Consider the following 115,343-nt stretch of genomic DNA (forward strand, 5'->3'; position numbering starts at 1 on the left):
TATTAGCAGAAGATACTCGCTGAGGTTTCCTTGATAAATGGCGAAAACAGGCACCAGCCAGAAGAGATAAGGGATTGTAGAGTAGGGTATCGCGTTCGAAATAAAGCTTATAAGGAAAATTCCGGAGAAGCCGAGTCCCTTTAAAACCTGTATATCAAACATTAAATAACCCCGTAAAGCCCTCTTGACTTATCTAAATTAAGTTTGAAACTTATAAAGAACTATTTGAGTTTACAATAAATTTTTTCAGATATGGATTATTGTCGATGGCTCTCTTAACTCTTGCCTCTTCCTCTGGACTCATCAAGCCTAGTTCATATCTGTACAAGCAGGCCTTGCAGACGGGGTGTGACGAAGGTTCTCCACAGACCTCGCAAGTCTTAAACTCGTTCCCCGATTTAAACTGGGATCTCTCCATGATGCTCAGTATCCTTTCGAGACTCCTAAGCATGCCGTATTTAGTTCCAGGATACTTTTCCTCTAGGTCGTTGATGATTTTCCTGATAGTAAACCTAATATTAAATCGGGCATACGGGCATTGCTGATAATCAGGTTGGATCAATCCGTTGAGCAATGCGTACACTGCGCTTTCTTTTTCAAGTATCTCGAAAAACGGTTTAACCCTGGGGACAAAATTAGGGTGGCTACCTTTTTCTGCGACAGGCTTTAGTCTTGCAATTTTCTCCCAACTATTACTAATAATATTCATTAAGAAAGTTTGCACAACATCGTCAAGATTATGTGCGGTCGCTAATACGGTTCCTCCAACATCCCGTGCCGCCTTGTTCAAAACATATCTTCTAAACACTCCGCAATAGCTGCAGGGAAGGTATGGAAGATTCAGATTTCTCCCTCTATCTACTATCTCGTCAAGTGTGAGACCAATGTACTCTTTGAAAGACACGATCTTGTACTCAATGTTGTTTTCTTGTGCATACTTCTTGAGATTTGCAATTGTGTTATCCCTATAACCCGATATTCCTTCGTCTACGAGGATTGCTGTGAGAGCCCAGTCAGGATTGCCCTTGGAAAGCTTATTTAAAACGTGAAGAAGACCCATTGAGTCTTTTCCGCCGCTTACTGCTACGACTATATGCTCTTTACTTTGAAACATGTTGTATTTCCTAATAGTCTTCCTAACTCTTTTCTCTAAGTATGAGTTAAAATGGAGTTTGCAATACGATACGCCATTTAAGGGATTTATGTAGACGGCTTTCCTTCCACAGAAGCTGCAGGTAACCATTGATATCCCTGTTTAGGTGAGGATAGGGAAAAAATATTAAATTACTTTCTCTTTACTGTAGAAGCTATTTTGTAGGCTAGGAAGCCGTAAACAGCTCCGCTAATCATTAAAGCTACCAATATGATCACCATCTCATTCCATGGATATATATCCTCGAACAATATCGCATCCAATATCAGTGCTGGGATAGCGGGGAGTGCTCCGGATATCGTAGCCTGTAGTAATCCGTACTTGCGGTATCTGAATAATAGATACCCTAGTTCACCCGCTGCTCCCTGTGCCAGTCCATAGTACAGATTATATATTCCACCAGGAGTCGGAAAGATGGCCTCCAATAGGGCCGGCAATACTTCTCCTAGAAAACCAGACCCAGGTTTTCGAATCAAGCTGGCGGCTAGCGGCACTGGCATGAACCATAACCCATAGGTTAATACTCTTGTTCCAACGGGACCCGCGATCGCTTTCACAGCATAGTACACGTCCCACCAGATAGTGAATAATATGGCAAATACTACTGCTATCACCCCTAAGTACAGGTAGTCAACAACAGTATACCTTTTACTAACCAAGGCTCCTTGAGTCTCTCCCATAATCTACCGCCCCAACTGGGCTTCTAATCTAATATCTTAGTTATAAAATTTTGATAACTGATTTATAATAACTATGGTGTGAGCAGTACGTAAAGAATTTGTATAACGAGCATTCCAATGATTAAGCCATCGTACTTCGACAGGTTCACACCGTGCCTTGGCCTATAAAATCTAAATCCTCGAAGTTCAAGACTAATCCCGCTCCAAAGGGCTTTCTCAAACCCCGAAATCAACAACGATGTCAACGTGCTGGACAACTCCATTGGCGTTAGCGGCCTTCTCCTATACCCTCTTTGAAGCCTAGAAAACATTATTTCGTCAAGATCCCTCTTTAAGAGAGGTAGCATTCTCAAAGCGTACGAGAGGGAGAGGGAGATACTCAGCGGTAATCTCAACTCTTTTGATAGCCCCTTGACTATTTCAACAGGTTCAAAAAGAGCTACGAAGAAGGCTCCTGCTCCAGCTATCAACAACACCCTCAAAGTAACAGTAGTGAAACCCTCAATGGCCCCCTCCCTTACAGCCAGAAATCCTATCTCATAGACGATTCCACCAGTGTTGGCGAAAAACAAAGCGTTGATGAAAATACCTAGCGAAGCAATCCCAATTAACACATAAAGCCACCACACCTTCCTCCAGCCTAGTATCATCGATGAGACAAGATTAACGAGGCCTATTATGGCCAGCTTGGTCGGGTCTTTTAGGATTAATGCGAGGCTTGTCAAAATTAAACTATACGTAAATGCAGTGGACACGCTAGGCTTTCTCATGTAACCACACCGAGTTCACGGTAGTAGTTTTCAACAACGCGGCATTTATCATCTTCAAATAGATGTTGTCCTCTGATCACGTAGACTCTATCTGCTAACTCAGCAACTAGTCTAGGGTCGTGAGTGCTTATTATGAACGTTACACCTTTCGTCTTTAACTCCCTAATGAGCCTCTTGAGATGGTTGAATCTCACGTAATCGAGCCCTGTCGTGGGTTCATCAAGAAGTATTATCTTTCTAGAATATGCGTAGCCTATGATTATGCTAAGCCACCTTCTCTGTCCATGACTAAGCCAATGGGGGTTCAAAGACCTGACACTAGGATACCATGGGATTAATTCTACAAGTTGATTAAAAGAGAGATCCGCTTTTCTACTGGTTTCTACCAGCTCTTTTTCCACATTTTTAAACAAGAAGAGGAGGTCGGGAAACTGGGGAACGTAAAAAGGTCTAGCACTAGATCCTATTTTGATTTCACCCGAGAGAGGTCTGTAAAACCCTGCTAATGTTTTCAAAAAAGTGGTTTTTCCTGAGCCATTCGGTCCTAAAAGAGCTATTACCTCCCCCTCCCTCGCTACTAGATTAACGTCTCTTAGCAAGGGTTTCTCGAACCCGATTTCGAGACTTGAAGTCTCTAAAACCATCTCACCGTTTTCATCATTTCTGAAATCAACGCATTCGTGAGGAGTAATGTCGACAAAGGATGACTTGAGGAGAGAATCGATGCTCACTTGTTTAGATGAGCCCCGCTCCAATAGATATGCCTTGTCTATCAAGTCCATAAACAAAACCGGTTTATGCTCCGTAATGAGTACCGTTGAATCATCACGGCTTTTATAATCCCTTATCAATTTTCTAATAAGCTTTATTCCCTCCACATCGAGCGATGAAGATGGCTCATCAAGGATTAAGAATGGGGGGTTATGAACTATTGACAAGAGAATTGACAGCTTTCTCTTCTCCCCTCCAGATAAATTCTCGACGTGCAGGTTTCTCTTATCAAGGAGGCCTGCTTGACTTAGTAAATAGTGGGCCTTTTTCACCGCTTCGTCTTCATCCAGCCCTCTCATTTGAAGCGTGAAAACCGCCTCGTCCAATGGCGTCGGCATGACTAATTGTTTCTCTGGGTCCTGCATTACAAACCCTATCTCAAATGGTAGTTTAAGGTAGTCTCTCTCCTCGAGAGGGTTCAATCCCCGCAGTCTGACCTCCCCTTTCACGTACCCGTTGAGTAGAAATTTCAAGATACCAGTTATAGTTAGCAGAAACGTTGTCTTACCTGATCCTGATTCTCCCAGTATTAGAGTGACCGATCTTCCCTGATTTTCTATGTTAATATTTCTGATTATGGGCCTTTCCTCGGTGAAACCCGCCTCGTTTATCTTGGCGTTAAGCATTAAAACCCTTCAACCATGTATTTGATAACTCATTATAAAAATTTTGATAACTAAGTTATTAAACAATATGCTTAAAGCAGTTCCTAACAGGCTCGTAAAGATAAGTGTGAACGCTACCTCCTTCTCTGACCTTGAATCCTCCGGCGAAATTAACACAGTTTTCGCGAGCCTCAAAGCACATTTTCTTTATATCCCCCATCTCTAAACACTCGCCATTTGTGTCGAAAAGTCTCTCTCTCAATTCTCTCACTCTGCTGAGCGTGTTAGCTTGATCGAGAGAAACAGCCTCTAGGAACGCCGCAAAACCCAGTAGTCCATCGTATCCTAGACTGAATAATGGAATGACTATTTCTCCTCTTCCGTTCACAGCGATTACAGGCTTTTCCTTCTTAAGTTTTAAGAACATTTCCTCCTCGGAGTCAGACTTTATCACGTTGTAACCGGCTGAGACCTCCTCAAGATATCTTTCACTCCACCATTTATCCACTAAAATCTTTGAGCCCTGACGATATCGAGTTAAAATAGTTAGGGCAACCTCTTCAGGCATTAAAAGGCCGGTCTTCTTAGTGTAAATAGTTAATGATGATGCATCGTTATTGAAGACGACGCCGAGTTCGACATCTAATGCATTAACTATTCGCGAGGTCTTTGATATTTCATCTATTAGAGGGTATCCTGCTTTCTCCTCAATCATCTTTCTTGTGCTAAATATGATGCTATCCAGTCTTAAAGAAGTGATCAAGTCGGGTAGGATAATGTCCAGTGCCCCCCTTGATGATCCTACTATGATGCTTACTCCTCTCTCGATTATAGCGTCAGTCTTCACGAATGAGGTCAACGCAGAAATATACAGCTTGTGAATATATTCTGCATAATTCACCCACCCCACACGCCTCTCAGCGGGTGTCGCTCCTTCTTCTCTAGATAGGAGTCTCCGGATCTCTCCCCCCACAACTTCAACACCGGGGTTTTTAAAAACTCTCACCATTATTTTTTCAGGATCATATGGATCTTGAATAATGCTAAAACCTCCCCTTGCTCCAAACCTCTTGATGCTAAAGGCTATCTCCCCGTTAATGGATTCATGAAAATCTAATATCTCAACTCCCCTACTCATCAATCCTGCAGTTAAGGCTCTCTTGAACATTCTTGAAGCAGGATAAAAGTCGCGACCGCTGACAAATAGTGTTTTTTCGCCCCCGAAGTACTCGCCTAGTCGGTCGCCCAATCTGGTTATATCCTCCAGGCTTACTTCCTCAATGGGTTTTCCAACGAGCCGCTCTCTTTTAATTTCTAACATATGGAGACGCCTCGTAAGCGACATCGAGTTTTACTTTATACAAGTCGTGTGAAACGATGTTGCCTGCTCCCACCACGGATGAGACAACCTTCGAGCCGGGTTTAACAACTACATTATTCATTAAGATGGAGTCGTTTACGTAGGAATCATCCATTATTTCACTCCTGTGCCATATAATGGATTCATGAATAATAGAGCCTCTTCCAACAACGACATCATCCTCTAAAACTGCGTACGGTCCAACCTTGGCGCCGTCCTCTATTACGACGTTTGATCCTATGTAGACAGGAGGTATTATTTCCCCCCTTATTTCAATATTATCGCCCATGTGTACCCCTGAGGATATCGTTTTCCCCGCTGGAAAAGCACCTCTGATTTTGTTATCCAACAAGTCCCAGGTAGCCTCCTTGTAGCTTTCGATTCTTCCAATATCACTCCAGTATGACTCCACAGGCATGACCCAACCCTTCAAAACGAACTCGTTCTCAAGTAGAAAAGGGAAAACGTGCCTTCCGAAATCCATTAAACTCTCGTTCTCCTTTAGTATATCGATGATCCTCCTGTTAAACATGTAGAAACCAGTATTGACAAGGTTCCAATAGGCGCTCTCAACTCTGTATTTATATATTGCTACACTCAACAAGTATATTTCAAGAGAAATCGGCTTCTCAGTAAACAAGACAATTCTTCTTTTATCATCAAGGAAAACTAAGCCGTATGGAAGAGGGTTCTCCACCTCCTTCAAAGCTATAGTGGCTAGCACTCTACTATTGACATGCTCCCTGTAGAGCTCCATTAAAGGGGCATCAGTCAAGACATCACCCATTGAAACCAGAAAATACTCCTCGTTCAAATAATCTGATAAAATCCTTAGAACATCGGCTGTGTCCTTGGAATCTATAAGATACACCTCGATACCCTTGCGACCCCTGTAATAATCGACGATGTGATGACCTAAATATCTCGCAGCTATCATAATCTGATCAAAACCATTGTTGCGCAACAAGTCAATGATATATTGAATGATTGGTCTCCCGGCCAGGGGAATGAGGGGTTTAGGCAGAATTTTGGTCAAAGGATATAGCCTTGTCCCCGACCCCCCAGCCAGAATCACTGCGGACGGCATATCTATCAATGTATATATTTCACTCGCCGTTATTTAAACACATTTTTAATTAAAAGGCGCATTAATTAAAGACTAGGTGGAGTCTCGTGTTCCAAAACCCTGTGATCAAGGAAATATTAGAAAAATACAGATTAATCTGGGCACTGGGACACGCGTCAAGCCTCCTGGGATGGGATTCAGAGACCTACATGCCCCTCGATGGCGTGAAGGATAGAGCGGTCGCACGGGCTGAGCTGAGCCTGTTGCACCAACAATTGATTTTGAAGCCGGAGTTCGTTGAACTCGTTGATAAGGCGAGCAGGCTTGAAGACCTGAACGATTATGAAAGAGGTGTTGTTAGGGTTCTCCAAAGAGAGATCAAGATCATGAAGGCTCTCCCACCTTGGCTTGTCGCTGAAATATCCAAGACTACTCAAGAGGCTATGGTTGTTTGGCGGGAGGCAAAGAGCAAGAACGACTTCGAAATCTTCAAACCATATTTGTCCAAGATATTTGATCTTTCGCGAAAGGCGGCCGACTTCATTGGCTGGGAAAAACATCCATACGATGCATTACTCGACATGTATGAGGAGGGATTGAGAAGTGATGATGTAGCTGGTATCTTCTCAAAGCTAAAGCCCAGCTTGAAACAAATTCTAGAGAAAATAATGTCTGATAAAAAGTTTCCCATGCATCACGAACTGGAGAAAATTCCCTACGATTCCGCGAAAATGGAATTAGTTAATAAGAAGATACTTGAGTTGTTTGCTTTCCCGCTGGGCAAAAGAGCCAGATTAGATGTGTCTGCACACCCGTTCACAATCGACATGGGAATTCACGACGTTAGGATTACTACAAGGTATGAAGGCGTTGACTTCAAGAGGACGCTCTTCAGCGTAATACATGAATTCGGGCACGCCCTGTATCAATTACAAATAGACCCCAGTTTATCTTACACTCCCATAGGCACAGGGGTTAGCCTCGGAGTACACGAGGGTCAGAGCAGGTTCTGGGAAAACATCATAGGAAGAAGTAAAGCCTTCACTGAACTAATTTATCCAATAATTCGCGATAACCTAGAATTCGTAGCAAATTACACTGTCGAAGATGTTTACTACTACTTCAACACTGTAAGACCCAGCTTCATACGAGTTGACGCTGACGAAGTAACATACAACATGCACATTCTATTGAGAACAGAGCTTGAAATGCTCCTCTTGGCGAACGAGATAAAAGTTGACGAATTACCTGAACTATGGAACAATAAAATGGATGAACTACTCGGCATAAGGCCTAATACGTATAGCGAGGGCGTACTCCAAGATATTCACTGGAGCATGGGGAGCATAGGCTACTTCCCGACGTATACTCTGGGCAACTTGTTAAGCGCTCAAATGAAGTACGCGTTGTCAAAGGAATTGAATCTGGATGAAACAATACGTGAAGGAAGGTTTACGTTGATCGAGGACTGGCAGAAGAGGACAATCCACAAGTACGGCGCCACTTACCCCCCAAAGGAACTGTTGCAAAAAACCCTGGGTGAACCATACAATAGTGATTACTTAATAAAGTATCTAAGTGAAAAATACTTGTCTTGAATCACAAGTTTTCTCTGATGCTCTCCTCAAATATTTTCAAACCAAGTTTCGCTTCCTCCTCGCTTATGATTAATGGCGGAATCAGCCTTATACTACTTTTTCCACATGGGAGCAGTGCAAGACCCTTTCTGAGTGCGCGGGCGACAATTTTATTTCTAACATCCACAGCAGGGGCTTTAGATTTCTTATCTTTCACGAACTCGACACCCCAGGCTAGGCCTAAACCCCTGACATCCCCTATGATGTCATACTTCCCCTTCATTTCGCCGAGAACTTCCTGGAAGATCTTTTCAAGCCTTTGCACATGGGGGAGAAGCGATTCAACAACTTCAATGGTTTTTAACGCCGCCACAGATGCTAGGGCGTTTCCTCCATAAGTGTTACTGTGCATTCCATGGGATTTGAAATCCAACTCAGCCTTAAACAGGGTTGCTCCTATAGGTATCGCTCCTCCGCTCAAAGCTTTAGCGAGAGTTATGATCTCCGGGACAGTGCTGAAATGCTCTATTGCAAACATTCTCCCTGTTCTCCCCATTCCCATTTGAACCTCGTCATCAACGAAAAGAATACCGTGCTTTTCCAAAAGCTTCTTCAACTCTGGGAAGAATTCCTTAGGAGGAACTACGTATCCACCCTCACCCTGGATTGGCTCTGCAAAGACCGCCGCGATCTCGTCTGGAGGCACGAGTCTCTCGAAGACGTACTCCTCGATGAACTCGATTACTCTGTTAACTAGTTCCACAGGGTTCTCGTAACCGTCAATGTGCCACGGATTTCTATACGGGTTTGGATATGGGACGTGTATAACCCCCGGCATCCATGGGAAGAATTGCTTCTTATGTATAGGTTTACTCGCGGTGAGTCCCATGCTTCCCATCGTTCTACCATGGAATGCGCCGTAGAATGCTATGAAGAATTTTCTCCCAGTAGCCTGCCTGGATATTTTTAAAGCCGCTTCGTTCGCCTCTGTCCCACTGTTTGCAAAAAAGACTTTCCTGTGATACTCGCCGGGTGCTATCTCCACGAGTTTTTTAGCAAGCATTACCTGGTAGGGATTGAAGTAGTCAGTCCCCGCGGCGTGAGCAAGTCTTTCGATTTGCTCGACAATGGCTTTCCTGACTTCAGGATGCGTTGGATACCCCAGGTTGTTTACACCTATCCCGCTTGAGAAATCTAGGTAGGTGTTACCGTCGACATCGTATAACCACACCCCCTCTCCTCTCTCGATCACTAACGGGAGGTTCTCTGGGTCGTGCGTCGTGGTTGCTATAAACTTATAGTGTTGTTCTATCCAATACTTGCTTTTAGTTCCCTCGATTCCAGGTTGCACACTTATCTCAGGCTTCTTCACAGGAAACACCTTATTAAAATAAAGCTATAGTGTATATAAAAATCTATATGGTCTATACAATCTTCACTGGATCAGCACAATGATACAAAAAACTATTAAAAAGCCTAAAAAGAGGGCGAAAACGCTCAAAGATTGACCCAGGAGAATCATTCCAAGTAATCCTGCTCCAAAAGGCTCTCCGAGAGCAATGCTGGTCACCGTTGATGTTGAATATTTCCTCATATAGTAGTTCATCAAGGTGTGCCCGCCGATCATCGGTATAAGGGCTAGTAGAATAAAATAGAAATATGTCGTGGCATCGTAAAACAATATGTTTGATCCATTGAAAATAGCGTATACTAGTGCCGTTAAAGACGCTATGATGTAGGTCGGAGTAGCATACTCCAAAATCGGCTCTCCAACCCTGTATCTCGCGTATCTTCCAACTTGAAAATACCCAGCAGCAAATAGGCTAGCTGTCAGGGCGAGAAAGACCCCAATGTTCAAGTGTAGTTCACTTACCTTCAGGAATATCGCCAATAACATAAGGGTTATAATGAACCCGGAGATCTTTCTAAAACTTGGTTTCTCGTGAAAGAAAATATAGTCGAAAACGACGTTAAAGACGGGATATGAGACCACGATCAACGTGCTTTGGTAAACTGGGAGCAGGAATAAACTTTGCATCCACATCAAAAAATGGAGTCCTAGGAAAAATCCCGCGACCAAATGATGGAGCTTGATTGAAAAGTTTTTGCGATGTAGTGCTATAGGTAGGAACATGATTGAAGTAATGAATGTTCTCCAGAAGGCGCATACTTCCGCTGGAGCACCAGACATCACCACTAATACGCTTGCAGAAGAGATTGAAACCCATATGGCGAGGAACCCGAAAAAATCCGCTAAGCTTTCTCGTCTAACCCCCTTCAAAGCTTCCTCAACCTTGGCAATCCTAGTATATCCAACAACTCTAGTAGAACCATGAAGCTAGAGAGGACTAATAGGAGCCTGAGATTCTTAAGCTTGACATCTCTCTCACCTATAACGTTGCACTTCTCATAGAACTTGTTCAATTCCTGAGATAAGCTTAGAGCATACTCTAACACTTTATTAGGCTTCATCTCCTCGTAGGCAATCCTCAAAGTGTCCGTAAAAGATGACAATAACTCTATTATGTTCTTCTCCTCGTTGACGATGGGACCGGATATCCCGTTGGCCATTATTTCGCTCAACAACATGTTTTTCAAAGTTTCGAGGCTTTCAAAAGGCTCGAGACTCCATTGTTTTCTGAGAATGCTTCCAAGCCTTACAAAGGAATAGATTATTGTAGTTCCATGTTCAAACTCCCTAATCCTGTCGGGATCAAAGTATAGCACCTTACCAGGTTCGACGGAGAGAAGCAGTGTCCTAGCATTAGCGACAGCCAAGCCCTTAATAGCATGATATAATGAGGCGATGTCTTCTCCCTTAGTTTTATCTCTGATTGCTTGGTCCAGTTGTTTCTCCACTATCGCTTTCTCCATATCTATTAGGAGCTCGTCCATCGTATAATATGTTCCCCGCCTACCACTCATTCGCATGTGCTTTAATTGAACCATTTCATATGCGAAGTGAATCAGGTTCTCGGCTTCCTTATCATACCCTAGAATTTTAAGAGCCGCCCTTAGTTGTTTTTGAGCACGTTCTTGCTCTATTGCGATAACATTGTATACTTTCTCCGCTCCAAATCTTGAAAACTTCAATATGCTATATGCTATATCGCGGGTAACGTAAAGTGTGGTTCCATCGCTCCTCCTTACGATAAACCTGCCTGGGCTATCAGGGGCGAATAGTGTGCGGACATACTCGATCTCTTCTGCCGCCTTATTCAAATCGAGCTCGACAGCACCGTCGACAATATTTACATATCTAGTCGAAAGAAGTTTCTCAACGACATTCTGGGCGAGTTCTACAACATCCTTATCCGATTCGAAATCAAACCCGTCGAAAAAGATCTCATAGTTCTCAAGAGTCTCCCTAAAGCCTCTCAAAACCTCGTTACTAACTTGTTTTACAAGATTTAGCGCCTCCGGATCTCCACGCTCGCTCTTGACCATAATGGTTTTTATTTCTTCTTCCGCCGCTTCATAGCTTACTATCTCCTTCTCAAGGGTTGAATAAACTACGTGGTTTAAGACTTGTAGAGTTTTCGCAGCCCTGATATAAGACAGGTATTCTTTATATATCTCCTTGAAGTTGTCTAATAAAGGCTTTACCTTCCTTAATAGCGATTCAATAGTTTTTTTCGAGGAAGAATCCTGCGTCTTCATAAGTAGTTTGAATTCTCTTGAAAACTTAGACAATGTTCTCACAGGGTCGTGAACTAAGTATTCATACTTTATGAATGTCTCAAGCCGCGTCCTCAAATCTGGGTTTGATGAAATAGAAGATTCGTACTCACGAGCAAAATCCTTCAGGGCTTTGAAAAACGATTTCTCCACCGCAGTGAGTTCTGCGGATAACTTGCGTATCATCATTATAACGTTTGCTGAGGCGTATACTATTCCATACCAATGATCCGTTTTCACACTAGGATCCGGGTGTATATTGTTCTTTCTGAGTTTTGAAACCGCGTACGCGAGAACAGCGACTTGACGCCCCAAGTCGTTAACATAGAAGCGAGTCAAAACATTGAAGCCAAGCTTACGTGAAAGTCTTGAAAAAGTATCTCCAACCACACTATTTCTCCCGCTCCCTATGTGAAGAGGGTGTACAGGGTTTGCACTAGTATGTTCAACGATTATAGTCTTACCTTGTCCAATAGAATAAAGCTTAGTTTTGTAATTGCCTCTAAGGAAGTCTTCAAGTAGAGTGGAGATAATTGTCGAGTAGTCTAAACGAATGTTTAGATAACCATTTACGAAATAAACATCGAGCACTTTGCAGGTCTCCTTGAATCCGTGACTAGTTAAGTCTTTGATCAGTTCTTCGCCGATAACAGTCCAATTATTCCTGGGGATATTCTTCAGGAAAATGTGAAGCGCTATCCCATAATCCCCGATCTTGGGGTCTGGGGTTTTCGATAATTTCATTCTTCCTTCATCACGTAGCCTCTTAACCTCCTCTACTGGGATCCCCAAGACTCTGGCAATAGATTCCTCGAGATGACTATATAGGCACTTCTCAATAATGCTCTCCAACTCATTCCCCATTGGATGCTGATTCAAAAATATGAATAGTTGAAGCCATTAAAAATGGCTCAGGCGTTTAACTCATTGATTTTCTCGTTGAACTTTACCCACCATTCATGTGCTGCTTTATATTTATCTATAGTGAACAAGCTCGCCCATTTCTGATTTTGATATTCCTCACTAGCCTTGGACATGAAATCTATTGCTTTCATTGAGTCCCAGAACACAGGCGAAGCCCCAGCTAGCTCTTGATATGTTGATATCTGCTTGTATAGATGCTTAATTTTTTCCAGCGGCTTCTCTACTCCATAATACTTCTCGAGAAGAGTGGGGACGTGTTTCTCAGCCCAGCCTCTGTGGAATCTACAGAAGCCCATGTCCTCGAGCAATGCCTCATACAAGGCTCTCTCGTAAGATTTCACGGCAAACTCCTCGGGCTCCATGAAGACGCCGGTGTATACGGTCCAGTACTTGCCGAGAACGGGAAGAGGGGCTATCAATCCCGGAGTCCAGTAGTAGTTCGGCGTAATGTGCCCCCTCTCCCCGAACACGGCGTAGACGGGTATATCACTGAACTTAATCTTCAACTCCTCAACTCTCTCCTTGTAAATAGTATCAAGCAATTTGGCAGCATACCTCAAACCTTCTTCGCCAATTAATCTGAGAACAGGGTTTGAAGCGAACGCTAGTGATTCGATAACCCGGAGTGCAAGGTCGGCATTATGCTTACTATGCTCTATCGAGTACTTGGCAGGGTCGAAGAACGGTTTTGACTGCAATCCTACTTCATCGGGTTTTAACAAACCCTTGTGAAGCGCTTCAAATATGAAGCCTATGACTTGCCCGACTTCGATCGCGTCAAACCCGTAGGCGTCTGCAGCCTCAACGATCTTCTCAGCATCATGAATATCGAAAACTCCTATGAAGGGGCCCAATCCGTTGTAAGGCTCGTAATCACTCTTGTACTTGCCTAATCTTACTTTCTTACATGCAAGAGGGCACGGTTCTCCACAGGTCTTCCAGCTCCTGGTCTCAATAGCCTCCTTATTGAAGGGTTCCCAGATATGTTTAATTATGAGGGAGTGGAGTTTCTCCCTGACATCTTTTGAATAGTATATCATGTTCCAATTGAACATCGGTGTAGTAACCTTTAGATGAGGGTAGTTTCCGCCCAAGGTCCCCCCAGTGTTCATCTTCGGATCATACCTGTATTTGGTTCCAGACTCGATCACGAATTCTACGTATGCTTTCTTGGCTAGTTCCTGGAATATTTCATTTACGCTTCTCAAATCCCTGAGCTCCTGGGGAATGCGGGATGATTTGTCAAAGCGTCCACCGTAGATGATTGCTGCAACTCCATGAGCCCTGTAGAGAATGCTTCCTCCTCCCGCTCTCGCAGCGAAGTCTTCGCTTCCATAATCCATCTTCCCCCTGACCAAAGTTATAGAGGCTAAGGCTCCGATGTTGGTATTCTTCGATGCAGGACCAACGAGAATGCTCCTCCCGTTGTAAGTTTCATAGAAATCCCGGAACAAGTCGGTTAGGTACGCTTGAAGCGCGTAAACGCCCTTGAAGCCGCCGTAGCCTTTCCATATGTTTATCAGCATGTCCTCTGATACTTCATGATACTCCACTCTGGGTTCTCCATCTCCCTCGTCGTAAATCTTGAGAATTAATGGTTTCAAGCTCTTACCCAGGATAACGATTGCGTCGGCATTAACATTGAACTGATATGCGGCTCCGCCCATCGCCGAAGCATGCAAACCCTTGGTAAGAGGGCTTCGGAAGACCGCGATGAATCTGTGAGCACCGTAAAGTTTACTTCCAGCAAACAAGCCAGAGCCCAGGACCAGGGCGTTGCTTGGATCGTAAACGGGCTTGCTCCACGTTTTAAACCTCTCCAAGTGGAGCTTCAAGCCAAGGGATATAGGGCTGAACACCTCGCTCAACGGGAATTCTTCAATCCAGTGCTTCTTTTCACCGACATCAATAAATAATGCCCGATACGTTCGTGTTTGACCCATAATAATCCCATTTGAAAAATACATAAATCACTTATTTAAACTTATTAAAGGACGATCTGAAAAATCCTTATGTCAAAATTTAATCAGTTATTTAAATTAAGATGAAGCAACCGATTTCCTTACCTTTAACACACCATTCTCAAGTATTTCAACAACTATAATCTCTGTGTCAGGGGGAATAATTTCATCGGAGACCGCTCTCCAATACTCACCCTCTATCTTCACAAAACCCATTTCGCCAGGTTTGATCCAGTCGAGTGTTCTTCCCTTCTTTCCAGCAGGGGAGAATTGTATAGGGGTCTTCTTCCGCACTCTCAACACCTTGTAAATCATCACTGCAAACACGCTTGACAAAAACAGCGTCGTCACGATTATAACTGTTCTTATCGTGTTAATATACTCTACAGCAGGGGAAACTCCAGTCGGAATATAAGTTGGCAGTAGTGCGAACCCAAACGCAAGCAGTAGAATACCGCTTATCCCGATAATGCCGAAACCTGGAATGATGAAGAGTTCTACTGCTAGTAATGTGGCGCCGAGGATGACAAGGAATATGGCGATGTAGTTAGCGCTAACTCCAACCGATACCAATCCCAATAAGAGGAATAGGATCGTCAAAGGTAGGACTGTAAGCCTCCCAGATACTAATGCAAAAATCGTCCCCAACAACCCTATCGTGACGAAGAGGTTTGCAACGTAAGAGTTCATGAGGAAGGAGATAAGGCGGGATCTCAATCCGCAGGGGAACTCCTCGATCGAGTACGATTTAACATCGATGACATAATCTTTTCCATCAATAATTACTTTCCTCCCGTTCACTCTCTCCAATAATTCCTCTAGGCTTGAGACCTCGAGGTCCGCGACCCCGAGGGATACGGCTTCCGATGAATTTACCACTACTGCTTGCCTTATGAAAAGCTCGACTAACGTTGTGTTCCTCCCGGCCCTTGAAGAATATGCCTCAGCGCTCTTTATTATGGGGTTTAAGACTTTCGACTCGTTGATATAGACTATTTCCCCCGTAACAGGGTTGATGGTAATTGGTTGCATCGCCCCTATGATAGAATATTTTTGAACAGCTAGAATATCTGCTGGCAACAGAATAAGCGTGCCGGCGCTCAAAGCCTTATTCTTGTGAACATAAGCAATGGTCGGTACTTTAGCATTAAGCAATGCATCACCTATGCTGAACGCCGAATCCAAATACCCTCCGTATGAGTCTACCCTGTAAATGAACACCTTTCCCTGGGACTCGGCATATCTCAGCGCATCTATGAAACACTCCTTCACTCCCTCGTCGATCGTATCCCATGGTGATTCTATCGTTAGCATTACCGCGGATGATAAGGTCTCGCCCGATGCGAGGCTAGAGTTAAATAGAGCGAAGATAGAGGTCGCTAGGAAAATGATTACGACGTAGGAAAAAAACAAGCGAGCTAAGCGCTTCCCCAATCCAGGCTTCATCCTCCCTGCTTCTTTTCAAACTCCTTTAATGCTTTGTAGGACGCTATAGCCGCTCCGGTTGAGGAAGCCCCCGTCTCGGTCACGACTACTAACGCTTTCTCCCGCGCCACCTCTATGAGCGTTTGCAACTCTCGCAGCCTTAACGCTGTCGGATGCTCCTCATATACTTTAGCGGCCTCACCTAGAATCTGAGAAGCTTGTCTTTCACCCTCCGCTTCAATGATTCTCGCCCTCCTCCACCTCTCGGCTTCAGCTTGCTTAGCCATAGCTCTCATCAATTCTTCTGGGAGCTCGACAGACTTAATGGTTACCGCAGATATCTTAATCCCCCACGGCATGGCCATTTCGTCGAGAATCCCTGAGATCCTCTTGTTCAACTCCTCGCGCCTTGACAACAAGTCGTCTAGCTCAGCCTGCCCGAGCACGTCTCTCAACACTGTTTGGCCCAGTAGGCTCACACTATAATGAAAGTTAGCGACCTTAGTGATCGCCGAGATTGGGTCTATTACCCTGTAGTATATCACGGCGTCGACCTTCACGCTAACGTTATCCTTAGTAATGATCTCCTGCTTGGGCACATCCACCGTTACTATTCTGAGGTCGACTTTAGCGATATTATCAAAGAATGGAATGATAACAATGATTCCAGGTCCCTTGGCGCCCAGTAATCTTCCGAGCCTAAAGACAACTGCTCTCTCGTATTCTCTTATGATCTTTATGCTCGAAGACAAGAGAGGTATGCCTATGAAGAGAATTATTGCTATTAATATCAAGAGAGTAAATGGATCCAATTTTCCACCTATGATTATTAATGGATGAATATCTTTATAATGATATCCCCTAATTGGGGGAAACCGGGGGGCGAAGGGTAAATCATAGTAGAGATTACTACTTGGATTCCTATCCACTAGAATCCAGAGGGAGGGTGAGAAATTGTAAATCTGAAAGCTATCGGCATTACCCCTAGTTAGGAAATTATATATTAGTTTTTCTTAATCAAGGGGTCTTGAAGGGGTTGGGTTTTGAATACAAGTAGCGCATTGAGTAAGCGGAAAGCTGGCTATTTGGAAGGCTGGACCTCCGTTGCATTAAATACCCTCCTCTTTGCATTGAAATATTACGCAGCCATAGTTTCCCACTCTGTTGCATTAGTTGCTGATGCATTCCACACGCTGTCGGACAGTATGACGTCGATAGTTCTACTCCTGGGTGTGAAATGGGGGTTCAAGGCTCCTGACAAGGAGCATCCCTTTGGACACCAGAGATTAGAAACTATTGCATCAATAGTTATAGCGGTGATGCTTGGAGTTGTGGGGTTTGAGTTTTTCAAGCAGAGCCTTGATAAGCTGATCTCCCGTGAGTCGCTAGTTTACTCTAATATTGCCCTAGGGGTAATGGTTTTTTCAGCGGTAGCCAAGGAGGCCTTAGCCCGCTGGGCATTAAGGCTGGGTGAATCGTATGGGATGGAGAGCGTGAAGGCTGATGCCTGGCATCACAGGAGCGATGCAGTGGCATCGTTTCTGATCGTTATCGGTCTACTCGTTGGAGAAACGTATTGGTGGGTGGACGGGGTTCTCGGCTTCCTCGTATCTCTCCTCATAGTTTACACCGCGTGGTCGTTAATCAAAGCCGCCTCTGATAAAGTAATTGGGAGAAGCCCGAGGCCTGAGGAAGAGGAGGAACTAAAGACCATAGTGTATTCAACGGTGCCCAGGGCGAAAGATCTCCACCACATCCACATACACGAATACGGTGACCACGTTGAAGCGACGCTTCACATAAGGCTTGACAGTAAGATCAGCCTTGAAGAGGCTCATAAACTGGCGACTGAGATTGAGGAGGCAGTGAAGAAAAAGAAGGGGTGGGAGGTAACCGTTCACGTTGAACCGGATAAACGGGTTGAGTACCAGCACTCAACCGATTAACCCAAGCTCTATTGCGTACTCGTATCTCAGTAGCAGGAAGCTTGCCAGGCCATCTATCGACACTTCTCTCTCAACAATCCTTGGCTCACCGGGGTATATCAAAACCCACGTCCCGCTTGGAAGCTGATAGACGGTCTGATTTAAGGCATTGTTAGCCACCACTAGTACCTCGTTCGCATACCCCCTGAAGAATGATACTATAGAGCCGTTGGAGCTGTGAAGGGTTAATACGCTTGTCTGCAGAGCAGGAATAATAGCCTTCAGCCTTGAAAGGTTGGAGTAATGATGATATACATCTGGAATCATCTTATCCCACTGTATAGGATACCTCTGTTCATCATAGTAACGGGAAGAGCCTAATAGCCCCCTCTCATCCCCCTGAAAAACAACAGGCATACCGGGCAGCATGAATTGAAGAGTTACCAGAAGTCTTAATCTATCAATGGATTCCCTTGATGGAGTGTCCCCGAGCCTGCCCCCACCTAAATCTGTCAGTATCCTCGAGGTGTCGTGAGACCCGATGTTGTTAAACCCCATGCCGGCCACTGACACGGGGATTGATGAGTAATACCTGAAAAGATCCCGGAAGACTTGATCGCCGGTTTTTCTCCCCGCGGCGTATTCTAGGAGAATATCTCTCCCCAAGGCGTAGTTCATGAAGCTGTCAAAGTGGTGGCCTCTAAGCCATTCGGGGTCAAGCGTCCATATTTCAGCAACTATGTAGGCATCTGGAAACCTCTCCTTAACCAGGCTTCTTAGCTCCCTGTAGAAGGAGTCAGCCTCCAACACCTCGAGAGGGGCGTCGATCCTGAAGCCGTCGAAGCCGAATTCAAGCCATTGTAAAACTACGTTGAACAGGTATTGCTTGACCTCGGGGTTGGAGTGATTGAGCTTCGGGAGGCTCCCGAATCCCCACCAGCATTCGTAAGCTGTTGGGTCGCCTAGCTTGAACGGCCACTTCTTTATAATAAACCAGTTCCAATACTGGCTTTGAGGCCCGTTCCTGTAAACGTCCAAGAAGGCCCAGAAGCCTATTCCGACGTGATTGGGGACGAAGTCGAATATGACCTTCATCCCCCGCTTGTGGGCCTCGTCTAGTAGGAGCTTTAAGATCGTTTCATTACCGTACTTAGGGTCGACTACCGTGTAGTCGTATGGATCGTAACCGTGGACACTCCCTGATAGGAAAATAGGGTTCAAGTATATCATCTTTACCCCTAAGCCCTCTAGATAATCGAGTTTAGCATAGACACCCGCTAAGTCCCCGCCGAAATATTGATGGCAACAATGTAAACTAGTTATTGGGTCATTCCACGCAGAGAATACAGGAGTAACCCCTTTCACAAGTTCGTTAAGCCATAATTCATCAGTCTCGTTTCCCCTGACGTCGTTAGAAGGGTCTCCGTTGTAGAATCTATCCGGGAAAATTTGATATCCTACGGCGCTTCTCACCCACGGTACCTGTTTGAACAGAAGTGAAATGTTCGAGTTGAAGGTTTTCTCGCCCGGAGCCTTGTATATTTTCAGAACACGGTCACCCATGTCTGCTTCGAAGTAGTATGTGAAGTATTCGTCCAACGGTAGCTCCCTGTACCAGACTACGACGTAGTCCGTCCAAAGCTGTATCTTCATATTGTACGTGGAGTTTCCCACGATCACGTATAATCGCGCATCCTTGGCGTTTGAGGAATAAAGTCTTACGATCACCATGTCGTCTGCAATAGATATATAGACGGGATCGTATTCCACGTGAATGAAAAACAGTGTTTCAGAAGGGAAAACCACTCTCCGGATCGCATTCTTCCCGCCGTATCCGTCGTCGACATAGCCATCCGCATCTGGGTCAACAGGTAGCCCGTAATGGTCTATCGACATGTCTTTGACCCACACATCATTGATTAGATACTTATAGGTTACAATCCCTACAGGTAGGCATTTCAGCAATACCCATGTACCATTATCTAATCTATCCATTGGAACGGGGGTCCATCCGGTGAAATCGCCTGCTAGAGATACTTTGTAAACTGTTTCATTCGGGAAAGGAGTGTATGCAAAATAAACAGGAGCGTTCGGAGGCTGACACTTCAACTCGTTAGTCATCATGGAAACGTAAACTTCTTCAACGTGTTTCTCGCCGGTAGACGCTGTCGTCGTAGTGGGGGATTGCGTATCCGCCGTTTCAAGTGGAGGTCGATGTTGAATCATGAGTGATGAAACTACAAGAATCATTGCTACGAGGAGTATTGCGACCAAGATAACCGGTTTCCTAACCACTTCAATCCACTCTCTGGTAATTTAAACGGATACATGTTTAAATTCTTAATTAGACAATCAATTTATAGAGTAGAGATGGTTTGAATTGGTTGTCGTTCCGGAGCAACCGGTCAAGTATCTCAGGAAGCGCCCGGTAATGACCATCATCTTAGTTCTCGCAAACCTTGCCGTCTACTTTTACACTAGCAGGTCGAGGTCGTTTCTACAGACCGATCCATACTACATCTACGCTTACGGCTTTTACCCTATAACTCTTTCATCAGTAAACGGTGTATTGAGGATTTTCACAAGCATGTTTATTCACGCTGACCTCTTCCACATTCTGTTCAACATGCTCTTTCTTTATCTATTTGGAAAAAGCGTGGAGGCCGTAACAGGCTCCCTCAGGTTTATGATCCTATACTTGGCAGGCGGATTGGGAGCAGTGCTCTTCCACCTGGCTTTAATTCCACTAGGGGGCTATGAAGCGTTAGTGATTCCTGCCGTAGGCGCTTCAGGCGCTATAAGTGCTGTGTTGGGAGCCTTTCTCATACTCTTCCCTCACACGAGGGTATCGCTGTGCATGTTCATATTCTTCCTGCCAATATGCCTCCCACTGCCATCCTCGCTATACCTCATAATCTGGTTCGCCGAGCAAGTCATCTATGGTTATCTTAACCTGGGCGGAGTTGCGTACTTTGCTCATGCAGGAGGCTTTGTCGCGGGATTAGCGCTCGTGTGGCTCGTGGGCTCAGGTCCTATAAGGAGGCTGAAGTCCAGGCTGGCGATCCCCTTCGAGGATTATTTACACTCTATCGGCGTTTTCCCAAGGAAGTTCTACAGCCTCGGCACTGGAACCAAAATCCTTGTCACAATTCTACTACTAACCCTGTTAACCGGGTTCTATATGTCCTGGCAAACGAACAGGGCCGCGGACAACGTATATGCTTTAAACGTCTCAGCGGGAGACTCTCGTGACACAGTGATCCTCTATCAGGACAGAGGGAACTGGATAATTTCTCAGAGCCCGGTTAGCACGGTACGGTTCGTGATAAACAGGCTTTTCCCAGCAGACCTCATCGTTAATCCAAAGCTAAGTGGCGAAATCCTTAGAGACAAATACGTTCTACCCTCCCCATACTACGTTGAAATAAACGGAGTTCGCACGCCGGTGGATTTGTACATCGTTGAGGCAAGGTATGACGATAACGGGGTCGTTGTTAGCTTTACTGGTAGAATGAGGAGCTACTACGTCATCATATTATCGTCCGGGGAAGCATACCTAGATACCTCGAACCCCGTAAGCTTGGAGTTTAATTTAGAAAGGGAGAATGTGGAGGAGTTGAGATATATAAACTACTCGATATATGCTTCTGCGTTGTTGACTATAATCGCCGTGGGAGTCGTGCTCGCTTCAGACAGGTTCAGCGTCGTAACGGATGCGGTTTTCGAGTGACAGGCTGTCCCGTTATAAACGTTTAAATCTGATGAGCCTTCTTAATAGAGTCCGGGGTGTTAGCGTGTCATTGATCAAGCAGGAGAAGCTGGCGTACGTGTCCGCTCTCACAGCCTTGGCGATTATACTGAGGTTTTTTGAGCTACCGTTTCCACTCCTGACTTGGTTGAAGTATGATGCCTCGGGGGTCCCGCTGGCGGTTTTAGCCTTCCAAGGTTACCGTCTCCTAGCGTATTCTCTCCCGATCTACTACATTGTCTCAGTAGCACTGGGCGCTGACGTCGTTGGAATGGGAATGAAGGTTCTCGCTGAAGCATCAACCATTGTCCCCCTCATATACCTCTACAAGAAGTATAGGAGTAGGAGGATGATGGAGATCGTTCTCCCCGTTACAGGGGCAACCGCAGGCAGAGTCGTTGTCATGCACTTGTTCAACGTTATTGTAACTCCACTCTGGCTGGTCTACTCCTACGGAATGAGCTACGAGGCGGCTCAATCCTATGTTTACAGCGTAATCCTGCTCATCGACGTATTCAACCTTACAATAGCCATCCCCGTAAGCCTGGCATCGATACTTGTTTTGAAACGCCTGTTGAAAACGGGTACGGTTCATGGCTAAGCAAGTCGCGCTAGAGCTACAGGATTTATGGGCGAAGTATCCTAAGGGAGGATGGGTTCTAAAGGGTTTGAATCTAAAAGTTTGCGAGGGCGATGTCGTCCTCATAGTGGGAACCACTGGGTCGGGGAAGACAACGCTAGCGAGAGTGCTAAACGGTACCGCTCAACCAGTATACGGAGTAGAGGTGAGAGGAGTCTACAGGATAAGAGGAGAGAATGCGTTATTGAAAAATCCATTCGAGCTCTCGAAAAGGGTCCACGTAGTTTCACAGAACCCCTACCTCCACTTCATAAACTTCATCCTTGAGGACGATTTGAAGGATTATATAAGAAAAATTCATGGAGACGGGGTCGCCGAAAGGTTTTTGGAGAAAATCCTGACTACTTTCCATTTAAACGAACTCCGGAACAGGTATTTCTACCAGTTATCCGGGGGTCAGGCCAGGAGGGCTGCCACCGCTAAGGCCTTTATTCCAGACCCCCAGGTACTAGTCTTCGACGAGCCGTTCATGTGGCTGGATGATAAAGGCGTGAACGAGTTCCTTGACATGCTTAACCTTCTACGGAGGCTGGGTAAGACTATAGTTGTGTTCGAACACCGTTTCCAACGAGTCGCAAGATTTTTCGACAAATTCTATGTTTTGAAGCAGGGAGTTCTCGAGGAAGCCGACTTCCAGGCCCTTTACCAGTCTGTAAAGGACAAAGCAACCAGCCTCAACCCCTCTATACCGACGCCCCCCACGCCAGGGGAGGTCTTGGTAGACCTGGAGGACCTGGCTTTCGGCTATGAGGGAGAACTACTTAGAAACATCCGCCTCACAATTCGCCGCGGAGAGGGAGTTCTCATCACGGGGTCTAACGGGGCGGGCAAGTCAACACTCTTGAAAATAATATCAGGATATTTGAAGCCGTGGAGCGGGAGGGTGAGAGTGAAGGGGCGAATCATATATGTTCCCCAGCAAGTTGCTCTTTTCTACACGGAGGAGACGCTGAGGGACGAGGTCTTAAGGCTCTGCCAAGCCTCAGGCGGCGGGGAGCGGTGCATGGGTAGAGCCGTTTCCGCTCTCGAGGAGGCTGGGCTCGACCCTAGTAGGCCGCCGTCTCAGTTATCCTATGGTCAGATGGTTAAAGCCGCAGTGATCTTAGCGGCTTGGGCGGGTTCGGCAGATATACTGCTGCTTGACGAGCCCTTCAGCGGGCTCACCTATGTCGACAGGGCAAGACTCATAAGCCTGCTCTCATCTCTCCCCGCAGCTAAGATCCTGACTACCAGCACCACGGAGCTCACGAGCTTGATGAGGAACTGGAGGATTTTAATGCTCGAGAACGGGGAGCTTAAAACCCCTGAGAAGGCTGAAAAGGAGGTCGACGCCCTGGTTAGCATTGAGTTGGCGAGGAGGCTACTGGGTGACGCTGCGTGATCAGGGATTTAGCCGAGCTCCTAACCATTAAGCCCTCGTCAAAGTCGTTCGGACTCGTAACTAGAGTAACAACCCCTTTATCCGTGATCATTTTCTCCCTGGCCGCCGCATCACTGAAAGGGCCGTCTCAGCCGTGGTTCTACCTTCTAGCCTTGGTCTTCACCGGCTCACTGCTGGCTTACTCGACAGGTCTTTCGAAGCTGTTCAAAGGAATACAGCTTATATTGTTATTCATAGCGTTAGGGGTTTTAGTAAACATTATATCTATAGTCACCGGCCTAACCCCTTTGAGCATTGAAAAGATTTTAATAGGGGCCGTGAGGCTGTCAACCATAGCGTTTTCAGCCATACTGCTAGTCCAGTGGGTGAGGATCGAGGAATGGATGTATCTCCTGAGTAAAGCCGGATTGAACAATGTGGCGAGAGCGCTGGCTTTATCCATAATTCAGTTGCCTCTAACCCTTGCCGCCTTCAGCGAGGCATCACTGTCCATAAGGCTCAAGTACGGGGGAAGGAATATTGCAAGAATGCTTCACCCTCTAATACTCCACGCGCTCTACACTGCTAGAAACATTAGTGAATCACTATTGATCTACGGCTTCCCCGAGCCCGCGAAACCAGTGCTGTTCAGAAGAAGCGATGTTCTCCTCATAGCGCAGTTGATCGGGCTGGGGTCCGTGGCTTTAATCTAGGGGAGCGTTATCATTGTTCTATACTGGATGGGTGCGTTGGTCTCCAGCAGTAATTCGATGATCTGGCCTGAAGTAAAGCTTAAATTACAGTCGCTGCCGCCCCTTAGTGAAACAACTATTTCCCTGGACTCGCCTGCGGGCACTATTACTGGTAGGTCGACCTCCGATACCGAATCCCCCTCGACAATGAAGGTTTTGAAATGGCATTTCAACCCGTTAATGTAGTAACCGTGAACCTCTAAGTCAGCATCCCCCTTGTTCTTAACCAGGAGAGATACGTCGAAGCCGCCGTCCCTCCTAGCGATAGCGTAGACCCTATAGTCGTACGAGGGGAAGCCTCCCGTGAACGCGAAGACGTTGCTGTACCAGAGCCCGGCGAGAAGGGCAATTATCGACGCTACGGTTATCATCGTTATCGTGAGCGCCTTGTTCACAGTAAGCACCATTTAAAAATCTATTAAAAAAGGTATTTAAACCTTGCTGAAATGGGACATAAGTGGGCTTGATCCCGAATCATCCGAGGCCGGTGGAGTCGAAAAGGTCTCGCAGTCGATCATGACGCGTGAAGCCCCGGTTCCTGCTACCGGGGATGGGAGGAGGGAGTGGTTACCGTAACTGAATGCTCTGAGGATACTCCATTCCCGATGAAGTTATAATAGTGATCTCAACCATTTGGCCGGGAGTAAAGTGGATCCCGCATGATTCTTGACTCTTAAGAATGAACCGGAGGGTGACCCGGTCGCCAGGCCCGAGGTGGTAGTTAGCACCCCCGGCAGGGTAGGTTGCCCTGCCGCTGCTCCCTTCGAAATGCACGATAATATCGCATACCCTGCGGTTCACCATGACTTTAATAATGCTCGTCGTCCTCGTACCAATGTTTTTAACATCCACCGTGACGCTCCAACCCCCCTCAACTGGAACATTATATGAGGAAATGATCTCCAAATCCCGGCTCGACTCAACGCTCGTCAAGGTAGAAGCCCACATGGCGAAGGCCATGGAGACGGCTATTGCAACCGCAACCAAGATAACCGTGGCTACCACGGGGCTAATCCCGCGCATGAAAACACCATTAAAACTAATCCGAGAGTAGTTAGGAAAAAAACATTATGGAAGAGTAACCATCTTCGGATACTCCTTACCGCTAGCCGTGTGAATCTTAATCTCAACCTGCTGGCCAGCACTAAATCCTGATTTAGTCAGAGTGATTTCTATAGTCTCATTCTCTCCGGTTTTAACGGTGAAGGGCTTATTTGGAGTGTAATTGGCGCCATTCACGGAATCTATCGGGACACCATTTATAAATATCTCATCGATCGTCGCATCAGCCGTGCCTTTGTTTTCTACTTTCAACTCGATCTTCCATCCGACGTTCTCCAGAGTTGATGCATAGGCGTATGTGATTTGTAGGTTTTCTACTGTTGTGAATCCTCCCACTATTCCTGTTAGCCATAGGGCGACTGCTATTGAAATGGCGATTGCGACTGCTACGATTATGACTGTAGCTATGACTGGAGAGATAGCCTTCATATAGGGGTACACCATATATTATATTAATAGCCTTATGTATAAAAAGGTTTTGAGGACGTAAGCAGGGTTTTCAGCGGGAGGGCAGGAGTTTCCAGAGAGCTGGAGGGCTTTTTCGTCAGGATATTTTGGAGAGGATGGTGTTTACTTCGTCCGCGAACTCTGCCTGGTGTGCGAGGATGATCTTGTCCCCGGGCTTAAGGACTAGGTTTTTAGCCAGCGGGTGGGCTATCCACTCCTGCCCGCTCTTCACCGCTAGTATCGAGCCCCCGTACTTTCTCAGCCACAGGGAGAGCTTGTCTAAGTGGATTTCCTTCTTCACCGTCACGGTTTTCAACGCCTCCCCTATGGTTTCGAATACTTTCCTGAAGACCTCGGAGTAGTCCTCGGGCATCTCGCCCAGCATCTGTGTAATGTGGCTTATGGTGTTGCTCGCGTCGGCAACGTCCTCAAGCTCCTTCAGCAAGGTGGTCAAGCCTAAATGGGTCGCGGAATCTATCCTGCCGAAGCACTCTCTCAGAGCGTCCAGGACCTGTAGGTGCTTCCAGTCGACGTAGACTTCGAGGTCTTCAACCTCCTGGATGATCCCGGGGTTAGCCTCCATGAGCGTGTAGTGTGCGAGGTCTACCATCAACCTGGTGAACTCCTTCAGCTCGATGATGCCTTTCACCAGGGGCTCGGCCTCCCTGTAGTGGAGCGGCTGCTCCTGAACCTCTACTCCCTTGTCCCTTAGGAACCTGTAAACGTTTTCCTTGAACCCCCTCACGTATATCCTGCTCCCCTTGGGTATGGTCTCCTGTAGCGAAGGAGCGATCCTCCACCCTCTCTCGTTGATAACTAGTATCACGTCCACGGGGTATCTGTCAGTGATGTCGATGACCCTGACGTCCTCGGTCAGCTCAAACGGAGCTATGACTTCACCCTCCGTGTAGTAGAGGATGTTTTCCTGCCGTATGCCCGTTTTATACCCGGTTAACAGCATGTAGACGATGTCCTTCACCGAGTCAACGATCGTATCCATTGATGAAGCATAATAGTATGCTAGTAGAACCGCGTAGCTTCCTTCCTTGCTCCTACCGTAGGCTAGGCTGGTGTGAATGATGAACTGGCCTATGAGCTCGTCAATACTCTTATTGATGTCGAGAACTCTCATGGCAGTATCGTTGTCGCCTGAAAAATAGGAGTAGAAGGCTAAGTCCAGGGCTATGTCCGACTGAAGCCAGATGCTGTTCAAGACTTCTCTCACGGGCTTCGGCTGATACGTTATCTTAACTGTTTTATCGTGGAATAACCTGTGAACATCGGGAGGGATTCTTTGACTCACCACGGATTCCTCAAACAATACAATACTATACTTCGCGCGTTTTTAAACCCTCTCAGCGATAATGAAGTGTAATTATATATCCGGAGCAGTGAATATTTTACTTTGAAGAACCTGGAAGGAGCGCTGATAGGGAGCATGGGCGATAGTTTTGCTGAACAAGAGGACGAGGAGGCTTTTAATATCGCTTGGGACACTCGGCGTTGGAGAAGTAATTGCAGGGTTAACTCTGCAGACTAGCATTGAAATCCTTGCCCTATACCCTGTTTTCCTAATGTTGATCCCGGGACTCATGGACATGAGGGGAGATGTGTACGGTGCTCTCGGGTATAGGCTGACGACCGCCCTCCACATAGGTGAGGCTGAGCCGAGAATCCTCACCAAGTATAACTTGTACAACGTGCTAACTGGTTACTCGGTCACCGTCATAGCCACGCTCGCCATAACTATCCTATCATACGCTATCTCGGTCTCGTTAAGAGTTGAAACCCCCGACTTAATCACGCTATCCTTCATATCCGTTTCATCCAGCACACTCGTATACTTGATTCTCACCCCGGTGACGACTATTTCAATCATATACTTGTTTAAAACAGGTAGGGATCCAACAGACTTCGTGGCATCCATTGTAACCGGGGTTGGAGACGCTTTAACGCCTTTCACATTCATCACCGTATCCCTGCTGTTTGAAGCAATACCAGCTTATATGAGAGCGCTGGTTGTCTCCCTGTTATTGTCCTTAGGGTTGGTTTTCACATACGCGTTATGGCGGGGGGATGAGGGTAGACCCCTCTTCGAAAACGCAGTCTCCTCCGTGGCCGCATCCTTTGGAAGCAGCCTGGGAGGGTTGGCCTTAGCGACGAGGACTGCTACTCTCTTGAGACTGCCTCTTATCCTAGGCTCCCTTCCAGCCTTCAACGCTCTGCTTGGAGCCGCTACCGGCATTTTCGGGAACGATCTCAGCATAAAACTCCACCTCGGCTCTCACAGCCCTCTGAGAAGCCAGCTTCAAACCCTGAGGCAAGTTGGCTTGACCACGTTTACAGCAATCATCCTGAGCATAATCGTAGTCTCAGCGCTCACTTCAACGCCTGTGGGCGAAGTCGTCCTGAGCGCTCTGATACTCGCAGTTGCCTACCCGCTCATCTTCACGCTAGCATCGCTCCTCACGTATTATCTAACAAAGACTTCGTTCACTAAAGGGTGGAACCCGGACAACATTGTCTTCCCGCTAATGACGACTTTTGTTGATTTAACGGGCCCGATAGTTATCTCTTCAATAGCTTTAACAGTGGTTTAAAAACTACGGTGTAAGCTCCCTCAGGAGCTCGCCAATACGCCTAACTCCCTCATCGATCAACTCCGTTTTCGCCATCGAGAAGTTCAACCGAACCACGTTCCTACCGGAGTCGTCAGTGTAGAATGGCGTTGCAGGTATCGCCGCTACATCGTATTTCTCCAGTAACATGTCTGTGAACTGGGGGGCTTCAAGGCCTCTCGGCAACCATATCAGGATGAACATGCCTGCAACCGGTTTCGTATATTTGATGCCGGGTAGGTGGCGTTCTATCGCCTTGATCATCAGGTCGCGCTTGACCCTGTAGGTTTCAATCGCCCTCTCCTTCACCAGCTTGAAAACCTTGTTTCTCAACACCTCGAGCACAAGGTACTGCATCGGAACCGGGGGGCACATGTCCATAGGTCCCTTAGCCATCTTAGCCTTCTCGATAATCTCTGAGGGAGCTTCTATCCAGCCTATTCTCAACCCTGTACCCAAAACCTTGCTGAATGATCCAACGTAGATGACTCTACCCTCATCGTCGATTGCTCTAATCGGCTTAACGTTAATCGGCTCATACAGCAAGTGATTGTACGCTGCGTCCTCGACGACGAGTATGTCGTACTTGCTAGCTACCTCTAAAACCTGCTTCCTCCTATCAGGGTCTAGGGTCAAGCCCGAAGGGTTCTGCCCCGTTGGAATAGTATATAGGAGTTTGACCTTCCTCCCCTCTCTTCTCAACCTCGCGAGCGTGTTCTCCAGCTCCTCGGGAATCAAGCCTTTATCATCCATTGAAATCCCTTTGACTTGGACGCCGTAGTGCTTCCAAACAAGTAATGTGTTAACATATGAAGGGTTCTCCGTCAGGACTATGTCGCCAGGGTCGAGCAAGAGCCTCCCAATGATGTCGATCGCCTGGGAGCCTCCCAGCGTGACCACTACGTTATCTGGAGCTGTATTAACGCTCTCGAACTCCTTCATGAACGATGCTATCTCGTTTTTCAACTCCAATACTCCGTCAGCGGGTGAGTAGTTCCCAATAATCCTTATCTTCTTGAACAAGTCCGAAAGGATCCCTGCGTAAAGCTCCCTCGGAATAACATCGGGGTCCGGCTCTCCCGCTGCAAAGGATATCACGGGTCTAGTCTTCGACTTGACGGCTATCTTGCTGACCATCTCCCGAATAGGGCTGGGCTCAATCAGATTTGCCCTACTACTCAGGAATTTATGGTAGTCCGGTTTAGACATAAGTATTCACATGTTAAGTAATGTCATGTCAGATATATAAGATGAACAAGTATGCGACAATAGGTTTAATGCTAGTCGGGCCTCAACACGGTTTCATCCTCGACGGTGAACTTATTTCTAGCCAAGTGAAGGATGAAACCACTGCCAGGAATAGGCTCGTCCTGGTGAAACGCGTTCTCGTCAAACGAGTACGCGACAACCTCTCCTATGAACAGCGTATGGTCTCCGTAATCATGACTTCCAACTACCCTGCACTCGAGGTTCGCAACAGCCTCTTTAACCGAGGGAACGCCGATGAGTCGTGAATTCTCCAATGTGATTTTCATTTCAGATAGTTTCCCGGGGCCGCTCCTCGTACCTGCAATCCAGACTTCCCTCAGGAGCTTAATGGTCGGCACGCTTAAGACAAACTCCTTGTACCTGGTTATCAACTTATGCGTGTACCTCTTGGGCGATATTGAAACGCTGAGCATGAACGGGTCTGCTGAAACCATTGTAACCCAGTCAGCCGCCATGACGTTTACCTCCTCGCCGATCCTGCCGGAAACTATGAGGAATGTTCTTAACGGGTATAGAAGCCTCTTCAATGTCCCACCTCTCTATCAGTGAGGATTAGGCGAGTTTATATTGGTTACCTCCTTAGGGGTGAGGGGTAGCGGAGGCTTTAGATCTGCTTAAGCCAAGCCAGTATTATGAGCCTTAAGTACTCGCCGGCTACTTGGCAGGTGTCAACGCTATCCTCTAAGTCCTTGTTTAAATCGTGAATAAGTATCGATATCGTGAAAGGCTTTAACCTCTCGGATAGAGAGAGAAGCAATCCCCTGTTGGAAATATCCAGTGCATCAGCCTTCTCCTCATAATCCGACAGCAACTTGATGTCCTCCAATGCCTTGTCTAAATCGCCCTCTATGGTTTTACGCGCCGCACTTATCAACTGCTGAACAGATTTTATAGAGATCTTGCTGATCTCGACTATTCCCTTTCTAATCTCGGATGGAGTCTCAAGGAAGGGTAGAATAGTGAGCTCCCTGGAAGCCTCTTTTATTCGATCCCCAATAGCGTCAACTCGTAAAATAAAGTTCAGCAAATCCTCCTTCAAGGATGCTTCCAAGCGGGCTGAGACTATTAACTCTTCAAGCTTGGTCCTGATCTCCTTCCCTTTCTCTTCAAGCCTCATAACTTCAGCGAGCTTAACCCTTGCCTCACCGATCATGAGGTTGTCGAGGAACTCTAGTGATGAGTTGAAGCTTTTCACAATCTTCTCCAAGTTTAAGAGGAATTCCATCATCAGCTCTATAGTATCCTCTGACAAGATGTCTGCAAGCTTAATCGTTCATCCCTCTACTAAACATTAGTCAAGGATTGTTTAAAATAGTTTTAGAAACAGTAGAAATATTTTCCCGAGCATTATATCATTGACACAGTGATACGCTTGTCTCCAACAATACCTCTTCCGCCTCCATCCAGGGAGTCGTGTCTCGGGAAGTTACTGTCCGAAAGGAGGAGCGTTAGAATCTTCACCGCAACCCCCCTCACTCTCAGCCAATTATCAACTATACTCTGGGCAGCGTATGGTTGCATAGACCCTGAATGCGGTCGAAGGACGTCGCCTTCAGCAGGCGCGACTTACCCTTTCGAAATATACGTGTCTGTCAAATCCAATGGCGTCGAGGAATTAAAGCCGGGAATCCTCCACTATGATGCGAAAAACAATGGTTTAACCTATGTTGCAGAAGGAGATTATTCCAACGAGCTGGCTAGAGCCTGTTTAAGGCAGAGATGGGTTCTAAACGCCCCGGTAAACCTCATTCTAGTAGCGTTCACCCATAGGACTACGGAATATTATGGTGAAAGGGGAGTACGATACATCTTCAATGAAGCAGGCCATATTGGACAAAACATCTACCTTGCTACAACCGAGATGGGGCTGGGAACAGTCGCCGTAGGCGCCTTCAAAGACGAGGAAGTCGCTAAGTTGTTGAAGCTCTCAAAGGGGGCTATGCCTGTTTACATATTTCCCATCGGTAGGACGCGTTGAAACGTAATATTAAGGCTTGTCTGATTTGCTCACTATGATTTTTTCCGGAGGTGCAACGGTTACCGCCGCATACCTCCTCCTATGGTAGAGTTTAACGCTACGTATGTACACCACATAATCCGGGCTCGAGAGAGATACTGGTCTATCGATTTTCTCAGCAATGATTTTAACGGCGTCCATACTGTGAGCAGGCATTCTCGTCTCCCTCCAATACAAGCGTCCATGCAACGTGACCCTGTAGGTTTTGTCTGGAGGGATTCTCTCCATAGCCAGCGAACCGGCCTTCTCCGCAACGTCTTCAACGTATGGATCCACTATGACGTCTATGGGTATTACCCTGTAGACCATCGGAGCTTCATTAGGGAGATCTCTCAGTTTTTCAATTGACTCGTAAGGGTTTGGAACTCTTAGCAATATCACGCAGGGACCTTTGTCAACTACTATGTAGTCCTGTATCCTGCTCCTTATAGAGCCTATTATGAATCTATAGTTGTCCAAGCCGGGTTCGTGGGTTATCATTAAATTGAAGCTCAAAATCCTACCTCCAAGCCTCTTGCTGAATACTTATTAAATCAGCCATCTTTATTAAATAATCGTTGGAGCGTGCCCATTATTGATCTGCAGGCTGTCTCGGGACAGAATAATAGTCCAAGAAGCTTGGAGCCAATACGATATTCGTGAAGTACTGGATAGCTTAAACCCCATTTTAACGACGAAAAATTACTCTCCCACCTTCTTCTTCGAAGGAACCCCCGTGCTGGGCGTAGGAGGGTTCAGCGTAATAATTAAGCTGGCTAAGCCGCTCTCAGACTCGGACTACAGGATTATAAAAAGATTGTTCACGCTTCGAAAAATTACGGTGATCGAGGAGGATAAGCTTGAGGGTTGAGGAGATACTATCTAAAGCCATTGAAGAGTTAAATAAGGGTAGGCCTGTGGCGATAGCAGTGATCACCGGTAAAGAAGGCAGCGGTCCCCGGGAAATAGGAGCTACCATGGTGGTAACTGTTGATGGAGAAAAAATAGGCACAATAGGCGGGGGAGAACTAGAATCCCTAATTGTTAAGAACGCGATCGAAGCTCTCCAGAGCGGGAATCCAAAGAAAATCAGACTAGCGCTGAGAAGGGAGAACATACCACCGGATGCTCAGCCCACGGGCATGTTGTGCGGGGGAGTCGTCGAGGTTTTCATAAATGTCTTGAAACCCCGCCCTAGAATAATCATACTTGGAGCTGGAAACGTGGGAAAACCGCTCGCGGACATTGCAAATATTCTTGGATACCGGGTTGTCGTAATGGATAAGGATGAGAGTCTGGCTAATACCATCCGATACCCGTATGCTGAATACGTTTTCGCCGGCGACTTCATCAGTGAGGTGGGAAAAATCGAGTCAAGCCCAAACGATGTCTTCGCGGTAGTATATGGAGAGGTTGAGACGGACTATCAGGCGTTGAAGAAGGTGATTCAAAACCACCCCGGGAGACACATATGGGTCCTATGCAGTAGACACAGGGCTAAATGGATGGAGGAGAGACTAGTCCAGGAAGGAGTAAGCGTTGAAAGCCTCAAGAACTACATCCACATGCCGGCTGGACTCGATATCAACAGCTCCACCCCCGAGGAGATCGCCATTAGTATTTGGTCGGAGATTATATGCGTCATGAAGAACTGTTCCATTCCCGTCGGATCACTTAACATCCTGTCAAACCAGCGGAGGGAATAGTAAAGTTTAAAAACCCCGCTCCGTTGAGACCAGCGTTTTAAAGGATTTTGAAGAAGGATGTTAAACACGGGGTTTCATTGAGCAGTACTCATGTATCCTATCAAGCGGATAATGGTCTCGTGAACCTTGCCGAGGAGGAGGTCAAGGCTATTTCAAGCGAGCTCTCAGAGTACCTGTCGGTATACAGTGCCATTGAAGATGAGAAAACGTATTCGCGAATCATATCATTGGTTAACAGATTCCTGGAGCTTGTAGCACCGGTTTCATACCATCCTGAACTAGTTCAACTAGTTTCCTCTCAAATAGAGCTCCGTCTATGGGAGGTCGATGTTCCATCAACGCTGATCGAGTCCCTGTTCCTAAACACATACCGCTTGAAGAATGCGATACTGGCTGCCGCGGAAAGCGAGTTGTCTACTGTGAAGCGGGAGTTGGCTACCGTTTTGCTTGACTTGTATGCGAGGCTTGAGGCGGAGGAATTATTCGATCTAGTAGCTGTGCTCGAGAAGAGCGGGGAAGTGTTAGCCGCTAGCGACAAGCTACTGACGTTAGCGGTTCTAACGCTGGTAGTTGCTACGAACGTTTAACCCTACTTGACTTCGATTATTTTTAGCGCGCTGGTTCGCCCAAGCCTTTCAACCGAGAAATACCTGGTAGAGACTTTTTTAAGGCTGGAGTTCTCGCCCATTATCATTACCGAGTACAGATTTGCGCCGGCTTTTTTCAAATTGTAAAGGACGTGTTGCTCAGCAATCCTGTCAACTCCATCAGTTATTAGAACGATATCCGATGCCTCTCCGGATGACCCCGTTCTAATGTCGGTGGTAGCAGTTATTAACGCCCTGGAGATATCTGTGCCTCCGTTGCCTTTGATTCTCGCCATGTAGTTCATCAATTCAACAACTTCCTTCGCCTTAGGCCTTCTGCTGACCTTGATCAGAGGGTATGGTTGACTATCGAAAAACCTTATATAAAACTCTCTATGTTCCCTCACAGCCCTCACGTAAAGTCCAAGGGCAACGGCCTTAGCCCACGTCATTTTAACTCCATCCATGCTACCACTGTTGTGGACTACGAAACCATTCGCGATGAACAAATGGTCTCTGTCAAGCCTCAGGTCATATACTTCTCCAGTCCCCGCGTAGACTTTCTCCACAACCCTCTTGGGTTTAAAGCCTTCTCCATCCGGGCTTCTAGCATCATAGACGTATAGAAAATCGCCGGGGCGAATATCCCGCACTGGTTTCAAAACGAGTGAGCCCCGCTCAAGCACAGGTACCAAGTGATTAGAGCTTGCTTTGATAACCTCCTCTCCGGTCTTCAAAGCATACAGGTCTTTGAAATCCCTAAACACCTTCACAACTCTAGCCCGAGACAAGAAGGGCTTACCATCTCTTGTAAACGCCACTGACGCTACTTCTTCACCCACCTCGATGTTCTTAATCGCCTTTCTATCCCCGGACGCCGCCTCTACGAGAGCCTCAGCATCTAGACACTTATCCAGTAGAACGTATATTGGTCCCAGACTTTCCTCTACCCTCTTCTCGTAGAGAAGAAGCCTCGAGCTTAGAAACCTTAAAAAGAATAATTCTTCGGGAAGGACCCTTGCGGACGGAGTAAGCCTCTCAATATCCCTACCCAGCTCGTATCCTCCGATCTCCCCATGCTTGTGGCGCTCGCTCTTCCTCTTTAACCCGAGTTCCCATGGCTTCAAACCCTCGATTACCTCAAGAATTCTTCTAACATCCGTGTTTCGAGCAAGCTTGAGAAGTTCGGGACCATATTCTTCGAAAGATAATTGGCTAACCCGCCCGGGTTCTAAACCCTCCATGATTGACCTAACTCTTCTAACATGCTCGATGTCCACCATAGTGCTTACTATCGCCTTCTCAACTATATTCCTAACTTCCGACGCCTCTCTTTTATCAACAGCAGATTCCGAGGGAGCAGAGGATCTAGTTTTTTGAACAGTCTCTTCGAGAGTCTTATACTCTGCGAGGAAAACGCTAGCGGCCAACCCACTCATAAACGGATCTATTAGAGTTCTACTTTTAACGGAGTAAAGAGATGGGGATTTAATCAAAGACTTTACCACCTGATAGTTCCTGCTTGTGGGGTCAGCATCCTCGCTGATCATTGGGACTGGTAGATAGAATACGTAAAAAGTATCAATGGCTAGATTTAACGGGATCTTGGAGCCCTTGCCATTCAGGTAGTCCACGATTCTTCTAATCTTCCACCCTCTATATAGGGCCAGAGGGTTTTTGTAATCGATGCCTTTAAGGACTCCTCGAACCTCTTCCTCCATTTTGATCAGCTACATGACCAATTTCTTTTTGATGAGATCGATTACCTCGCTTACCTCCGAGAGAACGTCTATGGCCCTCCTCTTGACTTCATCATCGCTTGATTCTGCCGCCATCCTCCTTACCTTCTCCTTAACGGTTTCAAAGCTCCTCAGATAATCGAGTAGTCTGGGATCCAACTCCGGCGTGTTTGAAATATATATTTTCGCCTCCCTTACATTTGCCTCTATCTCCGAGAGCTCCTTCAAATGTTTTTCCCTAGCCTCTATCTCGTCGAGAAGAATCACGTAAGTTTTCTCAACTTCTTCCACGTCCCGGGGGACAACGTATCGCAACGCGAATAAATCATCCTGGGTTGCTTTCATAGATTGCCTGAGCAAGGCGTTCGCAGCTATGATTTTCAACGCCTTGCCCTTTCGCCGATCAGTTACGTGTATTCCCTGGTCCTCGAAAATCCCGTAAAGCTTTATAAGCTTCTCCTTCACAGAGGATATGTCGACTTGATAGACCAGCCCGTTTATCTTCACTAAGTCCTCGATCGTTAAAACCGGTTCGCCATGAGCATATAGGCCGGACTCTATTGTCCAGACCGCATCAAGCAGCGCTCCCCACTTATTCTCTTCAACAGGTTTAACGAAATGCCTAAGCAGGAAGCGGTCGTATAATGCCTGCAGTTCCGCTTCATCTGGTACCCTGTTCGTTGCAGAGATCATCGTCCACAAGGGTACTTTTATCTCCGAATACCCGTCGTAAACTATTCTTTCATTCATTATCGAGAGCAACATGTTGAGAATGGCGGAGTTCGCGTTGAAAACTTCATCTATAAAAGCGATCTCGGCTTCTGGAAGCTTGCCTTTAGTTATTCTAACATATCTTCCGTTTCGAAGCTCGTTTATATCCAGAGGACCGAAAAGCTCGTCCGGCTCAGTGAAACGAGTCAGCAAGTATTTGAAAAACCTCGCGTTAATTAGCTCTGCCGCGCGCCGTGCTAGAGCTGATTTAGCCGTGCCCGGCTCGCCGATGAGTATGACGTGCTCTCCTGTGATCAATCCCAGCGTTAAAACCATTGCCTCCTCGCTTCTCCCCACGAAGGGTTTTTCAAGTTCACTCCTAAATCTCGCGATCTTCTCCAGCAAAACCTGGAGCCCAGGGTTTGGCAAATCTTCCACCCAGCCCAGAAAAATTATCTCAAAAGCAACCTAATATATTATGGGAAAACATAATGAAACAGTGGCTGAGCACCAAGTTGTCTAGAGGTGAAAACATGAGGATAATGCCGTTTAAACTATCGGAAGGGGACATAATACCTGATGCGTTAATTGAGAAAATAAAAGAGGAAGGTCTTAGGAACGGGTTCGTCACTGGCATTGGGGGCCTTGCCTCGGCTGAAATAGGCTTCTACAATCCCCTGAGCAAAGAATACGAAATCATCAGACTGGAGGGGAGCGACCGGGAAATCCTCGAGGTGGGATCTATTCAAGGAAACTACATGATCAAACCAAACGGTGAAGTAAGCCTACACCTCCACCTTGTATTGGGGGCTAAGAAGAGCGCTTACACCGGGCACTTAATAAGAGGAATAGTCAAGCCGCTTCTCGAAGTGTTTCTAGTTGAGGTTGATTCCGACCTGTCCAAAGTATTCACTCATAGATGGTCCACCGTATGAGTTCTATTGAGAGCATCCTTGATGATAAAGGATGTTACATTTTAGCTTTGAGAGTGACGAAAAACCATCATGTAAGCACGCGACGCCGCCAATTCATCATTGATGAGGGCGTTTATTTCTACGTTGGATCAGCGAGAGGGTCTGGAGGCGTGAAAGCTAGAGTGTTCAGGCACTTTTTCCCAAAAGCCAAAAGGTTCTGGCACATTGATTACCTACTACAGGAAGATGTTGCCAAAATAGCAGGTTTCTACGTGCTGAACGACAACCCTCCGGTGGATTGTGAAGCAGAGTTGTCGAGAATCATGCTTTCACACTTTAAGCCGGTTCCCGGCTTCGGCTGTTCCGACAAGAGGAAAGACTATTCCCACTTGTTCAAGTGTTTAGGTAGCTTGAAAGAGTGTTTAAGCCGGCTCTACTCGGTTCTGACTGCAAACCATATGGAGCCTCTATGGATTCAAAACATTTAAAAACCCACGTAACAGTAGGTAAACCCGTAACATAATAAATGGAGTCGAATTCGTAATGAATGTAAGTTCCGAATCTGGTCAGGGTGAAAGCCCTTCTACAAATATAAAAGACCTCAAGCCTGGAATGGAGAACGTAACCATAAAGGGCAGAGTACTGTCTTCACAACCACCCCACGTTATTCAAACGAAGAAAGGCCCTAGGACAATAAGTAATGCCGTGGTCGGTGATTCCACCGGAAGAGTTGAAGTAACAGCGTGGGGCGAGAAGGCTGGGCAGCTTACTGAGGGCGAAGCCGTTGAAATCAAGGGAGGTTGGACAACCGAGTTCAGGGGTAAAGTTCAACTGAACATTGGAAAAACCACAGAAATCAAGAAAATAGAAGACTCGGAGGTACCCCAGGCTGAGGAAGTCCCCGAGGAGATGCCGACAGCCCCAGAGGGCTCTAGACCCAGAGAGTTCAGGAGAGGGGGATCATTCAGAGGTCCCCGCAGAGGCGGCTTCAGGAGAAGAGAGGAGTGATCATGGAAGGTCACGAACACGAACATGAGAAAACCATAGCTAGATTCAACGAGATTAAAGAATGGAAGCCTTCAAGACAGGGAGACTTCCTCGGAGAAGAGGACGAGAAGTTCTACGTAGCACTATCCCAAGAAGAAGTTTACGAGTTATCGCCGCTGGCATATTATGTATGGTTGCTGTGCGATGGAGAAAGAACCGTATCTCAGATAGCTGAACACATTAGTACGGAAGTTCAAGTCGATGTCTCCGAGGTAATAGAACCTCTGGTTGTAGCTCTGGAGCAATTGTCGAGCGTAAACCTCGTGAAGTACTAGAAATACTCATCTCCCTTCATTAATATTCAATCGAACGTTTTTATGGATCCACCCTAATCTTTAAATGGAGGGAAAACTGTTATTTTCCCTGAGATGACCGAAGACTCCAGTTCGGATTGATGAAGAGACTCCACCCCTAGGGATGCATCGTCCTTTTAGTCAAGGTTTTTATTTTCAAGAGAGCATTATGGATTTCAATGATTTACAGAGGGTTATTCATGGATAAGGTCTTCATAGTAGGCGTAGGCTTAACTAAGATAGGGAGGTTCTATAGTCGGTCAGCCTCAAACTTGTTTAAGGAGGCGCTCGACCGGGCAATAACGGACGCTGGCGGCCTTACCCCCAAAGCCCTCGTAGTGGGCAATATGACCTCTAGTGTTTTAATGCAACAAGACAGTTTGGGTGCTCTCCTTGCAGATCACGCAGGGTTCAGGGGGATCCCGGCTTTCAAGGTAGAAGCCGCTTGCGGAAGCGGGGGCGCTGCACTATACGCTGGATTCTCAATTGTTAAAAGCGGTTTAGCCGACGTTGTAGCGGTTGGAGGCGTTGAAAAGCTAACTGAGGCCAACACTCCGCTCACCACGCGTGCGCTGGCCCAAGCCGCAGACTCGGATTTTGAGGTTTTCTACGGTGCGACATTCACTGGTTTGAACGCAATGCTCGCCAGACTATACATGGAGAAGTTCGGATATTCTGATGAAGATCTCTCGTACTGGCCGTTACGGATGCACGAATACGCTTCTTACAATCCTTACGCACAATTACCGAGGAAAACTACTTTACAGGAAATCCTCGACAGCCCATTGATCGCTGACCCGATTAGACTTTTCCATGCCGCCCCCATCGGTGATGGTGCGGCAGTGGTCTTGCTGGTGAGAGGAGAAGAAAAAGCTAAGGAGATCGCAAAACAGGTTGGTCGAGACACCTTAGTCGAGATAGCAGGGGTGGGCATGGCTACAGATAGCGTTGATTTAGCTTCGAGAAACGACCTCCTCGTATTGGAATCCACGGTGAGGGCGTCCAGAAGCGCATTGGAAATGGCGAATGTGGAAATCAAGGATGTTGATTACGTCGAACTCCACGACGCCTTTCACATCACGGGGTACACTATTCTCGAGGATTTAGGTCTCGCCCCTAAGGGAGAATCCCCGAGGCTGTGGAAAGAGGGGAGGTTTGGAAAAGGAGATAAACCAGAGGTTAATTTCAGTGGAGGATTAAAGGCTAGGGGACACCCTGTAGGAGCAACCGGCGTGTATCAAGTAGCCGAAGCCGCCATGCAACTCAGAGGAGATTTCCCAGGCTACAAGGCAAGTAGTCCGGAGATTGCTTTAACTCATAACATCGGCGGCGTAAGCACAATTGCTGTCGTGTCAATCCTACGAAGGGTGAAATAGTTGAATGATGTCTCCCATGAAGAGCTGATTAAGAGAGTTAGCGAGTACAAGGATAAAGCGGTTACTGGTGGCGGCCCGGAGAAAATAGAGGCGCAAAGGAAGAAGGGTAAGCTGTGGGTGAGAGATAGGGTTGTGAAGCTCCTCGACCCTGACACCTTCAACGAGCTCCAATGGATGATCACGCATAGGTCGAAATACTTTGGACTGGATAAAACGATCTACTACGGTGACGGCGTAGTAGCGGGGTTTGGAAGAATAGATGGAAGGTTCGTATACGTGTATGCACAAGACTTCACGGTTCTAGGGGGAAGCATCGGGGAGGCCCACGGCTACAAGATCGCTAAAACTATAGAACAAGCGATTCAAAACGGCTTCCCCGTCATCGGACTATACGATTCAGGGGGTGCTAGGATTCAAGAGGGCGTAGCTTCACTGAACGGTTGTGGAAGGATATTTCACGCCAATGTAAAGGCAAGCGGCGTCATACCGCAGATCGCGGTCATTTTGGGCCCGTGTGCTGGAGCAGCATCGTATAGTCCGGCGCTAATGGACTTCGTGATAATGGTTAAATCAGCATACATGTTCATAACAGGTCCCGAGGTAGTTAAAGCTGCCACTGGAGTTGAAGTCTCATTCGAAGAATTGGGTGGCGCTGACAAACACGGGAGCATCAGCGGGGTCGCACACTTCATAGCGAGTGATGAGGAATCAGCTTTCGCCATTGTGAGGAGGCTACTCTCTTACCTGCCCAATAACAACTCGGAAGAACCCCCCTACGTCCCGTCAGAAGACCCCATCGAGAGAAGGAACGACGAACTATATGAGATCGTGCCAACAGATCCGACTAAGCCGTTCGACGTCCGCGACGTTATTAGAAGCGTTGTGGATGATGGAGACTTCCTCGAGGTTCACGAGCTTTACGCTCCCAGCGCTGTAGTAGGCTTCGCAAGAATAGGTGGTTATACCGTTGGAATAGTTGCAAATCAGCCAGCTGTTAACGCTGGTGTAATAGATATAGATGCTTCAAACAAAATAGCGAGATTCGTAAGGTTCTGCGACTCATTCAACATACCAATAGTAACATTCGTAGATACGCCCGGTTTCATGCCCGGAGTAGACCAGGAGCATGGGGGGATAATTCGACACGGCGCAAAGATCCTACATGCATACAGCGAGGCAACAGTTCCCAAGATAACCCTAATAATGAGAAAGGCTTACGGGGGAGCATACATAGCAATGGGAAGTCAGTCGCTTGGGAGCGATGTAAACCTTGCCTGGCCCACCGCGGAAATCGCGGTAATGGGTCCGGAGGGAGCGGTCAGAATATTGTACAGGAAGGAGATAGACTCCTCCTCCAACCCACATGAGGTTGTCGAAAACAAGCTGAGGGAGTACAGGGAGGTTTTCGCCAACCCATTTAGGGCTGCAGAATTAGGATATATTGATGACGTTATCGATATTGGAGTGACGAGGCAAGCTTTATTCAAGCATCTCCAGATATTGAAGTTTAAGAGAGAAGAACATGTAATGTACCTCCCGAGGAAACACTCTAACATACCGCTATGACTTTCTAACCTTAATTATCGGATCGCCTTTTTTCACGGCTTGACCCTGTTTCACGTAAATGTTTTCGACAACTCCTTTCAGATGAGACTTTACCTCGACAATCATCTTCATGGACTCCATTAACGCCACGATAGTGTTTTCGTCAACTGGGTCGTTCAACCCGACCTTCAACTCTACAATCTTCCCAGTGATTGGCGCTTGAACGAGGTTCTCTCCAACGACTCGGGAAGCGGTTTTCACATCTTTAGAGGGTTTCACAATCTTCGATGATTCTCTCACAGATTGAATGCACACGGGCTCGCCTTCTATGAACAAACCATTATTGATCACAACACTGTACTCTACTCCATTCAAGTCTACAATAAATCTATCTCCGTGGTTCCTAACCACTCTCAGCCGGAAAACCTCGCCAGTCTCCGGATCTTTCAACAAGAGCGAGTTTCCCTCCTTGCCCTCAACTGTGAAGTCGAATTTCAACCCCAGCTTTGTAGTAACAGTGTAAGTTTTCATGGTTCTTACCTTAAGCCTAGGGATTTTAATTATTCACCAAAGTTAAATTTTTATTTTTTGCCGCACAATGTTATAATATTACGTATTTCGGAGGGGAAATATGTGACCATGACTAAGGAGAGAGAAGCATGGGCTACAAAAATAGGATTAATTCTCTCAATGGCTGGAAATGCCATCGGTCTCGGAAACTTCTGGAGATTCCCAAGAGTGCTGGCAGCCAACGGCGGCGGTGCCTTCATGATACCATACTTCATAGCGTTACTTCTGCTGGGAATCCCGCTAATGTGGGTTGAATGGGCCACTGGAAGACATGGTGGAAAATATGGGCACGGCACCCTGGGTCCAATGTTTTATGTCATGGCCAGGGAAAGCGTTAAGCCTAGAACCGCACTGATATTCGCCCTGATAGGAGGGATGCTGGCTTTCTCAGTCACTACTCTCCTCAACTCATACTACATCCACGTCATAGGGTGGACGGCCGCCTACACTATTTACAGCGCAACCGGAGCATATTACGGCGTCGATACCGTTCAGTTCTTCTTTAACCACATAGCTAATCCTCAAATGGTGTTGGCGACATGGCTCATCCCAATGATCCTCCTCTTCATTGCGGCCTACCGCGGAGTATCAAAGGGAATTGAAGCATTTAATAAAGTCATGATGCCCCTACTTTACGTTTTCGCCGTCCTATTAGCCGTTAGATCAATAACCATTGGAAGCCCTGTGCGCCCCGAGTGGAGCTCTTTAGCAGGCCTCAACTATATATGGAAGCCTAATTTCGAAGTCTTATCCAAGAACTTCTGGGTTATATCGCTGGCTGCCGCTGGACAAATATTCTTCACACTTAGCCTTGGAATGGGCATTATTCAAAACTACGCCTCATATGTGAGGAAGGGCGATGATATAGCGCTTTCAGCGCTGACAACAGCCTCTCTAAACGAGTTCGCTGAAGTCATTTTAGGAGGAAGCATAGCGATCCCAATAGCATACGCTTACCTTGGTCCAGAGGTTGTTAAGAGCGGGTCCCTAGGCCTCGCCTTCATGGCTTTACCCAACGTGTTCACGTCGATGGGAGATGTTGGAAGGTTCTTCGGAACAATATGGTTCCTCCTCCTGTTCTTCGCAGGATGGACTTCCGCTATCGCAATGTATAACTATCTAACAGCGCTTCTGGAGGAAGACTTAAACATTAACAGGAGAATCGGCTCATTAATAGTCTTCATCCTTTACTTCCTGCTAGGCCTCCCAGTGGCTCTGGATAGCTCACTAACATACTTTGGAGAGCTTGACAACTGGGTGGGATCTTACCTACTAGTTGTGCTGGGACTCTTCGACGTAATCGTTGCCGTCTGGTTGTTCAAACCAAGCAATCTGTGGAAAGAACTTCACGAGGGAGCCCTCATAAGGGTTCCCACATTCTTCAAATACATCCTAATGACTCTAACACCTCTGTACATACTGATACTATTAATTGGAACAACCATAGATTACTACAATCAGGGCGTTTTCGCGCAGGCTGACCCGTTAATCGTGGGGGCAAGAATAGCGATTCTCATAATTTTAGTCATTGGCGCAGTTGAAACTTACATGGCTGTTAAGAAGAAGTATCGTGAAGAGCTCGCCAAAAACCAAGTGTTAGTGAGAGTCGAATAGGGGTGGCACAATGGACCCAGACGCTCTAGTCTTCCTCGTTGGTTCATGGGTTTTCATAATATCCCTCGTAGTGTATTGCTTCGTGAAGTTGTTCTCTAAAAAGAAATGATTTTTTACCACCTTCTCCCATTCCATACCATTGGCGCTCGCGATGGATTCTAAAACGCTTTTACAGGAGATTTTAAGCAATCTAAAAAGGATTGAAGATAATAGAAAAGTGAAAGAGTTAAAACTGAGCAAAGACTTCGATGAAGCCGTAAAATCGATCGAGTACTCGATGCAGAGATTGGTGACTGATAACGTGGAGTTTGCGAGAAGTTTGAAGCAAAAAAGCTCAGAGCTTATTCTCAAGATAGAATCTATCAAGGAGGCGGCAATCCCTAAAAGTCTGTCGGACGAGTTGAAATTATTCCTTAAATATTGTAAAATGAGCGTTTACGAGTTCACTGATAAAATCAAGGACGTGCGCAAGGCTTACAGGGCTTATCTATGGGGCATGATCACTTTCCTCGTACTCGGAGGTACGTACAGGATGGAGTTCGCTGTTTCAGCAATCGTCCTAGCATTTCCAATAATCCTCGCAATGGGAGGGTTGAGAAGAAGGAGGTCCATGGGGTTAATGCTAGCTTATGCTACTATTCCACTGCCCCTCGTAATATTTGTGATGATTCTCACGTATGCCTTATATGCTGTAACCCGTGTTGAGGAGGTCGGGTTCATAGCTTCGGCCTACGGAGTATCGCTGGAGACCGCATTTCTCATTCTCACTATTGTGTTGATTGCTAGTGCCTCAGGGCTGATTCTTCTCTCCTACTCTCTCAAAAAGCTCGTTGAAAATAGACATGCATTCTTTTAATTCTTTAAAAGCCGCTATCCGAGAACTCTCAGGAAAATACTTAGATCATAGACGTGCCGATAACATTTACAGTCCGGGTCGTATTCTGCAAATCCTATCACTTGATGATCCGACGCGTCTAAAACTGCCACTAATCCATTGCAGGGTGCATGTCTCTCCAACACGCTACTCTCGAGAATGTCGCGTCCATATAGAAAAAGCTCGACGGATTTACTGCTGACTACTACAGCGGCCCTTATTCCGTGTTCTTTAAAAACCTTTTCAGCAAGATTAATGGATGGTAATATTTTATCCTTAAACCTCACCCCTATCCAGGAGCCCTCGTAAACAACAAGTTCCTCGTCAACACTCCTATCTGTTGTCCAGATTATGCAAAAATCTCCAATACACGTTGCCCCTACATGTCTCTTCAAATAATTTTCAAAGCTGACTCCCCATAAGTTAACAATTAATTCGGATAGGATATTCAACCACTCGCTAGGAGGCTCAATGACCTTAATTTCGATTTTCAACAAAACTACCTCCTCGTTTTTCTTAGCAAACAGGTCGTGAAGCCAAAAGTCCCGTGGACGTGCGGCCAGAGCCTTATACATTTCTCAAATTCCTTCGGAAACTCTATATCGCCAAATCGTGTTATCCAAGGAGAGTAATTGAATAGTGTGACCGGTGGAGGAATTATTTCGATATCGCTTCTTGCTTGAAGTATTTTGGAGAGAACGTATTCGTTTTCCTCGGGGGCGATACTGCATGTGGAGTAAGCTATGATCCCATCGTTTTCCAACAATTTGATTAAAGAGTCCAATAACTCTATTTCTCGTTTAACAAGCAATGCCAGTTCATAAATGCTAGTGCGATTCCGCCTTCCCGGATCCACGGAGATGCGTCCCTCACCACTGCAAGGAGCATCTAAGAGAATTCTCTCAAATTTCCTCGTCAGTTTCCCGGGGAGCTTTCTGGCATCGCTCCACATTATGGATATGTTTTCAAGCCTCATCCGCGCGACATGTCCAATAAGACTTTTCAATCTCCTCAAGACGAGATCGTTGGCAAACACCACACCATGGTCTCCAATCCTTTCTGCAAGAAACGTTGCCTTCCCACCTGGGGCGGCGCAAGCGTCGAGAACGTTGCCTTGATACTCGTGGGTTAAAAGTATAACGGGGACTAGGCTGGAGGAATCCCTATGCAAGTAGTAGTATCCCTTTAAATACTCGAAAGTGGCTCCGAGACTCGGCTTCTCAGGCGCATCGAGAACCCTGAATGCCCCATGGTACCAGGGTATTCTCTCGAGAACAAAGCCTTTTTCGATTAACGCCTTCTCAATTTTTTCAGGATCCACTAACCTAGTATTTACCCTTATTACTGGCTTGACCGATTGTTTGAAAGAATCTAAAAGTTTGATGGCTCCGTTTTTCCCCAGCATTCTTAAATATCTCTCAATCATATATGGTAGGAAGCCGTTCTCAAAAGCTAGCTCGATGGACGTATCCGACGGCTTAATGCTTATCTCCCGTAGAATGCTTGAGACCATCTTCTCCACTTGGACCTCCAAAGAATGCTATATCGTATGTCATCATAAAATAGTTAGCATTAATCCCATGAAAATCCCGGAGAACAATGCTATAGTGAAACCGATGTACCAGTATGAGAAAATTCTTGCAATCAATTTGAGGTTAACGCTACCCACCCCTCGAGCTAATCCAACCCCTGCAATACTTCCAATGACCAAGCCCGTCATCGACGTGGGCAATCCCATCCTGGTGATGAAGAGCATAGTGATAGAGGCTGAAAAGTTAGCCATGAAGGCGGAGTCGTTGTTTAGAACAGTTATATTCTCCCCGATTGTTCTAGCGACCCTTAGACCCCATGTTAGTACCCCCGCTGATATCCCTCCCGAACAGAGTAAGAGGAGGAACGGGCTGACCGATAAACCCTCTTCAGATAGGGTGTTTGTTGAAAATGCAGCTATGGCTCCGGCAAGGGGGCCAGCAGCGTTTGCCACATCATGAGCGCCATGAGTAAACGCCATCATACCCGAGGAGATCGCCAGCGCCTCAGATGGAAAGATCCTGCCGGAATCCAATGTCCTGGCCCTACGGTTTTTCACGGTTTTATACATAGCTAAAACCGGGACCACGTTTAGAACTGAAAGTGTGAGGACAAAGATCACTGCTCTCGAGAAAAAGGAGAAATGACTTGGAAGTAGTAATAACACTGAAGAGATAATAAACAAATTATAGTAGAAAAAGACGAGAAAGTAAACCGTCCATGCTCTCTTCGAGTTTACGACCAACTCATATAACTTGAAAGACACAGCCCCCACCAGCATTCCGATTATTGGGAGAAGCATCCACAGCACAAGGAGGGTTGAGACTAATGGAAAGTTTACTGCGCCTCCCCCGGTGTATCCTATTCCGAAACCTACTAAGGATCCAATTAGGATCTGGGTAATACTAAATGGTATTTTCCTCATTGTTACGCTAAGTATCAGTAGAAAAGTTATAAGCATCGACCCTGTCAAACCGACACCGTACACCGAAGGGCTGAATACAGTGGGGTTCAGAATTCTCTTCAAAATAGTCTCGGATACAAAACCTCCATACAATACACCACCGAGGAGCTCTGCCAACCCAGCTATCAATAACGCTTTTTTGAGAGACAGGGCTTTTGCACCGATTAAAGTCCCAATACTATTACCAGCGTTGTTAGCTCCATCAATCCAGGCAAGCATTAAAGCGAAAACCCCCGCCATGAAAACGCCTATAACATCTGTCCCAATCACTCTGAGGTCATCTCGCCCATTACTAGAAAACAAATTTTCTTTAACGACAGGGATATAAAAACCTTATTAATGTGGATCTGGAAAAAATGCTGGTTAAAAACTACTTGATTACAACTCCTTTCAAACTCTTAATCCAGTTCTCGGTAGCCTCCATTGCAAAAACAGCGGCCAGTTTCGAAGCATTGCATAAGTCCTCCAAATCAAGGACTTCCACTGGACTATGAATGTATCTTGAAGGTATTGATATAGTTCCTGCAGGAACTCCCTCCTTGTTCAAAGCTATGATGGAGGCGTCTGTAGTTCCTCCGGGAACAACGTCCAACTGATATGGAATTCCATGCTTCTCTGCCAAGCTCACCAAGTAACGTACCACGTCAGGATGAGCTATCAAACCGCTTGCGTTTCTCCCGTCCACTATCTTGATTGCAGGACCTTTTCCAAGCCTAGTGAACCATTCACTTTTGGGCACACCAGGAACATCGCTGGCAATCGTCACATCGATAGCTAAAGCCACATCGGGTGTAATACTGTAGGCTGAGGTTCTTGCGCCTTTCAACCCAACTTCCTCTTGGACCGTGAACACGAAATAAACGTCCACGTTCGGCTGGTCCACTTGCTGGAGAGCCTTTATCAGCGCTATGACGCCGACTCTGTCATCAAACGCCTTTCCCGTCACTCTATTACCGGCAAGCTCGGCAACATCCCTGTCGAACACCACGATATCGCCCTGCCTAACACCTAACCTTTCGACCTCATCCCTTGAGGATGCTCCAATATCGATGAACAACTCTCTCAGCTCGGGGACTTTCTGGGCCTCCTCGGGCTTTATGACGTGAGGAGGCTTCAAGCCAATGACTCCACGAACAATCCTACCCTCTCTTGTAACAACTGATACTCTCTGATACAAAAGTGTTCTCTCCAATACGCCCCCAATGGGGATCGCTCTCAAGAAGCCATCATCCTCGATATGAGAAATGAATAATCCGATCTCATCCATATGAGCAGCGAGCATTATCTTAGCGTTACTTGACTTACCCTTTTTTAGGGCGATCACGTTTCCCCATGTGTCAATCCAAAGCTGGTCTGCATAAGGTTTCACGAGATCAACGATCTTATCTCTAACTCTGTATTCGTATCCGCTTGGACCTGGGATTTGAGTAAGCTCCCTTAACAGGGCTAGCAGTTCATCCCGCCAGACCATTCCATCACCAAATGTAAATACTATGGGATTAAATATTAATTTAACGCGACCCCAGGTCCTTTAATAGTCTTTCAAGATTTAGGAGTTTTGAATGATTAGGTAGCTTTATCTCGTGTGAACCGACTAGAGCTGATACCAAGGACGACTCTGGCTCATAGTGATATAAAACGTATGATTTTCTAACCTCGGCATCGAGGACGTCGTTCTTGAAACCTATAAGTGATGTTAGCTCTGATACAAACCTGTACTGCGTGACCGACCTGAAATATTCTAAATCGGACTCACTTGATCTCGCCCCGAAGAAGACGAGCTTTTTGAAAAATCCTTTTCTCCCTCCTTCGGCTTTTCTTTTCTCACCCAGTTCCCTTATCTTAACTATGTAAGCTTTTTTAAGATCATTTAAGTATGATTCTATCTCCGCTTTGTTACATATCTTAGAGTCGTCCAGGAATATGCGTAATCCGTGGGGATGGGAAAAAGCGATTTCCTGAAGGCTCGAGAAAGGAAGCCTGAAGGATAAAAGGATTCTATCCCCGAGAAGCTCGTTTAATAGATACTTGTGGAAAAAACAGTCGAATCCGTATACTGCGGAGTCCTCAAAAGGTTGCACCAACCCTGTAGTCGCCCAGAAGCAGTACCCGTTTTCGAAGCACTTCCTGATCAGCTTTTCATCAACACTTAAATACCCCAGCATTATTTACACCGAACTTATCTAAGGTGTTGCTTGAAAAATTATTTCTTAATAAAGTGAACTGGTTCGCCCAATATATATTCAACGATGTCCCTTAAGGATTCCGATACTGTTAAGTGAGGATAGGGTAGAGAAGCGATATCGCTGAGTGAAATCTTGCCCAGATATAGAGGTAGGTAAGCTGATATTACTTCTGAGGCGTTGGGAGATACCACTTGGATACCATAGGTCTTCTCGAACTTCTCGTCCATTAACAATTTCACGAATGCATTCTTACCTCCTTTTATTTTAACGGAGGACAGGTAGTAGATAGGTAGTTTTACTTTGTTATATTTGATCTTTAACGAAGCTAATTCTTTCTCAGTGTATCCAATACTCGCTATCTCCAATCCAGTGAAAATGGTTATAGGTACTAGGCGGTAATCTATCTTAAAACTGGGTTTTCCGGCAATTCTTTTTGCAACTGCTATGCTTTCAAGGATGGCCTTGTGAGCTAGTTGGGGTCCGCCGATCACATCGCCCGTTGCAAATACGTTTTCAACGCTTGTCCTGCCCTCCTCATCCACTACAATGTAGCCTTTACTGTCCAAGCGTATCCCATTTTCAGCAAGCCCTATATCCTTGGTCTTGGGGGTTCTCCCCGTCGCAACGAGCACCTTGTCTGCAGTGACCACTTCACCTGTGGAAAGTTTCACCTTGTACTGACGTCCTTCTCTTTCAACGCCTTCAACGCTTGTCTTCTCCCTTATTTTGACTCCATTACTTGCAAGATAAGTCTTCAAGGCTAGTGCCACATCCTTATCCGTGAATGGCAGAATATGTTCCATTATTTCGACTACAGTTACGTCAACGTGGTTTTTAGAGAATACGTTCGCCATCTCTACACCTATTACGCCTCCCCCGATGATCAACACGCTCGACGGTTTCTCCTTCAAGAATAATGCCTCTCTGTTGCTCACTATTCCCTCTCCGTCAAATCTCACGTGAGGGAGTTGAGAGGGGTCTGTCCCGAGAGCAAGTACTAATCTATCTGCTTCAACCTCCCTTTTCTCTCCATCCTTGTGAATGATAATATTCTTCGGATTTTTCAGAGAGGCCCTTCCCTCGAGTATGTCAACACCACTCGTCTCCAACAAGTACTTAATACCTTCTCTAGTCTCCCCTACGATCGCTCTGGCCCATTCTACCACATCTTCCCACTTATAGCTGACTTGACCATTCACTTTCTCAACAGTCTTCACTGCTTCCGCGATTTGATATAAGGCCTTACTAGGCACACATCCCCAGTTTGTACACTCCCCGCCTATTAGCCTCTCCTCGATGATCGCGACCCTGAGACCCTGCTGAGCTAAGTAGACAGCTCCCGGGTATCCTCCTGTCCCTGAGCCCACGATTACTGCGTCGTATTTCATTTGATTTCTCCCTTAGCCCTTTTGACGTGCAACCTCCATGTGGGGGTTACCGTAGTCGGATGGTTTGCTTTTATCAGATCAATTCTTCCTATCGTGGTGTTTACCGGCCATTTCTTAGGCGCAGACGGGTCTTTATAAGCGGTCTCACTGATCTCTTTCAGCCTTTCAGCGTATTTCTCAATGTTTTCAATAGTCTCAGTCTCAGTAAACTCGGTCATGAGAGCTTCTTTTACAATAAGCGGGAAATATATCGTAGGTGCGTAGAAGCCAGCGTCAAGCAACCCCTTGGCTACATCTTCAGCCGTTACTCCGACATCCTCGGCCATTGGCTGAGCGCTCAAAACAACCTCGTGTTTCCTAAACCTGCCCCTGCCATATGGAATGCTATATCCCCTTACGTTCTCCATCAGCTTCATAAAGTAGTTGGTATTTAATACTGCAATATCCGTCACCTTCTTCAACCCTTCCGGCCCCATCATTAATATGTATGAATAGGCCCAGATCAGCGGCGTAATATTGCCGAAGAACGCTTTAAGGAACCCTATGCTACTTGCTCCTGGACTCTTCAACTGGTACTTTCCTGTTTTTTCATTATAAATTACCACGAAACCTGGGAGAAGGTCGCTTAGTCTAATATTCCTCTCGGGATCAATTACTCTATCTTTAACGCACACAGGTCCTGCTCCAGGTCCGCCTCCTCCATGAGGGGCTCCAAAAGTCTTGTGAACATTGAGGTGGGCTATGTCGAAGCCCATATCACCAGGTCTCGCGTAACCCATAATTCCATTCAAGTTTGCGCCATCATAGTATAGAAGCCCATCGACACTGTGGATTAGCTTCGCGATCTCTAGAATGTTTTCTTCAAATAATCCCAGCGTACTAGGATTAGTAATCATCAGCCCAGCGGTGGATTCGCCCACAACGCTCTTCAACGCCTCCAGGTCAACATTGCCCCTCTCAGCTGAAGGCACCTCGACGACCTTAAAGCCCCCCATCGATGCGCTAGCTGGGTTTGTACCGTGAGCAGAGTCGGGAATTATGATTTCCTTCTTCCTATCTATTTGATTCTTCAATTCATGGTAACGTCTTATTATTAAGATGCCGGCTAATTCTCCATGAGCACCCGCTGCAGGATGAAGACTGCAGACATCCATTCCGGTGATGTTTGCAAGCCACTTCTGGAGTTCATAAAGTATTTCAAGCAGTCCTTGAACAGTATCCTCGTCTTGTAGCGGGTGAAGACTTGTTATCCTCGAATCACTAGAAACCTCCCAAGCGATCCTTGGATTGTACTTCATTGTGCATGAACCCAGGGGTACTGGCCCGTTGTCCACGCCGTACGCCATCTCTGTTAAACGCGTAAAATGTCGCATGACGTCTACTTCGCTGAGCTCGGGAAGCTCCGGCTCCGAAACCCGTAGCATTTCATTCCTGATGTTTATTTCACCGACTTTTTTCTTGATTTCGTCCTCAGGTTCTGGCGGAATGAATCCTACTCTACCCTTAACGCTGAGCTCAAAAATCAACGGTTCACTCCACTTAGCCTGCCTGAACACGCTCATTCACCTCCCCTAACTATTCCCTCGAGAAGCTCAATCAACCTGTCTATATCTGATTTGAAGTGAAGCTCGGTGAAAGCCCACAACGATGATTCACCCAATTCAGGATACAATTCTCCAAGATACAGACCCCCGTGAACTCCCTTTTCCAACAAGCTCTTGTGAACAGTTTCATACTTCACCCTCGCCTCATTTAATGAGACTGCAAACTCGTTGAAGAAGTCTCCATTGAATATTCTCTTCAAACCTATCTCGCTAAATCTAATCGCTGCGTAGTGCGCCCTGTAATAGTTCAGCTCTGATAACTTCCTTAATCCCGTTTTACCTAGAAGCGAGAGATATACAGCCACACCTATTGCTGCCAAAGCTTCGTTAGTGCATATGTTCGAAGTCGCCTTCTCTCTCTTTATGTGCTGCTCACGTGCTTGGAGAATCATCGCGAATGCTCTCTGAGTCCCATCGAGCGTCGTAGTCATACCTATAATTCTACCTGGCATTTGCCTTATCAAGTTTTGATCGTATCTTACGGCAAATATACCCAAATAGGGCCCTCCATAGTTTAGGCCCAAGCCGAATGGTTGACCGTCACCGACAGCAATATCAGCCCCTACTTCACCTGGAGACTTCAAAAGTCCCAGGGCCATCGGATAAACGCCTGTGACATATAGTGCTCCTTTCTCATGAGCTATTTCTCCAATGGATTTAGCGTTTTCAATAATTCCGAAGAAATTGGGGTATTGAAGGTATACACCAGCTGTATTAGCGTCTACCTTGTTTTTCAAATCCTCAACGTCGACTGTGCCTTCTACGGGATCGTATCTTGTTTTTTCTATCCGTACTCCAAGTGGCCAAAGGTATGTTTGAACCACTTTCAAGTGATATGGGTTCATGTTAGCCGGGACTATTACTTTATTCCTACCCTTCTTCACTCGAACACTCATTAACAGAGCCTCAGCCGTAGCAGATGCCCAGTCATACATCGAGGCATTCACAAGCTCCATTTGCATGAGCTCCGCCATGAGGCTCTGATACTCGAAAATGGCTTGCATCAGCCCCTGGGAGATCTCGGCCTGATAGGGGGTATAAGCCGTTAGGAATTCTCCCCTGGAGAGAATATACTTCACAAGAGGCGGAACATAATGAGGGTAAACCCCTGCTCCCATGAAGGGCGGCGGGTTGAATACCTTGTTTTTCGACAGCCTTTCATCTACAAGCCTCTTAGCCTCAACCTCAGATATGGTGCGTCCAACCCCGATTTCAAGATTCATCCATTTTTCATTACTGATCCGAGCCTCAGGTGGAATGTCTTTGAACAACTCTTCAATCCGATCTATACCTATCGTTTTTAGCATTTTTTCGACAACTTCCCTAGAAGAGTTCGGTATCCATGGGTGAGTGGACATAACTACACCAATTTTTCATTAAGTAGTTCTCATATTTAAACGCGAGATCAAGCATGTTTATTTACTTGGACAACGTATCAATTAAACGGCGATAAAGGTTGCCCAAGCTCGCATTGCTTGAATATTACATAGAAAAACTCGGTGCCGAATCAGGGTTGTTTGGAGACTGGGAGGTCCCCTTCAGGTTTACAAATGCCATTGAAGAGCATTTGTCAGTTAGGAATAGCGTCGGAGTATTTGACGTATCCCACATGGGTAGAATAGTGTTGAAGGGACCTGATGTTCTACCTCTAGCTCAATACCTGTATACTAAGGATGTTTCAAAGACCAAGCCATACTGGATGAGCGGCCCAACTCTAGCATTAAACCAGTGGGCCCGGGTTAAAGACGATGAAATGTTGTATAAAGTCAATGATGAAGAATGGTACCTCGTGACTAATGCTCTTACAAGGGAGAAGATGGTCAACTACATTAAGCAGGTGATCCTTCAAAAAAACTTCAAAGTAGAGGTCTCCGATATCACTCTTGAAACCTCCATGCTGGCTGTTCAAGGCCCCCGCGCCGCAGAGGTCATGGAGAGGTTGGGTGCGAAATGGGCTGGGGACTTGAAAATCCTCGAATTCAGAATTGGCGAGAAGATTGGAGGAGTTAATACAATATTGGTAAGTAGAAGCGGGTGGACTGGAGAAGACGGATTCGAGATTTGGGGCACGCATGGCGAGATTGCTAAATTAGTAGAGGTGTTGGTTGCAAACGGGGTGCGACCAGCGGGATTGATAGCGAGAGACACGCTTAGAATAGAAATGGGGTTCGTACTAGGAGATCACGAGTATGGTGAAGACCCAGTTAAATTTCCATGCGCATTATCACTTCGCTATGGTTTGGGCGCTATAACATGGGAGAAAAAGGGGTTCGTGGGTGAAGAAGCGTTGAGAGCTTGCAAAAGGGAAGGGGTCAGGTGGGTTAGGGTTGGACTCAAATTTGGAAAGGAGGCGGGTCGAATCATTCCGAGGACCGGGATGGCAGTATATTCCGAGGACGTGCAGATTGGCTGGGTTACAAGCGGAACATTTTCTCCAGTATTGAACAGGGGAATAGCAATGGCCTACATTGACACTAGGTATGCAGTCTTCGGCGAAGAAGTCGAAGTTCTAGTGAGAGATAAGAGATATGGTGCGAAAATAGTAGATTTCCCCTTCATTAAGAAGTAACCTTGTAATGCTTTATTAATATCTAATTATCTATTTTTTCTTGGTGTGTATTTCATGACATATGAGCTTGGAGAAGAAGTAGGATTAAATTCGCTTCTACAGCATTATCCGATGCTAAAGGAAGTGTTAGATTTAACCGTAAACCATACCACTTGGAGGAAAAGACACTGCCTTAACATGATAGCTAGTGAAAACGTGATGTCTCCTCTCGCAATGCTGGCTTATATGAATGATATGATGCACAGATACGCTGAGGGAAAACCGTACAAGAGATTCTACCAAGGCCTGCAATACGTCGACGCTCTCGAGGTCAAAGCAATGGAGATCATGGGAGAGCTCTTGGAAACTAAGTATGTTGATTTACGACCAGTGAGTGGGACTACAGCGAACGCGTCAGCGTTCAGAGCGTTCACAAAGCCTGGTGATAAGGCATGCGTTGCACCAGTGCAGGCGGGTGCTCATGTAAGCCACACTAGGTTTGGAACTCTGGGAGCCCTAGGCATCGAGCAAGTTGAGCTTCCCTTCAGCATGGAGGAGTGGAATATTGACGTTGATAAAGCCGTGAAAATGATCGAAGAGGTTAAGCCTAAAATCGTGACCTTGGGAGGCTCACTTTACATATTCCCTCACCCAACAAAGGAGATAGCTGAGGCGGCCCACGCTGTGGGAGCCAAGGTTATTCATGACGTGGCTCACGTGCTCGGGTTAATTGTCGGTAAAGTCTGGGAGAATCCATTGAAGCTTGGAGCGGACGTGATAACCTCTTCTACTCATAAAACGTTCCCAGGTCCTCAAGGAGGGTTGTTCGCGACAACAAGCGAGGAGGACTACAAGGAAATAGGAAAAGTAGTATTTCCGATGTTTGTGTCAAACCATCATTTGCACCGCTTAGCTGCGATGGCGGTTACTGGTATTGAGATGAAGCTTTGGGGCGAAGAATATGCAAGACAAATAGTCGCTAACGCTAAGGAGTTGGCCGCTCAGTTAGCTGCTGAGGGGTTCAAGGTAGTGATGGAAAGTAAGGGGTATACTACAAGTCATCAGGTAATAGTTGACGTGGCTGAGCTTGGAAGAGGCACAAAGATCGCTAAGATGTTGGAGGAAGCGAATATTATTGTTAACAAGAACATGCTTCCGTATGATAGACCCGAAGACGTTAAAGACCCCAGTGGACTTAGAATCGGTACTCAGGAGATCACGAGATGGGGGATGAAGAAGGAGGAGATGAAAGAGATTGCCAAGTTCATGAGAATGGTCGTTATCGATAGAAGAGATCCGAAAGAAGTAGCAAAAATGGTCTCTGAATTCAGGAAGAACTTCATGGAAGTCCAGTATGGATTCAAGATCACCCGTGAAGATGAGATCAGACTTCTTAAAATAATGCTCCATGCAGAGCCTTATTAATTAAACGCTTTATTAAAATAAATTGGAGGTATGATTCATGAGCAATGATATAATCGTAGAGGTTAAAGCAAAAAAATACCTTGTAAAAGGCGACAGGAGGTATTCGGAAACAGACGAATGGGCCTTATTGAATGGAGATGTTGCAATTATAGGAATCACTGATTACGCTCAGAAGGAGCTCAAAGATATCGTCTCGATAGAGCTTCCGGAAGTAGGGAGAAAGGTCAAGAAGGGTGAGGAAGTAGGTATTGTGGATTCGATCAAAGCCTCAAGCTCATACTATTCCCCTATTTCGGGTGAGATAATAGAGGTAAACGAAAATCTTCTAAGCAATCCTGAATTCATTAATAGAGACCCTTATGGAAATGGCTGGATATTCAAGCTCAAAGTCGAAAATCCAGATGAGTATTCATCCCTTCTCTCACCGGAAAAATACGCTGAAAAATTGAAATCCGCACATCACTAGCTATGTCTAAATATTAACTTTTCTTTTTTCTTCACGAAGATACTATTATTTAATATTCTCGAAATCGTTTTCAAAACATGGTGAGACTTTTGAAAAGCCTTCACTATAAAACATCGTTTGACCTGACTCCTCGCGAGCTAGCCTCTGTAATTGATCACACGTTGCTCAAGCCGGATGCTGATTACAAGACTCTAGAGAAGTACATTAACGACGTTAGGGAGTACGGATTCAAACTATTGATGCTCCCCTTATCTCTGCTCGAGAAGGCCCTAGAAATATCTGGTAAGACGATCACCTATGGTGTTGTCGTTGGGTTTCCGCTAGGAAACACTTCAACGAGAACAAAGGTCGCAGAGGCATTGGAAGCCGCTTCCCTCGGCGCGAAGGAGATAGACATGGTCATGAATATCTCATGGTTCAAAACTAAGGAATATAGTAAAGTTGTAGATGATGTAACACAAGTAGTGAATGCCGCTAAGAGAGGCGGCGTTGAAATCGTTAAGGTCATAATAGAGACCTCGCTCCTAGATGATAGTGAAAAGATCATTGCCACAGAGTTAGTTGCTAAGAGTGGGGCAGATTTCGTAAAGACCAACACAGGCTTTCTCGGAGGTGGGGCTACGCTGCACGACGTGCATCTTCTCGCAAGGGCTTCGCAAGGGCGTGTTAAGGTAAAAGCGTCGGGAGGAGTAAGACACGCCCTAGACTCCATAGCTTTACTAGAGGCCGGGGCAAGCAGGATTGGGACCAGCAATGGAGATAAAATTATGAAGGAGTTTTATGAACTTGTGGGTGAGGCCTGATGAGCGAGGATGGGCTCTACTTGTTCGAGCCTGCTGGAAAATCAATGAAATGCTTGTTCAAAATCAAAAAAGTACTTGCATTAGAGAAAACTCCCTACCAGGAAATCGCTTTCGTGGAACTTGAAGGTTTCGGGAAATCATTAATAATTGATAACTACATTCAAAGCACGGAAGTCGATGAACACTTGTATCACGAGCTATTGGTCCATCCGCCAATGATCCTGCATCCCAATCCTGCCAGAATTTTAATCATAGGAGGAGGAGAAGGGGCTACGCTGAGAGAAGTATTAAAGCATAATACTGTGAAGGAAGCTGTGATGGTTGATATTGATGAAAAAGTCGTGGAATTCTCGAAGAAATATCTAGAACACATGCACAAGGGAAGTTTCTACGATCCCCGTAGCAAGGTTCTGATTATGGATGGACTTAAATATGTTAGGGAGGCCCCCTACAACTACTATGATGTCGTCATTTTGGACTTAACAGATCCTTATGCTGGGGAGGCTGCAAGAGCCTTGTATAGCAATGAGTTCTATTCCGACGTTAAGAAGATATTGAGAAAAGATGGAGTTCTTGTTACTCAGGCTGGAAGCAGTTACTTCTACCCTGAAGAATACAGGTACGTGTTAAACAATATAAAGAGTAATTTCAAGTACACGGGAGAATACTGGACTTGGATACCCAGCTTCGGAGTCAACGTGAATTTCATAGTGGCGTCGGACGAGCACGATCCTGATAGTATTACACCTGAAGAATTCGAGAATAGGCTCGGAGCTAGGGGAGTCAAGCTCAAATATCTCACGGGAGCAAGGTTCAAAGGATTATTGTTAATTGGGGTGATTTATCAAAAATAGCCAAAATACGTCTCAGTCTTCGATAGTGGTTTTTTCAAACATTTCTGAAGCAATTGCCAAGAGAACCGCGGCAAATCCAAATATGACTAAGAGATCCATACTCCAGTGCATGTATTCGAAGCCAACGTCTGCACCCGTAAGCCAGTATCTCACTCCATGAACTGAGTATGTCAAGGGATTTATTTTTGAAACTATTTGCATCCATTGCGGCATTTGGGCCAGGGGATAAAACACACCGCTCATGAACATCAGCGGCATTGTTATCAAGTTCACTATCATTTGGAAGCCTTCCATACTGCTGAATTTCAGAGATATTAAAATACCTAGTCCCGTGAATCCGAGCGCCGTTATGAATATATAAATCAACCCTAATGGTATGTGGAGAAGCTTCAAGCCGCCTGCAAAGGGGGCGGCAATTAATATTACTACTAGTGCTTGAACGGTGTTAACGATTGAATCTCCCACTATTCTTCCAAGTATTATGATTTTTCTGGAGGCAGGAGCAACAAGACTCTCCTTAAGGAAGCCGAATTGCTTATCCCATATGACGCTAATACCCGATATAAAGCTTCCAATGAAGGCAGTGACCACTACTAGTCCACTAACTATAAATGTAACGTAGTCCACTCCGCCGAATAGTTTGTTGAAGTATGATTGTATTATTTGCGTCGTGTTAATAGGAATAGGCGGGTTTTCAAATTGAATATTCACTCCCCCGTTAAAGATGCTGCCGAATCCGACGCCTATGAAGAACAACCATAAGAAGGGTTGAAGTAGCACGGACACTACTCTGGCTCTAGAGCTAATCCATCTCTTCAATTGTCTATACACCATTGCAGTGAACGCGTCAAACTCCTTGCTCATACCACATCACCACCTGAAACCTCTTCTGGGAGGTGCAGGGAGGTTTTCTTCTAAGTGATCTCTCAACTCCCTCCCAGTCAAGTGCAGAAAAACATCATTTAGAGTTGGTCTCCTGTAGTTTATCTCGAGTATCTTAACGCCATTGGCATTAGCTAGGTCGAAAATCTCGGGTATTATCTTCGAAGCGTTTTCGACGAGAAGCTCCATCCTCCCGTCAACAGTAAGCTTGCAGTCCTTCGCGAAGTTTAGTTTTTCACATAATTCCTTCGCGTCGCCGGATAGTCTTAAAAGCACCATGTCTCTTCCCAACATGGATTTCAGCTCTTCGGAAGAACCCATCGCCACTATCTTCCCACGATCCATAATTGCAATCCTGCTAGCAAGCTCCTCAGCTTCATCCATATAATGAGTAGTCATCAGTATCGTCGTATTGTATTCTTTCATGATCTTTCGAAGATACTCCCATACCTTGTTTCGCGACTGCGGGTCCAAGCCGATCGTTGGTTCATCTAGGATTAACAGCTCAGGTTCATGTAGTAGGCTTCTAGCAATCTCGAGCCTTCTTCTCATTCCCCCGCTGAAATATCTTACTTGTTTATTCTTAAACTCTGCGAGTTCAACAAGGTCTAATAATTCGTTGATTTTCCTCTTAAGCTCTGGTTCCTGGATCCCGTAGAGTTTACCATGGATGTACATGTTATCATAAGCTGTTAATTGATTGTCCAAGCTGGGGTCTTGAAAGACGATCCCTATCTTTTTCCTAACGCTTTGCGGGTTTTCAGAGACGTCCACTCCAGCGACAAAGACTCTTCCTGATGTAGGTTTTAAGAGCGTTGCAATGATGTGAATCGTTGTAGTTTTTCCAGCACCGTTAGGTCCAAGCAGTCCGAATATCTCACCCTTTCTCACGTTGAAAGACACGTTATTTACCGCCACAACATCCTTGAATCTCTTTACAAGGTTTTCAACGATTATGATGTCGGTCAATACAACTCACCGATCAAAGATTTAAGTTGAATATTAAATGACTGAACAAGCTGTTTCAAAACGGTTTTCTCCTTCTCGTCGAAACTGTCAAGATTCTCATAAATCCGCTTTAGAGTCATCAGTAACTCAGTAATCCCTAGTTCCTTAATCTCTCTGAACTTGTTTTCAAATTTACGAATCTCTTCAATTAAGGTCTCATTATTCCTTAGAATCTCTCTACCTTTATCTGTTATTGTATAGACTTTTTTCAACCTTGAACCCTCGTGAACTTTTCGGGATTTTATCAGACCATCCTTTTCAAGAGAACGAAGCATTGGGTATAGGATTCCAGCGCTAGTTTTCATCCCAATGTTCTGAAAGATCTCTTTGGCAATAGCGTAGCCGTGCTTATCCCCCTTTGATAAAATCTCTAGGATCTTAAGCGACAAGTATTTCTTTACCTTTATTTTCATCATAAGTATCATCTTTTCAAATATATCTTGAAATATATTTTTAAACCTATCATCTTATACTTTTCATTAGAAATCGAGGGAGATAAATGTCAGAGATAATTAGACTCGTCAATGTCTATAAGACTTATAAAGTTGGAAGCGTAGAGACTCTTGCTCTCAAGAACATCAACTTGGAGATTAAAAGGGGAGATCTGATATCCATCATGGGTCCCAGCGGATCTGGCAAGACCACGCTTTTAAACGTGCTGGGATTGCTTGATAAACCAACCTCTGGAGCCGTATTTGTCGAGGGAGAAGATGTTACTAAGTTATCGAGTGACGAAATAGCAGAGATAAGGAATAAGAAGATTGGATTCGTGTTTCAACAATTCAACCTTATCAATAGATTAACTGTTCTCGAAAACGTTGAACTCCCTTTAATAGCTAGAGGAGTGGCCAAACCGGTTCGGGTGAAGAAGGCCTCAGAGGCTATAAGATCAGTCGGCGGAGATGAAGCATGGTTTCGGAAAAAACCTAACCAGCTGAGCGGTGGCCAGCAACAAAGAGTTGCCATCGCAAGAGCTCTTGTCGGAGATCCAGAGTTAATCCTCGCCGATGAGCCCACTGGCAACTTAGATAGGAAAAATGCAAAGCTGGTTTTAGAAACTTTCTTAAAGCTGAATCAAACCGGGATAGCAATATGTATTGTTACCCATGACCCTGAGATTGCCAATTGTACCAACAAAATCTTTATTATAAGAGATGGTTCAATCATATCAACTAATGAGCCAGAGAGGGAAAGGTGCATCCTGTACACTGTTCAAGGGTGATTAATATGAGATTAGCTCCAAGCCTATACTCAATGCTTGTATTGTTAATACTCATCTCAACATTGACTATGATCGTTTCCACAGGAAACTCTGAAACATGGATTGTGGAAAATGTTTCATTCGCCTCCAGTGCGAACTCCCCCGTTTATCCCGGGAGCAAGAACGCGAAACTAGTGATAGAGGCGAGATATAATGGCGCGTACACTGCGAACTCACCATTTGCATGCTTCCAATCGATTCCGTTAGATTTAACTATGATTAATAAATGCTCAACCGGTTACGACACTGAAAATAAGCCAGTTAATGCAGTGAATCCAGGAGAGATCGTTAGATTCGTTTTCAACGTTGACGTAAGTACTGAAGCGCAACCCGGTACTTATCAGCTACTCATGAATGTATCATACTATATATCTGGGCAAGGTTTGACGTCTACATTACTCACAATTTCCATAGAAATACATGGTTATCCCGAGTTAAGTCTAAAGGCTGAAACCGCCTACCTGACACCGTATGGATATCCCGGTTCGTCCAACATTGGACTCGCCGTGCGAGTGAGAAACACGGGTCCAACAACCATCCTTTCCCTATATGCCACCGTTCTCTTACCGGATGTAGTGACTCCATCAACGTCAAACCTAAGTCTAGTGAATATTCAGCCCGGGGAAACTACAATCATATACGTTCAAGGATTAAGCATCGATCCAAAAGCCCAACCGGGAATCTATCCTGTGGAAATACTACTAAACGCCACGCTCATCACTGATGACGGGGTTAGATACTCTTCTAACTCTACATTATCTTTAACGATAGAGATCAGCGATGCTCCTGAGATACGTATGGATCTGTTGGATTATGGGTTGACAGCTGACGCTGTCGTAGCTGGTTTGAACAACACAGGGATTCGACTACTAATTCAATCGCGTGAGCCGGGAGTTACGAACCTTATTTACTATAAAGTCGAAGTTGAGAATGGAAGTTTTGAAAACGGGAGCTCGACGAAAATTGGGGAATTGAATGCCGTACTGAATTATTACGACACATATTCCTTAATAATTCAAGGGTTATCAATTAACGACAACATTGATTACATTGTTGTTCACATACACCTTCACGCGCAAATCACGCGGGAGGGAGCCTCCTATCCAGCATCTCTCCTTATTCATTTATACATCCCGGTGGTTGAAAGCCGGTTTAGGGTTAATGTTGTAGGAGCTGATTGGTCCTCCTTCAACGCTTATCCATCGTCGTCAAATAACAATCTAATAATTACTCTGGTGAATCCCCACTCGTTCAGCATTAGGGATGCCGTAGCTACGGTGAGCTTGCCTAATGTTTTCCACCCATCTCAGGCATCAGTCTACAATATCGTAATCAACCCGTATTCTATAATTGAGATAGTTGTCCCGAATATCTCCATAAGCTCTACTGCCCTTCCTGGCACATACACCTCGACCCTTGAGATTAGAGGGTTCCTCGTAAATAGAGATGGATCGACAGCCTACATTATCATCACTCTAATATTCAACGTAACGATCAATGATCCTAGCGCATTGAACGAATTCAGGCCCGATGTCAAAATACTAAATTACTACTGGGGAGAGGGTTCGCCGTCTTACGTTTATCCTGGACATTCTAGAGCGCCCTTAACAATATCAATTCAGAATAATGGATTCTTCACCATTACTGATGCGGTAGTATCTTTGTCACCGCTTGTGAACGATGTGGCCCTATTAAACCCGAACTTCTATTGCATGAATCCACTGGGTCCTGGAGATATTTGCAACGCCATATTCTACCTTGATCTAACGAACTCTAGCGCTGGGACTAAAGAATTTGCAGTCAAGATCTCTTACCTTGTTAATGCTTTCAACACGGTTACGTTCTTCGAGTCTACGGAGCATGTTTCATTACCCTTGTCTCCCTTCCCCGCCGGAGAAGGCCTCGTGGTTTCTGAAAGCCGATGGCTTAATAACAACCCAGTCTATCCGGGCTCCAGCAATGCTGTATTCTACTTGAGTATTGTGAATCTAGAGCCATACCCAGTTTACTCAATATGGGTGGAGGTAAAGCTTCCCAAAGGAATCAATGTCTCAAAGGGTTATGATTCAAGAGTGTACTTTGCAGGACCAATTCAAAGTCTTCAGCAGATATCCCTCAATGTTCCACTAGATATAGATGAAGCCTTTATCCCGGGGACCTACACTGGAGAGGTTACTATTCAGTACTACTTGCAGACGGCTGGTGGCGGTGTTAAAAAAGTGGTTTCAAACCCCATAGAATTCAATGTTATGAATTTAACATCAGCTATAAGTTTGATTAGCTATGGATGGTTATCCGGGGAACCATACTTGCCCTACAAAGGTGCTAGATACTTCGTAGCCTTGAGAAATAATGAATTCCCCTCAATGGTTAATCCGATTCTCAAGGTCGCTTTGCCTCCAGGAATTGTTGACGCAGCTACAGGCAATAATTACACTATAGTATCCTCTGTAAAACTCGCAGGCGGAGTCAGCGTTCCGCCCGAACTCACCCAGCTTCTTCAATACTTGTATGGCGGTGTTCCACCGTCACCAACTCTTCAGGGAGCGGCCACGTTTGGAAAAGGTGACATACTCACGTTCCTACTAAGTATTAACCTTGGCGAATTAAATGATGATCAATTCACCCTGCTAGGAACTTTAGAATTCATTGACCATTGGGGTTCCAACTTCAACGTGGAGATAAACATCCCCTTAATCATAAGAGGGAGTCCACCTATGATCGAGGTCAACGTTACAAGTCCATTAATAATCTTCAACAACGGAACCGGTTTTGTAGACGTAGAGGTCAATAACCCTTCTCCACACACTGTTTACGAGGTATACTTGGCTCTGGCTCCAACCACTGGGAACGCTATTCCGTTGGGAAACGTTAAGTATATCCCGGCGTTACCCGGATATAGCAAGAGTCTTGTCAGATACAACGTTGTCTACTCACCCGTCTCTATAAGCTTGGGTGGCGGCATCACGGCAACACCCTCATCAGCTGTCTTCATGGCTACCATCATCTACAAGGACTCTTCAGGCTACGTAAGGATGCTGAATTCATCCTTAGCCGCAATGATCAAGCCGTTCATCGACATCCAGGTAGGGGAGGAAACTAATTCGAGGTATTCAAGCGGCGTATTAACCGTTAATGGTATTCTCTATAATACGGGTGTTTCGCAAGCCAAGAGTATTTTAATTACTCTAAAATACGGTGGAAGAGAGGTAAGGACTTTAATAGGTGATCTAGACCCTGGATCGCAATCACCTTTCAGGCTTGAAATGAAGAATGTTTCTCTAGTAAATGAAACATGCTACTTGGAGATCACGTATCGAGACATGTTCAATGTTGAGTATTACCACGCCGTTGAGTTGTCCATAACTGTAGTGCAACCACCTCAAACAACACCTACTACGCCTAGTCACGTGGAAATACCATACGTTGCAGTGATCTTGATTGTAGGTTTATTCCTGATAGGAGTCTTTACGTTGATATATCGTTTCCTCGGCAAGTACAAGATTACAATGGTCGAGCGGTGATGTTGTTAACTGATATGATTAGGTTGAGCACTAAGACTCTCTCAGAGCGTAAGGTTAGAGCCATATTAACCATAATAGGGATAGCTATAGGTCCCTTAGCGTTGATAACCATTTCCAGCGTTACAAGTGGTTACGGAAATTACATTGTTCAAAGCATTCTTGGGCTGGGACAAAACCTCATTGTAGTTACTCCAGGGCAAAACTACAAGCTTACGCAGGACGACCTATTATTGCTTAGATCAATAGACGGAGTAGTTGACGCGGTTCCCTTCTATACCACGCAGGGAGAAATAACTATTGGAGGAGAGAGAAAAACCGTGTTCGTTTACGCTGTGGATTCGGACTTCCTTTTAAGGGCGATCGTTAGTTTGGAGGTAAGAGAAGGCACTCCTCCTTCAGAGGCCGAAGTAGGTAGGGCAATGATCGGCTACTCTATTGCTTATGACTCCTCCGGGGCCAAGCGATATGATGTTGGTGATGTTCTATACATTACCGTGTATCAGGTTGGACAGGGGGGTAGAGTCCAAGTGAAAAGATTAAACGTCGTTGTCTCAGCAATATTAGAAAAATACGGTGGAGCGGCATTCTTGAACCCGGATCTAACCGTGTTCACCCCTATTGAGACTGTTCAAAGAGTTTTGAACATCAAAGACTGGAGCGGTATCTTAATACTTGCTGAAGACCCTTCATACGTCGATTACATTACAAGCAGGATTCGAGAGATCTATGGGGGAAGCGTTGATGCCATTTCCTTCTTAGCAATAGCCAGGATTGCGATGAGCATTATCAAGACAGTGGATTTCATAACCTTCGCGGCTACGTTATCCGCCTTCGCAGTAGCGGTAGCAGGAACCGCATCAACAATGATAACTAGCGTCATTGAAAGAACACGAGAGATAGGGGTTCTGAAAGCCCTAGGGTTCAAAGACAGACAAATCCTACTCCTTATTATATTGGAAGGAGTTTTAATGAGTATGATTGGAGTCGTAATAGGTTCCACACTAGGAGTTCTCGGCGCCCACCTCTTATCCAAGTATGGTTTCACTATTACCGGCGGTGCATTCGCGATTAGAATTGAAGCCTTCCCAGACCTTTCTCCGGTTTTATTCTTAAGAACAACACTCTTAACGATTCTCGTGGGCATCGTGGGAGCCGCTTTTCCAGCATACAGGGCTATGAAGATACCCCCAGCCGCAGCGCTGAGATACGAGTAATTGGAAAGCTCTTTTTAGCATTCAACATCATTTATAAAATGGGATTGTGAAAAGGTGAGTGTTTTTGGCAAGCAACATATATGATATGATAAGCAAGTGGCTTGTTGAAGAATCGTTCACGATTAGAAGGCTGGAAGCCCCGCCGGAGGCAAAAATCTCCTGGGGGCTTGACGTGTTCACGCCGGGACATCCAAGCGTCAACTTCAAAATTATAAACCCCGTTGACAAGCAAGATAGAGTTCTATTAGTACTTGGCATTGGCATATCTCCAGACCACAAAAGGGAGCTCGAAAAGCTGAAAGCTACTGAACGCTTGCGCGTAATATCAAACATAGTTGGAAAGGCTCTCGCTGTTTGCATTGATTGCCAGATAACTGTACAGCCGAACATGGTGGACCCTCAGGCTATGAGCATCCTCCTGGTCTTGTTCAACGAGGAGATAGAGGCTTACAGGAAGCCATACTTCATGAGGCTGGTTGCGCGTGTTCTCAATACGTATTTTGCAATAATCTCTGGATTCAATGAATGGTATCCAGTTATTCCAGACGAGGGTAGGAAGCGTATTCAACCCTACGCTTGAGGGGTTTTAATGACGAGCTGGCTCGCATACGCACTTGTCTCCCTGTTATTATGGGGAATATGGGGTGTTCTGTTGAAAATCTCCAACAACTACTACAATACGGTAACAACATATTACTTGAGCACCGTCGGATCGTTTGTCGCAGCTACGGCTTTAACCCTTACAATGAAAACATCCATCAGGGCAAACCCTCTAAAAGAAATTTACCTCCCAATCGTCGCGGGTGTTTTTGGCACCGTGGGATACTGGTTCATGGTGAAAGCCCTTGAAAAAGGAGAGGCTAGCTTGGTAATAGCGATAACGGCTGTATATCCGGTTGTAACTTTTATCCTATCGCTGATTATTCTTGGGGAAAAACTATCGATGTTGCAAATAGTAGGGGTTTTACTCGCTGTTTTCGGAGTCCTGTTAATGAGCCTGTAAAGTAGGGTGGACTAGATGTCTACTACGTCTAGGAAGAGATACGGCTTGCTAACTGAGAAGCAGTACACGGTACTCAAATACAGGCTTCAAGGCTATACTCAATCCAGAATTGCCGAGATCCTTGGAACCGCCAGGAGTAATGTATCAGCTCTTGAAAGAGCCGCTATGAGGAAAATCAAGCTTGCTGAGGAAACTCTCCAAGTATTTTACGAATTAAACTCTGCCGGAGAAATCGTAGTAGAACCAGGTACTCATCTCGTCGACGTGCCAGGGATGTTGTTGAGAAAGGCCGATGAACTTGGTGTCAAATTGAGAGCTAACTTCACGATGATCTACGACATGCTACGCTACATGGCTGGTCAAAGGGGAATTAGAACATCAAGAAGAATTAAGATCTTGATTATGAAAGATGGGTCTATAAGAATGGTGGGTTGAAATGGACCGGCCGGGATTTGAACCCGGGACCTCTGCCTTGCGAGGGCAGCGCTCTTCCAGCTGAGCTACCGGCCCCGATGAAATCGCATGTTTCTAAGAATTAATAAGCTTTTTAATTCGCTTTCTGAGGCAAAATTATGCTGGTAAAGAGTATCCCTTTCTGAGGGCTTTTATATTCAATTCTATCCATTTCTCTGGGACACTCTCCTTGACGGCTTCTTCAACATAAGACACATCCATTATGCTGGTCACCCTCAACATGTGTCCAAGAATGACCATGTTGGTTACTCTCTGAGACCCTATGGACTCAGCTATCCTGGAGTATGGTTGACTCTTGACGTTGAGTCCCGTAAACCTATCCTCCGGGACTATTTGATTATCGATGAATACTAAGCTCTCTCTTCCCAGAATTTTCAAATATTGATCCAGTCTAAAGGGGTACATGAATACAGCGATATTTGGATTTTGAACCTTCAAATAATCTATCTCGCCCATCTCACTCGCAATAATAACCTCAGCCCTGCTTTCGCCGCCCCTAGTTTCGCTTGCGTATGATTCCGTGGAAACTACGTATAAACCAGCGTATTTACTAGCCGCTAACCCGAGTACTCTGCCCATCAATAAGACTCCCTGGCCACCTCTTCCAACTATAATTATCTCTGTCTTCACTTACTCCCACCCTGTAAGATGTCGATAAACCCTGGGTTATCCTTGACCACAAACTCTCCTATAACTATTCCCTTCTCCCAACTAATCACCGCTTCGTCAAGCGTTGGTCTCGGCTTGTATATAACGCGTTTTTTCAGCTCATTATACATTTCAACGGGGTCTCTCAACCCAATGTGCCTTCCATATATTTCAGGGCAGGTGCTGACGACCTCTATAAATCTGAAACCCTTCATTCCCAGTGCTTTGTAGAAGTATTGCTCAATGTAGTGAGGAGTCGTTATGCTTGCTCGCGCTACGTAGTTCGCATTAAGCGATGAGACAACTTTCACAACATCCAACGGCGGCTCAGGGTTTCCGAGAGGAGTCGTTGTGGTTCTAACGCCTAGGGGTGTTGTTGGCGCCACTTGACCCCCAGTCATAGCATAGACGAAATTTGTGAACATGACGGTAATTATGTCGATGTTTCTCCTTGCCGCGTGCATTAAGTGGTTCCCACCTATTCCTGCTATATCCCCGTCTCCTCCTACCACAACAACCGTTAACTCTGGATTCGCGAGCTTTGCCCCGACGGCAAATGGAATAGCCCTACCGTGAAGTACATGGGCTGAATCGTAATTCACATAGAAGGTCAGCCTTGCCGAACAACCTATCCCACCAACCCATAAAATCTTATCACGATTCAAGGATCCCTCATCGATCCTTTTCTGCAATCCACGTAGCATAGCTCCCAGACCTATCCCCAGGCCGCACCCCGGGCAATACAGCGTGGGGATCCGATCTGCTCTCAAATGAGGGTCTAGCGGGTGGGTTTTACCTATTAAAGCCACTGCATCACCACCTCCTTAATTTCTTTCAAGGTAGGAGATTCCAGGTTGAGCACTGACGCCCCATGTACTTCTCTATCACACATTATTCTTTCAACATCCATTACTAGTTTGCCCAAATTATTCTCAACCACTATAATTCTCCTCCCCTTTATCCTCTCCTTGAAAACCTTTTCGTTGAGCGGCCACAAGGTCTTGGGGCGAAACATTCCCACTCTATAACCACTGCTTCTTAAGTGTTTAGTAAGTGCAAACACAGTCCTAGCTACTGAACCAAACGCTATAAACACGGTCTCCGCATCATCCAGGAAGTATTCCTCATGCTCGAAAATCCAGTCCACATTACTACTGATCTTGTTGAATAATCTCGCCACGAGACTCTTATACTTCTCGTTATTCGGCGCGTAATAACCCCTCTCATCATGAACTAGTGATTCAACTAAAACCTTGTATCCTTGTCCGAAAGGCGCCATTGGGGGAATCATATCGTCTTCTGCCATGTAAGGCAAGTACTCCTCCTTACTCCTTGGAGTCTTCCTATTGATTATTTCAACTTCACCAGGTTCCTTGACGACAAGAGGCTCCCAAACATGTGCAAGAATAGCGTCGGATAATATGAATACAGGCGTTCTGAGTTTTTCAGAAGTGTTAAACGCTTTGATGGTTAAATCATACGCCTCTTGGACGCTCCAGGGCGCAAATGAAGGGATTACATAGTCTCCATGCGTCAACCATCTAACCATGAAGATGTCTGATTGAGTTGTTTTCGTAGGCACACCTGTGCTCGGCCCAGCCCTCATAACGTGTGCTATGACTACAGGGGTCTCCGTTATCACTGCCAACCCTATTCCTTCCGCCATTAATGATAATCCGGGACCGGAGGTCGCCGTCATGGATTTTACTCCAGCATTCGACGCTCCTATAATAGCGTTGATTGATGCTATCTCATCTTCCATTTGAATAACTACTCCCCCTCTTTGAGGGAGTTTCTCTGCTAAGTACTCCATCAAATCAGAGCTCGGAGTTATCGGATACCCAGCGTAGAACTTCAAACCAGCAGTCATAGCACCCTCTGCTATTGCTATATTCCCTGACGCGAACATCCTTTTCACTTTCCTAACACCTCAATAAATATTGCGAAATCCGGACAGTTATACTCGCAAAGCCTACACCCTATGCATTTCTCAATGTTCACGGGGTCGGGTGGATGATACCCGTTTTTATTTAAAAAACTTGATTTAGCAAGAACTTTTGTAGGGCATACGTTAATGCATAAACCACACTCTTTACACCTGTCAACTATAACGTTGACCCGGTGTCTCGGGTTTTCTTTAGATATCAGAGGTAAAGCGCTCGACAATAAGGTCACCACTGAAGTAGCGGTATATATGAAATGTATGTAGAGGTATAAAAGTATTCGAAAAATATAGATCGGATAACGTTATTTACCTTTGTTATCGTAAGTATTGTTGAAGAGGTGCATGCTTGAATGATGATTGAAATGAGATGGCATGGAAGAGGTGGACAGGGAGCCTGGACTGCGAGCAATATAGTAGCCATGGCGGCTTCATATGAAGGAAAATACGTCCAAAGCTTCCCAGCGTTCGGTCCAGAGCGCTCAGGAGCCCCGATGCTTTCCTTCACTAGGATAAGCGATGAACCAATAGAGATCCACAGCATGATCTATAACCCTGATGTCGTGATAGTGTTGGATCACACACTACTCTCTCCAGCTATAGTTCAGGGATTGAAGAAGGGAGGCGTAATAGTATCAAATTACGTTGGAACCCCGGAGTCCTTCCTCGCCAAGATAGGTGTCAAGAAGGGCGATTACAGGGTAATCCTGACTCCCGCTTCGAAGCTAGCACTTGAAATACTGAAGGTCAACATTACAAACACGGCAATGATAGGAGGTCTCCTTAGAATAGGCGGTATCGTATCGTGGGATAGTGTTGAAAAAGCAATAAAGGAAAGATTCAAGGGTCCTGTTGCAGATAAGAACATCGAACTTATTAAGAAAGCATATGAAAACGCTGTAGAGGTGTGAAGGGATGAGTGCTCCCAGAGGTTGGAAGGAGCTCCCATTAGGGGGATTAGCCTACAGGCTGTCGACCGATGTCAAAACAGGCGATTGGAGAGCGCTTAAGCCTGTTGTAGACCACAATAAGTGTACTAAGTGCATGCTGTGCTGGCTTTTCTGCCCTGACATGGCCATCGTATGGGATGGGGAGAAAATACAGGTCAACCTTGACTACTGCAAGGGTTGCGGGATATGTGCCCACGAATGCCCAGTCAAGGCGATTTCAATGGTTCCAGAATTCGAGGAGGTGTAAGCCGTGAGTAAGACTATGATTAAGTATCCAATCCACACACAAGAAATCCTAAACGTTAACGGTGACGAGGCCGTAGCGTATGCAGTCAAACAAAGCCTCGTTGACGTAGTCTCAGCATATCCAATCACACCGCAAACTATTATCGTGGAGAAGTTCTCAGAATTCGTCGCGGATGGACTCGTTCACACTCAGTTCGTGCCAGTTGAATCAGAGCACTCGGCCATGAGCGCTTGTGTCGGAGCCGCTGCCGCCGGAGCCAGGGCTTTCACCGCTACCTCTTCACAAGGTCTGGCACTAATGGTTGAGATCGTGTACATAGCCTCAGGCATGCGACTCCCGATAGTCATGGCCGTCGTGAATAGGGCGTTGTCAGCACCGATAAACATTCATAACGACCACAGCGATGCATACTTGATGAGGGACAGTGGCTGGATTCAACTGTTCGTTGAAAACGTCCAAGAAAGTTACGACACTACGATCCAGGCATTCAAGATAGCTGAAGATGAGAGAGTGCTTTTACCAGTAGCTGTCAACCTCGACGGCTTCTTCCTCAGTCACACACTGGAGAATATCCGGATTTTGCCTGATGAAGCAGTGGCTGATTTTCTCGGCGGGTACAGAAAGGTTGCAAGAGTAAAAGTAGACTATTACGATGAAGAAGTACCACACATGCTAAACCCAGCTAGACCGCTCACGTTCGGGGCCCTGGACCTGTACGACTACTATTTTGAACACAAAGTCCAACAGGTCGAGGCTATGAAAAACGTTCCAGCAGTAGTGAGAGAGGTCAACGAGAAATGGCAGGAATTAACTGGTAGAAAATACGGTGATGGAGTTATAGAGACTTATGGGATGGAGGACGCAGAGATCGCTGTTGTCGCGATGGGAAGCAGTGCCGGAACCATTAGGAGCGTCATCAAAAAATACAGAGAGAGAGGAGAAAAGATAGGCTTGGTCAGGATAAGATTATACAGGCCGTTCCCGTACGAGGATGTTGGAAAAATACTTAGCAATGTCAAAGTTGTGGCAGTAATGGATAAGGCAATAGGGCCAGGGAGCTATGGAGCCCTATATCAGGATATTGTAAGCAGTCTATACGATTTAAGCGATAGACCATTAACAGTTGACTACGTGTATGGGCTTGGAGGGAGAGACTTGACCCAGGACATGGTGGCGAATATGATAGAACAGGTTAAGGAAGACGTGAGAAAGGGTCGTGTTGAAAATAAGATTAGGTATTTAGGGGTGAGGTGGTAGAGATGGTTGTTAAAACGCTACCGGAGTTCCCGATTAAAAAAGGCGAACCGGCTTACAAGTTATGGATTTTCGAACCGGGTTGGAAAGGAGAAATACCACTGAATTTCAATCTCAGACAGGTTGCAGAGCAGAAGAGGAGCGCGCTACTTCCGGGACACAGGTTGTGTGCTGGCTGTGCAGCTCCAATAGTAGTTAAACTCGCAAGCTTCGCGTTCAGAGGGCCGACTATTGTTGTAAACGCAACTGGGTGCCTTGAGGTGGCATCAACAATATTCCCATTTACATCTTGGGCCGTACCGTGGCTTCACAACGCTTTCGAAAACGCCGCATCAACTGCTTCGGGAGTTGAAGCGGCGATAAATGCTATGAAGAAGACTGGTCGGCTACCGTATGAACATGTCGATGTAGTTGTTTTCGGCGGTGATGGTGGAACATTCGACATCGGATTCCAAGCATTAAGTGGTATGGCAGAGAGAGGGCACGACGTATTATACATCTTGTACGATAATGAAGCATACATGAATACTGGAATACAAAGAAGCGGTGGAACTCCTAAATACGCATCCACAACTACGTCACCAGCCGGTGAGGTCATCCCCGGAAAACCCGAGAACAAGAAGCCTATAGCCGACATCATGGTTGCTCATAGAATACCGTACGTAGCGACAGCGACGCCCGCTCACTGGATGGATTTCATGAAGAAAGTTAGAAGAGGAATCGAAGTAGTAGGACCAGCATTCATACATTCATTAAGCAGCTGTGACAGGGGATGGAGGCATGAAAACGCGATAAGCATAGAAGTCTTGCGAAGGGCCGTTGACACATGCTACTTCCCACTATGGGAGTGGACTCCTGAGAATGGATACATGTTGACTGATAGAAGCTTGGTGATAGCGAGAAATCCATCACTTAAGCAGCCTATAGAGAAGTTCGTGGAAGTTCAAGGTAGATTTAGACACCTCATGAAGCCCGAGAATAGGGAGAAGCTGAGAGAACTCCAGGAATATGTTGATAAAGTGTGGGAAGACCTGCTCCGAAGAGCCTCTAACGCTCCAAGGTAGGTTGATGAGTATTAAAGAGGAATTTACTAACTTACTCGCCTTTTTTCTTCGAGAAAAACCCCTTATACTCGGCATAGGGAATCCCTTGAAGAGCGATGACTCCTTTGGTCTAGCTGCTTGCGATGAGCTAAACAATATGGGGATTAATTGCGTAAAATGCGAATATGGGATTGAATCGTGTTTAACTGAGATTAAGGAAAAGGGCGCGAGGAATATTTTAATAATAGACGCCATAATTTCGCAAGACGATCCTCCAGGGACACTGCTCCTTGTAAATGATGACTCACTAGTGAATGAAAAATATCTCTTCACGACTCACACTCTCCCGTTAAGAACCGTGCTTGATATATTGAAAAAAGAGTTCAATGTGGAAAAAGTGATCATAATAGGTGTTACACCCTTTTCTTTGGATTACGGAATTGAACTCACAGGTGACATGAAAAAATCTCTGAAAACGTTCATTGAAATCTTCCGCGACGCGTATATGAGAGTAGGTACAGAGGGGCGAGAAGCGTGAAAGGAACCGTTTTCAATAATATTTTGAAATGGTTGTCATAATCCTCTGGCATCAGATACCCTAGTTTGCTTGAAAAAAATACAAAGGGGGCTGGAATCCAGTACCTGAGTTGTTCGAAAAGCCTAGTTAAGTGGTACTCAGCTTTCAAATTGATATAGGTTTTTCTCAAATAATCTCTGATATAGACCTCAGGGCTCTCCTCATCCAGTGCTTTGGCAATACTAGGGGATAAGCGTACGATATTGTAGAGTCCGCCCCCTGTGTACGGCTTCACCAACGGGACGGAGTCCCCAAAGAAGTACAAGTGCCCTCCGAGGACGGGTCTCTTTAGGGGTGGCGCGACCGGTATAGGTCCTCCAAAGTAGATTTTTTTCTCAACAGGCTGATACTGGTTAATAATCATTAGTTTCTCAGTAATGGTTTGAGAAAGAGGTTTCTTAGAGATATAACCGGATAAAACCAAATCATGATCAAGTGGTACAATCCAATGAAAAAGCAAATGGTTATTATTTATATAAGTCACTGTAATTTTGTTCGAAGGGGTATTTTTCGTTTTAAACAAACCCTGGAAACCTATATAGAAGGAAGGGTTACTTTTTAAGTACTTTCTTCGGAAAATACTTAGAGCTCCATCACTTGCCAAGACATCTTGGCATTCGACCTCACTATCTTTGAGTATGATCTTAGTTAACTTGTCTCCTGGTTTGCCTCTTACATTATTCAATAATTCCGCTCTAGAAGATATTTTCTCATACAATTTCCATTCGAGCTCAGATCGATTAATATGAAAAATGAATGGAAGAGACATCGATATTTTAAACTTCCCGAGCCCTATTATATTGAATTCTATTTCATTATAAACCCCATCTATTAGTTTTCTGGATAGCTTTTGTTGAATGACCTCTTTTACTTCTAGACCAACTAATCCTGTGCAGTGGAGTGGATGTCCGAGACTTTTATGCTCCTCAATCAAAAATACGTCTCGACTCTTAATGTGAAGCGAGGCGAATAATCCTGCTGGTCCAGCACCGATCACACATAGATCCTTTTTCATTCGTTATCCTCAAAATCTCTAGACGAGATCTTTATCGTATATCTTTTAGCCTTTAATTCTTTAACAATATATTTAAAGGCTCTAATAGGGTCGGATGTATAACCACATGTATATACATCGACTGTCGCAAAGCCGTACTCTGGCCAGGTATGGATTGAAATGTGGCTCTCCAGTATTATTCCAACAATGCTTACTCCAGGGTTTATTTTCCAGGCTTTCACGTCTAGTAGAGTTAAATTGCCTTCACGAGCCGCGTCTCTCACGATCCTCTCCAAAGCTTTCTCGTCGCTGAGAACTTCGGGGTCACACTGGTAAACCTCTCCATAAACATGTTTTCCAACAACTTTTTTTAAGGTAAGCATAAATTACCCCTCCCCTTTCTATGAAAAATTAACCCCTGACTCCTTATAAATATTACCCCCCACCCCTCATATAGAAAAAGATCAGAAAACCCCGGGGGGGTTGATCACGGAAAATAAGATTTTCAAGATTTTATTACTCTCATATTATACCACTTCATGTGAGAAAAATGAGGCTTTTCGGAACAGCCGGGATAAGACTCCAGTATCCGACACCTCTAAACCCTGTTCTGGCGTTGAAACTTGGAACGGTCTTGGGGACGTTAGGATTATCTCAAGACTATTACATGGTTCATGACACTCGAACTACTAGCCAGCTTTTAACCCTCTCCTTTGCATCGGGTCTAATGGCGTCTGGTAAAAATGTCTATCTAGGAGGAGTGGCCCCCACCCCAGTGGCTGGTTTCGCCGCGAGAAGGAACAAGGGAGTTGGCGTGAGCATTACCGCGAGTCACAATCCACCGGAGTATAATGGGTTTAAGTTTTACGACCCCGAAGGATACGAGTTCACTAGGCGAGAAGAAGCGTTAGTGGAGGACTTGATTGATAAGGAAATCTCTTTGGTTCCTTGGCATAGTGTTGGTGGGTTAGAGATATCAAGGAACATTGTAAAAGATTATGTGGAAAGCCTAGTGGGCTTTCTAGGGACTAGTGGCCTAGAGACCAATAAGGTCTTCGTACTCGATTGTGCAAATGGAGCATCCTATGAAGTATCTCCTAAAATCATAAGGAGCCTTGGTGGAAAGCCGTTCACCATTAACTGCAACCCCGATGGGTTCTTTCCCTATAGACCGCCTGAGCCGAGAAAAGATGTGCTCGAGCACTATGTTGAAATGCTGAGAGAATTAAGTCCATCAGCTATTTTCGCCCACGATGGAGACGCTGACAGGTTGGCCGTGCTTGACCCCGTGGAGGGTTTTATAAAACAAGACAGAATTCTCGCTCTCTTCGCCAAGAAGGCTTTAGAAGAGAAGAAGGGGGTTGTAATAGTTTCCGTGGACACTGGAAGAGCTGTGGACGACGTCGTTGAGATGATGGGCGGGCGAGTTGAGAAGTATTTGCTCGGGAAAACTCACGAACGATTAAAGGACCTCGGTTCAAGCCAAGTCGTAATGGCAGGAGAGCCTTGGAAACTGATCCTTACCTCATGGGGTCCTTGGGTTGATGGAGTCCTGCAAGTGGGTCTCTTGACCAAGGCGTTGTTATTAGACAACGCATCCACGATCGCGAAGCTATTAAAGAAGGAAGGAATCCCGGATTACCCGTGGGATAGGAGGAGTTATGTAGTCTGGCCACCTACTTTAAGGGAAGCTATCTACAATACCCTCGTCGAGGAGGTAGTATCCTCATTGGGAGAGCCGGAGAAAATTTTGACGATCGATGGCGTTAGGTGTGATTACTCCGATGACTCCTGGTTTTTGATAAGGATGAGCGGCACGGAGCCAAAGATAAGAATCTACAGCGAAGCCAAGACTAAACAGAGACTTCACGAGATAATGTCTAAGATCGAGAGCAAAATATTGAGCATCGTTAAGCAATATGATGGAAAAATAGTTGAAGTCACATATGGTTGATCCTCAGTAGTTTTATTAGAAGGAGTTACGAATAAATTTTTTGATAGGCATGTCTGTTCCAAGAGACCCCGGGAGAAAGAAGATAGTGGAGAAGGCCCTGAAGGATCTAGAGCCCAGCCTCCGCGAAAGCGCAAGATTAATTCTCGGAGAGGGTTATGAGGGAGAGGAGAAACCGGATTTGAAGAAATCAAAGAGGAATGAGCCTAGCGCTTAAATATCTTATTTCAGTTACATCTGAGACCCGTAAAGGGTCGTTCGAGTATTCAACGATGTCGGCGTAACATCCTGGCAGTAAACATCCTAGCCTCTCATCCCTTAAGGCGAGGCTTCCTCCACGAGTGTAAGCATCCAGGGCTTCGATCAGCGTGTAAGCTTCATACATGTGATCATAACCATAATCCACATTATCGCGCAGACCTCTTGTAACCGCTGCGTAAATGGTTTCGAATGGATCCACCGGCTCTACTGGAGCATCTGTTGAGAATGCAACCGTAGTTAGTTTTCTAAGGGTTTTGAACCTATAAACCCACTTAGCTCTTTCAACCCCCAACCGGGAAAGTATCCATTTGTCACTTATTATAAAGCGTGGTTGAACAACAAGCAAGGGTTTCCACCTGGCTATCATCTCCAACTGATCATCTCTAACCAGACTAGCGTGCTCTATCCTATGTATCCCGGGATTTCTGCTCTTCTCTAAGACGTCTAACGCCATGTCTAATGCTGCGTCCCCAATCGCATGCATCGCTAATTGAAGCTCATGCTCCTCGGCTAGCGTTAATGCTTCGACCATGAATTCAGGGGAAACATTCTTAAGCCCTTTAACTCCTGGAGCATCGCTGTAATCTTCACTAAGCAGAGCGGTTCGAGGTCCTAGAGCTCCATCTATGAGAATCTTCAACCCATTTAATCTCAACCTCTCCGGAAGCGACGTGTCAAGAAGCTTTTTTACCTCTCTCCATCGGGAGAGGACCTCATCGGCTAAGAGATATACGTATGTTCTCACCCTTGTTACATTTTCTTTGTAAAAGCTTAGTAACAGTTCGAATTCGCGCATTCTAATACCGGCCAACCCTATAGCTGAGATCCCTTTTTCTCTCAATAATTCGTAAGCCCTCTCGAAAAATTCTTCGAGGTCTTTGTCAGTGGCTGTTCTACGTATGAAGTCCAGTATCCCCCATAGACTTGTCTCATACACATAGCCTCTCTCGTAGTCTATTTCGCTTCTTTTTCCCATAACTTCGAGAACCATTTTCAATCCTTTCGTATTCAGAGCCCCCATATGACCAGATTGGTGAATTATTAGGATCGGTTTTTCACGAGATATCTCGTCCAACTCTAACCTGGTAGGTAGCCGGTTCTCCTTGAGCTTGGAGGGGTCTACCCTACCCGGGAGAAGCCATCCACCTACCATGGGCTCTTTGTTCTTGAGACTCTCGATTAAAGATCGTATGTTATCTACAACCAATTTCTCGCTGTAAAGCTCAAACCCCAAGGAGTCTAAATGTAAATGTGCATCAATAAACCCGGGCCCAAGAGGCTTCTTCGAAACAAGTTCCTCTTTTACACTAGGCAAACGCGCGAGTCTTTCATAGTCCCCTGCGGCCAATACTCTTCCATTCCCAATTAGCACTGATTCAGCCTTAACAAGCGGCATAAAGGAAAGGTATATCCCTAATGGAGAGTATACCAGTATCATAAGTATACCAAATAATAAAGTATATTGAGAGAAGTTTTTAAATTGGGAGAAAAATAATTAAAATTTACCCTTTCCAAGAATGGTGGGAAACATGGGACACGTCTCCAAGGAGTACAAAGTGAATGTTTTGGATTTGAATTTTGGCAAACCCACTATTATAATAAATGATAAAGACGCGCAAGAGCTAGGCATAACCCCTGGAAACATTTTAATGGTGATCCATGGCGATAAGCAGAGGACAGGGGTAGCAGTAACAACCAGAACAATGACGACCGCAGGAGCCATCCTTATCTCCAGCGAATTGGCACAAGCAATAGGTTTGAAGGGGGACGAGTCAGTCGGATTAAAACCGTTAAGCATCCCCCCTAGTTTTCCAGCTCTTAAGAGGAGGTTAAAGGGTGAGAGGCTGGAAGAGTCAGACTATAGGGAGATAGTCAGGGACATAGTGTCTGGGGTTTATGGAGAGGCTGAAATAGCAGCTTTTCTGGTAAGCCAATTATTTTACGAACCCAGTGAGGATGAATTAACTTACTTAATAAAAGCCATGGTGGAAACGGGAAGCAGGATTGTTTTTGAGGAACCAGCGAGTGATGTCCACAGTGTGGGGGGTGTACCGGGTAACAGCAAGGTAGCCTTAATAACGGTGCCCATAGTTGCTGCATCCGGGCTACTAATCCCTAAGACTAGCAGTAGAGCTATAACAAGCCCTGCTGGAACCGCAGACACCGTGGAGGTCTTAGCGAGAGTTGACCTGACCATCGATGAAATCAAGGAAATAGTTAAGAAAACCAAGGGTGTGCTTGCGTGGGGAGGAAGGCTAAACCTGGCACCCGCTGATGATATTTTCGTCAACATTGAGAGGAGACTCGCCATCGACCCCATATACCAGATGGTTGCCAGCATTTTATCTAAGAAAATAGCGATGGGTATTGAGAGATTAGTAATAGATATTCCCACCGGACGGGGAGCTAAGGTTCAGGAGGTCTCTAAAGCGGATGAAATGGCCGGTGTTTTCATAAGGCAGGCAAGCAAAATGAACGTCAACATTAGAGTTGCTGTAACTTATGGGGGACAGCCAATTGGGATGACAACAGGGCCTGCTTTGGAGGCTAGAGAGGCTTTATCAGCGTTGATGACTGGAAAGGGTAGCAGAAGCCTCGTTGACAAGGCAATCCTGCTTGCAGGATTGGTTTTAGAGTTGGGTGGGAGAGTTCCTCAAGGAGCCGGAGAGGACGTGGCCAGAGAAATATTCCTGTCCGGAAAAGCCTATGAAAAGTTTAAGCAGATAATTGAAGCACAAGGTGGAGATCCCTCGGTGAAACCGGATGAAATACCGGTTGGAAAACACTCCTACACTTTGACTTCCCCTATCGAGGGGGCTGTTACCCACTTGGACAATGCCGCAATATCTACGCTTGCGAGAGCGTGTGGGGCCCCATACGATAAAGGGGCTGGGGTCCAACTCCACGCGAAAGTCGGATATAGGGTGAATAAAGGCGATCCGTTGATAACTCTATACAGTAATAGTGCATCAAGGCTTGAAACCGCCATAAACCTGATTTCTCAATACCACCCTGTAATAGTTGAGGGAATGTTGCTTAAAACCCTCCCATAGCTCTCCTTAAGTTTTTTATTTAAACAATACATATAGTGTTAGCCGGGGTTCGAATTGAAATATGATGTGATAATTGTTGGTGCAGGAGTCGCAGGGCTAGAGTCAGCAATCATCCTCGCCTCAAAGGGGTTCAAAGTAGCAATAATTGAAAGCAAGCCGAGAGATAGGGTCGGCGATAAGACATGTGGAGATGCTATAGGAGTCCACCATTTCGAAAAGATCAGTCTTGAGATACCTAGTAATGTAATCGACTACACTTATGACGGAGTCAAGATATATAGTCCAAGCGAGGAGCACAGTATAATAGTACCGGGAAAAGGGGTCAGCGTAAACCGAATTAAATTCGGACAGTGGCTTTTACAAACCAGCATTGATAAAGGCGTAGACTTCTTCGAATCTCATGTACTGGTAGACGTTGTTTTAAAAGACGAGAGAGTGGATTCTCTAATAGCAAAGAAAACGGGAGGAAGCAAAGTAGAATTAAAGGCGGAAGCATTTATTGATGCCAGCGGAGCAAAGCCGGCTTTAAGGACAAAGCTACCGGATGCTTGGCCTATTGCTGATAGACCTTATATGACGGATTTCAACATCGCTTACAGGGAGGTGGTGAGAAGAGAAACCCCCATTGACCAGGAAGACTCGAAATATGCGTTGATCTACCTCAATCAGCAAATCTCACCAGGCGGTTACTGGTGGCTCTTCCCAAAGTCCGACAGCGGCTACGTGATTAATGTGGGTTTGGGAGTGGTTTGGAACGGGGAGTACAATCCTAGGCATAATTATGAAAAATTCCTGAAATCAAGGTTCCAGGGAGAAGTTATTCATTCTGGAGGGGGAATAGTTCCAACAAGGAGGCCTCTCCCCACTTTAATCTGGAGAAACGTGGGGGTCGTCGGCGACGCTGCTTACACCGTGAACCCGGTTCACGGTGGTGGAATAGGATCCAGTCTTGAAGCAGCCTACATAGTGTCGACCTATATTGGAAACGCTCTAGAGGCAGGGGAGGTGAGGGAGGATAAGACCTGGGAGGCCAATATAAAGTATATGGAGGCATACGGGGCGAAACAGGCAGGCCTAGATGTTCTCAGGATGTACTTACAAAAACTCACCAATAATGATTTCGAATGGATTATGAGGAACAAGATTGTAGATGGCTCTTCCGTGTATGACCTGGGCGTAAAGGGCGAGCTAGCAGAGAAGATAATGCACACCGTAAGCTCAATGATCAAGTTGCTCGGGAGGCCTAGCCTGCTAAATCAGCTGAGAATAGTTAGAAACTATATGAATCAATTGACCAAACTTCACAGTGAAGAATATCCTAAATCTCCAGTAGAGCTCCCTCGATGGATTGCCCGTGTCGAAAACCTAATTGAAGAATATGCTAGAACAATAGGATTCAATAGAGGTCAAAAAGTCAAATGGTAGTTTTCGCGGGGCTAGACCTTTCAGCCTCGCCTCTTAGACCATCCGGTTTCGCATCAATCAATGATGACAGGGAGATGTTGTCCCTTGATCTCGTTTTTGACGACTCCGAAATAGTCGACGCGATCTTAACCCTTAAACCAGTTCTGGTGGCTGTTGACGCTCCATTAACCTTTACGGGAAAACCCTTCAGGAACGTGGATAAAGCCTTGATTAGGGCCGGCTATAAAGTTTTCCCTTCAACTTGGAGGGGGATGAAAGAATTAGTGGAAAGAGCCTTGAAGATCAAAGAGTCTTTAATCATTACTCGTTTCATAGAGACTCATCCCTCAAGTGCCTTAAAATCCAGCGGGTGTGGAAACTATGGGAACTTGTTACGGGCGTTCGGGTTAAAAAATCCGCCCGAAAATATCAAAAATAAACACCTTGTTGATGCTTTGATTGCCTCACTTGTCTCTTATTTATCTTACCGCTCGATATCCACGGTCATACGAGAAGACGATGGTGAAATACATCTGCTACCACTTTTATGTCGGGTTTAATCCTCTAACCGTTTTAAGTACTCGGCGTTGGCTTCCACGAGCTTAGCAATGTACTCGGTGAAAACCCTGGGCGTCAACCTCGAGAGCAATCTAACAATCACGGGGATGTTAACCTTGGCTCCTGCAGCCCTAGTATGCCCACCCCCGTTTAAAGCTACTGCGAGATCCCTTACGTTCACACTCGTGCTCCTAATGCTTAATTTTCCATCGCGAGACGCGATTACGACTACGTCAAGGTTTGCCCTGGATAAAATGAGTGAGGCTAGGAAACTGTTTTCAACGTCATCGTCGATCAACCTAATCCCTACCTTGAAGTTGTTGACTTTGATGATTTTTGTGTCGGGATTTATAGATATATTACTCAGAGCAGTTAGTTCGCCTTCTAATTCTTTAAGAACCTTTAGTGAAAACTCATCATTCCAATAGACTCCTTTTGAGATAGTTTCTACAACCTTGTTTTTCCACGCAATAGGGTCTCTTCTTCTAACCAATCTAATGTAGAAGGGCGATAACCAGTGGTCGAATCTCCATAAATCGCCCCCACAGACGCCGTCCACCATGTTCTTTAAATAATCAACGCTACCTTCGGCAGTAGGGGAGAGATTTCTCGCTACTACTCCAACTCCACATGTCGATCTATCGATGTATAAATGAGCGCCTCTAAGAGTCAGGCCCTCTTTCCACTTCTCTTCCCACACATGATGATCATACCACTCGATTGCAACTCCCTTACGCGCTAAGAACCCTATCGCCTCCAGGACTTCCTCGTATACAACAGGATTAATGCCTATGTCGAAGACGGCTAGCTTGTCGCATCCTATTTCAAGGGCTTTTTTAACGGCTTTGTTCATCAGGTAAGGCTCAGTATAGAGAACATGGTAGTAGGATGGTCGGTTGAGGTATATGTAAAGCCCTGCTGAGGCAACACCATCCATGTCTGTATGGGTAATTAGCAGCTCTTTCATGGATAATCCGCCATAGAGTATTTAATAAATTCTCAATGTATTTTATATATGGTTTGACAAATTTACTAAGCTTTTAGAGGAGTGCTCTTTGGCAACCAATGAGGTACCCGTAGACAAGGAGAAGCTACATTTGCTTGGTGACGTTACTTACGAAGCAGAGTTGCTACTGCGGGCTAAATACCTCGAAACCATCACAGGAGGGCTTTCGGGATTTAAAGAATTTCTGAGCAAGAGAAATCGCGGATCCTTTCTATTAACAAGCAATTTTGAAACGGGAAGGATATCAGTTTTAATCGAAAATGGTAAAGTGGCCTCAACACTCTACATCGACTCTACGACGGGAGAAAGGAGGGCGGGTGAGGATTCTCTCAACCTCTTCTTAGAACTCGTCGCTAGACCGGATTCTGTTTTCCGTGTTTTCGAAATTAGAGAGAGCAGGGAGGAAACAACACCTGCTCAGGAACCAGTGAGAGAACCCTCTACTGCTAGGCGGCCGCTCGAAAAAGTGCCTCAAATACCTAGCGGAGCTCTTGCAATAGATTCCGATAAGCTTCAACAATTCAAAAAAGAGTTTCGCCAAATAGCAGTTGAAACCGCCGAGGCTTTTGGTTGCAGGATCGTTGATTTAACCTATGAGATCGTTGGCAACGATTTAACGATAAGCATCATATTGAAAAAGAAGGGGATTTTCGGAAAATGTCTCGAGGACGAGCTTGCGGAGACTTTAAGGAATGATCTACCGTTGCTGAGGGATAATTTTGATTTGAAATTGAATATTAATTTGAAAACAAGCCTAATGGAATAACTACTCGGCTGGCATTTCGACTGCTTCTTTCTTTAAGAGCTCCTCCAGTTCGGCCTTGGCCTTTTCATACACCACCATTGGTTCATAGTAGTAATCAAATATCACCCTTGACACGTCCCAGGCGTCTCTAATGCCTTTGACCAGCATCCACTCTAGGACTGTGCTCCTTCTTTTCACCTCTTCGATTAAATCACTAACATCTAGCCCCCTCTTTGCCGCTATATCCTGTAAGTGGATGCTTCTATCGAGACTCACGATGTGGGAGTCCGTTCGGGGGTCCCAGGTGGAGATTTTTATGTATTTTTCGAAATCCTCTACCTCTTGAACAACCGTTATTCTGCGTCTAACTTTCACTACTCCTTTCTCTACTCTTGTAATTACTCTTTGAACATGCATGAAAACGTTCATAAGCCTCATATAGGTTGGCGGAATGTTCATGGGCGGACTCGTTAGACGTTTCACCGCATAGTCTAAAGTTTCCGCATGGATCGTCGAGGCTCCACTGTGTCCCGTGGCCATCGCTTGGAATAGGACGAATGCCTCGTCTCCTCGAACCTCTCCAACAATTATATAGTCGGGCCTGTACCTTAGGCTAAGCTTAACGAGATCATACAGCTTCACGCTTGTTCCAAGAGACTGTGCACCCGCGATATAGACCTCCCTGCTGGTCAATTGGACCCAGTTCACGTGCGGGAGATTCAACTCCGGTGTATCCTCAATCGTAACGATTTTCATACCTGGTTTTATGAACATCGATAATGCGTTCAGCAATGTCGTTTTCCCTGTACCAGTGCCTCCAGCGACCATGAACGTTTTTCCATGCTCGAGGAGCAACCATATGTATGCCGACGTTAAACTATCGATATTTCCTTGCTCTATGAGCTCGATGACGCTGAAAGGCTTTTCTCTAAACTTACGAATCGTGAATGAAGGTCCTTTAACCGATACTTCATGTCCATAAGTGGCTGCGACACGATGTTTCTCGGGCAACATTGCATCTAAAACAGGATACGCGATACTAATATGTTTTCCAGACATGTGGGCAAGCTTCATAATCAATTCATTCAGATACTCCTCATCCAAAAACGAAATGTTGGATGGTATACTCTCGTATTTCCTATGCCCGACGAATATCGGAACATTTACCCCGTTGCAGGACAAATCTTCAATATTCGGATCCCTCAGAAATGGATCTATCGAACCATAACCCAACAGGTTCCTCTCAACATAGTAGAAGACTTTGATCCTTCTAGCTCCCACCAGTCCGAGCTTGTCTCTGTACTTTTCGGCGATTCTTTCAACTTCCTTGAAAACGTAAGCCCTCAAGTCCCTTATATCTTCGGGTTTAGATGGGGGGTGTATTTCATCCATTAATATCTCCGCAAGCTTGGACAGAACGCTTTTATCCTCAGGGGTTAAACCCTGCTCTTCAACAAAATACATCGGACCCGTTGGCGTTTCAGCGATTGTGATCTTCACGAACGGCTTATAAACATAATACGACTCTAAAACTCTCCAGCTCTGATCTCTTTCAACGATTTTTAATGGCTCCTCGACGGGCATGACCCTTTCTATGGAGAGCTTCTTCTCCTCCTTCCCCAGAGTCTTCTTGGGCTTTTTTCGAAGAGTTAAAATCGATGCTAAGGAAAATTTCTGCTTTGGTTTCTCGCTCGAACTCATTTCGCCAACCACTCTCTATTATATACGCGAAAACTATAAAAACTTATTAAGTAAACGAGTTAATAATTCTCTTAGGTGTACTCATGAAATTCTGGGACCGCGTTTACAGGTATTTTGGCGATTATGCTGACGAAATACTACGAGTTACCCCTTCTCTCTCTAGAAATCTTAGAAGATCGAATATTCACATTCACACCGAGGTTTACGCGTCTCTCGTCCTATTCGTGCTTGCAGTCTCGGCTGGAATAGCTGTAGCGATAGGAGTGTTAGGGTTTTTCATAGGTTTTCCGTTTATTATTCCATTAGTTGTCGTGATTCCCGTTCTAGCATATTTGCTCATGCTTGTCATACCATCTCTTATTGCAGGATCAAGGGCCACCGCAATTGATGGCGAGTTCCCTTACACTATTAGTTATTTAAGCATAATGGTTATGAGCGGGCTGTCCCCGTATATAGCTTTCGAGCGGGTCCTTAAGGGAAGCGTCATATTTCAGAAAACAAGCGAGCTAGCCCAGAGATTCGTGTTGCTGAATAAGATTCTCGGGAAGGACCCTCTCACAGCGTTCGCTATGCTATCTGATAGAAATCCGAGTTCAAGAGTTAGAGAAACCCTATCAGGGTATATCTCTACCGTCAAGGCAGGAGGAGATGTGATTGATTATTTAAATAAGAGAGCTCGTGCACTATTCAACGACCTTCTGGTCGCGATGAAAATAATTGCAGATAGGCTTGGGGGTCTTCTCGAATCTTATCTTGCAATAGTCCTCCTTACAATGATCAGCTTTACCGTTTTGTATTTCGTTACCGCCAGCTACAGCGGAGTCATAGCGTTCGGCATAGATACTGGAACGATGGCACTCCTTCTATACATTTTGATGCCATTCATCAGCGTTGCGATAATTTATTTAGGAGATGTAATGCAGTATAAAGAACCCTGGATGGATTGGAGACCATATTACATGTTCTTTGGAGTAACTATACCTATGGCAACCGTATTATCCCTTCTAGGCATAGTATTATACGGAAATCCAAGTTACAGAACGAATCCCCTTGTCAGCGTCGTTCACGACCTCCTCGTACTCCCTATGAGTTTTTCCGATATTCCTCCAAACTTGACATTCGTGGAGTCCTCTATAGCTTTGTCTATGGCCTTAATTCTCAGTCTCATTCCTTCAATGATTTATGCAGAATACGTTGCCAAGGAATATACGATTATAAATGGGATCACTAGATTCATAAGAGACTTGGTCGAGGTAAGGAAAACAGGGCTACCGCCAGAGAAAAGCATCATAGAGCTGTCAAGCAGAGACTACGGCGTGTTCTCAAAGTATTTGAAGAAGATCGCTTTAGAACTCATGCTTGGTGTTCCCCTTCGAAAGATAATCGACGAGTTATTCAAGAAGATAAAGCCGTGGAGGGCAAAAGTGCTATTGTTTATTCTAACCGACTCGATAGAAGTCGGCGGTGGAACAGTGGATGTATTAGAAAACCTGGCATGGTTTGCGGAGAGCATTGAAGCCATCGAGGCCGAGAAGAAGCGCTCCATGAGGACATTAATGATAGTTCCCTACTTGGGAGCAGTCTTAACAGCTTTCACAATAGTGTTCATGGCAACTTACATGGGTAGGATCCCCTTAGCCTCAGGACAGTTTAGGGCTGCGGCATCAACCGTATTACCAAGCATAGTGTTAAATACTTACCTAATGGGTTTAGTTGCAGGTAAGGTTGGATCTGGAAGCGTTGCAGCAGGATTCAAGCATGCATTAATACTTACAATCGTTACAATGTTGTTCTTCATGTTTGCGAAAGTATTTACAGGTTTCCTGTGAGGGTCTCAAGGTGCGAGCTGTAAGCGAACCTTTAGTAATATTGATTCTTTTCATGACCGTGGTCCTCATCTCCCTCTCCATATTCTTTTTCTCCACATTTAGCGTAGACGCTACAACTGCATCCGTCGAATACGGCTATGTGAAATCAATGTTTAGAGAGGTTGCTTTCAGTATCCCCGAGGTTTTAAATGGTCAATCGATATATGTCCGCCACCCCAGCTCTATAATAAATCTAGGCTACAGAAAACTGCCCGTAAACCTAACTATTCAGCTAGAGTTCGCTAATGGTTCCCGCCTCCTCGTATTAGAGAAGACAGAGTTCTACGCTATAACGGGAGGCATCCATAGAAACGTGCTGGAGAATGTGGGGGTTAACTTGATATTTGGCAGAGATAAGCCGTTCGTTACTGAAATAAGGGAGTTGGCTCTAGTTAGAGAATACTATTCGAATGGTTGGACATTTATTGAACTTGACACTAGTAGAATATATTGTTCGATATATAGGGTCGGTTTCAACAACTACTACATGGAAATCCTAGTGGTGGATTTCGGGGGATTCTACGATGCTAATCAACCCCCGTCGGTCATCGGTGGTGGATCTATCACCTTAAAATATGACGTAGCATCCACCCTCGTTAAAGAACATTCAAAGGTCGCAAACATCTACATTACTCACAACCAAACAACATTAACCCTGAGGGAAATCCTTCCGCCAAACGAGTCGTTTGACCGTGTTTCCGGAAATTTAACAGTCAGAATAATATATAAAAAGATAAAGGTATTGATTTCTTAAAGTATTTAAACTCGGGTAATACTTAAATAATCTTAGGAGTTCAGATGAAGCTCGTTTCCGAAACATTTTCTACCGTGCTGATTACATCAGTGTTGCTCGCTCTTTTAGGAGTTCTAAGTTTCTATACTTTCATAAGCATGGCAGGCTTTAACACCACGACAGAGTACTTGTACTATAGGCAGGCATTTCTCTCGATAGGAAACTCGCTGGTCATACCTATGCTGGGCGGTTCTTATGAGATATCTATCCCGATGCATCAACAATCCATTGGGTATAGCAAGGTGGGGGAAATCATTTTTTACTTCAATAATAGCGCGACACCCTCACAAATCCTTGAGTGTATAGGCCTTGTATCAGGAGTGAGAGGCTATTCTAGATCAAACTCCACAATTTACGGGAGCAATTCATATATTGTAAATGATTCAAGACTGATCGCAAGAGTCTTGGAAACATATAATTCGGGAGAATCCCGCCTGTATCTAGATACGTGTCGACTATGGGTTGAGAGCGAGGTCACCAGATCATCATCCGGTATCCTTTTCTTTTACAGGATTTACTATTACAACTTGACCGTTAAGATGCAATACGGTGAAAGAGCCAGGGGCCTCATTAGGGTTTCAATGACGGGGAGTCCAATCACTTACTACGGGTATGCCCAGAACATGACAATTCGCTTCAGCGACCGCATCCATGGGAGGGACATAGTTGCATCGACTAGTAATTTATCGTCGACACCGCCCGGCACTCCGTTGATTTACATTCTCACAATCTACAATGTTGAGATCGAGGTGAAATAAATGCCTACTCCTCCACTCCTCCATGCCATAGGAACTGGTTTCATAATAGCTTTACTAGTAGGATTATTCATGTATGGACTCTTTATGACAGAGATCACGATGATCAACAACTACACAGCAATACTTCAATACATAGCGGATAGAGTAGCCGCTAGTATTAGAGCATTATATTCATCGACATACTTGATGAGCGCGAACAAGTCTAGCATAAGCTTAAACCTCCCCGTAGAGATCTCGAGCGAGAAGGGTTATAACGTCTACATCGGCAAAGGATTTGCGTTAGCAAGAGAGTTCCCGAGGCTCCAGGAGAGATCCGACTACGATCCCCACGCTTTTTACGTGATAGCCTCCACTCCAGACAAGAAGATATATGGCGTCTCTCTCTTATTCCAACCTTCCGATTTAAGCTATCCTCTCATCCTTGCTAAAGGCGAATTCGTGGTGGAAAGGATTAGAGAAGGATTCGATCCCTCTGAAGGATACGCTGAGGAGGGAGTACTATGGCTCTGTAGAATGCCTCTCAACATCAAGGAGAGAGCCGGAGTGAGCCTCTCATCATATCTCGTCAAGGTAGAGTTTAACCCCTCCACCATCAATTGCTCATACCTCGACTCAACCTTTTATCCACGAAGAGAGGACGTGAGATTCGCCGATTCCGACGGCGTCTCCACCCTAAGATATTGGATCGAAGAATGGAGTCCCAACTACACGAGAATATGGGTTGAAATCCCAAGTCTAAGTCCACTCGAGAATAAGACGATATACTTATATTGGGGAAACCCTAATGCGCAAGAGAGAAGCACCACAAGTATATTCTTATTCTACGATGAATTCTCAAAATACGAGTCGCTAGGGGACTTACTCGCTATCAATCCTGTATGGAGCATAAGGCCCCATAATGCATCAAACTATAATTTGACTCCCTATCAGGACGGTGGATTGCTGACCTCAAGTCTCGACATCAAAAATAAGGGATTCTTGATACTATATTACAACAGGATCATCCCTATAGGTCTATCCCAAGGCTTATTAATCGAGTCCCTTGGAAGACCACTCAATAGTTCGAGCAAGGATGCCGAGTATCTTCTTGGACTCGTCAATGTAGGAGATCCGTCACAAGTTTTCAACGTGAGCGTTCAACCCGTCATCGCTGACCCATCTATCTCACTCGTAAACTACACGATCATATATGGTAATTGGTCAATAGACTCTCTAGGCAATGATACTTTTCTAAACCTAACATTACTAGAGCCTGTCGGTGACAACGGATACTATGGTATGGCATTGAGGAGCAACCCTGTACCACGAGACTTTCCTCCGGGACAGGAATATTTCCAAGTACTATACAAAGTGAGAATCGATAATACAAGTGTGATACGTGGCATCCTAATATCGGAAGACCTTAACAGAAACAAAGCTTTCTACATCGGACTTCAATACGACCCTACACAGAACTTGTTAAAAATGCTTTCCACTAATAAAACACTAACCCCAACCCCCTCAGACTTTCAAGTTTTGAACACCACAATAATGAATATAGAGAGACCATTATGGCTAATCCTTTATGTTTCAGTTAAATCCCCAGGAACCGCGAATCCAGAGGCATCTTTCCAGGTCATAAATCCTGATAATGGTTCAACGGTCCTCAGCTATTCTGATAGAGGGACAATAAGCGTTTATCAGCCGAACTATCTGGGTCCATTCGCATACTCTCCAACTCCAATTGAAAATGAGGTCCAACTATGGTTTGACGACCTATTATCATGCAGATATAGTGGCCAAGAATCCTTCGATATCAGAAAATTATTTATCACGGGACTACCCCCTGATTGGGAAGTAGTTGTGATTGATTATAAAGATGTTGAAGTTATTGAAGAGAATGAAACACGAATAGAGCGCAGACCAGTGTTCAGCACAAGTGCAATATCAGACCAGTACGGTACAGCCATATTTGATATGACGCTCTACCCCATATTAGGCGAGAAGTACCCGGTGGAGTTCTTATTCTATTACAATGGGGAACTAGTGGACAGAGTAGAATACAATGGGCTGATATCCGGCGGCATGGTGCTTGTTTATCGACCATACCTTAAAAACCCCTCTTCAATCGATGGAGGATTGATATTCACCGCAGGACATCCTTCATTAAGCTATTTCATTAAGCCACCAGCCTCTAATCCCCAGGAAGCCTCAACAATAGTAGGCCACAACATCACTTCCATAGGGTATTTCAACAATACGATATACTATTTCATAAGAACTCCACTTTTATACAATACAACGTTCACCACAAGCTACAACTACGATAAACCTGCATCTAACTTCACATTTTTCATAGGATTAATGATATACGACTCGACAGGCCAAGGAACTGAAAACCTAGCAGGGCTTTACACGTGGATTCGGGCTAGACCATTCGTGGATCCTGAGCCGATCGTCGAGATCAGCCGCTTGTCAGAATCCCTGAGTATCCCTCGGCCCCCTGATGTGCTGATCTCGGAGTATGTGGATTTAATAGTTTTCTCAAGTGAGCTTTTCGTTGACTTTTTCATGGTTATCAGGAGCGATTCCTACTATGTTTTAACAATAGTTTTTAAGGGGAAAAGAGCATGAAGGAGATCATCGAGTATCTTCTAGCTATTCTTATAATACTTTCATTCATCCCACTATACAATATGTTGTCCACAACGTACTACACTCCGAGAGTCGAGCCCGGTGTTGAAACAGCATCCTATGCTTTTGAAGAAGCGTTGAAATATGTTCTTCTCTACAGCTTCAGCATTGGAAATTACACACAAGAGGTGACCGAGGTAGGCAGGGTCTTAAACAGCACGCTTGAGAACTATTTGGGGCCTTACCTCCTTCAGAAATTTGGTTTTTACGCCCGAGTCCATACTCCCATTGAAAACATACTCGTTACACCGTATTCATTTGCGGAGATTCGTTCAACATACAACCTTACGACTTACGCTTTACTAGTTCACAAGAACGGGCGGGAGATGGAGGTTGTCGAAGCGGCGTTCAGTCGGCAATTAGATACTGGTGAATTCATTTTCGTGGTTCACTTGTATCAGGCAAGAATCAAAGATCCTGGTTGTATAATAGTGGTTCAAGAATCCAGGAACAACCGCTTCATAGCATACTGGGTCTCGCCAGGGTTGACGATCGCTCAGCCTTTAAACATTGACGGGCTTGCATTACATGTTGAAAACAATACGCTAAGGCCGATCGACTTATCGAACGTCGGGGCAGCTTACAACGCATCAATATACTATTACAGTGGGCCCGGCTTTGCCCAATATACTACATCAACTTACAATATAACCGAATGGATAGAATTTGCCAGAGGTGGCACCATCTTAAGGAGGCCGTACAACATAACCACGATAACCTACCTCGGACTAGTGAGTCCAGGACAATCTTCCATTGTTAAGATTGTCAACTATAGGCTCGACGTCAAGAGAGAGTTCGTTAGGGGTAGCGGAGACTCCGAGAAGGGAAATTACTCCTACATAACCCACCTTACCCAGCCCATTTACAACCTCGTTTTAGTTGCGTTATTTGACGCGAGTAAGAGTGTTGTAGCTCCAATATACCGGAACGAGTGGAGATTCGGCGAGCAACCCCCTGTAAACGCTGATACAAGATATTCTTCGATAAGAATAGGGATGTTTGACTATTTAATAGAGATAAAGGTGTGGAGGAAATGAGAAGTCAGATTCAGGTTATCTCGGCCTCCATAGCCTTCACCATAATAGCAATAGCAGTATTCGTTCTATTTACTCAAATATATTCGCACACAGGCATTTCTAGATCGTATGAAGTGACCTACGATATTCCCAGCATAATAAAGCAGAGACCGTACTGGACGGCTAAGGAGCTTGCTCACACCATTATCAATTCAACAGGGGCAATTTACTCTTACGTATCCATACGTGAGGTGGATTTATTGAATAATCAAATTGTGTTTGAAGATGAATATGAGATATCTCCCTTGAGCATGCCATCCGAGGAAATGTATATCAGGTCGTTCGTATATTCTAAGGGGACGATTATGGGAACTGTGATTACTTACCATATAAGGGTTGGTTTCAAATGAGGGCGCAACTCCCCATCATCATCGCTCTAGTTCTTGTAGCATCCCTTACCATAACCACAATCATTTACACAACATCAACTATTACCTTCACTTCTCTAACGGTATTGGAAAAAGGGGGTAGCGGAGAGTGGGCGTATATCGCAGAGCAATTAGACAGCATCCTGCTCACCGCGCTCTCAGTAGCTTCTACAGATTCTGCAGCGAGTTTCTCCAACACATATTGGAGGCTATATCGAGACAGTGTTGTAGAGTACGGGTGGTGGACGCGGGTTTGCAGAATTGTCGACGGGTGCCCCGGAGTCCGAAAAGGAGAATTATGTAATGCAACCCTATGGATACTCTACAACTACGATGATTTCGGGTGCATAGGTAAGTGCGACGCCAATTACACTTCGCCCGGTTTCAACTGGGCAATGGGTAATTACACCTTCGCCCTCCAGCAAGCAGCATACTCGTATTTCCGCAACGCCAGATTGATCGCGCAAGCCGTTCTCGAGAACTGGAGAGACATGATGGCTAATTATGGGTATGTAATATATACAAGCAATGTAGGAGGTTACTACACAATCAACGTCTCATCTCACAGAGAGTATTCCGAGTCGATAAGCATCCTTAGATTGAACGCTACTCTCGACATATACTCTTCATGGGCAGGTTATAGAAGGATGATTCGATACGTTGAAATCGGTTATTCGACCAGATTCTACACGGGGTTCTGGAGCGATGACGGCATATACCTGCCAGTATACGTTAGCGCTTACATCGATGCAAACGGTGTTAAAACATACTACATAATCAACCCGAATTCTACAGAGTTGACTCTTTACAGTGTAATGCTAAAGCGATTGCATTTCTTGCAGACAAATCAAGGAAACATAACTATGAGACCCGTAGTCAGCTACTATTACGGGAACGGTACAACTCTCCTGATATTCAGGATCCCATCTAATGATCGAAACATGTGGAATCAGGAGGGAGTCGTGTGGAATGTTACCGTGTTATCGCACAGAGACTACGATGATACCTTCGCGCCTCCTCTAACGACAAGAGACCCTTCTTCGAAACTACCAAGGGTTACCGTCGCCTTCTTGTGGGCAGGGGTTTTATCCACAAAAATAGAGGGGATAGACGTCTACAATGGGGTTAAAATAGTTTTCAAGCACTACGTGAATACCGACTACGGCGACTGGCTAGATAGCGTTCCATTCAACATATACGGAGATGAAAGAGCCGTATTCCCGCCAGAGTATGTGAAATGATTAAAAACCTATTGGGTCGATTGTTTTAAATCTCTTCCCCTGGGATTGCTATAGAGGGGGAAAATGGGATTATTTAACAATCTTCTCAGAGTCGGGAAAGGTTGCGAAACAATAAAGGTATTAGTTCCAGTAGCATTTGAATTCCCCGGGGAAAACCACATCCTTCTACACCTAAAGCTGAGAAATGAACCAGGCGTGGTTGCAAAGGTTACGGATGTTATAAGGAGGTTGAATCTCAATATGGTTAACATAACGACTCCCGGCATCGTGAAGGGTGATACGGGAGATCTCTTCATATTAGTCGAAAACTGCGATAAGAGTTGCGGAGAAGAACTGTTGAGAAACGTTAGGAAAGACCTGGGGAAAACACTCATCGACGCAAGTGTTCACGACTCACACGAAAACTTTCTATTCGTTCCGAATTCATCTCTCATGTTCCTTGGTAGAACTTCCATAATAGTTCCAAAAATACTGATAGAAAAAGCGTACAAATCCATCTATGCAAAGCAACCTGAAGCGGCTGCACTTTCAATTCTCAGGAACCTGGGAGTCTCCTTCGGTAAGGGATTATATCAGGAGATCTATACCAGGTCCTTTGACGGAAAAGACATAGAGTCTCACTACGACTCTGCAATAAAATTCTTGGAGAGAGTATACGGTGCAATGGGATTGGGAGATATGAGCGTAACCTACAAAAACGGCGTGGTCTTCAACATAGAGATCGAAAATAATTTCGAGTCATTGATCCTAAGGGAGATTCAAGCCACGCGTGCAATCCCGGAGGTAACCGTTGGCATCATCCAAGGATATTTGAGTAGCCTAACGGAGAGAAGAGTTGAGGTCCATGTTATGGAGACACTGCCAAAGGGGGGTCACAAAGACGTGTTCGAAGTTAGAGTTTACGAATACTCGAGTTAATCTTCTCATCCTCAACCTGTGCTTTTTAAACCTAGATTGAACGATTTGATCAAAGGGTTGAGATCGTATGGTGGATGGAAACAAAACGATCAAAGAGATAGTATTTGAGACGTTGAAGAACGCCAAGACGCCGCTGAGTCCGAAGCAAATATCTCAGATGACCGGGCTGAATTACAATACTGTTAGAGCGAGGCTTCACGACCTCAGAAAGGAAGGGAAGGCTTCGAGGGTTCCCGAGGGCTGGGTAGCGAAGTAGTATTCTAATCACTTTATATATGTTTTTAAAAGACTTTACATTCATACATTAATTGAATGTTTTTAAATAAGAGGTGTAGCTATTGAGCCTCATTCATTCAAACAAGTATTTTCCATGGGGATTTACTTGGAAACTCGTGAGCGACCCAATATATAATTATGTCTCCTTCAATAAAGAAATAGAGGAACCTATTATTAACAGTGTTTTGATCCAGAGACTGAGATATATTCTTCAGCTTCAAACCGCCCATCTTGTATACCCTGGCGCAATGCATTCTAGGTTTCAACACAGCCTTGGAGTTATGCATTTAAGTGGACTTGTAGCGCAGGACTACACCGATAAGCTTGTAGCGCTTTATGGAAAAGATGTTCTAGAAGGTTATGATCCCAGTTCGCTCGTCCAGGCCGTTCGCCTTGCCGGACTACTTCACGACGTTGGCCACGCGGCTTTTGGACACGCCTTCGAGGAGATGGTTTTGTGGCGGTCCAGCCGCATACCGAGGGAACTGAGTAACCACGAAAAGATTGGATTGAAACTCGTTGAATATTTTCTAGAAGACGTTTTAAACAGACTTGAGAGATTGCACAATCTACCTCACCTTACGGAGCTCGTATACGGGATTCTAAGCGAGAAACAACCCGAGAGCAAGGTGCTTAACATCTACCGATGGATCATAAAGGAGAGTTTGTACCCGAGTGACGTGATCGACTTCCTTAGAAGGGATAGTTATTATACGGGGACCAGCGAGTATGGATTCATTCACTACGAAAGGCTATACGTTAATACTTATCCAATGAGGATCAACAATGACTTCATACTAGTTCTTGACCGAACGGCACTTGGCGAGTTCCGCGAGTACATGGTGGCGAAGGCCGGAATGTATGAGCATGTCTACTATCATGGCGTAAATAGGGCTTTCGACCGTGTCTTAAACGATATCATATCTGAAATAGAGTTGAGAGATAATTTGTCGGAACGAGTTATCCAGATAATGAATGGAAATCCATACCCATACATAGAGCTTACAGATGTTTTCATGTACAAGAACATGATGGATCATGCCTTGCATAGCAATGATCATTTGGGCAAACTATGCAGAGCAGTGATGATAGAGAGAAAGCCTCCCTACAGAAGAGTGGGAAGGGAATATATTTTGTACGCCTCAAAAAGCATAGGTCATCTAAAAGAGCTATTGAAACTCATATTCGACCCAGAGTATAAGGAGTCGGTTAAAGTTGGTATAATGAAGGAGATAGCATCGTTTTTGAAAGATAGAGGGATTACCGAGCAGGATGTTTGGATTGATGTTCTAGATGTATCCCCCGTTCCTAAAACCGTCTTAATACCTGGTGATAAGCGGGAAAAACCCGTGTTGAGACTATACGTGGGGAAGAAGTCGGGGTTTGAAATCACTTTCGACGGCGAGATCGACTTATTGGATGAGGGAATGCCCTTGATGGTTATTTTCAGGACGTATGTGAATAGAGAGAAATATAGCGTGGAGCTAGAGCCCTTGGTCTCAAGAGCGCTTGAATCATCCATGCAGTCGATTTTGGGGCTTGCTCAAAAGGAATATGAGGAAGCATTAAATACTATTATTCAACATGTGAAGTCAATGGAGCATAAAAGAATAACAATGTAGTGGTGACGATATTGGAAACCGCTTTCATATCGATTAAATTCGCTCCAGAAGAGTATGAGGTCAGAATCGAGACTTACGGAGCCGACGGGAGACTCAGTGGAGTCAGCGAGTATAAGGGGGTAAAGCAAATAGTGTTTAGAGACGTAGAGGTGAGAGTTAACAGACAATTATCTCAGACTCTTTTTATCCTGATCGCTGTAGCCCCGAGACTAGAGGTTTCATTTGTTGAGAATACAGTTTTGTATTTAAGGGGGAGAAGTGAGTGAGTATTAACGTTATTGGAGATTTTCTGCTCGAGAAGTCGCAAAGCCGTAGAAGGAAGCATCTTTCATCAAGCATCGTGCTGGTCTACAAAAAGGGGCGAGGTTTAATCAAGCTAAACCCCGAAATGATTGCAGAGGAGAAACCATCTTCCCCAACCTATGTTAAAGGGGAGGCTAAGCTCGTCAAAATTAAGCTCGAGCACGGTGATTTCGCCATTTACGGTTGGTTTGTGAGAAATTACCTCAACAGAGTCAAGGGTTACATTAACGTGTACAACCACAAGGGGCTACTAGTGTCCAAAGCTCGTTACAATAACGGGGTTTTAACACGCATCACCGGAGATCCTGTTTACGCCTGGCTCGTTAGAATTTTCGCAGAGGCGGTGAAGATAAACGTATCTAAGACCAGGTTAGGTGATGAAAAGTGAGCGAGATTATCTCAATAACGGAGAGGATTCTAAAGGCTTTCAAATACTACGGGTGTTTCGTTTTCGAGAAGCAGGAGTTAGGTGTTGTCAAGGATTTCGTCATAAAGTCTGAGCTGACCGGATTGGTAACGATCAGGAAGGCGGACCCTAGATATGAAGACATCTATATAATGACATCATCTCTGAAAGGTTTCGAGCAGGAGTGCGTGTCGAAGATAGATGAACTCTTATCAAGGGGTCAGATCGCTCTAGACCAATACAAAAGGATGAGGGCAGAACTGATTGAACAATGCATCACTAGCATGGAGCATGAAAGAGTTAAACAAATCATAGAAAAAATTGAAAGATACTACCAGAAGTTTGTCAAATCTAGTAGCCCACCGTCCTGATGAAGAGCGCTAACGCCGCAACGAATGATATCAAGTATAAAGGCAAGTTCCATCTAGGAACCTTGGATCCGTCTAGAGGCGGAATAGGTAAGAGATTGAAAAGGGCGATCCACGAATTGATATAGATGAGGTATCTGATGTAATGCGACATACCTTCAAGGGGTCCCAAAACTCCCATTGAGATGAAACCTGCAATTGAGAAGGATATGTTTACTAAGGGGCCTGCCACCGAAGTTATTCCTTCAATCCTCTTCAACTCACTATGATCATATGTTCTAGGGATTATCACTGTCACGCCTGGTAGGATGATTTTAATAGGGATAACTGGCAGAGAACTTAGCAAGGTTACCAACAATCCTAGTGGGTACAGCGCATATCGACTGTAACAATTCATTATTCTCGCTACCTGCCTATGAGCCATCTCGTGAGCTATTACCGAGAAGGATGCTATGAGAAATACTCCTACAAAAGAGTAAACGTTCAGTCTGTATAGATAAGTTGATGCGAATACAAATCCTATTGCTAAAGAGGCCACCATAATAGAGAATGCCTCTTCGGCATCCATCTTCTACTCACCCTCTCGAAGGGAGTTAGAATTTATTTTAACCATCTTAAACTTATCCATTATAAGGGTTGCTTATGTCCCGGTGTTTAATGATAGCGAGATTCCAGCCATTCCACTATGGGCACTTGAAGGCGATAAAATTTTGCACGGATCGGTTCGACGAGGTAATTATCGTAGTGGGAATGGCTAGTCAAAGCCATACGCCTGAGAACCCCTTCACCTGCGGTGAAAGACTAGTTATGATTCGGGAATCCTTGAGGTGGGCGGGATTGGATCTAGCTAGGGTAATCACAGTAACTCTTCCAACTATGGAGGTCAATAGAGCAGCGGTTCATAACGTGAAATTGTATAGCCCACCTTTTACTCACATAATCACTCTTAATCCGATTATTCAACAACTCTTCAAGGAGGAAGGATACGAGATAATCGTCCCCCCCATTGAAAACCGTAATGTTTACAGCGGTTCATACATAAGACACTTGATTGTAAATCAGAAACCAGAATGGAAAAACCTCGTCCCGCCACCTGTAGCTTCGTTCATAGAAGAGATCGGGGGAGTGGAAAGGATAATAATGCTGTACAAGGAGAGGTTACCAGGCTACTACGCTACTGCTTGAGAAGCGGTGGTATAGGTCAATGATTAATGCAAAATTTAAATGCCCTGCATGCGGTCTTTGTTGCACATTATCCCCAGTATCCCTCCTGCCCCACGAGGACATAACTCTCCGGTACTTAGCAGATACTCTTGAGTTAAAATATGTTAGCGTCCCAGGCTACAAAATGTATGATGAAATCAGCGGATACAATCTCGCTTTTAGCTATGCTATGGAGTTAATTAATGGAAAATGCGTTTTCCTGAGAGATAACCTCTGCATTATCCATGACAAATACAAGCCTTTAATATGCAGAAGTTATCCGTTTGTACCTAGGCAAGTTAAATATTATGTAGACCATAATAATCGAAGAGTATACGCGATAGTCGATCATGGACTGAGCATGAGTTGTCCCGTCGTTTTGAAAGATAGAGAGAAAATCGAGGCCTCTGGCAACCCGTACAAGATAGTTTACGATTATGCACCTAGCGAATACTTGGCCTCTCTCGAGATGGAGAGAGCTAGAAATATTTATCTTGAGCTATTGTCGTTTTTGTGGAAGAAGGGGCTGGTTGAACTATCGGAGGCAAAAACAAACGCTCCCGTTATGAACCTCTACAATTTTCTGAGAAGGTTTATTCCGGAGACGCCCAACTTATTAAATATTCAGCCCATAAAGAATAGGATGTGAGGGATACTCATGCCTAGAAGGGAGGACGAGTTGACACTACTCCTTGAACTCGTTAAACTACTGTCGGATAACGAGAAATTGTCATATATCACTGTTGAAAAAGAGCTGGGATTAAGCAAGGATGAGTGTGAAAGATTGGTTGCAATATTAAAGAAGTATTATATGCTCAGAGAGGAAAGGGATGCCGTGGTATTCTACAGAGGAGATAACCTGAGAGCTGTAAACCCGTGGGGCTGGAATTACATATACAGAGTCGTCGTAGGCTCTACCATGAATATGGCAAAGAAACACCCTCCATGGAGCATCATAGTAGCTGAATACCAGGTCCTCGGAAAAGGGCGGCATGGAAAAACATGGATCGGTGGATTGGGTGGACTATGGATTACTTATAAGCTGAGAACACAGGTATCATCGGCTCAATTACTCCCAATAGCTATTCCAGTGTTAATTACGCGCCTTTTAAGGGATCAGTTGAAAATCGACGCTTTGATCAAATGGCCCAATGATATTATCATAAGCGAGAAGAAGGTTGCAGGAATTCTTCTCGAAGGAGAGGCTTCAGGAACCGACATAATAGCATATATAGGATTAGGCATTAACGTCAACAACGACCCTCCCATAGAGACCGCCACAAGTCTAAGGGATGTAATAGGATCTATTGTTCCAAGGAATAGAGTGTTTAGTAAACTAACCGGCTGGATCTCGAGAATTGACAAGCTTGTCGACAAACCCGAGTTGCTTAGACTTGAATACTTGGAAAAACTTTCAACTCTGGGAAGGAGGGTGAGAGTAGTTCTTCGAGAAGGCGAGGTAGTCGGGGTCGCCCAGTCTGTTTCAGATATGGGCGAGTTGATCGTTGAAACAGGCTCGGGAAGCCTAAAAATCTCCTCGTCTGAGGCGTTAAAGCTCGTTCACTTGAATTGAAAAATCACTCGCTCGCTATCCTAGCTTTTTCAACCCATAGACCTGGCGTTATAACTCCCGCGGAGGCAAAGGTCTCCCTGGACAACCCCTTTAAGAGACTCCCTAGCCATTGATAAATATTCCCTGTTACCAAGATCCCCTTTGCCGAGCCAGTAACTTCACCTTTCCTCACAACCAAGGCATGTGTCGCTGTAGCTTTCACATCGCCATTATATGGGTTGCTCATCCAGTATCCAATTGTCTCGTAAACAATAATACCTTTATCGACCTCCATTATCAATTCATCAAGAGATGTATTGCCGGGTTTCAACACCAGATTAGTGGGAGACGGTGAGGGCGGTGCAGATGGAGATCTTCTGAATCCGTTTCCATAAACGCCGTTTCCTACTCTTTTAAAGGTATAATAATTGTGGAGAAGGGTTTTTACTACTCCATTCTCAACTAAAAACTTAGTTGACGTCGGCAAACCCTCGTCATCGAAGACCCTGCTCCCAATCTCCAAAGGTATTGTTGGATCATCAATGATTGTAATATTCTCTGAGAAAACGCTTTTTCCTATTTTACCCTTCAAGGGACTTCTTCCTTCAACCACATTTAATGCGGAAAATGCTGGAACAAGAGCGTACGACGTGATAGCGTTTGCCACGGGAGGGGTAATAATGAGTTCATACTCTCCATCATCAATTCTAACGCTCCTAGAGAACATGGTTGAGAGGCGCCCCGTCTCCGCCCCTAGGCCCTCCAGTTCTCTGTAGTCAAATCTCCTATTCGCTATCCAAAAAGACTTGTCGGACTCGCCCTCGGGCATCATCGATTTTGCAACTAAGTAAGCGTCAATTAGCGTACATTCATCGTGTTTGAAAACACCCTCCGAACTTACTACGGTGATCTTTTGTATGCCAAACCTGAAAACACCCTCCGCCACCAGTGCTCTTTCGGCACCGTTCCTCAAAGCCTCATCCTTTACAACGCTTATGAGGTCCTTTATCACCGACAACTTCTCTTCATAATCCATAGTAATAATTTTCTCATCCCTACACAGAGTGGTTTTAAATCCACTAGCAGGCGGAGGAAACCCGCTCCAATGCGGATCCTCCATACTCGCCTTGACTATGGATAAGAGCCTATCAACAATAATGTCTTCGCTGAGTGTAACGTCATTAATGCTTACAATCCCGGTCTTTTTACCAATGGTCCCCCTTACACCCATTGAGATAGAATTGGATGAGAATGTCTTCTTGACCTTGTCGTTGGATATCGCGATGCTAGTTTCTTCAGACTCCAAAAGGTATATCTCAATTCCTTCCAGCCCTTTGGAAAGCCCTGTATTGATTAGTCTCTCCCAATCCATGTTTAAGCACCCAACACGAAACTTCTTATTCTAACGTGTGGCCCTCCGTCTCCAACTCTAACCGTTTGCCCACTCTTACCACATCCACCAAACACGCTTGTTTTCACAATTAAGTCTTTTCCGACAGCGTCAACCCTCTTTAACGTGTCTAAGATCGAACCTGTTAACATAACACCCTTCACTAGCTTAACTGGCTCTCCATTCTCCAGTATAAAACTAGGACCACTAGTAAAAGTAAAGAACCCCGTTAGAGGATTCACCTCGCCTCCCAATGCTCCCTTGCCCTTTATATACAATCCCCTTCTTGTGTCTTTGAAAATCTCTTCTACACTCCAGTCTCCAGGTAACATGTAAGTGTTAGTCTGTCTTACTAGGATGGGGTGATTGTAAGACATAACCCTTGCATTACCGGTGGGTGCGCCTCCAAGGGCTTTAGCTGTAGACAAACTATGGAGGAATGATCTCAATACTCCGTTTTCCACAGTGAATACTTTTGTCTTCGGGGTTCCTTCATCATCATACGGAACATATACGCCTCCATTAACGCGCCCATCATCCACTATCGAGACGAGGGGGCTAGCAACCTGTTGCCCTAACCTTCCACCTAAAACACTACCTCCTGCCTCCACAATGTCGGCTTCCGAAGCATGTCCAAAGGCTTCATGGAGCATTAGCCCGACCATCTCATTATCAAGTATAATGTCATATTTCCCTGGCTCTATTCTAGGAGCCTTCAGCGATTCCAGTAAAATTTTTGCATTCACTAAGGCATACTCCTCGTGATCAAATGTTTTCAAAAACTCCCAACCACTTACTCTGGACTCCGAGTCTGACAGGGACTCGTATGTGGTTTCTGAGTGTGCTACAAGCCTACAGCCAATTCCTATCATTCTTCTCGTGAAATCTACGTGATCTCCATTACTAGATACGTATACACGCCTATCTAACTCGAAACCATAAGGGAGAATTATACTCGAGATCTCGGGGTACTGCTTCAACTTATCGTACATTAGTTTCAATATCTCAATCTTTTCATTCAAATCGACATCTAATGGATCGATTCCGAAATGACTTATGATCTTATCTTTTATTGTTCTTCGCGACTCCAATATTACTGGACTGGTGAGTGTTCCCAGCGACCTAGCGATTTTGATGGCCTTATCAACAGCTTGACGCAAACTGTCAGTCTTAAAATTGTTCGTGAAAAAGTATCCAACGCGATTGTTCACCAAAACCCTTATTCCAATCCCCTTCGAGATAGATACTCCCACGTTCCTTAGGACCCCGTTGTCGAGTATGATGTTTTCATACACATGCTCCTGGTATCTCACATCGGCGAAATCCGCCCCTGCTCTGAGAGCATAATCAACCATAGAATTAACATCTATATCCATATTTCTCATCAAACAATCATTATTAAAGTCGAATATAAAAATGATAAATAGCTGTGTTCATATAAACTATCATGATGCTGAGGGTCCCGAACTCTACCGAGAATAGAAACGATGAAGAAGCGGTGGCTGTCTGAGACTATTCTCAGAGCAAGAGTAAAATTATGAATGAGGAAACACTCAGAAGAATGTCAGCAATATACTGCTCTCTTACTAATATGATTGGGTTTTTTAATTTTGCATTCAACCTGTAGTAGCAGTACTCTTCGACAAACCGTCCCATCTCTAAAACTCCAGCAGCAACCACGGGGAGCCTCGCAGTAGCTTTTTCTTTCTTCAAGTAACCTATCATAAGTGAATCTGTAAACCACCTGATTCCATATGGAACAAGCCTCCATACTAGCATTGGCATATGAACAAACCTTCTCTCTATTCCAACCCTCTTCATCAAATTGGTAAGTGATGTAGGACTAATTATTACAAAAATAAAGATGACGTTGGATGAGACAACTATAGTTCTCAAGGCGATGAGGATGATCTCTAAGGAGCTAAGATTACTCCAGCCTAGCAAATTACTTATCAATGTAGAGAGACTCATGTATGTACCCAAGATGCCCGTTAAAAATAGAGTAGAGTAGAGCCATCTTACTCCCGGATAATAGGCTCCTAATGCTATCACTAGTATCCCTAAAATGAAGAGCCTTTCAGGATTTCTGATCATCAAGGTGATCACGGTCATGATGAACATTAATTTCGGCAAAGATGAGGCGCGCCGGAAGCCTTCCTCGCCTCGGAGAAACAACACATTGTAAATTATAGAGATTAGGCTTGCTAAAAAATTCATTGAACTCCGACCTCAACGATTTCGTCCAGAAACCTGGAAACCCTTTCATCATGCGTGGAAACGATAATGGTTAAGCCATCGTCAACTAATTCGTTTAATACCTCTAGCAACGCCTTAGCGCTGGCATCGTCGAGTCCAGCCGAGGGTTCATCAATAAGATATATTTGATAGTTCGCGAGAAGCGCGGAAGCCAATGCTAGTCTTCTCCTTTCACCCGAGCTTAACTTTGCCAGAGGGGATTGCAGTACTCGCTTCAGATTAAACCGCTCGGCCACCTCCAGCACTTTGGATTCATCGCCGCCGCTTGCGTAGATCAGTTCCTCCCAGGGAGTGGGCTTCGAAAAATATAGAAGCGGGTTTTCCGGAATATATATTCGTCTCCCTTTATATAGAACTCGGCCCTTGTTTGGTTTCAATAGACCAGAACATATTTTGAGCAGAGTTGATTTCCCGGAGCCGTTGCCTCCTACTAATCCTGTTATAATTCCTTTTTTCAAATTCAATGAATAATTTTTAAATATGTAATCCCCTCCTGGATATCTAAACCATATGTTTTCCAAGGAGATTGCTACCTCATTGCTCACCCTATGAACGTGTTCCACGAATCGCACAGGTGACAGTAAATCTTCTCTCCATTCCCCTGTGTAGATGGTTCTCCCCTCGTTGAGGATTATCATCTTAGAGGCTATTTCCTTCCAAAAGAGGGGGTTGTGATCGACAACTATTACTGTCTTATTGTCTCTTAAACTCGATTCAACAACACTGTATAACATCTCTCTAGCATGTATATCTATGTAAACTAAAGGCTCATCAAGTATGAATATATAAACCCCTCTTGCTAGAGCCTCAGACCATAAAAGTCTTTGAGTCTCGCCTGCACTTAACCCATATGTTGGGTGCTTTAACTTCTTCCCCAAGCCCAGTTTCATTAGATCAAAAAACTCGCAGAGAAACCCGGAGACCGCTAACGAGTGACAGTATTCGGTTTCCACGGTATATCCTATTATACCGTACCATGGCTCCTGCGGAATATACCCTACTTTCAAGTAGAACTCGTCCGGCGAGATCTCGTCTATTGAAATACCATTAATTAATACTGTTCCCTCGAGAAAACCCCCTGCCAATTTTATTGTTCCTGTAATAGCTCTCAAAAGAGTCGTTTTTCCGCTACCGGATTCGCCCATCACTACCATTAACTCTCCCGGGTACAAATCAAACTCTATATCCCTTATAGCGAAGCCGCCAGGATATCCAGCCTGCTCTATCCTCGCGCTAATAGCGGGATGCATGATTAATGACCGTTGCCGAACGTTTTTCAGAAGTGAGTATGATGGAAAAAAGATTTTATTCTTTACCGGAAAAACCAGCCCTTCTAAGCCATGAAGCGACAGGTATGGCGGTTGCCAAGCCTACCAGGGCTTGACCGATATTAACTGGGACCTCGAAAACAGCGTTTATCGGAGGGCGCTGGGTTAGTGGATTCACCACGAAGAATTCGTACAGGAAATAACCTGCAACCATTATCAAACCCGCTATGAAAAGACTTAACGCTTCTGAAAAGTTAACCATGTTCCTAGATAGACTATATGTTGCGATGCCCCCGATCGAGAACGCCAAAATTATCCAAATCCATATCGGAATATTGAGTATTGGAGTATTTATCGATATGCCTATCCACTCTCCCGGTCCAACGTACACTTCCCCTGAATACATGACAATTCCAAGGATTAAGAGGCTGGTGGTCAATGATCCTCCAGCGATCATCGAGTAATAGCTCTTATAGACTTTTGAAAGTCTCCTTGTTAAATACCCCGCCATATATCCTTCAACAAATTTTATCACTAACGTCCCAGGCGCGAATATACCATATCCGGTTGAAACATCAGCTAGAGCAGCACCCAATCCGCCTGCTACAGCTGCAACAATAGGTTCTGTTAGGAGGGCGGCTAGGTAGATCATTGATTCACCGAGATTGAAATATCCCCCTGTGGCTGGCTGATATATCTGTAACACTACAGTAGCCGAGTAAACCAGTACTGTGAAGACTACCATATTTATTAATCTGCGGGTCTCACTGACATTAGAACTCATTAAGCCCACCTTGTTGAGATAAATAGAAAATGATTTATTAAGTTCATTCTTTAAGTAAAACTTTCAATACTTTTGGGAAAATATTTTTTGACTCCCCCCTCGAATTTTACATCAAGATAACCCATTCTAACCAAATGAGATAAATGCTGATAAACCGCCTGCGGAGTAATATTCATTCCGAGTTGCTTCCAAACCTCATATCCGGTGACTCCGGGCTTTCTCGAAATTACTTCAAGTATCATCTTCTTAGTAATGCCGGGGAATGGTGTTGAAAATCTTTTTCTAACAGGCCTGGCATAAAGAACTGGAGCTTTCAGCCCGTGTCCCGTGAGTAGTATGATCGAGTTCTCCCTAATCCCATACTTTAGAAAACCTGCGAGACTCACTGCTGAGGATGGTTCTACGAATAAGCCTTCTCGTTTAGACAGGAGTTTCGCTGCCCTAATGGCTTCCTTGGTGTTAATAACGACCACATCTCCATATTTCTCGATAATTTCTCTCACTGCTGGCATGATGTAGGGTTGATTATAACCAAGACCCGTTAACAATGTTTCTCTGCATTTTTCTACTGGTTTGAATAGCTGAAAGTACTTAGGGTTCGCACAGTGTTCGACGCCGATAAGCCGTGGAATCCTGCTGATGAGTCCTAGTTTAACCAATTCTTCAAAACCCCTGTAAAGACCGAGAAACGTGACTCCGCTCCCCAATGGCAGGAATACGTAATCTGGAGGATTTTTGTATTCCATAAATATCTCATAGGCAATTGTTTTCAATCCTTCAATAGAGAGGGGGTTGTGAATAGTTGATGCATCGTAAATATTCGCCTTTCCACTCTTCCTTGACACAAGGTCGAGAAGCGAATCAATTGACTGGTCGCTCAAAACCAAGCTTGCCCCAAACGCTTTCATGAGTAAGGCTTTTTCTTCCTCAATCCATGAGGGGGAGTAAACAGTAACTCTTAATCCCGAGCGGGCGGCGTAAGCTGAAATGCTTACGCCCATATTTCCATCGCTCGCTAGAATGAGGCGCCTCACTCCACGCTCCAAAGCATCGGAGACTAGTAGGGGTGCTATTCTGTCTCTGAAGCTACCGGTCGGATTTCGCCCTTCATCTTTAAAGTATATATTCAATCCTTTGAACAATCTAGTCGATTCGAGCAATGGAGTATTACCTTCCCCCATGGTTATTTTAAAAGTGAATTTAGGGAGAACTCCACTAAACCTCCAGATCCCCCTTTCTTTTTCATTAATTCGAAATTCCAAGTCGATATCCGGAGAAAGTAACCCATTGCATAAGGGGCAAGTCACCATTTTTATGTCCGAGAAGGCTTCGCCACATCTTACACATTTAAATAACAATTCCACACCCCGAAAGGTCTCCATCCATGAAATCCTGTTTACACCAACCTAAATAAGCATTCGTTAGTTTAAAGAAACAAAATCTGTTCACTAGTCACACTGAAAGATTAAATTAGTGAACATTCATTACCAATCCTCACAGTGATATTCATGGACGACAAGCAGTGGGTTGTAAAGCAACCCGTGCTAAAAACCATGTTCAGGCTTGGGCTCCCAATAGGAGTTACTCAAGCTTTACAAGTGGTCTACAACTTGACCGATATGTATTGGTTGGGGAGGTTGGGAAAAGAATCTCTCGCGGCGGTTAACGCTACTTGGCCAGTCATATTTCTAGTGATAGCGGGGCTGGCAGGTTTATTTCAAGCAGGATTGACCCTGATCTCCCAGTTTTGGGGTGCCGGAGATTACAGGAACGCTTTAAAATCAGGCGGGCAATTGCTTTTCATTGGATCAGTAATTGGAGTACCGATTGGATTACTGTCTTTTTTCACTATTCCACTGTTACTGGAGCTCCTAGGAATACCTTCTGACGTTAGGGAGGGGGCTGTAATTTACGGGAGAATTTTCTCTCTAGGTTTCCCAATATTCGGACTAATGGACACTACGTTGTCAATATACTCGGCCGCTGGCGATACGTTTACCCCTATGAGAGTGAGACTAGTCGGTGTGTTTCTCAATATCATCCTTGATCCAATATTTATTTTCGGATTGTTTGGATTTCCTCCGCTTGGGATCGCTGGGGCGGCAATCGCCACATTGTTGAGCGACCTGATATCCGGGATCATTTCCCTGGTACTTCTTTCCACCCGAGGAGTTCGAGGGGAAAAACTCGTGAAGAAGGATTTAAGCCCTGATTTCACGATTATTACTAAGTTCTTCAAAATCGGGCTTCCAATATCTATTTCGTCACTAAGCGACGCTGCAGGGTTTACTGTTCTAACAGGGATTATTGGTATGCTAGGCTCAAGCGCCCTGGCGGCTTGGGGAGTAGGAGATCGCCCATTCGGAGTCCTAGACATTATAGTGGGTAGCCTCCTCGCCGCTCTCTCAACTATAGTTGGGCAGAATTTGGGCGCCGGGAATTATCATAAGGCAAGGGATGCTGTTTTAAAAGCCGCACTACTCTCGATAGGGATAACAAGCGCGGGGGTTTTGTTTATGATAGCTTTCAGATATGAGGTTGCTAGCTTCTTCATACCAGGAGATCCTGAGGTGGTTCAGCATGCCGCCGACTTCATACTCCTCATGGGACCGTCAATAATTTTCTTCGTGATGCTTAGGCTGGCGTTCAGTGTTGCCCAAGGTTCTGGACACACCAGGCCGGTAATGTATATTTCTATACTTAGACTATGGTTTCTACGGAATATTTTAGCGTACTTACTTGGTCCAGGCCCTGTATCTTTAGGGGTGCCGGGATTATGGGCTGGCATGTCGCTAAGCAACATTATAACAGGGGTAATCTCTCTTTATTGGATACTCCATGGGAGATGGTTGAAGCCTGTCATTAAAGAATAGAAATCAATATTAGATAAGGAAATAATATCTCATTCCCAGGATCCTCATGAACGCTATCAACGTTACCAATCTAAAAAAGAAATACCGAGTAAGGGAGGGTTTGAGAAAAGTTAAGTACATCGAAGCAGTTAGAGACGTGACTTTTCGCGTTAGAAAAGGGGAGATCCACGCGCTTTTAGGTCCAAACGGTGCTGGGAAAACAACCATCATAAAAATAATATCCACGCTGCTTTATCCTGATGATGGAGTAGTTGAAGTAATGGGTTTAAACGTTGTTGAGAAACCCGAAGAAGTAAGGAGAGTAATAGGACTTGCTATAGACGTTTCAAAGGGATTCTATTCATCGCTGTCTGGGTTCGAAAATCTAGTGTTTTACGGTTTAATGAAGGGTTTATCGATGTCAGAGGCCAAAAGACGGGCCAAGGAAGCATTAAGCATTGTTGAACTTGATGAGATGGGAGCCTCCGACTCTCCTTACTTCACGTATAGCCTTGGCATGCGGGCAAGGCTTGCAATAGCCAAGGCTCTTCTCACAGATCCTGATGTCCTACTTCTCGATGAACCTACTCTAGGACTAGATGTTGAAAGCAGTAAACGTGTGAGAGAACTGCTTGTTAATCTCTCTAGGAAGGGAAAAACTATTCTAGTTACAGGACACAATATGCATGAAATAGAACTCATTTCAAACACTATCACGATAATAAATCAAGGTAGGGTGGTTTCAACAGGCACCTCAGATGAGTTGAAAACCAAGGTCGGACTACTCTATAGACTCATTCTCAGAGTCCCGGCAAGCGATGCCCGATTTTTGAGAGATTATTTCTCCAGCATAATGCCAGTTAAGGTTTCCAGCTCAGCGACCGACGTTAACGGGATATCGGAGTTAAACATGTTAATATCAGCTGAAAGGGAGGAAATAGTTGAGGCCTTGTTCAAGTCTTCCAAGGAGATGGGCGTTAAAATTCTAGATCTTCAATTAATAGAGCCATCGCTGGAGGACGCTTATCTAGCTATTCTTGGTGCTTCTAATGAGCGGTAAAGGAGTTTTCTACGCACTTATCTTCAGAGAAGTTGCTTGGTTTAGAAGATTTATCGGTGATTATGTAACGATCTGGCTTCTTCCAACACTATACGGTGTAGGAGTTATTTTCCTTCCTTCCATAATGGGGGGATTGGATTTTGTGCTGGAGAGAATGAGCCATGTTTTCAACCGCGAATTAACATTGACGGATGCCCTCGCATTCAGCTTAAGCCTCTCGGGAATCATAACAATTGTGGCTGTCAATGTCGGCGATATCCTTCAAACATTATACGCGGAGTTTAAACTTTATGGTTCCTCTTTAATGATATTGGAATCGACGAGTATACCGTCTTACGTCATAATTACCTCTCTTGTAAGACCCGTGATAATGACCCTCATGTCAACACTATATCTAGTCCCCACCCTCATTCTGATACTTAGAGGTAACGGGGTCCTTCTATACCTATATTTGCTCACACCCTTATTGGCATGCTCGGTGATATTGGGTCTTTTATCAGGCATTCTCGGGTCTGCAATAGTTTTCTATACAAACGTTAGGAGGCCGTGGAGTGTTTCAAACATAGTCGTTCCCGCACTCCTGGCAGGCTCTGGAATATATATTCCATTGAAACTCGTTCCCTTCCTCCTTCGCTTTTTCGCCCTATTCACACCTGTTCCCTACACAGTAGAGTTAATCCAGTCGTTATTACTTCAAGGCCTTTCACATGATTTCCTGGGACTCCTAGGAGTGATAACCGGGCTTTTCACGATTTACTATGTGCTCTCAATATGGGTTCACAAAACAGCTGAATTAAAGGTGAGAGGTGGTTGAGGAGATTAGATCGATACCTGAGACTCCTATATGTAGGAGCAATCCTCGTCAAGCTCCACCTTACTAGTTATCTCTCACTAATAGTGAACGTGATATTCTGGTCTATACTACTAATCATTCCAACCTCAATGTTCTCGCCAGACTTTTCTATTAGTTTGAAAACCTTCATTCCTGGGCTAGTAGCAATGAGTATAGCATCCATGGGATTATGGACGGGGACTGAGTTCTTACGGTGGATGGTTCATGACGGCTTAACCGACATGTTTCGGGAGAACGGTCTTGGGGTCTATCACTACATAGTATCCACACTCCCCACTGATGTAATACTACTTGGTATTATACCTTTATTGCTGTTAGGAGTAATTTCTAGTTGGTTTTTCGAGATAGATTATCTGTGGATTTTGACGGGTGATATGTTACCACTTTTGATGGGTGTGCTCTCTTTGATGATTGTTGAATTATTCTACGGCTCACTATCTGGGTATCTATACACTAAAACACGATTAAGTAGCTCTTGGACTGGGTTGCTTCAAATAATGGTCACAATAGGGACCGTGATACCTTCGAAGGCGTATCCAAACCCTTATCTTGCATTCGTTAATCCAGCAAGTCTATCTGCAGAGCTGTTGAGAGCCTCTTATGGAGTCTCTGGTATTGAGAGCTCCCATTTAGTTTTCATAACGTTACCCTTTATATTTTTCTACACATACCTAAGCAAACTATTCTCTAAATGGGCTGATGAATTGATGGCTAAGTATGGAGTAGAATACCGTTTCTAAGAAGGGAGTATAATCCGAGGTCTCGGTTTGAATTAGGTTTTTCAAAAGTCTCTTGTAATAATGCTAGTCAAATAAAAATTGTTTGAGGCATCTTAGAGAATAGGTGGTTAAATGAGTAATAAGGCAATAATATTCGATCTTGATGGAACCCTCGTGGATAGTGTCCCATTAATTCTGAAATGCTATAGTGAAGGGTTGTCAAAACACGGGATCACTCCTGTCAAAGAAAAGATACTCGCTCTTATGGGTCTTCCAACATTAAACGTAGTGCTTGAGTTAGTAGGCGGAAACATTAATGTTCGCATAGAAGAAGTGATTAAAGACATTTTTGACTGCTTCTCGAGAACCTGGATGAATGAATTGAGGCTGTACCCAGGCATCGAGGAAGTTCTCAACAAGCTAAGGGAGAAAGGGTACAAGCTGGGGATAGTAACCTCCTCGGAACAAGAGCACGCAGAGATAATGCTAGATTTTTTCAAGCTGAAAAAGTACTTCGACATTGTTCAAGGACGAGTTGATCACCTGAAACCCAAACCTTATCCCGACATGATTCTGTATGTTTTGAACCAGCTAAAAGTTGAATCGGAAAACGCACTCTATGTGGGAGACACTTTCCATGACTGCGTTGCATCGGCAAAGGCCAATGTAAAGTTTATCCTTGTTGAGAGGGGATGGGGAGGGAAATTCTTAAGAGGATGCCTCCCCTGGAAAATACTTAATGATCTCAAAGAACTCCTGGTACTTACTTAATATAACCCTTTGACCTGTACCACATGATGGTTTCTTCCAGTCCTTTTCTTAAATTGTACCTTGGAGAAAACCCGAGGAGCCTCTTGGCTTTTTCAATACTATAAGCTCTGTGTCGTGTAACTGAATCAACTATGCTCACCCTCATTAGCAAGTTGCTGGTCCCCGATAAAAGCGAGTAGAGATGAGTGAAGGAGAGAAAAAGTTTGGAGACTCGAGGACTAAGTGAATACCTAGGGGGCGGGTTTCCCGTAATATCCGACAAAATTTGGTAGACCTCATTATACGTGTAAGCTTTATCCTCTGAGACAATAAATGTCTGGTTTTCCGACTTATCGAATTTATCTAGAGCTAGTATGAAGCCCTCAGCAGCGTCGTCAACATGTGAAAACTGTATTAAAGTATCCCCTCGCCCTATCTTAAACTTCGATAGAAGACTTCGATTAGCGAAGGATGTAATGAACCAGTAAGAGACGTCATCAATGTTGCCCGGACCATATAGACCCGAGGGTCTGATTATAGTGTATGATAGCCCTTGAAGCCCTAATTTTTCCACCTCGCGTTCAGCAAGCAACTTAGAGCGTCCGTATTCAAATTGTGGTTTTGGAGGAGTATCCTCGTTCCCAGGCGGGTTTTCAACGGGTCCTATAGCCTCGGTTGAACTGCAATATATGAATCTCGATATTCCCTGCTTCAAAGCTAATTCAGCGAGAATCTTGGTGGCTTCAACATTGAGCTTGTAATACAGCTTCTTCTTTCCCGTAAAAGTGTAGTAAGCAGCTAAATGAATAATCACATCCGAATCTTTCACAACTTCATGAAACGTTGAGGGCTCATTAAGATCCATGTATACAGGTTTAACGTTTTTCTCCTCCAGGATTTTCTTACTCCTACTGTGGTAAGTGCCTTTGACACTGTAGCCCCTGCTCACTAGTTTTTCAATCACTCGAGCTCCAAGGAAACCCGTAGCACCGGTTACTGTTACTTTCAATTTGTTCTACCCGAGGAGAATTTAGTTATATTTAATAATTTTCCTTTTCTCCTAATGTACAAAGAGTAAGTGAAATAGCGAGGCAGGAACTCTCCATCATATGGCTCCACCGGAGTTCTCAGAAACGATTCTCCAATGGGAACTATCCTGTACACGCCAAACAAGGAGAGAGCTGAGATGGCCGAGGCATAGTTTTTATCGTTCAAACTCATTGCAACGGTCTGGAATTTGTCTACTCCCTGGTTCGCTAGTTCTTCCATTAAGGATGAGATAATCGTTTTAAGGTCCCCTATGTTTTCCACTACTAAGATTTCCGCAAATCTCTTTCTAAATCCCCAGTCATTCTTGAACTGATATGGATTGTTGTTGAAACGCCTCCACGAAGAGGTAACAGCTATCGTCCACGGGTTCTCGAGGTTTTTAGAATACAAAACATATGCTCCTTCCACCTCTAACCTCTTCCTCATTGAGATAAGATTATAGAGTTCTCCCTCTCCCACCTTCTTGGGGAATAATGCTCCCACCTCGTCCAGGAATTTACCCAGAACCTTAGCGAATTCCAAAGCCTTATTCGTTGAACCGATGAATATTACGTATGAAGGGGAGCTACATAGTTGCTGATCATAAATTACGATGTCCCATGCAAGCTTTCTAGCCAGTTCATCAGACGCAGAGTCCTCGTCGACTAGGGCTATTCCTGTTAATGGACCATTTATAACCAATCGAGGATGAAACGTGTTTCTAGA

Annotated in this window: 117 protein-coding genes and 1 tRNA gene (2 of these 118 cut by a window edge); 63 read left to right on the forward strand and 55 right to left on the reverse strand. The window is 45.0% G+C overall.

Features of this window, described 5'->3' with window-relative positions:
- From QXH45_03495 to QXH45_03525, 7 genes are all read right to left on the reverse strand, one after another.
- Window positions 1-162, reverse strand: partial view of a VTT domain-containing protein gene (locus tag QXH45_03495; GenBank protein ID MEM2078309.1) — the start only. It extends 528 nt beyond the left edge of the window; only the first 162 of its 690 coding nucleotides appear in the window; it begins with the start codon at window positions 160-162; its stop codon lies off the left edge, out of view.
- Window positions 163-211: 49 nt separating this feature from the next.
- Entirely contained in the window at window positions 212-1,243 is a 1,032-nt protein-coding gene (locus tag QXH45_03500) for a TIGR00269 family protein (protein ID MEM2078310.1), read from the reverse strand.
- A 41-nt stretch (window positions 1,244-1,284) separates the two neighbouring features.
- Window positions 1,285-1,833: an ECF transporter S component gene (locus QXH45_03505; protein MEM2078311.1), complete on the reverse strand. Its 549-nt coding sequence runs from the start codon at window positions 1,831-1,833 to the stop codon at window positions 1,285-1,287.
- 71 nt (window positions 1,834-1,904) lie between these two features.
- Window positions 1,905-2,603: an energy-coupling factor transporter transmembrane component T gene (locus QXH45_03510; GenBank protein ID MEM2078312.1), complete on the reverse strand. Its 699-nt coding sequence runs from the start codon at window positions 2,601-2,603 to the stop codon at window positions 1,905-1,907.
- Window positions 2,600-4,000 carry an ATP-binding cassette domain-containing protein gene (locus tag QXH45_03515; GenBank protein MEM2078313.1) on the reverse strand — a complete coding sequence of 467 codons (1,401 nt, stop codon included), beginning with the start codon at window positions 3,998-4,000 and terminating at the stop codon, window positions 2,600-2,602. Before QXH45_03515 ends, QXH45_03510 begins: the two co-directional genes overlap by 4 nt.
- A gap of 58 nt (window positions 4,001-4,058) precedes the next feature.
- The gene (locus tag QXH45_03520) at window positions 4,059-5,300 is read right to left on the reverse strand and encodes a phosphoglucomutase (GenBank protein ID MEM2078314.1); all 1,242 of its coding nucleotides are present in this window, start codon (window positions 5,298-5,300) and stop codon (window positions 4,059-4,061) included.
- On the reverse strand, window positions 5,287-6,426 hold the full coding sequence (locus QXH45_03525; GenBank protein MEM2078315.1) for an NDP-sugar synthase: 1,140 nt from the start codon (window positions 6,424-6,426) through the stop codon (window positions 5,287-5,289). Before QXH45_03525 ends, QXH45_03520 begins: the two co-directional genes overlap by 14 nt.
- Window positions 6,427-6,512: 86 nt before the next feature.
- Between QXH45_03525 and QXH45_03530 the strand changes: the two genes are divergently transcribed.
- Window positions 6,513-8,003, forward strand: coding sequence for a carboxypeptidase M32 (locus tag QXH45_03530; protein MEM2078316.1), 1,491 nt, complete (start codon window positions 6,513-6,515; stop codon window positions 8,001-8,003).
- A gap of 1 nt (window position 8,004) precedes the next feature.
- Here the strand turns inward: QXH45_03530 and QXH45_03535 are convergent, their stop codons facing one another.
- The 6 genes from QXH45_03535 to QXH45_03560 all read right to left on the reverse strand — a co-directional run bounded on the left by QXH45_03535 (window position 8,005) and on the right by QXH45_03560 (window position 16,782).
- The gene (locus QXH45_03535; GenBank protein ID MEM2078317.1) at window positions 8,005-9,354 is read right to left on the reverse strand and encodes an acetyl ornithine aminotransferase family protein; all 1,350 of its coding nucleotides are present in this window, start codon (window positions 9,352-9,354) and stop codon (window positions 8,005-8,007) included.
- Between the two features lie 63 nt (window positions 9,355-9,417).
- Entirely contained in the window at window positions 9,418-10,263 is an 846-nt protein-coding gene (locus tag QXH45_03540; protein ID MEM2078318.1) for a DMT family transporter, read from the reverse strand.
- Window positions 10,260-12,512, reverse strand: coding sequence for an arginine--tRNA ligase (gene argS / locus QXH45_03545; protein MEM2078319.1), 2,253 nt, complete (start codon window positions 12,510-12,512; stop codon window positions 10,260-10,262). Before argS ends, QXH45_03540 begins: the two co-directional genes overlap by 4 nt.
- Window positions 12,513-12,571: 59 nt before the next feature.
- Window positions 12,572-14,527, reverse strand: a complete 1,956-nt coding sequence (locus QXH45_03550) for an aldehyde ferredoxin oxidoreductase N-terminal domain-containing protein (protein MEM2078320.1) — start codon at window positions 14,525-14,527, stop codon at window positions 12,572-12,574.
- A 96-nt stretch (window positions 14,528-14,623) separates the two neighbouring features.
- The gene (locus QXH45_03555; protein MEM2078321.1) at window positions 14,624-15,979 is read right to left on the reverse strand and encodes an NfeD family protein; all 1,356 of its coding nucleotides are present in this window, start codon (window positions 15,977-15,979) and stop codon (window positions 14,624-14,626) included.
- 8 nt (window positions 15,980-15,987) lie between these two features.
- The gene (locus tag QXH45_03560; GenBank protein MEM2078322.1) at window positions 15,988-16,782 is read right to left on the reverse strand and encodes a slipin family protein; all 795 of its coding nucleotides are present in this window, start codon (window positions 16,780-16,782) and stop codon (window positions 15,988-15,990) included.
- 249 nt (window positions 16,783-17,031) lie between these two features.
- Between QXH45_03560 and QXH45_03565 the strand changes: the two genes are divergently transcribed.
- On the forward strand, window positions 17,032-17,916 hold the full coding sequence (locus QXH45_03565) for a cation diffusion facilitator family transporter (GenBank protein ID MEM2078323.1): 885 nt from the start codon (window positions 17,032-17,034) through the stop codon (window positions 17,914-17,916).
- Here QXH45_03565 and QXH45_03570 read toward each other — a convergent pair.
- Complete coding sequence (locus QXH45_03570; GenBank protein ID MEM2078324.1) at window positions 17,905-20,190, reverse strand: glycoside hydrolase family 13 protein; 2,286 nt, start codon at window positions 20,188-20,190, stop codon at window positions 17,905-17,907. The genes QXH45_03565 and QXH45_03570 overlap by 12 nt on opposite strands.
- 85 nt (window positions 20,191-20,275) lie before the next feature.
- On the opposite strand from QXH45_03570, the gene QXH45_03575 reads away from it, so the two are divergent.
- The 4 genes from QXH45_03575 (at window position 20,276) to QXH45_03590 (ending at window position 24,356) form a co-directional block, all read left to right on the forward strand.
- Window positions 20,276-21,625 (forward strand): rhomboid family intramembrane serine protease, encoded by a 1,350-nt coding sequence (locus QXH45_03575; protein MEM2078325.1) that lies wholly within the window; start codon window positions 20,276-20,278, stop codon window positions 21,623-21,625.
- A 64-nt stretch (window positions 21,626-21,689) separates the two neighbouring features.
- On the forward strand, window positions 21,690-22,244 hold the full coding sequence (locus QXH45_03580; protein MEM2078326.1) for a hypothetical protein: 555 nt from the start codon (window positions 21,690-21,692) through the stop codon (window positions 22,242-22,244).
- A complete protein-coding gene (locus QXH45_03585; GenBank protein ID MEM2078327.1) occupies window positions 22,237-23,664 on the forward strand; it encodes an ABC transporter ATP-binding protein in 1,428 nt (475 codons plus the stop codon). Before QXH45_03580 ends, QXH45_03585 begins: the two co-directional genes overlap by 8 nt.
- Window positions 23,661-24,356, forward strand: a complete 696-nt coding sequence (locus tag QXH45_03590) for a hypothetical protein (GenBank protein ID MEM2078328.1) — start codon at window positions 23,661-23,663, stop codon at window positions 24,354-24,356. Before QXH45_03585 ends, QXH45_03590 begins: the two co-directional genes overlap by 4 nt.
- Here QXH45_03590 and QXH45_03595 read toward each other — a convergent pair.
- On the reverse strand, window positions 24,353-24,790 hold the full coding sequence (locus QXH45_03595; GenBank protein MEM2078329.1) for a hypothetical protein: 438 nt from the start codon (window positions 24,788-24,790) through the stop codon (window positions 24,353-24,355). The genes QXH45_03590 and QXH45_03595 overlap by 4 nt on opposite strands.
- A gap of 43 nt (window positions 24,791-24,833) precedes the next feature.
- On the opposite strand from QXH45_03595, the gene QXH45_03600 reads away from it, so the two are divergent.
- Window positions 24,834-24,971: a hypothetical protein gene (locus QXH45_03600; protein ID MEM2078330.1), complete on the forward strand. Its 138-nt coding sequence runs from the start codon at window positions 24,834-24,836 to the stop codon at window positions 24,969-24,971.
- Here the strand turns inward: QXH45_03600 and QXH45_03605 are convergent.
- The 3 genes from QXH45_03605 to QXH45_03615 form a co-directional block, all read right to left on the reverse strand.
- A complete protein-coding gene (locus QXH45_03605; protein ID MEM2078331.1) occupies window positions 24,963-25,418 on the reverse strand; it encodes an archaellin/type IV pilin N-terminal domain-containing protein in 456 nt (151 codons plus the stop codon). The genes QXH45_03600 and QXH45_03605 overlap by 9 nt on opposite strands.
- Window positions 25,419-25,463: 45 nt before the next feature.
- The gene (locus QXH45_03610) at window positions 25,464-25,886 is read right to left on the reverse strand and encodes a DUF4352 domain-containing protein (GenBank protein ID MEM2078332.1); all 423 of its coding nucleotides are present in this window, start codon (window positions 25,884-25,886) and stop codon (window positions 25,464-25,466) included.
- 115 nt (window positions 25,887-26,001) lie between these two features.
- Entirely contained in the window at window positions 26,002-27,207 is a 1,206-nt protein-coding gene (locus QXH45_03615; GenBank protein ID MEM2078333.1) for a potassium transporter TrkA, read from the reverse strand.
- Between the two features lie 148 nt (window positions 27,208-27,355).
- On the opposite strand from QXH45_03615, the gene QXH45_03620 reads away from it, so the two are divergent.
- Window positions 27,356-28,504, forward strand: coding sequence for a magnesium transporter (locus QXH45_03620; GenBank protein ID MEM2078334.1), 1,149 nt, complete (start codon window positions 27,356-27,358; stop codon window positions 28,502-28,504).
- A 3-nt stretch (window positions 28,505-28,507) separates the two neighbouring features.
- Here the strand turns inward: QXH45_03620 and QXH45_03625 are convergent, their stop codons facing one another.
- From QXH45_03625 to QXH45_03635, 3 genes are all read right to left on the reverse strand, one after another.
- The gene (locus QXH45_03625; protein MEM2078335.1) at window positions 28,508-29,731 is read right to left on the reverse strand and encodes a PLP-dependent aminotransferase family protein; all 1,224 of its coding nucleotides are present in this window, start codon (window positions 29,729-29,731) and stop codon (window positions 28,508-28,510) included.
- A gap of 71 nt (window positions 29,732-29,802) precedes the next feature.
- Window positions 29,803-30,318, reverse strand: coding sequence for a flavin reductase family protein (locus QXH45_03630; protein ID MEM2078336.1), 516 nt, complete (start codon window positions 30,316-30,318; stop codon window positions 29,803-29,805).
- Window positions 30,319-30,395: 77 nt separating this feature from the next.
- Complete coding sequence (locus QXH45_03635) at window positions 30,396-31,043, reverse strand: DUF47 family protein (protein ID MEM2078337.1); 648 nt, start codon at window positions 31,041-31,043, stop codon at window positions 30,396-30,398.
- A gap of 111 nt (window positions 31,044-31,154) precedes the next feature.
- Here QXH45_03635 and QXH45_03640 point away from each other — a divergent pair, with 111 nt between their 5' ends.
- Window positions 31,155-31,769 carry a SagB/ThcOx family dehydrogenase gene (locus QXH45_03640; protein MEM2078338.1) on the forward strand — a complete coding sequence of 205 codons (615 nt, stop codon included), beginning with the start codon at window positions 31,155-31,157 and terminating at the stop codon, window positions 31,767-31,769.
- A gap of 9 nt (window positions 31,770-31,778) precedes the next feature.
- Here the strand turns inward: QXH45_03640 and QXH45_03645 are convergent, their stop codons facing one another.
- A complete protein-coding gene (locus tag QXH45_03645) occupies window positions 31,779-32,303 on the reverse strand; it encodes a THUMP domain-containing protein (protein ID MEM2078339.1) in 525 nt (174 codons plus the stop codon).
- Window positions 32,304-32,382: 79 nt separating this feature from the next.
- On the opposite strand from QXH45_03645, the gene QXH45_03650 reads away from it, so the two are divergent.
- From QXH45_03650 to QXH45_03660, 3 genes are read left to right on the forward strand one after another with little or no spacing between them, the layout of a single operon-like run.
- On the forward strand, window positions 32,383-32,658 hold the full coding sequence (locus QXH45_03650) for a hypothetical protein (protein MEM2078340.1): 276 nt from the start codon (window positions 32,383-32,385) through the stop codon (window positions 32,656-32,658).
- Entirely contained in the window at window positions 32,648-33,493 is an 846-nt protein-coding gene (locus QXH45_03655; protein MEM2078341.1) for an XdhC/CoxI family protein, read from the forward strand. The genes QXH45_03650 and QXH45_03655 overlap by 11 nt, the downstream gene beginning before the upstream one ends.
- Before the next feature lie 47 nt (window positions 33,494-33,540).
- Complete coding sequence (locus QXH45_03660; GenBank protein MEM2078342.1) at window positions 33,541-34,080, forward strand: hypothetical protein; 540 nt, start codon at window positions 33,541-33,543, stop codon at window positions 34,078-34,080.
- Window positions 34,081-34,082: 2 nt separating this feature from the next.
- Here the strand turns inward: QXH45_03660 and QXH45_03665 are convergent, their stop codons facing one another.
- Both QXH45_03665 and QXH45_03670 read right to left on the reverse strand, forming a co-directional pair.
- Window positions 34,083-35,801: a VWA domain-containing protein gene (locus QXH45_03665; protein ID MEM2078343.1), complete on the reverse strand. Its 1,719-nt coding sequence runs from the start codon at window positions 35,799-35,801 to the stop codon at window positions 34,083-34,085.
- A gap of 9 nt (window positions 35,802-35,810) precedes the next feature.
- Window positions 35,811-36,959, reverse strand: coding sequence for an AAA family ATPase (locus QXH45_03670; GenBank protein MEM2078344.1), 1,149 nt, complete (start codon window positions 36,957-36,959; stop codon window positions 35,811-35,813).
- A gap of 104 nt (window positions 36,960-37,063) precedes the next feature.
- Here QXH45_03670 and QXH45_03675 point away from each other — a divergent pair, with 104 nt between their 5' ends.
- The 6 genes from QXH45_03675 (at window position 37,064) to QXH45_03700 (ending at window position 41,726) form a co-directional block, all read left to right on the forward strand.
- The gene (locus QXH45_03675) at window positions 37,064-37,465 is read left to right on the forward strand and encodes a DNA-binding protein (protein MEM2078345.1); all 402 of its coding nucleotides are present in this window, start codon (window positions 37,064-37,066) and stop codon (window positions 37,463-37,465) included.
- Window positions 37,462-37,932: a GIY-YIG nuclease family protein gene (locus QXH45_03680; GenBank protein MEM2078346.1), complete on the forward strand. Its 471-nt coding sequence runs from the start codon at window positions 37,462-37,464 to the stop codon at window positions 37,930-37,932. Before QXH45_03675 ends, QXH45_03680 begins: the two co-directional genes overlap by 4 nt.
- Window positions 37,933-37,987: 55 nt before the next feature.
- On the forward strand, window positions 37,988-38,452 hold the full coding sequence (locus tag QXH45_03685) for an OB-fold nucleic acid binding domain-containing protein (GenBank protein ID MEM2078347.1): 465 nt from the start codon (window positions 37,988-37,990) through the stop codon (window positions 38,450-38,452).
- A 2-nt stretch (window positions 38,453-38,454) separates the two neighbouring features.
- Window positions 38,455-38,766 (forward strand): PqqD family protein, encoded by a 312-nt coding sequence (locus tag QXH45_03690; protein MEM2078348.1) that lies wholly within the window; start codon window positions 38,455-38,457, stop codon window positions 38,764-38,766.
- 218 nt (window positions 38,767-38,984) lie between these two features.
- Window positions 38,985-40,160 (forward strand): beta-ketoacyl synthase N-terminal-like domain-containing protein, encoded by a 1,176-nt coding sequence (locus QXH45_03695; GenBank protein MEM2078349.1) that lies wholly within the window; start codon window positions 38,985-38,987, stop codon window positions 40,158-40,160.
- Window positions 40,161-41,726, forward strand: a complete 1,566-nt coding sequence (locus tag QXH45_03700; protein MEM2078350.1) for an acyl-CoA carboxylase subunit beta — start codon at window positions 40,161-40,163, stop codon at window positions 41,724-41,726.
- Here the strand turns inward: QXH45_03700 and QXH45_03705 are convergent.
- Complete coding sequence (locus tag QXH45_03705; GenBank protein ID MEM2078351.1) at window positions 41,721-42,236, reverse strand: biotin/lipoyl-containing protein; 516 nt, start codon at window positions 42,234-42,236, stop codon at window positions 41,721-41,723. The two genes, QXH45_03700 and QXH45_03705, sit on opposite strands and share 6 nt — an antisense overlap.
- Window positions 42,237-42,344: 108 nt before the next feature.
- Between QXH45_03705 and QXH45_03710 the strand changes: the two genes are divergently transcribed.
- Both QXH45_03710 and QXH45_03715 read left to right on the forward strand, forming a co-directional pair.
- A complete protein-coding gene (locus QXH45_03710) occupies window positions 42,345-43,889 on the forward strand; it encodes a sodium-dependent transporter (protein ID MEM2078352.1) in 1,545 nt (514 codons plus the stop codon).
- 151 nt (window positions 43,890-44,040) lie between these two features.
- On the forward strand, window positions 44,041-44,745 hold the full coding sequence (locus QXH45_03715; protein ID MEM2078353.1) for an alpha-glucosidase: 705 nt from the start codon (window positions 44,041-44,043) through the stop codon (window positions 44,743-44,745).
- 14 nt (window positions 44,746-44,759) lie between these two features.
- Here QXH45_03715 and QXH45_03720 read toward each other — a convergent pair whose 3' ends face one another.
- From QXH45_03720 to gcvPA, 8 genes are all read right to left on the reverse strand, one after another.
- Entirely contained in the window at window positions 44,760-45,260 is a 501-nt protein-coding gene (locus QXH45_03720) for a hypothetical protein (GenBank protein ID MEM2078354.1), read from the reverse strand.
- Between the two features lie 2 nt (window positions 45,261-45,262).
- The gene (locus tag QXH45_03725; protein ID MEM2078355.1) at window positions 45,263-46,276 is read right to left on the reverse strand and encodes an RsmB/NOP family class I SAM-dependent RNA methyltransferase; all 1,014 of its coding nucleotides are present in this window, start codon (window positions 46,274-46,276) and stop codon (window positions 45,263-45,265) included.
- 42 nt (window positions 46,277-46,318) lie between these two features.
- Window positions 46,319-47,527, reverse strand: coding sequence for an inorganic phosphate transporter (locus QXH45_03730; protein ID MEM2078356.1), 1,209 nt, complete (start codon window positions 47,525-47,527; stop codon window positions 46,319-46,321).
- Between the two features lie 100 nt (window positions 47,528-47,627).
- A complete protein-coding gene (locus tag QXH45_03735) occupies window positions 47,628-48,728 on the reverse strand; it encodes a M42 family metallopeptidase (GenBank protein MEM2078357.1) in 1,101 nt (366 codons plus the stop codon).
- A 40-nt stretch (window positions 48,729-48,768) separates the two neighbouring features.
- On the reverse strand, window positions 48,769-49,422 hold the full coding sequence (locus tag QXH45_03740) for a hypothetical protein (GenBank protein MEM2078358.1): 654 nt from the start codon (window positions 49,420-49,422) through the stop codon (window positions 48,769-48,771).
- Window positions 49,423-49,460: 38 nt separating this feature from the next.
- The gene (lpdA, locus tag QXH45_03745; protein ID MEM2078359.1) at window positions 49,461-50,831 is read right to left on the reverse strand and encodes a dihydrolipoyl dehydrogenase; all 1,371 of its coding nucleotides are present in this window, start codon (window positions 50,829-50,831) and stop codon (window positions 49,461-49,463) included.
- Entirely contained in the window at window positions 50,828-52,393 is a 1,566-nt protein-coding gene (gcvPB, locus tag QXH45_03750; protein ID MEM2078360.1) for an aminomethyl-transferring glycine dehydrogenase subunit GcvPB, read from the reverse strand. Before gcvPB ends, lpdA begins: the two co-directional genes overlap by 4 nt.
- Window positions 52,390-53,793: an aminomethyl-transferring glycine dehydrogenase subunit GcvPA gene (gene gcvPA, locus QXH45_03755; protein MEM2078361.1), complete on the reverse strand. Its 1,404-nt coding sequence runs from the start codon at window positions 53,791-53,793 to the stop codon at window positions 52,390-52,392. The genes gcvPB and gcvPA overlap by 4 nt, the downstream gene beginning before the upstream one ends.
- 98 nt (window positions 53,794-53,891) lie before the next feature.
- On the opposite strand from gcvPA, the gene gcvT reads away from it, so the two are divergent.
- The 5 genes from gcvT to speE all read left to right on the forward strand — a co-directional run bounded on the left by gcvT (window position 53,892) and on the right by speE (window position 58,531).
- Window positions 53,892-55,004, forward strand: coding sequence for a glycine cleavage system aminomethyltransferase GcvT (gcvT, locus tag QXH45_03760; protein MEM2078362.1), 1,113 nt, complete (start codon window positions 53,892-53,894; stop codon window positions 55,002-55,004).
- A gap of 54 nt (window positions 55,005-55,058) precedes the next feature.
- On the forward strand, window positions 55,059-56,408 hold the full coding sequence (gene glyA, locus QXH45_03765) for a serine hydroxymethyltransferase (protein MEM2078363.1): 1,350 nt from the start codon (window positions 55,059-55,061) through the stop codon (window positions 56,406-56,408).
- Window positions 56,409-56,445: 37 nt separating this feature from the next.
- Window positions 56,446-56,874 carry a glycine cleavage system protein GcvH gene (gcvH, locus tag QXH45_03770; GenBank protein MEM2078364.1) on the forward strand — a complete coding sequence of 143 codons (429 nt, stop codon included), beginning with the start codon at window positions 56,446-56,448 and terminating at the stop codon, window positions 56,872-56,874.
- Between the two features lie 80 nt (window positions 56,875-56,954).
- Window positions 56,955-57,677 (forward strand): deoxyribose-phosphate aldolase, encoded by a 723-nt coding sequence (deoC, locus tag QXH45_03775; GenBank protein MEM2078365.1) that lies wholly within the window; start codon window positions 56,955-56,957, stop codon window positions 57,675-57,677.
- Window positions 57,677-58,531: a polyamine aminopropyltransferase gene (gene speE / locus QXH45_03780; protein MEM2078366.1), complete on the forward strand. Its 855-nt coding sequence runs from the start codon at window positions 57,677-57,679 to the stop codon at window positions 58,529-58,531. Before deoC ends, speE begins: the two co-directional genes overlap by 1 nt.
- A 12-nt stretch (window positions 58,532-58,543) precedes the next feature.
- On the opposite strand, the gene QXH45_03785 is transcribed toward speE, so the two are convergent.
- Genes QXH45_03785 through QXH45_03795 form a run of 3 tightly spaced genes read right to left on the reverse strand, consistent with a single transcriptional unit; the run spans window position 58,544 to window position 60,834 of the window.
- Window positions 58,544-59,395, reverse strand: a complete 852-nt coding sequence (locus tag QXH45_03785) for an ABC transporter permease (protein MEM2078367.1) — start codon at window positions 59,393-59,395, stop codon at window positions 58,544-58,546.
- A 6-nt stretch (window positions 59,396-59,401) separates the two neighbouring features.
- Window positions 59,402-60,382, reverse strand: coding sequence for an ATP-binding cassette domain-containing protein (locus tag QXH45_03790; protein MEM2078368.1), 981 nt, complete (start codon window positions 60,380-60,382; stop codon window positions 59,402-59,404).
- Window positions 60,379-60,834 (reverse strand): PadR family transcriptional regulator, encoded by a 456-nt coding sequence (locus QXH45_03795; protein MEM2078369.1) that lies wholly within the window; start codon window positions 60,832-60,834, stop codon window positions 60,379-60,381. Before QXH45_03795 ends, QXH45_03790 begins: the two co-directional genes overlap by 4 nt.
- 86 nt (window positions 60,835-60,920) lie before the next feature.
- On the opposite strand from QXH45_03795, the gene QXH45_03800 reads away from it, so the two are divergent.
- From QXH45_03800 to QXH45_03825, 6 genes are read left to right on the forward strand one after another with little or no spacing between them, the layout of a single operon-like run.
- The gene (locus QXH45_03800) at window positions 60,921-61,643 is read left to right on the forward strand and encodes an ABC transporter ATP-binding protein (protein ID MEM2078370.1); all 723 of its coding nucleotides are present in this window, start codon (window positions 60,921-60,923) and stop codon (window positions 61,641-61,643) included.
- 5 nt (window positions 61,644-61,648) lie between these two features.
- Complete coding sequence (locus tag QXH45_03805; protein ID MEM2078371.1) at window positions 61,649-65,206, forward strand: hypothetical protein; 3,558 nt, start codon at window positions 61,649-61,651, stop codon at window positions 65,204-65,206.
- Window positions 65,206-66,420 (forward strand): FtsX-like permease family protein, encoded by a 1,215-nt coding sequence (locus QXH45_03810; protein ID MEM2078372.1) that lies wholly within the window; start codon window positions 65,206-65,208, stop codon window positions 66,418-66,420. The genes QXH45_03805 and QXH45_03810 overlap by 1 nt, the downstream gene beginning before the upstream one ends.
- Before the next feature lie 58 nt (window positions 66,421-66,478).
- Window positions 66,479-67,000, forward strand: coding sequence for a DUF2299 family protein (locus QXH45_03815; protein ID MEM2078373.1), 522 nt, complete (start codon window positions 66,479-66,481; stop codon window positions 66,998-67,000).
- A 9-nt stretch (window positions 67,001-67,009) separates the two neighbouring features.
- On the forward strand, window positions 67,010-67,423 hold the full coding sequence (locus tag QXH45_03820; protein ID MEM2078374.1) for a DMT family transporter: 414 nt from the start codon (window positions 67,010-67,012) through the stop codon (window positions 67,421-67,423).
- A 15-nt stretch (window positions 67,424-67,438) separates the two neighbouring features.
- Window positions 67,439-67,858, forward strand: coding sequence for a Tfx family DNA-binding protein (locus tag QXH45_03825; protein MEM2078375.1), 420 nt, complete (start codon window positions 67,439-67,441; stop codon window positions 67,856-67,858).
- Window positions 67,859-67,860: 2 nt separating this feature from the next.
- On the opposite strand, the gene QXH45_03830 is transcribed toward QXH45_03825, so the two are convergent.
- The 5 genes from QXH45_03830 to QXH45_03850 all read right to left on the reverse strand — a co-directional run bounded on the left by QXH45_03830 (window position 67,861) and on the right by QXH45_03850 (window position 70,711).
- Window positions 67,861-67,933, reverse strand: a tRNA-Ala gene (locus QXH45_03830).
- Between the two features lie 60 nt (window positions 67,934-67,993).
- A complete protein-coding gene (locus QXH45_03835) occupies window positions 67,994-68,527 on the reverse strand; it encodes a 2-oxoacid:acceptor oxidoreductase family protein (GenBank protein MEM2078376.1) in 534 nt (177 codons plus the stop codon).
- Window positions 68,524-69,354, reverse strand: coding sequence for a thiamine pyrophosphate-dependent enzyme (locus QXH45_03840; protein ID MEM2078377.1), 831 nt, complete (start codon window positions 69,352-69,354; stop codon window positions 68,524-68,526). Before QXH45_03840 ends, QXH45_03835 begins: the two co-directional genes overlap by 4 nt.
- On the reverse strand, window positions 69,345-70,454 hold the full coding sequence (locus QXH45_03845) for a 2-oxoacid:acceptor oxidoreductase subunit alpha (protein ID MEM2078378.1): 1,110 nt from the start codon (window positions 70,452-70,454) through the stop codon (window positions 69,345-69,347). The genes QXH45_03840 and QXH45_03845 overlap by 10 nt, the downstream gene beginning before the upstream one ends.
- A 5-nt stretch (window positions 70,455-70,459) precedes the next feature.
- The gene (locus tag QXH45_03850; GenBank protein ID MEM2078379.1) at window positions 70,460-70,711 is read right to left on the reverse strand and encodes a 4Fe-4S dicluster domain-containing protein; all 252 of its coding nucleotides are present in this window, start codon (window positions 70,709-70,711) and stop codon (window positions 70,460-70,462) included.
- A 129-nt stretch (window positions 70,712-70,840) separates the two neighbouring features.
- Here QXH45_03850 and QXH45_03855 point away from each other — a divergent pair, with 129 nt between their 5' ends.
- The 5 genes from QXH45_03855 to QXH45_03875 are packed head-to-tail and all read left to right on the forward strand — an operon-like array spanning window position 70,841 to window position 74,519.
- Window positions 70,841-71,398 carry a 2-oxoacid:acceptor oxidoreductase family protein gene (locus QXH45_03855; protein ID MEM2078380.1) on the forward strand — a complete coding sequence of 186 codons (558 nt, stop codon included), beginning with the start codon at window positions 70,841-70,843 and terminating at the stop codon, window positions 71,396-71,398.
- A 4-nt stretch (window positions 71,399-71,402) separates the two neighbouring features.
- Window positions 71,403-71,684 (forward strand): 4Fe-4S binding protein, encoded by a 282-nt coding sequence (locus tag QXH45_03860; protein ID MEM2078381.1) that lies wholly within the window; start codon window positions 71,403-71,405, stop codon window positions 71,682-71,684.
- A gap of 3 nt (window positions 71,685-71,687) precedes the next feature.
- Window positions 71,688-72,941 (forward strand): pyruvate ferredoxin oxidoreductase, encoded by a 1,254-nt coding sequence (porA, locus tag QXH45_03865; protein MEM2078382.1) that lies wholly within the window; start codon window positions 71,688-71,690, stop codon window positions 72,939-72,941.
- A gap of 2 nt (window positions 72,942-72,943) precedes the next feature.
- Window positions 72,944-74,002, forward strand: a complete 1,059-nt coding sequence (locus QXH45_03870; protein ID MEM2078383.1) for a thiamine pyrophosphate-dependent enzyme — start codon at window positions 72,944-72,946, stop codon at window positions 74,000-74,002.
- 4 nt (window positions 74,003-74,006) lie between these two features.
- Window positions 74,007-74,519 (forward strand): hydrogenase maturation protease, encoded by a 513-nt coding sequence (locus QXH45_03875; protein ID MEM2078384.1) that lies wholly within the window; start codon window positions 74,007-74,009, stop codon window positions 74,517-74,519.
- Here the strand turns inward: QXH45_03875 and QXH45_03880 are convergent.
- Together QXH45_03880 and speD are read right to left on the reverse strand one after the other, a co-directional pair.
- On the reverse strand, window positions 74,461-75,573 hold the full coding sequence (locus QXH45_03880) for an NAD(P)/FAD-dependent oxidoreductase (protein MEM2078385.1): 1,113 nt from the start codon (window positions 75,571-75,573) through the stop codon (window positions 74,461-74,463). The genes QXH45_03875 and QXH45_03880 overlap by 59 nt on opposite strands.
- Window positions 75,570-75,935 carry an adenosylmethionine decarboxylase gene (gene speD, locus QXH45_03885; GenBank protein MEM2078386.1) on the reverse strand — a complete coding sequence of 122 codons (366 nt, stop codon included), beginning with the start codon at window positions 75,933-75,935 and terminating at the stop codon, window positions 75,570-75,572. Before speD ends, QXH45_03880 begins: the two co-directional genes overlap by 4 nt.
- A 167-nt stretch (window positions 75,936-76,102) precedes the next feature.
- Between speD and QXH45_03890 the strand changes: the two genes are divergently transcribed.
- Together QXH45_03890 and QXH45_03895 are read left to right on the forward strand one after the other, a co-directional pair.
- Entirely contained in the window at window positions 76,103-77,506 is a 1,404-nt protein-coding gene (locus QXH45_03890) for a phosphoglucomutase (GenBank protein MEM2078387.1), read from the forward strand.
- A 49-nt stretch (window positions 77,507-77,555) separates the two neighbouring features.
- The gene (locus tag QXH45_03895; protein ID MEM2078388.1) at window positions 77,556-77,720 is read left to right on the forward strand and encodes a hypothetical protein; all 165 of its coding nucleotides are present in this window, start codon (window positions 77,556-77,558) and stop codon (window positions 77,718-77,720) included.
- Here QXH45_03895 and QXH45_03900 read toward each other — a convergent pair.
- On the reverse strand, window positions 77,694-79,160 hold the full coding sequence (locus tag QXH45_03900; GenBank protein ID MEM2078389.1) for an amidohydrolase: 1,467 nt from the start codon (window positions 79,158-79,160) through the stop codon (window positions 77,694-77,696). The genes QXH45_03895 and QXH45_03900 overlap by 27 nt on opposite strands.
- Before the next feature lie 133 nt (window positions 79,161-79,293).
- On the opposite strand from QXH45_03900, the gene QXH45_03905 reads away from it, so the two are divergent.
- Genes QXH45_03905 through QXH45_03915 form a run of 3 tightly spaced genes read left to right on the forward strand, consistent with a single transcriptional unit; the run spans window position 79,294 to window position 82,781 of the window.
- Complete coding sequence (locus QXH45_03905) at window positions 79,294-80,817, forward strand: AMP phosphorylase (GenBank protein ID MEM2078390.1); 1,524 nt, start codon at window positions 79,294-79,296, stop codon at window positions 80,815-80,817.
- A 54-nt stretch (window positions 80,818-80,871) separates the two neighbouring features.
- Window positions 80,872-82,242 (forward strand): NAD(P)/FAD-dependent oxidoreductase, encoded by a 1,371-nt coding sequence (locus tag QXH45_03910; protein ID MEM2078391.1) that lies wholly within the window; start codon window positions 80,872-80,874, stop codon window positions 82,240-82,242.
- Entirely contained in the window at window positions 82,236-82,781 is a 546-nt protein-coding gene (locus tag QXH45_03915) for a DUF429 domain-containing protein (protein ID MEM2078392.1), read from the forward strand. Before QXH45_03910 ends, QXH45_03915 begins: the two co-directional genes overlap by 7 nt.
- On the opposite strand, the gene QXH45_03920 is transcribed toward QXH45_03915, so the two are convergent.
- The gene (locus tag QXH45_03920; protein ID MEM2078393.1) at window positions 82,778-83,746 is read right to left on the reverse strand and encodes a DHHA1 domain-containing protein; all 969 of its coding nucleotides are present in this window, start codon (window positions 83,744-83,746) and stop codon (window positions 82,778-82,780) included. The genes QXH45_03915 and QXH45_03920 overlap by 4 nt on opposite strands.
- A gap of 88 nt (window positions 83,747-83,834) precedes the next feature.
- Between QXH45_03920 and QXH45_03925 the strand changes: the two genes are divergently transcribed.
- Window positions 83,835-84,551 (forward strand): hypothetical protein, encoded by a 717-nt coding sequence (locus QXH45_03925; GenBank protein MEM2078394.1) that lies wholly within the window; start codon window positions 83,835-83,837, stop codon window positions 84,549-84,551.
- On the opposite strand, the gene QXH45_03930 is transcribed toward QXH45_03925, so the two are convergent.
- Entirely contained in the window at window positions 84,552-86,231 is a 1,680-nt protein-coding gene (locus tag QXH45_03930) for a type II/IV secretion system ATPase subunit (protein ID MEM2078395.1), read from the reverse strand.
- 83 nt (window positions 86,232-86,314) lie between these two features.
- Here QXH45_03930 and QXH45_03935 point away from each other — a divergent pair, with 83 nt between their 5' ends.
- The 13 genes from QXH45_03935 (at window position 86,315) to QXH45_03995 (ending at window position 98,904) form a co-directional block, all read left to right on the forward strand.
- A complete protein-coding gene (locus QXH45_03935; protein ID MEM2078396.1) occupies window positions 86,315-88,060 on the forward strand; it encodes a type II secretion system F family protein in 1,746 nt (581 codons plus the stop codon).
- A gap of 58 nt (window positions 88,061-88,118) precedes the next feature.
- Window positions 88,119-88,853, forward strand: a complete 735-nt coding sequence (locus QXH45_03940; protein ID MEM2078397.1) for a hypothetical protein — start codon at window positions 88,119-88,121, stop codon at window positions 88,851-88,853.
- Between the two features lie 44 nt (window positions 88,854-88,897).
- Window positions 88,898-89,650, forward strand: coding sequence for a hypothetical protein (locus tag QXH45_03945; GenBank protein MEM2078398.1), 753 nt, complete (start codon window positions 88,898-88,900; stop codon window positions 89,648-89,650).
- Window positions 89,651-92,263, forward strand: a complete 2,613-nt coding sequence (locus tag QXH45_03950) for a DUF2341 domain-containing protein (GenBank protein ID MEM2078399.1) — start codon at window positions 89,651-89,653, stop codon at window positions 92,261-92,263.
- Window positions 92,260-93,360, forward strand: coding sequence for a hypothetical protein (locus QXH45_03955; protein MEM2078400.1), 1,101 nt, complete (start codon window positions 92,260-92,262; stop codon window positions 93,358-93,360). Before QXH45_03950 ends, QXH45_03955 begins: the two co-directional genes overlap by 4 nt.
- On the forward strand, window positions 93,357-93,749 hold the full coding sequence (locus QXH45_03960; GenBank protein ID MEM2078401.1) for a hypothetical protein: 393 nt from the start codon (window positions 93,357-93,359) through the stop codon (window positions 93,747-93,749). The genes QXH45_03955 and QXH45_03960 overlap by 4 nt, the downstream gene beginning before the upstream one ends.
- The gene (locus QXH45_03965; GenBank protein ID MEM2078402.1) at window positions 93,746-95,008 is read left to right on the forward strand and encodes a hypothetical protein; all 1,263 of its coding nucleotides are present in this window, start codon (window positions 93,746-93,748) and stop codon (window positions 95,006-95,008) included. Before QXH45_03960 ends, QXH45_03965 begins: the two co-directional genes overlap by 4 nt.
- A gap of 63 nt (window positions 95,009-95,071) precedes the next feature.
- Window positions 95,072-95,926, forward strand: a complete 855-nt coding sequence (locus QXH45_03970; protein ID MEM2078403.1) for a hypothetical protein — start codon at window positions 95,072-95,074, stop codon at window positions 95,924-95,926.
- Between the two features lie 67 nt (window positions 95,927-95,993).
- On the forward strand, window positions 95,994-96,182 hold the full coding sequence (locus QXH45_03975) for a DNA-binding protein (GenBank protein ID MEM2078404.1): 189 nt from the start codon (window positions 95,994-95,996) through the stop codon (window positions 96,180-96,182).
- An 82-nt stretch (window positions 96,183-96,264) separates the two neighbouring features.
- Entirely contained in the window at window positions 96,265-97,824 is a 1,560-nt protein-coding gene (locus QXH45_03980; GenBank protein ID MEM2078405.1) for an HD domain-containing protein, read from the forward strand.
- Between the two features lie 11 nt (window positions 97,825-97,835).
- Complete coding sequence (locus tag QXH45_03985) at window positions 97,836-98,090, forward strand: hypothetical protein (protein ID MEM2078406.1); 255 nt, start codon at window positions 97,836-97,838, stop codon at window positions 98,088-98,090.
- A complete protein-coding gene (locus QXH45_03990; GenBank protein ID MEM2078407.1) occupies window positions 98,087-98,515 on the forward strand; it encodes a hypothetical protein in 429 nt (142 codons plus the stop codon). Before QXH45_03985 ends, QXH45_03990 begins: the two co-directional genes overlap by 4 nt.
- On the forward strand, window positions 98,512-98,904 hold the full coding sequence (locus QXH45_03995; GenBank protein ID MEM2078408.1) for a hypothetical protein: 393 nt from the start codon (window positions 98,512-98,514) through the stop codon (window positions 98,902-98,904). The genes QXH45_03990 and QXH45_03995 overlap by 4 nt, the downstream gene beginning before the upstream one ends.
- Here QXH45_03995 and QXH45_04000 read toward each other — a convergent pair.
- Window positions 98,885-99,469: a site-2 protease family protein gene (locus tag QXH45_04000; protein ID MEM2078409.1), complete on the reverse strand. Its 585-nt coding sequence runs from the start codon at window positions 99,467-99,469 to the stop codon at window positions 98,885-98,887. The genes QXH45_03995 and QXH45_04000 overlap by 20 nt on opposite strands.
- 89 nt (window positions 99,470-99,558) lie before the next feature.
- Between QXH45_04000 and QXH45_04005 the strand changes: the two genes are divergently transcribed.
- The 3 genes from QXH45_04005 to QXH45_04015 are packed head-to-tail and all read left to right on the forward strand — an operon-like array spanning window position 99,559 to window position 101,677.
- The gene (locus QXH45_04005) at window positions 99,559-100,086 is read left to right on the forward strand and encodes a nicotinamide-nucleotide adenylyltransferase (protein MEM2078410.1); all 528 of its coding nucleotides are present in this window, start codon (window positions 99,559-99,561) and stop codon (window positions 100,084-100,086) included.
- Window positions 100,087-100,105: 19 nt separating this feature from the next.
- Complete coding sequence (locus QXH45_04010) at window positions 100,106-100,753, forward strand: YkgJ family cysteine cluster protein (GenBank protein ID MEM2078411.1); 648 nt, start codon at window positions 100,106-100,108, stop codon at window positions 100,751-100,753.
- 9 nt (window positions 100,754-100,762) lie between these two features.
- A complete protein-coding gene (locus QXH45_04015) occupies window positions 100,763-101,677 on the forward strand; it encodes a biotin--[acetyl-CoA-carboxylase] ligase (GenBank protein ID MEM2078412.1) in 915 nt (304 codons plus the stop codon).
- 4 nt (window positions 101,678-101,681) lie between these two features.
- Here the strand turns inward: QXH45_04015 and QXH45_04020 are convergent, their stop codons facing one another.
- The 6 genes from QXH45_04020 to QXH45_04045 form a co-directional block, all read right to left on the reverse strand.
- Window positions 101,682-103,028, reverse strand: a complete 1,347-nt coding sequence (locus QXH45_04020; GenBank protein MEM2078413.1) for a TldD/PmbA family protein — start codon at window positions 103,026-103,028, stop codon at window positions 101,682-101,684.
- Between the two features lie 2 nt (window positions 103,029-103,030).
- The gene (locus QXH45_04025; GenBank protein MEM2078414.1) at window positions 103,031-104,431 is read right to left on the reverse strand and encodes a TldD/PmbA family protein; all 1,401 of its coding nucleotides are present in this window, start codon (window positions 104,429-104,431) and stop codon (window positions 103,031-103,033) included.
- Between the two features lie 133 nt (window positions 104,432-104,564).
- Window positions 104,565-105,152, reverse strand: a complete 588-nt coding sequence (locus tag QXH45_04030; protein MEM2078415.1) for a hypothetical protein — start codon at window positions 105,150-105,152, stop codon at window positions 104,565-104,567.
- A gap of 107 nt (window positions 105,153-105,259) precedes the next feature.
- Window positions 105,260-106,552, reverse strand: a complete 1,293-nt coding sequence (locus QXH45_04035) for an ABC transporter ATP-binding protein (protein ID MEM2078416.1) — start codon at window positions 106,550-106,552, stop codon at window positions 105,260-105,262.
- A gap of 55 nt (window positions 106,553-106,607) precedes the next feature.
- Window positions 106,608-107,354, reverse strand: coding sequence for an ECF transporter S component (locus QXH45_04040; protein MEM2078417.1), 747 nt, complete (start codon window positions 107,352-107,354; stop codon window positions 106,608-106,610).
- 50 nt (window positions 107,355-107,404) lie between these two features.
- The gene (locus QXH45_04045) at window positions 107,405-108,535 is read right to left on the reverse strand and encodes a pyridoxal-phosphate dependent enzyme (protein ID MEM2078418.1); all 1,131 of its coding nucleotides are present in this window, start codon (window positions 108,533-108,535) and stop codon (window positions 107,405-107,407) included.
- 327 nt (window positions 108,536-108,862) lie between these two features.
- Here QXH45_04045 and QXH45_04050 point away from each other — a divergent pair, with 327 nt between their 5' ends.
- The 5 genes from QXH45_04050 to QXH45_04070 all read left to right on the forward strand — a co-directional run bounded on the left by QXH45_04050 (window position 108,863) and on the right by QXH45_04070 (window position 113,609).
- Complete coding sequence (locus QXH45_04050) at window positions 108,863-110,227, forward strand: MATE family efflux transporter (protein MEM2078419.1); 1,365 nt, start codon at window positions 108,863-108,865, stop codon at window positions 110,225-110,227.
- A 100-nt stretch (window positions 110,228-110,327) separates the two neighbouring features.
- Window positions 110,328-111,266, forward strand: a complete 939-nt coding sequence (locus QXH45_04055) for an ABC transporter ATP-binding protein (protein MEM2078420.1) — start codon at window positions 110,328-110,330, stop codon at window positions 111,264-111,266.
- Window positions 111,256-112,080, forward strand: coding sequence for a hypothetical protein (locus QXH45_04060; GenBank protein MEM2078421.1), 825 nt, complete (start codon window positions 111,256-111,258; stop codon window positions 112,078-112,080). Before QXH45_04055 ends, QXH45_04060 begins: the two co-directional genes overlap by 11 nt.
- On the forward strand, window positions 112,077-112,859 hold the full coding sequence (locus tag QXH45_04065; protein ID MEM2078422.1) for a hypothetical protein: 783 nt from the start codon (window positions 112,077-112,079) through the stop codon (window positions 112,857-112,859). The genes QXH45_04060 and QXH45_04065 overlap by 4 nt, the downstream gene beginning before the upstream one ends.
- A gap of 111 nt (window positions 112,860-112,970) precedes the next feature.
- Window positions 112,971-113,609, forward strand: a complete 639-nt coding sequence (locus tag QXH45_04070; protein MEM2078423.1) for an HAD family hydrolase — start codon at window positions 112,971-112,973, stop codon at window positions 113,607-113,609.
- Here QXH45_04070 and QXH45_04075 read toward each other — a convergent pair.
- Both QXH45_04075 and QXH45_04080 read right to left on the reverse strand, forming a co-directional pair.
- Window positions 113,602-114,597, reverse strand: coding sequence for an NAD(P)-dependent oxidoreductase (locus QXH45_04075; protein MEM2078424.1), 996 nt, complete (start codon window positions 114,595-114,597; stop codon window positions 113,602-113,604). The two genes, QXH45_04070 and QXH45_04075, sit on opposite strands and share 8 nt — an antisense overlap.
- Window positions 114,594-115,343, reverse strand: partial view of an aldehyde dehydrogenase family protein gene (locus QXH45_04080; GenBank protein MEM2078425.1) — the 3' portion only. It continues 741 nt past the right edge of the window; the window shows 750 of its 1,491 coding nt (coding positions 742-1,491); the start codon falls outside the window, past its right edge; the stop codon is at window positions 114,594-114,596. Before QXH45_04080 ends, QXH45_04075 begins: the two co-directional genes overlap by 4 nt.

Source organism: Thermosphaera sp. (assembly GCA_038827615.1).
GTDB lineage: Archaea > Thermoproteota > Thermoprotei_A > Sulfolobales > Desulfurococcaceae > Thermosphaera.

What these genes read in the sequence shown, in the direction of transcription:
- glyA (MEM2078363.1), top strand. Translation starts at nt 55,059, where the DNA reads ATGACATATGAGCTTGGAGAAGAAGTAGGATTAAATTCGCTTCTACAG.
- QXH45_03525 (MEM2078315.1), bottom strand. Translation starts at nt 6,426, where the DNA reads ATGCCGTCCGCAGTGATTCTGGCTGGGGGGTCGGGGACAAGGCTATAT.
- QXH45_03610 (MEM2078332.1), bottom strand. Translation starts at nt 25,886, where the DNA reads ATGAAGGCTATCTCTCCAGTCATAGCTACAGTCATAATCGTAGCAGTC.
- QXH45_03740 (MEM2078358.1), bottom strand. Translation starts at nt 49,422, where the DNA reads ATGCTGGGGTATTTAAGTGTTGATGAAAAGCTGATCAGGAAGTGCTTC.
- QXH45_03515 (MEM2078313.1), bottom strand. Translation starts at nt 4,000, where the DNA reads ATGCTTAACGCCAAGATAAACGAGGCGGGTTTCACCGAGGAAAGGCCC.
- speE (MEM2078366.1), top strand. Translation starts at nt 57,677, where the DNA reads ATGAGCGAGGATGGGCTCTACTTGTTCGAGCCTGCTGGAAAATCAATG.
- QXH45_03625 (MEM2078335.1), bottom strand. Translation starts at nt 29,731, where the DNA reads ATGTCTAAACCGGACTACCATAAATTCCTGAGTAGTAGGGCAAATCTG.
- QXH45_04020 (MEM2078413.1), bottom strand. Translation starts at nt 103,028, where the DNA reads ATGGATTGGGAGAGACTAATCAATACAGGGCTTTCCAAAGGGCTGGAA.
- QXH45_03735 (MEM2078357.1), bottom strand. Translation starts at nt 48,728, where the DNA reads ATGGTCTGGCGGGATGAACTGCTAGCCCTGTTAAGGGAGCTTACTCAA.
- lpdA (MEM2078359.1), bottom strand. Translation starts at nt 50,831, where the DNA reads ATGAAATACGACGCAGTAATCGTGGGCTCAGGGACAGGAGGATACCCG.
- gcvH (MEM2078364.1), top strand. Translation starts at nt 56,446, where the DNA reads ATGAGCAATGATATAATCGTAGAGGTTAAAGCAAAAAAATACCTTGTA.
- QXH45_03935 (MEM2078396.1), top strand. Translation starts at nt 86,315, where the DNA reads ATGAAATTCTGGGACCGCGTTTACAGGTATTTTGGCGATTATGCTGAC.
- QXH45_03785 (MEM2078367.1), bottom strand. Translation starts at nt 59,395, where the DNA reads ATGAGCAAGGAGTTTGACGCGTTCACTGCAATGGTGTATAGACAATTG.
- QXH45_04070 (MEM2078423.1), top strand. Translation starts at nt 112,971, where the DNA reads ATGAGTAATAAGGCAATAATATTCGATCTTGATGGAACCCTCGTGGAT.
- QXH45_04040 (MEM2078417.1), bottom strand. Translation starts at nt 107,354, where the DNA reads ATGAGTTCTAATGTCAGTGAGACCCGCAGATTAATAAATATGGTAGTC.
- QXH45_04000 (MEM2078409.1), bottom strand. Translation starts at nt 99,469, where the DNA reads ATGGATGCCGAAGAGGCATTCTCTATTATGGTGGCCTCTTTAGCAATA.
- QXH45_03825 (MEM2078375.1), top strand. Translation starts at nt 67,439, where the DNA reads ATGTCTACTACGTCTAGGAAGAGATACGGCTTGCTAACTGAGAAGCAG.
- QXH45_03975 (MEM2078404.1), top strand. Translation starts at nt 95,994, where the DNA reads ATGGTGGATGGAAACAAAACGATCAAAGAGATAGTATTTGAGACGTTG.
- QXH45_03950 (MEM2078399.1), top strand. Translation starts at nt 89,651, where the DNA reads ATGCCTACTCCTCCACTCCTCCATGCCATAGGAACTGGTTTCATAATA.
- QXH45_03690 (MEM2078348.1), top strand. Translation starts at nt 38,455, where the DNA reads ATGGAAGGTCACGAACACGAACATGAGAAAACCATAGCTAGATTCAAC.
- QXH45_03800 (MEM2078370.1), top strand. Translation starts at nt 60,921, where the DNA reads ATGTCAGAGATAATTAGACTCGTCAATGTCTATAAGACTTATAAAGTT.
- QXH45_03510 (MEM2078312.1), bottom strand. Translation starts at nt 2,603, where the DNA reads ATGAGAAAGCCTAGCGTGTCCACTGCATTTACGTATAGTTTAATTTTG.
- QXH45_03505 (MEM2078311.1), bottom strand. Translation starts at nt 1,833, where the DNA reads ATGGGAGAGACTCAAGGAGCCTTGGTTAGTAAAAGGTATACTGTTGTT.
- QXH45_03855 (MEM2078380.1), top strand. Translation starts at nt 70,841, where the DNA reads ATGATGATTGAAATGAGATGGCATGGAAGAGGTGGACAGGGAGCCTGG.
- QXH45_03520 (MEM2078314.1), bottom strand. Translation starts at nt 5,300, where the DNA reads ATGTTAGAAATTAAAAGAGAGCGGCTCGTTGGAAAACCCATTGAGGAA.
- QXH45_03895 (MEM2078388.1), top strand. Translation starts at nt 77,556, where the DNA reads ATGTCTGTTCCAAGAGACCCCGGGAGAAAGAAGATAGTGGAGAAGGCC.
- QXH45_04060 (MEM2078421.1), top strand. Translation starts at nt 111,256, where the DNA reads ATGAGCGGTAAAGGAGTTTTCTACGCACTTATCTTCAGAGAAGTTGCT.
- QXH45_03970 (MEM2078403.1), top strand. Translation starts at nt 95,072, where the DNA reads ATGGGATTATTTAACAATCTTCTCAGAGTCGGGAAAGGTTGCGAAACA.
- QXH45_03795 (MEM2078369.1), bottom strand. Translation starts at nt 60,834, where the DNA reads ATGAAAATAAAGGTAAAGAAATACTTGTCGCTTAAGATCCTAGAGATT.
- QXH45_03945 (MEM2078398.1), top strand. Translation starts at nt 88,898, where the DNA reads ATGAAGCTCGTTTCCGAAACATTTTCTACCGTGCTGATTACATCAGTG.
- QXH45_03845 (MEM2078378.1), bottom strand. Translation starts at nt 70,454, where the DNA reads ATGTTCGCGTCAGGGAATATAGCAATAGCAGAGGGTGCTATGACTGCT.
- QXH45_03965 (MEM2078402.1), top strand. Translation starts at nt 93,746, where the DNA reads ATGAGGGCGCAACTCCCCATCATCATCGCTCTAGTTCTTGTAGCATCC.
- QXH45_03805 (MEM2078371.1), top strand. Translation starts at nt 61,649, where the DNA reads ATGAGATTAGCTCCAAGCCTATACTCAATGCTTGTATTGTTAATACTC.
- QXH45_03900 (MEM2078389.1), bottom strand. Translation starts at nt 79,160, where the DNA reads ATGCCGCTTGTTAAGGCTGAATCAGTGCTAATTGGGAATGGAAGAGTA.
- QXH45_03680 (MEM2078346.1), top strand. Translation starts at nt 37,462, where the DNA reads ATGAGTTCTATTGAGAGCATCCTTGATGATAAAGGATGTTACATTTTA.
- QXH45_03915 (MEM2078392.1), top strand. Translation starts at nt 82,236, where the DNA reads ATGGTAGTTTTCGCGGGGCTAGACCTTTCAGCCTCGCCTCTTAGACCA.
- QXH45_03960 (MEM2078401.1), top strand. Translation starts at nt 93,357, where the DNA reads ATGAGAAGTCAGATTCAGGTTATCTCGGCCTCCATAGCCTTCACCATA.
- QXH45_03860 (MEM2078381.1), top strand. Translation starts at nt 71,403, where the DNA reads ATGAGTGCTCCCAGAGGTTGGAAGGAGCTCCCATTAGGGGGATTAGCC.
- speD (MEM2078386.1), bottom strand. Translation starts at nt 75,935, where the DNA reads ATGCTTACCTTAAAAAAAGTTGTTGGAAAACATGTTTATGGAGAGGTT.
- QXH45_03870 (MEM2078383.1), top strand. Translation starts at nt 72,944, where the DNA reads ATGGTTGTTAAAACGCTACCGGAGTTCCCGATTAAAAAAGGCGAACCG.
- QXH45_03715 (MEM2078353.1), top strand. Translation starts at nt 44,041, where the DNA reads ATGGATTCTAAAACGCTTTTACAGGAGATTTTAAGCAATCTAAAAAGG.
- QXH45_03605 (MEM2078331.1), bottom strand. Translation starts at nt 25,418, where the DNA reads ATGCGCGGGATTAGCCCCGTGGTAGCCACGGTTATCTTGGTTGCGGTT.
- QXH45_03500 (MEM2078310.1), bottom strand. Translation starts at nt 1,243, where the DNA reads ATGGTTACCTGCAGCTTCTGTGGAAGGAAAGCCGTCTACATAAATCCC.
- QXH45_03810 (MEM2078372.1), top strand. Translation starts at nt 65,206, where the DNA reads ATGTTGTTAACTGATATGATTAGGTTGAGCACTAAGACTCTCTCAGAG.
- QXH45_03585 (MEM2078327.1), top strand. Translation starts at nt 22,237, where the DNA reads ATGGCTAAGCAAGTCGCGCTAGAGCTACAGGATTTATGGGCGAAGTAT.
- QXH45_03955 (MEM2078400.1), top strand. Translation starts at nt 92,260, where the DNA reads ATGAAGGAGATCATCGAGTATCTTCTAGCTATTCTTATAATACTTTCA.
- QXH45_03890 (MEM2078387.1), top strand. Translation starts at nt 76,103, where the DNA reads ATGAGGCTTTTCGGAACAGCCGGGATAAGACTCCAGTATCCGACACCT.
- QXH45_04050 (MEM2078419.1), top strand. Translation starts at nt 108,863, where the DNA reads ATGGACGACAAGCAGTGGGTTGTAAAGCAACCCGTGCTAAAAACCATG.
- QXH45_03710 (MEM2078352.1), top strand. Translation starts at nt 42,345, where the DNA reads ATGACTAAGGAGAGAGAAGCATGGGCTACAAAAATAGGATTAATTCTC.
- QXH45_03705 (MEM2078351.1), bottom strand. Translation starts at nt 42,236, where the DNA reads ATGAAAACTTACACTGTTACTACAAAGCTGGGGTTGAAATTCGACTTC.
- QXH45_03685 (MEM2078347.1), top strand. Translation starts at nt 37,988, where the DNA reads ATGAATGTAAGTTCCGAATCTGGTCAGGGTGAAAGCCCTTCTACAAAT.
- QXH45_03930 (MEM2078395.1), bottom strand. Translation starts at nt 86,231, where the DNA reads ATGAGTTCGAGCGAGAAACCAAAGCAGAAATTTTCCTTAGCATCGATT.
- gcvPA (MEM2078361.1), bottom strand. Translation starts at nt 53,793, where the DNA reads ATGTCCACTCACCCATGGATACCGAACTCTTCTAGGGAAGTTGTCGAA.
- QXH45_04025 (MEM2078414.1), bottom strand. Translation starts at nt 104,431, where the DNA reads ATGAGAAATATGGATATAGATGTTAATTCTATGGTTGATTATGCTCTC.
- QXH45_03665 (MEM2078343.1), bottom strand. Translation starts at nt 35,801, where the DNA reads ATGGAGGAAGAGGTTCGAGGAGTCCTTAAAGGCATCGATTACAAAAAC.
- QXH45_04035 (MEM2078416.1), bottom strand. Translation starts at nt 106,552, where the DNA reads ATGCATCCCGCTATTAGCGCGAGGATAGAGCAGGCTGGATATCCTGGC.
- QXH45_04010 (MEM2078411.1), top strand. Translation starts at nt 100,106, where the DNA reads ATGATTAATGCAAAATTTAAATGCCCTGCATGCGGTCTTTGTTGCACA.
- QXH45_03875 (MEM2078384.1), top strand. Translation starts at nt 74,007, where the DNA reads ATGAGTATTAAAGAGGAATTTACTAACTTACTCGCCTTTTTTCTTCGA.
- QXH45_03725 (MEM2078355.1), bottom strand. Translation starts at nt 46,276, where the DNA reads ATGGTCTCAAGCATTCTACGGGAGATAAGCATTAAGCCGTCGGATACG.
- QXH45_03695 (MEM2078349.1), top strand. Translation starts at nt 38,985, where the DNA reads ATGGATAAGGTCTTCATAGTAGGCGTAGGCTTAACTAAGATAGGGAGG.
- QXH45_03920 (MEM2078393.1), bottom strand. Translation starts at nt 83,746, where the DNA reads ATGAAAGAGCTGCTAATTACCCATACAGACATGGATGGTGTTGCCTCA.
- QXH45_03675 (MEM2078345.1), top strand. Translation starts at nt 37,064, where the DNA reads ATGAGGATAATGCCGTTTAAACTATCGGAAGGGGACATAATACCTGAT.
- QXH45_04015 (MEM2078412.1), top strand. Translation starts at nt 100,763, where the DNA reads ATGCCTAGAAGGGAGGACGAGTTGACACTACTCCTTGAACTCGTTAAA.
- gcvPB (MEM2078360.1), bottom strand. Translation starts at nt 52,393, where the DNA reads ATGAGCGTGTTCAGGCAGGCTAAGTGGAGTGAACCGTTGATTTTTGAG.
- QXH45_03880 (MEM2078385.1), bottom strand. Translation starts at nt 75,573, where the DNA reads ATGAAAAAGGATCTATGTGTGATCGGTGCTGGACCAGCAGGATTATTC.
- QXH45_03905 (MEM2078390.1), top strand. Translation starts at nt 79,294, where the DNA reads ATGGGACACGTCTCCAAGGAGTACAAAGTGAATGTTTTGGATTTGAAT.
- QXH45_03550 (MEM2078320.1), bottom strand. Translation starts at nt 14,527, where the DNA reads ATGGGTCAAACACGAACGTATCGGGCATTATTTATTGATGTCGGTGAA.
- QXH45_04005 (MEM2078410.1), top strand. Translation starts at nt 99,559, where the DNA reads ATGATAGCGAGATTCCAGCCATTCCACTATGGGCACTTGAAGGCGATA.
- QXH45_04045 (MEM2078418.1), bottom strand. Translation starts at nt 108,535, where the DNA reads ATGGGGGAAGGTAATACTCCATTGCTCGAATCGACTAGATTGTTCAAA.
- QXH45_03820 (MEM2078374.1), top strand. Translation starts at nt 67,010, where the DNA reads ATGACGAGCTGGCTCGCATACGCACTTGTCTCCCTGTTATTATGGGGA.